78 protein-coding genes and 2 pseudogenes are annotated in these 81,396 nt (G+C 68.5%); 46 read left to right on the plus strand and 34 right to left on the minus strand.

The genetic code is table 11. From position 1 onward, the window contains the following. Positions 1–217 (minus strand): hypothetical protein (locus RJ05_RS12080; RefSeq protein WP_036536966.1); only part of this gene is annotated, 217 nt, incomplete at its 3' end. Positions 218–416: 199 nt separating this feature from the next. Between RJ05_RS12080 and RJ05_RS12085 the strand changes: the two genes are divergently transcribed. Then, complete coding sequence (locus RJ05_RS12085) at positions 417–1,970, plus strand: succinic semialdehyde dehydrogenase (protein ID WP_036536968.1); 1,554 nt, start codon at positions 417–419, stop codon at positions 1,968–1,970. A gap of 173 nt (positions 1,971–2,143) precedes the next feature. Here RJ05_RS12085 and RJ05_RS12090 read toward each other — a convergent pair whose 3' ends face one another. After that, a complete protein-coding gene (locus tag RJ05_RS12090) occupies positions 2,144–2,788 on the minus strand; it encodes a maleylpyruvate isomerase family mycothiol-dependent enzyme (protein WP_036536970.1) in 645 nt (214 codons plus the stop codon). A gap of 122 nt (positions 2,789–2,910) precedes the next feature. Here RJ05_RS12090 and RJ05_RS12095 point away from each other — a divergent pair, with 122 nt between their 5' ends. Then, the gene (locus tag RJ05_RS12095; protein WP_036536973.1) at positions 2,911–3,354 is read left to right on the plus strand and encodes a MarR family winged helix-turn-helix transcriptional regulator; all 444 of its coding nucleotides are present in this window, start codon (positions 2,911–2,913) and stop codon (positions 3,352–3,354) included. A gap of 1 nt (position 3,355) precedes the next feature. Here RJ05_RS12095 and RJ05_RS12100 read toward each other — a convergent pair whose 3' ends face one another. Both RJ05_RS12100 and RJ05_RS12105 read right to left on the minus strand, forming a co-directional pair. Then, entirely contained in the window at positions 3,356–3,757 is a 402-nt protein-coding gene (locus RJ05_RS12100) for a DUF779 domain-containing protein (protein WP_036536977.1), read from the minus strand. 150 nt (positions 3,758–3,907) lie between these two features. Further along, positions 3,908–4,873: a LysR family transcriptional regulator gene (locus RJ05_RS12105; protein WP_036537088.1), complete on the minus strand. Its 966-nt coding sequence runs from the start codon at positions 4,871–4,873 to the stop codon at positions 3,908–3,910. Between the two features lie 86 nt (positions 4,874–4,959). Between RJ05_RS12105 and RJ05_RS12110 the strand changes: the two genes are divergently transcribed. The 3 genes from RJ05_RS12110 to RJ05_RS29345 are packed head-to-tail and all read left to right on the plus strand — an operon-like array spanning position 4,960 to position 5,960. Then, positions 4,960–5,373: a DUF5997 family protein gene (locus RJ05_RS12110; RefSeq protein ID WP_036536979.1), complete on the plus strand. Its 414-nt coding sequence runs from the start codon at positions 4,960–4,962 to the stop codon at positions 5,371–5,373. Between the two features lie 6 nt (positions 5,374–5,379). Beyond that, a complete protein-coding gene (locus RJ05_RS29340; RefSeq protein ID WP_051016470.1) occupies positions 5,380–5,634 on the plus strand; it encodes a TetR/AcrR family transcriptional regulator in 255 nt (84 codons plus the stop codon). Between the two features lie 5 nt (positions 5,635–5,639). Further along, entirely contained in the window at positions 5,640–5,960 is a 321-nt protein-coding gene (locus tag RJ05_RS29345) for a hypothetical protein (protein WP_138445609.1), read from the plus strand. A 132-nt stretch (positions 5,961–6,092) separates the two neighbouring features. Here RJ05_RS29345 and RJ05_RS12120 read toward each other — a convergent pair whose 3' ends face one another. From RJ05_RS12120 to RJ05_RS12135, 4 genes are all read right to left on the minus strand, one after another. Then, positions 6,093–7,307: a sigma-54-dependent transcriptional regulator family protein gene (locus RJ05_RS12120; protein ID WP_174343928.1), complete on the minus strand. Its 1,215-nt coding sequence runs from the start codon at positions 7,305–7,307 to the stop codon at positions 6,093–6,095. A 121-nt stretch (positions 7,308–7,428) separates the two neighbouring features. After that, positions 7,429–7,749, minus strand: coding sequence for a hypothetical protein (locus RJ05_RS12125; protein WP_036536981.1), 321 nt, complete (start codon positions 7,747–7,749; stop codon positions 7,429–7,431). 84 nt (positions 7,750–7,833) lie between these two features. Then, positions 7,834–8,976 carry an alkaline phosphatase family protein gene (locus RJ05_RS12130; RefSeq protein ID WP_174343929.1) on the minus strand — a complete coding sequence of 381 codons (1,143 nt, stop codon included), beginning with the start codon at positions 8,974–8,976 and terminating at the stop codon, positions 7,834–7,836. Positions 8,977–9,021: 45 nt separating this feature from the next. Further along, positions 9,022–9,636 (minus strand): TetR/AcrR family transcriptional regulator, encoded by a 615-nt coding sequence (locus RJ05_RS12135; RefSeq protein WP_036536982.1) that lies wholly within the window; start codon positions 9,634–9,636, stop codon positions 9,022–9,024. A gap of 109 nt (positions 9,637–9,745) precedes the next feature. On the opposite strand from RJ05_RS12135, the gene RJ05_RS12140 reads away from it, so the two are divergent. Together RJ05_RS12140 and RJ05_RS12145 are read left to right on the plus strand one after the other, a co-directional pair. After that, a complete protein-coding gene (locus RJ05_RS12140) occupies positions 9,746–10,804 on the plus strand; it encodes an SDR family oxidoreductase (protein WP_036536984.1) in 1,059 nt (352 codons plus the stop codon). Positions 10,805–11,262: 458 nt separating this feature from the next. Next, positions 11,263–12,135 (plus strand): LLM class F420-dependent oxidoreductase, encoded by an 873-nt coding sequence (locus tag RJ05_RS12145; protein WP_036536986.1) that lies wholly within the window; start codon positions 11,263–11,265, stop codon positions 12,133–12,135. Between the two features lie 32 nt (positions 12,136–12,167). On the opposite strand, the gene RJ05_RS12150 is transcribed toward RJ05_RS12145, so the two are convergent. The 4 genes from RJ05_RS12150 to RJ05_RS12165 form a co-directional block, all read right to left on the minus strand. Continuing rightward, on the minus strand, positions 12,168–12,746 hold the full coding sequence (locus tag RJ05_RS12150) for a class I SAM-dependent methyltransferase (protein WP_036537094.1): 579 nt from the start codon (positions 12,744–12,746) through the stop codon (positions 12,168–12,170). 141 nt (positions 12,747–12,887) lie between these two features. Beyond that, the gene (locus RJ05_RS12155) at positions 12,888–13,535 is read right to left on the minus strand and encodes an HAD family hydrolase (RefSeq protein WP_085996204.1); all 648 of its coding nucleotides are present in this window, start codon (positions 13,533–13,535) and stop codon (positions 12,888–12,890) included. 454 nt (positions 13,536–13,989) lie between these two features. Continuing rightward, on the minus strand, positions 13,990–14,826 hold the full coding sequence (locus tag RJ05_RS12160) for a phosphotransferase (protein WP_249040497.1): 837 nt from the start codon (positions 14,824–14,826) through the stop codon (positions 13,990–13,992). A gap of 47 nt (positions 14,827–14,873) precedes the next feature. Continuing rightward, positions 14,874–16,097, minus strand: a complete 1,224-nt coding sequence (locus tag RJ05_RS12165) for an NsdA family TPR-like regulatory protein (protein WP_036536990.1) — start codon at positions 16,095–16,097, stop codon at positions 14,874–14,876. Positions 16,098–16,350: 253 nt separating this feature from the next. On the opposite strand from RJ05_RS12165, the gene RJ05_RS29350 reads away from it, so the two are divergent. From RJ05_RS29350 to RJ05_RS12185, 4 genes are all read left to right on the plus strand, one after another. Then, the gene (locus RJ05_RS29350) at positions 16,351–16,692 is read left to right on the plus strand and encodes a hypothetical protein (RefSeq protein ID WP_138445608.1); all 342 of its coding nucleotides are present in this window, start codon (positions 16,351–16,353) and stop codon (positions 16,690–16,692) included. Positions 16,693–16,802: 110 nt separating this feature from the next. Next, positions 16,803–17,783 carry a Gfo/Idh/MocA family protein gene (locus RJ05_RS12175; protein WP_249040496.1) on the plus strand — a complete coding sequence of 327 codons (981 nt, stop codon included), beginning with the start codon at positions 16,803–16,805 and terminating at the stop codon, positions 17,781–17,783. After that, entirely contained in the window at positions 17,780–19,033 is a 1,254-nt protein-coding gene (locus RJ05_RS12180; protein WP_036536996.1) for a DegT/DnrJ/EryC1/StrS family aminotransferase, read from the plus strand. Before RJ05_RS12175 ends, RJ05_RS12180 begins: the two co-directional genes overlap by 4 nt. A gap of 5 nt (positions 19,034–19,038) precedes the next feature. Continuing rightward, complete coding sequence (locus RJ05_RS12185) at positions 19,039–19,503, plus strand: NUDIX domain-containing protein (protein WP_036537102.1); 465 nt, start codon at positions 19,039–19,041, stop codon at positions 19,501–19,503. Positions 19,504–19,607: 104 nt separating this feature from the next. On the opposite strand, the gene RJ05_RS12190 is transcribed toward RJ05_RS12185, so the two are convergent. Further along, a complete protein-coding gene (locus tag RJ05_RS12190; RefSeq protein WP_036537000.1) occupies positions 19,608–20,462 on the minus strand; it encodes a helix-turn-helix transcriptional regulator in 855 nt (284 codons plus the stop codon). Positions 20,463–20,562: 100 nt separating this feature from the next. Between RJ05_RS12190 and RJ05_RS12195 the strand changes: the two genes are divergently transcribed. Continuing rightward, a complete protein-coding gene (locus RJ05_RS12195) occupies positions 20,563–21,285 on the plus strand; it encodes an SDR family oxidoreductase (protein ID WP_036537003.1) in 723 nt (240 codons plus the stop codon). Positions 21,286–21,666: 381 nt separating this feature from the next. Here the strand turns inward: RJ05_RS12195 and RJ05_RS12200 are convergent, their stop codons facing one another. Next, positions 21,667–22,812: an LLM class flavin-dependent oxidoreductase gene (locus tag RJ05_RS12200; RefSeq protein ID WP_036537006.1), complete on the minus strand. Its 1,146-nt coding sequence runs from the start codon at positions 22,810–22,812 to the stop codon at positions 21,667–21,669. 55 nt (positions 22,813–22,867) lie between these two features. Continuing rightward, positions 22,868–23,503 carry a TetR/AcrR family transcriptional regulator gene (locus RJ05_RS12205; protein WP_165448859.1) on the minus strand — a complete coding sequence of 212 codons (636 nt, stop codon included), beginning with the start codon at positions 23,501–23,503 and terminating at the stop codon, positions 22,868–22,870. Between the two features lie 96 nt (positions 23,504–23,599). On the opposite strand from RJ05_RS12205, the gene RJ05_RS12210 reads away from it, so the two are divergent. The 3 genes from RJ05_RS12210 to RJ05_RS12220 all read left to right on the plus strand — a co-directional run bounded on the left by RJ05_RS12210 (position 23,600) and on the right by RJ05_RS12220 (position 27,915). After that, the gene (locus RJ05_RS12210; RefSeq protein ID WP_036537008.1) at positions 23,600–25,156 is read left to right on the plus strand and encodes a flavin-containing monooxygenase; all 1,557 of its coding nucleotides are present in this window, start codon (positions 23,600–23,602) and stop codon (positions 25,154–25,156) included. Positions 25,157–25,279: 123 nt separating this feature from the next. After that, positions 25,280–26,653, plus strand: a complete 1,374-nt coding sequence (locus tag RJ05_RS12215; protein ID WP_036537009.1) for an FAD-dependent oxidoreductase — start codon at positions 25,280–25,282, stop codon at positions 26,651–26,653. Positions 26,654–26,862: 209 nt separating this feature from the next. Next, positions 26,863–27,915, plus strand: a complete 1,053-nt coding sequence (locus RJ05_RS12220; protein WP_051016476.1) for a PP2C family protein-serine/threonine phosphatase — start codon at positions 26,863–26,865, stop codon at positions 27,913–27,915. Here RJ05_RS12220 and RJ05_RS12225 read toward each other — a convergent pair. Then, entirely contained in the window at positions 27,909–28,247 is a 339-nt protein-coding gene (locus RJ05_RS12225) for a hypothetical protein (RefSeq protein ID WP_036537012.1), read from the minus strand. The two genes, RJ05_RS12220 and RJ05_RS12225, sit on opposite strands and share 7 nt — an antisense overlap. A gap of 238 nt (positions 28,248–28,485) precedes the next feature. Here RJ05_RS12225 and RJ05_RS12230 point away from each other — a divergent pair, with 238 nt between their 5' ends. The 7 genes from RJ05_RS12230 to thpD all read left to right on the plus strand — a co-directional run bounded on the left by RJ05_RS12230 (position 28,486) and on the right by thpD (position 34,048). Further along, complete coding sequence (locus RJ05_RS12230) at positions 28,486–28,797, plus strand: hypothetical protein (protein WP_014351414.1); 312 nt, start codon at positions 28,486–28,488, stop codon at positions 28,795–28,797. A gap of 155 nt (positions 28,798–28,952) precedes the next feature. Beyond that, on the plus strand, positions 28,953–29,663 hold the full coding sequence (locus RJ05_RS12235) for a response regulator transcription factor (protein WP_036537015.1): 711 nt from the start codon (positions 28,953–28,955) through the stop codon (positions 29,661–29,663). Between the two features lie 23 nt (positions 29,664–29,686). Beyond that, on the plus strand, positions 29,687–30,745 hold the full coding sequence (locus RJ05_RS12240; RefSeq protein WP_051016480.1) for a sensor histidine kinase: 1,059 nt from the start codon (positions 29,687–29,689) through the stop codon (positions 30,743–30,745). A gap of 144 nt (positions 30,746–30,889) precedes the next feature. Continuing rightward, the gene (gene ectA / locus RJ05_RS12245; RefSeq protein WP_228783772.1) at positions 30,890–31,492 is read left to right on the plus strand and encodes a diaminobutyrate acetyltransferase; all 603 of its coding nucleotides are present in this window, start codon (positions 30,890–30,892) and stop codon (positions 31,490–31,492) included. Then, on the plus strand, positions 31,492–32,754 hold the full coding sequence (ectB, locus tag RJ05_RS12250) for a diaminobutyrate--2-oxoglutarate transaminase (RefSeq protein WP_036537116.1): 1,263 nt from the start codon (positions 31,492–31,494) through the stop codon (positions 32,752–32,754). Before ectA ends, ectB begins: the two co-directional genes overlap by 1 nt. Before the next feature lie 11 nt (positions 32,755–32,765). Further along, positions 32,766–33,161, plus strand: coding sequence for an ectoine synthase (locus tag RJ05_RS12255; protein ID WP_014351408.1), 396 nt, complete (start codon positions 32,766–32,768; stop codon positions 33,159–33,161). 14 nt (positions 33,162–33,175) lie between these two features. Then, the gene (gene thpD, locus RJ05_RS12260; RefSeq protein ID WP_174343930.1) at positions 33,176–34,048 is read left to right on the plus strand and encodes an ectoine hydroxylase; all 873 of its coding nucleotides are present in this window, start codon (positions 33,176–33,178) and stop codon (positions 34,046–34,048) included. Between the two features lie 59 nt (positions 34,049–34,107). Here the strand turns inward: thpD and erm are convergent, their stop codons facing one another. The 4 genes from erm to RJ05_RS12280 form a co-directional block, all read right to left on the minus strand. Then, the gene (gene erm, locus RJ05_RS12265; RefSeq protein WP_036537018.1) at positions 34,108–34,923 is read right to left on the minus strand and encodes a 23S ribosomal RNA methyltransferase Erm; all 816 of its coding nucleotides are present in this window, start codon (positions 34,921–34,923) and stop codon (positions 34,108–34,110) included. A 279-nt stretch (positions 34,924–35,202) separates the two neighbouring features. Further along, the gene (locus RJ05_RS12270; RefSeq protein ID WP_036537020.1) at positions 35,203–36,264 is read right to left on the minus strand and encodes a tetratricopeptide repeat protein; all 1,062 of its coding nucleotides are present in this window, start codon (positions 36,262–36,264) and stop codon (positions 35,203–35,205) included. 94 nt (positions 36,265–36,358) lie between these two features. Next, entirely contained in the window at positions 36,359–38,608 is a 2,250-nt protein-coding gene (locus RJ05_RS12275) for a serine/threonine-protein kinase (protein WP_051016482.1), read from the minus strand. A 70-nt stretch (positions 38,609–38,678) separates the two neighbouring features. Beyond that, the gene (locus RJ05_RS12280; RefSeq protein WP_051016487.1) at positions 38,679–39,098 is read right to left on the minus strand and encodes an ankyrin repeat domain-containing protein; all 420 of its coding nucleotides are present in this window, start codon (positions 39,096–39,098) and stop codon (positions 38,679–38,681) included. Positions 39,099–39,491: 393 nt separating this feature from the next. Here RJ05_RS12280 and RJ05_RS12285 point away from each other — a divergent pair, with 393 nt between their 5' ends. The 3 genes from RJ05_RS12285 to RJ05_RS12300 all read left to right on the plus strand — a co-directional run bounded on the left by RJ05_RS12285 (position 39,492) and on the right by RJ05_RS12300 (position 43,525). After that, positions 39,492–39,716, plus strand: coding sequence for a LapA family protein (locus RJ05_RS12285; RefSeq protein WP_130916831.1), 225 nt, complete (start codon positions 39,492–39,494; stop codon positions 39,714–39,716). Between the two features lie 223 nt (positions 39,717–39,939). Then, on the plus strand, positions 39,940–41,637 hold the full coding sequence (locus RJ05_RS12290) for an alpha/beta hydrolase (protein WP_036537024.1): 1,698 nt from the start codon (positions 39,940–39,942) through the stop codon (positions 41,635–41,637). 226 nt (positions 41,638–41,863) lie between these two features. Beyond that, positions 41,864–43,525, plus strand: coding sequence for an alkaline phosphatase D family protein (locus RJ05_RS12300; RefSeq protein ID WP_036537028.1), 1,662 nt, complete (start codon positions 41,864–41,866; stop codon positions 43,523–43,525). 153 nt (positions 43,526–43,678) lie between these two features. Here RJ05_RS12300 and RJ05_RS12305 read toward each other — a convergent pair whose 3' ends face one another. Beyond that, positions 43,679–44,449, minus strand: coding sequence for a fructosamine kinase family protein (locus tag RJ05_RS12305; RefSeq protein WP_036537031.1), 771 nt, complete (start codon positions 44,447–44,449; stop codon positions 43,679–43,681). A 67-nt stretch (positions 44,450–44,516) separates the two neighbouring features. On the opposite strand from RJ05_RS12305, the gene RJ05_RS12310 reads away from it, so the two are divergent. Next, the gene (locus RJ05_RS12310; RefSeq protein WP_036537034.1) at positions 44,517–45,596 is read left to right on the plus strand and encodes an NAD(P)H-dependent amine dehydrogenase family protein; all 1,080 of its coding nucleotides are present in this window, start codon (positions 44,517–44,519) and stop codon (positions 45,594–45,596) included. Further along, complete coding sequence (locus RJ05_RS12315; protein ID WP_036537037.1) at positions 45,593–46,090, plus strand: carboxymuconolactone decarboxylase family protein; 498 nt, start codon at positions 45,593–45,595, stop codon at positions 46,088–46,090. The genes RJ05_RS12310 and RJ05_RS12315 overlap by 4 nt, the downstream gene beginning before the upstream one ends. A 134-nt stretch (positions 46,091–46,224) precedes the next feature. Here the strand turns inward: RJ05_RS12315 and RJ05_RS32890 are convergent, their stop codons facing one another. Then, on the minus strand, positions 46,225–46,524 hold the full coding sequence (locus tag RJ05_RS32890; protein ID WP_373365059.1) for a hypothetical protein: 300 nt from the start codon (positions 46,522–46,524) through the stop codon (positions 46,225–46,227). On the opposite strand from RJ05_RS32890, the gene RJ05_RS12320 reads away from it, so the two are divergent. Further along, entirely contained in the window at positions 46,448–48,052 is a 1,605-nt protein-coding gene (locus RJ05_RS12320) for a BCCT family transporter (protein ID WP_051016503.1), read from the plus strand. The two genes, RJ05_RS32890 and RJ05_RS12320, sit on opposite strands and share 77 nt — an antisense overlap. A 30-nt stretch (positions 48,053–48,082) precedes the next feature. On the opposite strand, the gene RJ05_RS12325 is transcribed toward RJ05_RS12320, so the two are convergent. After that, entirely contained in the window at positions 48,083–50,065 is a 1,983-nt protein-coding gene (locus RJ05_RS12325) for a heavy metal translocating P-type ATPase (protein ID WP_051016489.1), read from the minus strand. 92 nt (positions 50,066–50,157) lie between these two features. On the opposite strand from RJ05_RS12325, the gene RJ05_RS12330 reads away from it, so the two are divergent. Continuing rightward, positions 50,158–50,514 (plus strand): ArsR/SmtB family transcription factor, encoded by a 357-nt coding sequence (locus tag RJ05_RS12330; protein WP_036537043.1) that lies wholly within the window; start codon positions 50,158–50,160, stop codon positions 50,512–50,514. A gap of 98 nt (positions 50,515–50,612) precedes the next feature. Here the strand turns inward: RJ05_RS12330 and RJ05_RS12335 are convergent, their stop codons facing one another. From RJ05_RS12335 to RJ05_RS12350, 4 genes are all read right to left on the minus strand, one after another. Next, on the minus strand, positions 50,613–51,194 hold the full coding sequence (locus RJ05_RS12335) for a TerD family protein (protein ID WP_036537046.1): 582 nt from the start codon (positions 51,192–51,194) through the stop codon (positions 50,613–50,615). An 86-nt stretch (positions 51,195–51,280) separates the two neighbouring features. After that, complete coding sequence (locus RJ05_RS12340) at positions 51,281–52,120, minus strand: SAM-dependent methyltransferase (protein WP_036537049.1); 840 nt, start codon at positions 52,118–52,120, stop codon at positions 51,281–51,283. A 141-nt stretch (positions 52,121–52,261) separates the two neighbouring features. After that, the gene (locus tag RJ05_RS12345; protein ID WP_051016490.1) at positions 52,262–52,741 is read right to left on the minus strand and encodes a hypothetical protein; all 480 of its coding nucleotides are present in this window, start codon (positions 52,739–52,741) and stop codon (positions 52,262–52,264) included. A gap of 55 nt (positions 52,742–52,796) precedes the next feature. Next, positions 52,797–53,627 carry an SAM-dependent methyltransferase gene (locus RJ05_RS12350; protein WP_081597293.1) on the minus strand — a complete coding sequence of 277 codons (831 nt, stop codon included), beginning with the start codon at positions 53,625–53,627 and terminating at the stop codon, positions 52,797–52,799. Between the two features lie 354 nt (positions 53,628–53,981). Here RJ05_RS12350 and RJ05_RS12355 point away from each other — a divergent pair, with 354 nt between their 5' ends. Beyond that, positions 53,982–54,878: a Sco1979 family transcriptional regulator gene (locus RJ05_RS12355; protein ID WP_036537050.1), complete on the plus strand. Its 897-nt coding sequence runs from the start codon at positions 53,982–53,984 to the stop codon at positions 54,876–54,878. Here the strand turns inward: RJ05_RS12355 and RJ05_RS12360 are convergent. Further along, a complete protein-coding gene (locus tag RJ05_RS12360) occupies positions 54,843–55,628 on the minus strand; it encodes a TetR/AcrR family transcriptional regulator (RefSeq protein ID WP_051016504.1) in 786 nt (261 codons plus the stop codon). The two genes, RJ05_RS12355 and RJ05_RS12360, sit on opposite strands and share 36 nt — an antisense overlap. Positions 55,629–55,683: 55 nt before the next feature. Here RJ05_RS12360 and RJ05_RS12365 point away from each other — a divergent pair, with 55 nt between their 5' ends. Then, a complete protein-coding gene (locus RJ05_RS12365) occupies positions 55,684–57,141 on the plus strand; it encodes an MFS transporter (protein WP_036537052.1) in 1,458 nt (485 codons plus the stop codon). A 150-nt stretch (positions 57,142–57,291) separates the two neighbouring features. Then, positions 57,292–58,029: a GntR family transcriptional regulator gene (locus tag RJ05_RS12370; protein WP_036537054.1), complete on the plus strand. Its 738-nt coding sequence runs from the start codon at positions 57,292–57,294 to the stop codon at positions 58,027–58,029. Positions 58,030–58,048: 19 nt separating this feature from the next. Here the strand turns inward: RJ05_RS12370 and RJ05_RS12375 are convergent, their stop codons facing one another. Together RJ05_RS12375 and RJ05_RS12380 are read right to left on the minus strand one after the other, a co-directional pair. Next, a complete protein-coding gene (locus tag RJ05_RS12375; RefSeq protein WP_036537057.1) occupies positions 58,049–58,519 on the minus strand; it encodes a PTS sugar transporter subunit IIA in 471 nt (156 codons plus the stop codon). After that, positions 58,516–58,755, minus strand: a pseudogene (locus tag RJ05_RS12380) (PTS sugar transporter subunit IIB); the annotation flags it as partial. The gene RJ05_RS12375 and the pseudogene RJ05_RS12380, both read right to left, overlap by 4 nt. Before the next feature lie 211 nt (positions 58,756–58,966). On the opposite strand from RJ05_RS12380, the pseudogene RJ05_RS12385 reads away from it, so the two are divergent. The 9 genes and pseudogenes from RJ05_RS12385 to RJ05_RS12425 form a co-directional block, all read left to right on the plus strand. Further along, positions 58,967–60,145: pseudogene (locus RJ05_RS12385) on the plus strand (PTS transporter subunit EIIC); the annotation flags it as partial. A 267-nt stretch (positions 60,146–60,412) separates the two neighbouring features. Next, on the plus strand, positions 60,413–61,606 hold the full coding sequence (locus RJ05_RS12390; RefSeq protein ID WP_036537132.1) for an N-acetylglucosamine-6-phosphate deacetylase: 1,194 nt from the start codon (positions 60,413–60,415) through the stop codon (positions 61,604–61,606). After that, a complete protein-coding gene (gene nagB / locus RJ05_RS12395) occupies positions 61,594–62,373 on the plus strand; it encodes a glucosamine-6-phosphate deaminase (RefSeq protein ID WP_036537061.1) in 780 nt (259 codons plus the stop codon). Before RJ05_RS12390 ends, nagB begins: the two co-directional genes overlap by 13 nt. 134 nt (positions 62,374–62,507) lie before the next feature. Continuing rightward, positions 62,508–64,112 carry an AIM24 family protein gene (locus RJ05_RS12400; RefSeq protein ID WP_036537063.1) on the plus strand — a complete coding sequence of 535 codons (1,605 nt, stop codon included), beginning with the start codon at positions 62,508–62,510 and terminating at the stop codon, positions 64,110–64,112. Between the two features lie 97 nt (positions 64,113–64,209). Beyond that, entirely contained in the window at positions 64,210–65,028 is an 819-nt protein-coding gene (locus tag RJ05_RS12405; RefSeq protein WP_036537066.1) for an alpha/beta fold hydrolase, read from the plus strand. A 111-nt stretch (positions 65,029–65,139) separates the two neighbouring features. Then, positions 65,140–65,490: a hypothetical protein gene (locus RJ05_RS12410; RefSeq protein ID WP_036537067.1), complete on the plus strand. Its 351-nt coding sequence runs from the start codon at positions 65,140–65,142 to the stop codon at positions 65,488–65,490. Between the two features lie 210 nt (positions 65,491–65,700). Then, the gene (locus tag RJ05_RS12415; RefSeq protein ID WP_036537134.1) at positions 65,701–66,282 is read left to right on the plus strand and encodes a PadR family transcriptional regulator; all 582 of its coding nucleotides are present in this window, start codon (positions 65,701–65,703) and stop codon (positions 66,280–66,282) included. Between the two features lie 33 nt (positions 66,283–66,315). Next, a complete protein-coding gene (locus RJ05_RS12420) occupies positions 66,316–67,041 on the plus strand; it encodes a DUF8817 family protein (protein WP_036537069.1) in 726 nt (241 codons plus the stop codon). Positions 67,042–67,103: 62 nt separating this feature from the next. Then, positions 67,104–67,589 carry a DnaJ family domain-containing protein gene (locus RJ05_RS12425; protein WP_036537072.1) on the plus strand — a complete coding sequence of 162 codons (486 nt, stop codon included), beginning with the start codon at positions 67,104–67,106 and terminating at the stop codon, positions 67,587–67,589. A gap of 179 nt (positions 67,590–67,768) precedes the next feature. Here the strand turns inward: RJ05_RS12425 and RJ05_RS12430 are convergent, their stop codons facing one another. From RJ05_RS12430 to RJ05_RS12440, 3 genes are all read right to left on the minus strand, one after another. Beyond that, entirely contained in the window at positions 67,769–68,161 is a 393-nt protein-coding gene (locus tag RJ05_RS12430; protein WP_138445607.1) for an aminoglycoside adenylyltransferase domain-containing protein, read from the minus strand. Between the two features lie 44 nt (positions 68,162–68,205). Further along, positions 68,206–68,517 carry a nucleotidyltransferase domain-containing protein gene (locus tag RJ05_RS12435; RefSeq protein ID WP_036537074.1) on the minus strand — a complete coding sequence of 104 codons (312 nt, stop codon included), beginning with the start codon at positions 68,515–68,517 and terminating at the stop codon, positions 68,206–68,208. A 105-nt stretch (positions 68,518–68,622) separates the two neighbouring features. Further along, the gene (locus RJ05_RS12440) at positions 68,623–69,246 is read right to left on the minus strand and encodes a DUF2867 domain-containing protein (protein ID WP_036537077.1); all 624 of its coding nucleotides are present in this window, start codon (positions 69,244–69,246) and stop codon (positions 68,623–68,625) included. Positions 69,247–69,399: 153 nt separating this feature from the next. On the opposite strand from RJ05_RS12440, the gene RJ05_RS12445 reads away from it, so the two are divergent. Together RJ05_RS12445 and RJ05_RS12450 are read left to right on the plus strand one after the other, a co-directional pair. Next, positions 69,400–69,984, plus strand: coding sequence for a TetR/AcrR family transcriptional regulator (locus RJ05_RS12445; protein ID WP_036537078.1), 585 nt, complete (start codon positions 69,400–69,402; stop codon positions 69,982–69,984). Positions 69,985–70,010: 26 nt separating this feature from the next. Further along, on the plus strand, positions 70,011–70,907 hold the full coding sequence (locus RJ05_RS12450; protein ID WP_036537080.1) for a coiled-coil domain-containing protein: 897 nt from the start codon (positions 70,011–70,013) through the stop codon (positions 70,905–70,907). Between the two features lie 46 nt (positions 70,908–70,953). Here RJ05_RS12450 and RJ05_RS29355 read toward each other — a convergent pair whose 3' ends face one another. Further along, positions 70,954–71,472: a DUF4254 domain-containing protein gene (locus RJ05_RS29355; RefSeq protein ID WP_138445606.1), complete on the minus strand. Its 519-nt coding sequence runs from the start codon at positions 71,470–71,472 to the stop codon at positions 70,954–70,956. Between the two features lie 563 nt (positions 71,473–72,035). On the opposite strand from RJ05_RS29355, the gene RJ05_RS12460 reads away from it, so the two are divergent. The 3 genes from RJ05_RS12460 (at position 72,036) to RJ05_RS12470 (ending at position 81,395) form a co-directional block, all read left to right on the plus strand. Further along, positions 72,036–73,877, plus strand: coding sequence for a hypothetical protein (locus RJ05_RS12460; protein ID WP_228828792.1), 1,842 nt, complete (start codon positions 72,036–72,038; stop codon positions 73,875–73,877). A gap of 385 nt (positions 73,878–74,262) precedes the next feature. Beyond that, the gene (locus RJ05_RS12465) at positions 74,263–74,892 is read left to right on the plus strand and encodes a GNAT family N-acetyltransferase (RefSeq protein ID WP_234012243.1); all 630 of its coding nucleotides are present in this window, start codon (positions 74,263–74,265) and stop codon (positions 74,890–74,892) included. 101 nt (positions 74,893–74,993) lie between these two features. Beyond that, entirely contained in the window at positions 74,994–81,395 is a 6,402-nt protein-coding gene (locus RJ05_RS12470; RefSeq protein ID WP_036537086.1) for a type I polyketide synthase, read from the plus strand. The last annotated feature ends 1 nt before the right edge of the window (position 81,396 follow it).

The following is an 81,396-nucleotide window of genomic DNA, read 5'->3' on the forward strand; positions in this document are numbered from 1 at the left end:
GATGCGTGAGGGTGAGCCGGCGTTCCTGCTGAATCGCGTTCAGGAGCTGGCGGGTGGGGTCGATCGCCGCCTGCATCGCCTCGGCCCATTGTTTGCCGTGATTGCCCCGGTCGACCAGGTATCCCGCTGCGCCCACGCCAACCACAAGCAGAGTCAGGCTGGGGATGAGCGCGATCGCCAGTATCCGGGTCCGGACACCGAGCCTCGCTCTGAACATCGGCACACCGTATGCGACATCGTGACCGAATCGGGACTCCGGTCCCGTTGACCGGGACCGGATTTGACTTCGTGGCGCGCCGGGAACTAGTGCGTCCGGCAAGCGCGCGAGCTGCGCGATTGTGACACCCGGCACCATGGCACGTCGGATGTGGGTAGATTGTGTGTACCGACGAGTAACCCACATCGAGGAGGCACTGATGCCCGCGCCGGAAGCCGACGTATTCGCCCGACTGAGCGCCCTCACGGCGATCGACGGCGCCGAGGCACGCCCCACCAGAACCATTACCGAGGTATTCACCGGACGCCCGCTCGGCACGGTGCCGGTCGGCACCGCCGAGGACGTCGCCGACGCGTTCACCAGAGCCAGGGCCGCCCAGGCGCATTGGGCCGCCCGCCCGGCCGCCGAACGCGCCGCCGTCTTCGAGCGATACCGCGCGCTGATCGTCGAGGAGCGCGAATACCTGATGGACGTGATCCAGGCCGAGACCGGCAAGGCGCGCTGGGCGGCCCAGGAAGAGGTCATGGGCCTGATGCTGGCCGCCCGCTACTTCTCGCGGGTCGCGCCGGGGCTGCTGGAACCGCACAAGGTGCCCGGCGCGTTCCCGGTGCTGAACCGGGCCCAGGTGCGCACCCAGCCCAAGGGCGTCGTCGGTGTGGTCGCGCCCTGGAACTACCCACTCGTGCTCTCGATCGGCGATTCGATTCCGGCGCTGCTCGCGGGCAACGCGGTGGTGGTCAAGCCCGACAGCCAGACCCCGTTCTCCTCGCTGGCCGGCGCCGAACTGCTCTACCGTGCGGGCCTGCCGCGTGATCTGCTGGCCGTGGTGACCGGTCCCGGCACCGTGGTCGGTACCGCGATCGTCGACTCCTGTGACTACCTGATGTTCACCGGCTCCTCGGCTACCGGGCAGACCCTGGCCCAGCAGTGCGGTAAGCGGCTGATCGGGTTCTCGGCCGAGCTCGGCGGCAAGAACCCGATGATCGTCACCCGCGGGGCGAACCTGGACAAGGTGGCCAAGGCGGCGGTGCGGGCCTGCTTCTCCAATGCCGGCCAGCTGTGCATCTCGATCGAACGGATCTATGTCGAGCGGTCGATCGCCGAGGAGTTCACCGCCAAGTTCGTGGCCGCGACCGAAGCCGCGAAACTCGGTGTGGCCTACGACTTCTCCACCGATATCGGTTCGCTGATCTCCGAATCGCAGCTGGAAACCGTGTCCAAGCATGTCGCCGACGCCACCTCCAAGGGCGCCAAGGTGCTCACCGGCGGCAAGGCGCGTCCCGACCTCGGCCCGCTGTTCTTCGAACCGACGGTGCTCGCCGAGGTCACCGACGAGATGGAATGCGGGCGCAACGAGACCTTCGGCCCGCTGGTCTCGATCTACCCGGTCGATTCCGTCGACGAGGCGGTGCGCCTGGCCAACGACACCGAATACGGCCTCAATGCCAGCGTGTGGGCGGCCAGCCCGTCCGAGGGCGAGCAGATCGCACAGCGGCTGCGGGCGGGCACCGTCTGCGTCGACGAGGGCTACGCACCGGCCTGGGGGACCACCGGTGCCCCGATGGGCGGCATGGGGATTTCCGGTGTCGGTCGCCGGCACGGCGCCGACGGGCTGTTGAAGTTCACCGAACCGCAGACCATCGTGGTCACCCGGTTCATGAACCTGGACCCGCCGCCGATGCTGTCGCAGGACAAGTGGCAGCGGTTCCTGATGACCATCGCCCGCACCCTGCGTTTCCTGCCGGGGCGCTGAACCGTCGACTCGGCATGCGGCCCGGGCCTACCCTGGCGGCATGCCGAGTCGATCACGGCCCGCGCGCCTGGCCGATGTGCACGAACTGGCCGCCGCGACGCCTGGCTCTCCCGCACCTCGCCGCGCCGGGCCCGGTTGTGGCTCGAGGAGCACCCGGTCCGGCCGGCGGCGAATCAACCGCGTTGATCCCAGCGGGCGGCTATCTCGGCGACGCCCGCGCCGGCGAGTTGTTCGAGCGCGACCGGTCGGCCGGTGATCAGGAGCAGCAGGGCCACGATGGGCCCCTCGACTGGCCTGCCCTGGCCCATCGACCACGCGATATCGGTGGCGCTGAGCCGCACGCCCGCGAGGCGGCGGCGTTTCCAGACCGGCCAGCCGACCGAATACGCGCGGGTGGCCGCCGCCGCTGCGGCTTCGGCGGGGACCGGGATCGGCCGGCCCAGCGGCAGCGAGATGTCCTGGCCGTGCACCATGATGTCGAAGAGCACGTTGCGGTAGTTGGTGACCATCGGCAGGTCCCGGCTCGCGGCGGAATCGCCGATCTCGGCGACCAGTTCGGCGGTCGGGCGGCGGGCGTGCTCGCGTGCCATGGAGTCGACGAGAACGTTGTAATCGCCGCGGGCGCGCGCGAATTCGCGCACGATCGTCCACAGTGACAGTGGTTGCGAGGCCATGGCGATGTGGGCCGCGACGTCACGAATCCGCCAGCCTTCGCACAGTGACGGGGTGTCCCATTCGGCGGGGGTGAGCTCGTCGAGTAGGGCGGCGACGGCGCGGCGTTGCTGCTCGATCGCCCACCAGCTCTGTTCGCGGTCCATGGCCATCACCTGCTCGGACGAGGAGTCGCCGAGCGGGCGGCGAGTCCGTAGAATTAATCAGGTTCTTTGACTAGTTTAGTCAGTGAATCTGACTTGTCGCAAGAGTGTGGAAGGGGGCCGGTGTGGAGCGTTCCGCCGAGGAGCCGCCACTCGGGCTGCTGCTGTTCCTGCCGTATCGGTCCATGGAGAACCGGGTCTTCGCCGCGCTGGCCGACGCCGGCTACGCCGATGTCACGCTCGCGCAGGCCCGGATCGTGCAGCGCATCGGTCCCGATGGCACCAGGCTGACCGCGCTCGCCGAGCAGGCGCAGGTCACCAAGCAGACCGCAGGCTTCCTGGTCGATCAACTCGAGCGCGCGGGCTACGTCGAACGGGTCCCGGATCCGACCGACGGCCGCGCGCGGCTGGTGCGGCTGTCGGCGCGCGGACAGCGCGCGAGCGCGGTGGCCAACGCTGTCGCCGCCGAGGTCGAGCACGAATGGAGCCGGCATCTGGGGCCACGAGCGACCGCACAGCTGCGTCGCGCGTTGACCCGGTTGCGCGAGATCACCGACCCCTACCGCTGAATCAGCGCAACCGGTCCGCGCCCGTGCGGGGCGGGGGAGCGGCTGCCGCCGCGGCCGCCTCGTCGGCATCCAGTGGCCGCACCCGCAGCACGAACCGCGCACCCTCGGCCGCCTCCAGCGAGTCGGTGGCCGTGGCGCCGGTGTCCGGCCCGACGTCGATGGTGAGGTGATCGCGGGCGTAGCGGGCGTAGTTGTCGCCGCTCATCCAGAACTCGGTGTGCCAGGGCAGGCGGGTGACCAGCACATCGCCCTCGTCGGGCTGAAAATCGCGGGCGCGCAGGCAGATCGGGGCCGACGCGCCCGAACTCAGCAACAGCGTCACCGGGCCGTGCTGGTCGATCATATGGCGCAACACCGAGCGCGCCGCTTCGGTGGCCTCGCCGCGGACACTACGGTCCGGCATCAGCGGACGGGTGCCGCGGCGTCGGTCGTGGCGTTCTGGGATTCGGGTTCGAACCAGCACATCGCTGCTCCTCCTGGCTCCTGTGGACGTCCTCGATGCCGGAAACTATGGGCGGCAAAGGTTGGTGCCACGTTGGTGCCGTGGGCGGTCCTAGCGACCGCGCCGCCGGGCAGGTTTCTTCGCACCCGCGCGAGCGCCGGTCGATCGAGGCTTCGCGGACGCGTTCTTGCCCGTCTGCTTACTCATGGGCGGCTTCTTGCCGGTGCGACCGGCCGCCGGGTCGGCCCGCTCGGCGGATGGCGACCGGGAACTGCGCGGTGAGCGGCCGCGGACCACGCCGATGAACTCTTCGACCAGCTCGGTCGTCTGCTCCGACGGCCACGCCAACGCAATTTCGGTGTCGGGCGCGTCGGTCACCGTCCGGTACACCACGTCGCGGCGGGCGTGCAGCCGGGCGATCGAATGCGGCACGATCGCCACACCGACACCGGCGGCCACCAGTTCGATGGCGCCCGCGGCACGATCGAGATCGCTGGTGTCCTGGCGCTGTTCCTCGGCCAGATCGGCGGTGCCGACCTCGGTGAACACCGAGATCGGATGCTCTTTCGGCACCACGACCACGGGCAGCTCGCGGTAGAGCGGGATCGCGCTCATGCTCGCGTCGTCGAGGGGGAGCCGCACGAAGCACATGTCGACCCGGCCCTCCCGCAGGGCGGTGAGCTGATCGGCCTGCGCGATGGGCTCGAGTTCCAGGGGGATCTCGGGGAATCGTTCGGCCCAGATCCGCTGCCACTTCGACACCGTCACTCCGGGGACGAAACCCACTCGCAGGCCGGTGATCTCGGCCGGTTCGGCGTCGGGGCGTTCGGCCTCGGTTGCGGCGATGAACTCCTCGGCCTCGGCCAGCAGCCGGGCGCCGTCCTCGGTGAGCTGGGTGGGGCTCGCACCCGGTACGAACAACTTGGTGCCGAGCTCGTTCTCCCACTCGATCACGGTCTGACTGAGCTTCTGGCGCGATATGTGCAGCGCCTTCGCCGCCCGCGCGAAATGCAATTCCCGCGCGACCGCGACGAACCAGCGCAGACGCACGATATCGGTCGAAGCGAAGCGGCTCATTCGCATCAGCGTATGCGCACCGCGTGCCCGCGGATGCGCGCAGCCCGCCGCCACCTGCCCGCGGCCGGGCCCAGTACGCTGTATCGGTGAGCCCGGACAAGAAACCGCAGACCATGAAGCCGCTGACGGCGGCGAACAAACTCGGCATCTACCTTCCGGCGGCCCCCGAGGAATTCCGCACCACCCCCATTTCCCGGGCCGAGCTCGACAAGCTGCGCACCGACCCGCCGCAGTGGCTGACCGACCTGCGCCGCACCGGCCCCTTCCCGCGCGATATCACCGCCCGTAAGCTCGGCGTCTCCAACAGCGGCCTGGCCCGTGCCGAGGTCTCCGACGCCCTCACCGCCGACGAGATCGCCGCCCTGCTCGCCGACCCGCCGGAATGGCTCATCCGCGAACGCGAGAACTACGCGGCCGTGCAGGCCGAGAACGCCCGCATCAAGGCCAAGGAAGCCGAACGCCGCGAAGCCACCAACCGCCCGGCCAAGAACCGCGGCTGACCCGGCGTGTCTCGGCGCGCCTACCGCACCGGGTTGACGGCGGCGGCCATCACCGACGCCGCCGTCGCGCTGACCGCCGAACGCGGGCTCGACGGTTGGACCATGCGTGATCTCACCGCCCGCCTGGACACCTCGCTGTCGGTGATCTATCACCACATCGGCGACCGTGAACGGGTCTGCGCCGCCGTCGTCGACAAGATCTACGCCGACATGCGCCTGCCGCTCGACGACACCGACTGGCGGGCCTGCACCGGGTGCTGACCGCGATGATCGACCATCTCGCGGACTACCCGGGCATCGCCGCGTGGTTGCTGCGCAACGGCCCGCAGACCGAACGGCTTGTCCCCGTCCTCGACGCCGGGATATCGCGCATGCTCGACGCCGGCTGGGGCGAGGAAGCGGCCACCGCCTGTTCTATCGCGTTCAACACCTGCCTCGGCCTCATCGCGCTCGACGATCAGCGAGCCCGCGACCCTGACGGCGGCGGACTGCGCCGCCCTGCATCAGCTGCTGGAAACGCATCCCGACGCCGGAGTGGGTGCCGAGCAGATGCGGCGGATGGTGGCCGAATTCTCCGCCGCCGATGACGCCGAGCGCGTGCGAGTGCGCCGCGACTACGGCCGCTACGCATTGGACCGCCTGCTCGACGGTGAAACACCCGCCGTCACGGGGAACTCCGCAACCGAAGTCCGGTGGCGTCGCGGTCTTTCCCCGACAGGTCAGGCGCGCAAGGCGGTATGCAGCCGAGCGGTGACGACCGCTCGGCGCACATCACCAGGCGGCAGCAGCCGTAGCGCGTGCTCGTGCACCTCGATATCGCCGGGCACGCGCTGCCCGAAGGTGACCGCATGATCGGCGCGGTCGCTGGCCAACACCGCATTGCGGACACCGACCTCCAGGTGTGCGCGCCACTGCGCGATGCCGGGGGTGTCCGAACCCGGCAGCAGCGCACCCCGGTACAGCCACACCGCGGAGGTGGTGTCGCCGGCGGCGATGGCCGCGAGTAGATCGACCGCATCGCAGGAGATCGGGCCGGTGAGCAGGTAACGCCGGTTACCGATCTGTCCGCCGGTGGCGCGGCGCAGATGCGAGACCTCGGCTTTGAGCGTCGCGGCGGTGACCGGGCGATCGCCGTAGAGCGCGGCGTGCAGCTGTTCGGGGGTGAACCCGTCGGGTTCGAGGGCGAGCAGGGTGAGGATCTCCAGCTGACGTGGACGCAGTGCGATGGTGAATCCATCCCGGGTCAGGCGTGATTCACCCAGGCATTCCAAGCGCAATCCCGCCGGCGGCGGTGGTTGCGCGCTGCGCAGCATGGTCTCCACCGCGGTGACCAGGGCCCGCACCGACCACATGACGAGTGGGTGGGACCGGTCCCAGGAGCTGGACAGGTCGAGTGCGCCGATCTGCCTGCCGTCGGGGGCGTGGATCGGGGCGCAGTAGCACACCCAGCCGTGCAGCGCGGCCACCAGATGTTCGGCGCAGAACACGGTGCTCGGTGCGTCGGTGAGCAGTGACATCGATACCGCGTTGGTGCCCATATGGGCCTCGTCCCAGCAGCCACCGGGTGCGAAGTTGACCTGCTCGGCGCGCCGGCGCACCGCGCGATCACCACCGGACCACAGGATCGCGCCGGTCGCGTCGGTGACGGCGGCCAGATAGCCGGCGTCGACGGCGACGTCGTTGAGCGCACCGGACAGTTCGGTGACCGGCGCCCGCAGTGGCGATCTGGCCCACCGTTCCCCGATATCGTCGAGTCCGGGCGCGCCGGTGCATCCGGGGTCGACCGTGCCGAGCGAGCGCCGCCACGATTGCGCGACCTCGCTGCGTAGCAAGGTGTTCGGGGTCTGCGTGGCCGCACCCGAGGCGGTGGCCAGGCGTTCCCATTCCTTTTCGAGATCGGTGCGCTGCTGGGTCAGGGTGCGAAACCGTGCCACACGCAGTCCTTCTCGTCGTCCGGGTCACCGGTCGGGCCCCGACCGGCCTGCTTGCGCGTTCTATCCTCGCGCGGCCGAACCCGCTCGCGGGACGCTTTGCCGCACAACGATCACCGATGCGTCATTTATTGATGAAGATCCCTGCCACGTCGGCGTTCTTGATCGGGGTATCGGCGTTGCGTTGCCCGGCGCACAGCAGATCGACCTGGATGATCGTGGCGTCCACGGCAGTGCCCGCAGGCTCGGAATCGATGCCGGAGTTCTGCTTGATGAACTTGGTGATCGTCATCCGCTTGGTGTCCGGGTCCTGCTGGACGTAGTCCTTGCAGGGCGTGTCGCCGCCGCGGTTGAGCGCACGTTCGATGTCGTTGCAGCCGGCCAGCAACAGCGCGGCGGCCGCGGCCGTGCAGGCGAGGCCGGTCCGTGCGATGGTGGCGTACATGTGATCCTCCTGGTCGGCGCGCCGGGCCGGCTCGCCCGGCCATCGCCTCCAGCCTAGGCGGTCCGGCCGACGCAGCTCCGGGGCTCAGCTGGTGAACACGCGCAATGGGACGTTCATCTCGGCCGGGGTCAGCGAGCCATGATGGCCCGGCAGCGCCGATTGCAGGGGTTCGGCCTGGGCGCGCACCACACCGCCGCTGTCGCGCGCCACTACCACCAGATCGCCGATCCGCTCGCGCACCTGCGGCGATACCGTCGGGCCGAACCATCCGCGATCGATGACCTCAGGGCGCGGGAGCACCTGGAATTCGGTGCCGAGGCGTTCGCGCCACGCCGAGATCACATCGTCGACGGCCCCATCGGCGGTGTAGACGTGGCGTGCGCGTGGTTCTCCACCGAGCCGGTGCACGCCCTCGCGCAGGCCGGGTTCGGCATCGAAGTCGATCGTGTCGCCCAGTTCCACCATGCCGTGGTCGGCGGTGACGATCAGCGCCGATCCCGCAGGCATGCGGGCGGCGATATCGGCGGCGATCCGATCCACATGCGCCAGCTCGAGCAGCCACGCCTGCGAAGACGGCCCGCGCACATGTCCGGTGGTGTCGAGCTCGCCGTGATAGGCGTAGACCAGCGAACGGGGCCCGGCCGCCAGTGCTTCGACCACGCCGGCGACCAGATCGCCCACCGAGAAGTTGGGCCGGAACGCGCATCCGCGCAGCACCGCGCGAGTCAACCCGGAGCCCGCCTGATAGCGGGGCGCCACCTGCGTCACGGTGAGCCCGTGCGCGGCGGCCCGCTCGAAGACCGTTGCGCCGGGCTGGAATTGCTCGGGCACGAGCTGGTCGAGCAGATCGCCCTTGTGCTGGCCGCCGAACAGCCGCCAGCCCAGTGGATCGAACAACCGGTCCTGGCCGGGCACGCGCAACAGATAGCCGACGATGCCGTGCTCACCGGGCGGAACACCCGCACCGAGCGAACTGAGACTGGTCGCCGTCGTCGTCGGGAAACCGGCCGTCAGCACGGCCGGGGACAGCCCGGACAGGAACGGCGCCACCTCGGCGTGCTCGGCCAGCGCCTCGGCGCCGAGGCCGTCGATCAGCAGCACGCACACCCGGTCCACGCCGAGCTCGAGTCCGAGGCGATCGTGCTCGCCGGGGACCTCGAATCCGGCCAGGACGGAGGGAAACAGATCGGACAGGGAACCCGTTCCGTAACGGGGCGCGACGAACACGTGCTCAGGATGCGGGCCAGGGCGAGCGGGCGCAAGCCCGTTGTTTCAGGAGCCGGGAGCGATCAGGGCGGAGAAGGTGCCCATGATGTCGGCGACCAGTTCGGGCGCTGTGGTGCCCATCAGCGCACTGCGCTTGTCCAGTTGCCCGTCCAGCCACAGCGAGGCGAGACCATGTGCGAGACCCCAGAGCGTGACAGCGAGGGCATCGGCCTTGCCCGCGGGTAGCTCGCCCGCGGCGACGCAGTCGGCGACCGCCTCGGCGAGCACGGCGAAGGCCGCCTCGCCCGCGGCCCTGGTCTCGGGATGCTTCTCCGGTTGGGACAGCTCCGGGCGGAACATCAGCCGGAAGTAGCCGGGGTTGTCCCGGGCGAAGCGCACGTAGGCGTCGGCGATGGCGGTCAAGCCGGCCAGTGGAGTGGGTGCGCTGTCGCGGGCTGCCGCCACGTCGGCGCCGAGCTTACGGAATCCCTCGGTGGCCAGATCGGCCAGCAGTGCGGCCCGATCGGCGAAATGGTGGTACGGGGCACCGGAACTCACGCCCGCCTCGCGTGCGACCCGCCGCAGGCTCACCGAAGCGATGCCCTCGGTCTCGATCAGCCGCAGGCACGCCGCGAGCAACGCCTCACGCAGGGCGCCGTGGTGATAGGAGGTCCGGGTCACCGTCCGAGCGTAAGGGAATGGCACTGGACAAACCAATCTGGGCAGTGTTTAGATTATCTGAGCGGCGCTCAGATGCGCCGGGTTCTCCTCCTCTCGATGGGTAGACATCATGGGCACACGAGTACTTGTCACCGGCGCCACCGGCTTCATCGCCGGACACGTCATCGCCGAATTGCTGAACCACGGATACGCGGTGCGCGGCACCGTGCGCAGCCTGACCGACGCGCGCAAGCGCGAACACCTGGTCGAGCTGGCCGAGCGGGCCGGTGGTGAGATCGACTTCGCCGCAGCCGATCTCGACCGCGACGAGGGCTGGGCCGCCGCCGTCGCCGGATGTGACCACGTCCTGCATGTCGCCTCACCGTTCCCCTCCGCGCCGCCGGACGACGAACAAGAAATGATCGACACCGCCGTGAACGGCACCCTGCGGGTGCTGCGGGCGGCCGCGGCCGCCGGGACGGTGCGACGGGTGGTGCTGACATCCTCGATCGCCGCCATCGCCCATGGTCACCGCACCGAGGCGGTGCGCACCGAGGCCGACTGGACCGTCGTCGAGCGCAGCCCCGCCTATCAGAAGAGCAAAACCCTCGCCGAGCGCGCCGCCTGGGATTTCGCGGCCGAGCACCCCGGTGGCCCCGAGCTGACGGTGGTGAATCCGGGCATGGTCCTGGGTCCGGCGCTGTCGACGGCGACGAGCACCTCCCACGAACCGGTGCGGATGCTGCTCGGCCGTCAGGTGCCCGGTTCGCCGCGGGTGGGCTGGGCGACGGTGGACGTGCGTGATCTCGCGGTCGCGCACCGGTTGGCGATGGAAACGCCCGAGGCGGCGGGCAAACGCTATATCTGTGCGGGCGAACATCTCTGGATGCGTGATCTCGGACGTTTGCTGGCCGAGGAATTCGGGCCGCGCGGGTTCCGGGTGCCGACCCGGCAACTGCCCGATCTGCTGGTCCGCGCCATCGCGGTGGTGGACAAGACCGTGCGGCTCACTGTGCCGTCGCTCGGCCAGGTGGAACGGCTCAGTGCCGAACGGGCCGAGCGTGAGCTCGGCTGGACCATGCGACCGGTCCGCGATTCGGTGCGCGACACCGCTGAGAGCCTGTTGCGGCTCGGCGTGGTGCCGATGCCCGCGGGTGCACCTCCGCTGGCCGAGCCGGCTCACGCGTGAGGAGATCCGCACATGATCACCGCAACGTTGATTGTCGCGACCCTCGGTCTGCTTCGCCGGCTGCGCCGGCGTGATGGGCGCAGCGGGGCCGACTCCGGCGCCGAGCGGCGGCGAGCCCGTCTCACTACCGTGCGGCGGGTACCCGGCTGGTGGCGGTCCGGCCGAGTCGCGGCGTCGGCGGCCGCGCTGTCCGGGGCGAGCTTGGCTGCTCTCGCGTGTGTCGCGTGCTGACGGCGGGACGCCTGCCCGGGCCGCGTTGACCCTCGAGAGGTCGCGGAATCCTTGCTGAACGCGCGGGATGGGATTTCGCGCCGAGGAATTCGGCCGGTGGTGGGGCGCGGGGCGATGCCCGGAAACGGGCATCGCTGCGTCTACTCGGCCGATGCCGGGCAGCGGCCGTGCGCCGATCTCTCCTCCCAGGTCCGGCAGCGCCCCGACGGCCCTGGTAGACAAGAGGAGTGAGCGCGCAACATGAGTTCCGGTTCGGTGTGAACATGGTGGTCCCGGAATCGAGGCAGGCGTGGATCGCCAAATGCCGCCGGGCCGAAGCACAGGGCTACGACGTGGTCGGTGTGGCCGATCATTTGGGTCTGCCCGCGCCGTTCCCGTCGATCGTGCTCGGCGCCGAGGCCACCGAACGGGTCCGGCTCAACACCTTCGTCCTGAACACCCCGTTCTACAACCCCGTGCTGCTGGCGCGTGACGTGGCGGGGGTGGATCAGTTCACCGACGGACGCGTCGAACTCGGACTCGGCGCGGGCTATGTCCAGGCCGAGTTCGAGGCGGCGGGCATCCCGTTCGGTACCGGCGGCCAGCGGGTCGCCCACCTCGAGAACACCGTCGTCACGCTGCGGAAACTGCTCGCCGACCCCGAGTACCAGCCGCGGCCGGTGCAGCCGGGCGGGCCGCCGCTGCTCATCGCGGGCTGGGGCGACCGGTTGCTGAAACTGGCCGCTACCCAGGCCGACGTCGTCGGTTTCACCGGCGCGGCCACCGGTGCGGGCGGGTCGCTGACCTTCGCGGGCGTCGAGGGCGTCACCGAGCGGGTCGCGTACGTGCGAGAGTTGCTGGGGGAGCGCGCCGACCGCGTCGAGCTCAATATCCTGGTGCAAGCGGTGGTTCCGCCGAGCGAACGCGCCGCCCTGCTGGACAAATACGGTTCCGTGCTGCCCGATGGCGATCCCGAAGAACTGCCCACCCTGCTGTTCGGCACGCCGGCCGACATGGCGCAGCGGCTGCGCGAACGCCGCGAACGGTTCGGCATCTCCTACATCACCGTGCTCGAGCCGTACATGGATGCGTTCGCGCCGGTGATCGAACTGCTGCGCTGATCTGCTCCCCGCCGCGCGCGAGCCCGCCCGGATCAGGCGGGCTTGCGCCACACCAAGGTGTATCGCCACATCAGCCTGCGCCGGATCTGCGCACCGGGCAGCAATTCGGCGGCCGCCGAGCGGATCTCGGGCAGCGTGTCCTCGGGATCGCGGCAAGTGAAACCCGGTCCTCGGCTTCCACCGTGCCGCTTGTCGATAGCCCAGATCGCCGGAAGCAGCGGAAGGTACCCGGCGTCGGCGCGGACACTCATCTTCCACAGCCCGACCACGGCCAGCGTGCCCCCGGGCGCGACCAGCTCACGTAATGCTGTCAGACCTTCACCCAGCGGAACGTGGTGCAGCGTCGCGACCGCGGTCACGACATCGAAGGTCTGGTCCAGTTCCCGGAAATCGCCCTGTGCGAGACGAACGTTCGCCGGGGTGGTGGCCGATGTGATGATCTCGCCGTCCACATCGACGCCGAGCACCGATTCACATCGGGTGGCGAGCTTCGACGCCAGCAGCCCGTCGCCGCACCCGACATCGACTGCGGTGCGCGCGGATTCGGGAACCTGCGCGATCAGCCACGGGTGGTAGTGGGTGTTGTGATTCCAGTAGGGATCGGCGCTCATCGGCTCCAACCTACCGGGGTCGTGAGGCCCTGGCACAGGGCCGAATCGGTGTGCTCCGGAGAACGCGATCGAGTCCGGCGACGACAGCGACGGGCCGGTCGCGCCGGGCACCGCTTGCCGACGCCACGAAGCCTCGGGTGATCAGGGCCGCGTACACGCGCTCCGGCGAGCAGACCCGTCCCCAGCTTCACCGAAGCCCGCCAGCCACGCCGGGAACCCGGTCAGATCCGCCAGGACGACGTCGGCGCCTGCCGCGCACAGCTCCTCCGCCGAACACGGCCCGGTCACCACCGCGACCGCATACGCCCCCGCCGCCCGAGCGCCACGCATATCGCCCGCATGATCCCCGACGAAAATTTGCGCACCATGCTCCCGCAGTGCCGCCGCCTTCCCGTCCGACCACAGCTCACCCACGACAACGTCGACGGGCCACCCGAGATGCTCGACATGCAGTTCAGCGTGCGGCTGGTACTTCCCGGTCACCACAACCAGCCGCCCACCGGCCCCGACCACCGCGTCGATCGCCGCATCCGCACCGGCCATCGCCGACACCTCGGCAACCACCTCCGGATAGATCTCCCGATACCGACCGACCAACTCCGGAATCAACGCCTCCGGAGCCCCCGCATCGGCCAGAATCATCGCCAACGGCGGCCCCAGCCGCTCCGCCAGGTCACCACCGCGCAACTCCAGCCCGAACTCACCGGCGAGGACGTCGATCGCCCGCGCGACGCCTTCGCGCGAGTCTATGAGCGTCATATCCAAATCGAAGCCAACGGTCCAGGTCACCACCCGACCCTATCGGCCCCGGAGTAGCTGTTCCCGACCGCTGCTGCCAACAGACCGTTGACGGCCGTCGATCGTTCTCGGGGCCGTCGAGCGCGGGCGGGCGGGCATCTCAGGCGGCGCCGACAGGCGTGAGAACTCGGTTTGAGATGAGCGCCGGTCTACTCTGCTGGCTCGCGTACCGTTTGCACTGAATCGACCAGTCAAAGTCGGGTCGAGTTGTTCCTGCGAACCCACAAAAACCCCGAATCCGCATTCTCCACCTCGCGCTTGAGAACGCTCGGTCGGTACTACGCCTGCTGCGCGATTCTGCCTACCGTGTTGTGGAAAAGCGGGGAATGGACGGCTCGCCCACTTGACGGTGGACTTTCGGGGAGCGCGTCGTCACTGTAAGTGATGCGTTTGAGACGCTCCGGAGAAGAGTCTGGTCGGCGGCCGCAACTGCAGTGGCCTCTCGTTATAGCGCGTTCCATATCCATGGTTTCGGGAAGCGGCCGCGGAGGCAGGCGATGCGGTGGGCGGCCTCGGCTGCTGCGGCTGGGTTCTGGTGGGACAGACTGATCGCGAAGGCCGTCCAGCGGAGTTCTTGGATGTCGGCGTAGACGCGGAATTCAGGTGTGGTGGTCATGTCGTATCCGCCGAACGCGGTGACGAAGGAGTGATAGTCGTCGGCGCCGAGGCGGGTGAAGTCGGTGTGGTCGACGGCGAGCTGGACGAGGTCCCATTCGGGGCGGCCGATGGAAACTTTGTCGAGGTCGAGGAAGATCGGTGTGCCGGAAGGGGGCACGACGAGGTTTCCTTGCCAGGCGTCGCCGTGGATCACCGAGCGTCGGTTCGTTGGTGGGAGTTGTTCGTAGCGCCGGTGAATTGCGGTGTAGTGCCGGGTCAGCCATTGCTTGTCGTCCTGGCTGATGGTGGTGGCGGTGGTGATTCGCTCAGCCACTCCTGCGAGCGGCTGGTATTCCGGTAGTTCGAAGGTGGTTGGTGGGTCGAGGACGTGGAGGCGGGCGAGGGCTGAGCCGAGTTCGGCGGGGGTGGCGGCGCGATGGTTGGGGATCAGCCGCCACCAGGTGACGGGTCGATCTTCGACAATGATCGGCTGTGGCAGCGTCTCCTCGGCCTCAACCGTGGGGACCCCGGAGTCGTTGAGCCAATGAGAGATTCGCAATTCCCGACGCGCGGTGTCAGCTCTACCCGGGCTTCCGATCCGGGCAATGATCCCATCTTCCAGTTCGAAGATGGTGTGCGCTCCGGTGCGGAGTGGCGTTGCAGTCGAGGCATCGAGGCCCGCCACGTCGGCGGCTCGTTCGAGAATCTCCGTTGCCGAAGACGAAGCCCGGGTCATGGGATCGCCTCGAATTCCGGCAGTGCGGCGATCGTATGCCAAAGTTCGGCGACTTCGGTGATTCTCCGGTGCGGCGAAGCGGTGACGGCGAGACCTCGCAGCTCATCTCGAATACGCTGCGAATGGAATCTGGTGGCATCGGCCACTGCTTCCAAGCCGAAAGCGGCTGCCGTGCGTGGCTCGCCCAATTGCATGGTCAATCCAGCTAGCCGGATGCGAGAGAAGGTTCTCGAGCGGGGGTAGTTGTCGCCTTGGAGCCGGATGGCTTGGCGGATTCGGGGAGCAGCCAGGTCGATGCGCCCGCGCGCAACGGCGACGGGGATCAGGGCTTTGCCGGTGCTGCCGAGGTGTTCGGCGTAATCGTAGTAGCACATCCAAGGCGGATCCTCGCTTGGCCTGCGGGCAGCGAAGTGCTCATCGGCACGCGCAACTTCGGATAGGGCTTCGTCAGTTCGGCGCAGCGCCGACAGGAATTGTGCGCGCAGTGTGGCGAGCATCGCGCGGGTAGTGGAGGTCAGTCGGTCGGAGCGGACATGCGCCAGTTCGATCAGTGACAGCGCTCCGTCCGGATTTCCGATGTAGGCAGTCTTGCGGGCCATATCGGCCAGGGTCGCCGCGCGTAGTTCCCAGGACCCTGCGGCATCCGCGCACCAGAGGGCGAACCGGAAACGTCGTTCGGCCTCGGTGTATGCGGCGATATCGAAGGCGGAGTATGCAGCGATCCCGCTGAGGTTGCCGACCGCCTCGCACAATGCCTGCCTGGTAACGGGAGCCGCTCGGGCGGTGAGCAGTGGAGCAAAAGCGCGGAGGTGTTTCGCAGCGCTGTCGGATGCCGAGCCGCCTCCGCGCAGGTTCTCCGTTGACGCCGCGGCGGTGACGGCATGTTGAACCGTTTCCACGTCGGACCGCCCCACCCGGCTTACGTTTTGCGCCCCGGATACATAATCAGCGGGAATCTGGCTGGCGTCGAATGGACTGAACAAGTTGACTGCCAGAGCATCTCGTGCGCCTTCGGGTTTATTCCTGCGGCCGGGAGCAAAGCCCAGTTCGGTTTCGGTCGCGTTCAGAACTGCGCACAGGGCGCGACGATAGTCTTTGCCAGGCCAGCGCACCGCGCCCCGTTCATAGCGCGCGATCGTATGGGCGTCGAGGTCGCGGCGGCGGCCTGTGGTTCGCCACAGGTGATCGTTAACCGCTTCGGCCAGCTCGACGCGGCTCATTGGCCGCCCTGGCATGGTCGGCGATGGGGTCGCTTCTCGACGCTGTTGCAACTTCAGATTTGGAACCGGCACCTTCGATCCCCTCGGTAGGCCGCGCCCAGTCTATCGACGCCTCGGATCCCGAAGCGCGTTCTCCGTGATCTGCCCCGCAATCTGCCCTCCAGGAAACGCCCAGCCCGCAAGGCTGGAGGAGCTGTTCGACACACGCCGCACCAGCCGAGACCCTGGTTCGGCCTGGCGGGAGGAGATGCCGATGAAACCACTTGCGTACGGCTATCTGCGACTGGATGTCGCAGGCGAACGCATTTGGGAATGTGAGAGGAGAATTCAGCAGTTCGCGGATCGCCATGGCTACGACCTGGGCATGGTATTCCACGAGCGGACCTACGGGTGCGCTGCTCTCGATGCGCTCATCGCGGAAGTGCGGCGCGCCCAGTGCCGCAATGTCGTTGTGCCCGACCTCGGGCATCTGAAGCGCCAGACCGCCGTTCGGCAAGTGACAGAGGCGCGGTTGTGGTGCGAGGCCGGGGTAGGAGTTCTCGTCGCGGAGGGGGCCATGGACTCGAACCGTGAGCCGGTCGGAGTGATCCGGTGACGACACTGAACTGTGCCCATGTGCCCACGGCTCGTGCCCTCCCTCAGGGCGCGGGTGGGTCAGCTCACCGGCCATCATCACTCATGCAGCGTAGATTCGAACCGGTACGGGTGGGCGTGATCGGGTTGGGCAGGCAAGCGGTCGACGACCATCTTCCTGGCCTCGCATCCTGCGAGTCTGCCGAGCTCGTCGCGGTCTGCGACGAGGATCCCGAGGTCGTTCGCGAGCACCAGTACCGTTGCCGCGTCCCCGGGTACACCGACTTCACTGCGATGCTGCGGTCCGAGCAGTTGGACCTTGTCGTCGTATGCGTTCCGCACAGCATCGGCCGCCGCGTAATCGAGGCCGCAGCTGAGCACCGCGTCCATGTGCTCAAGGAGAAACCATTCGCCACGTCCCTCGCCGAGGCCCGCGAGCTGGCGCGGTTGTGCGAGAAGTCGGGGATCGAACTGATGGTTACCCTGCAACGCCGCTTCAACCCGATCTATATGAGCTTTCCTCAGCTGGCCGACCAGATCGGGATGCCGTTCGTCGTCGACGCCCGCTACACACTGCACACTTCGGATCCCTCCGAAGGCTGGCGTGGTGATATCGCCACCGCTGGTGGAGGCTGCGTCATCGACATGGGCTATCACGTCATCGACTTGGTGCTGTGGTATTTCGGTCTCCCCGACCTCGTCATCGCGGACCTGTCTACGGCGGCTCGACCGGACCGCGAATACGATGCCGAAGACACCGCACTGGTGCATTTCTCCTACGACTCTGGCCAGTACGGATCGATTCTGATGTCCCGTTTCATCGGTCCCAAGACCGAGGACCTGCGACTCGTCGGTTCCAAAGGCATCGTGCACCTCGAACGTGGACGGATCCGGAGGCTCACGAACGACGGAAGAGTTGTCGAATCCTTGGTCCGCGAGCAAGCCTGGCCGTCAGCCGCTGCCTCACAGATCGAGTTCTTCCGAAGGGTAATCGCCGGCGAACGGCCCAACCCCAGCGGACCACGCCAGCATTTGGCCCACATGCGGTTCGTGACCGCTTGCTACCAATCCGCCCGGACCCACACCCCGGTAGACCCGAAGGAGCTTCGGTGAACTCACCACTCGCCCTACTGGGCGGCACACCGACCATCGAGGACCCCACTCCACATTTTCAGTGGCCTCCAATGAACGATCTCACCCGCAACGCGGTACTGGCCCAACTCGATAACACGATCTCGATATACGACCGATCCGGCGTGATCGCCGAGCTCGAAGACGCTTTGGCCGCCTACTTCGGCTCCCGATACGCCGTGCTCACCAGCTCAGGGACCGCAGGTCTGTACTCGATGTACACTGCCTGCGGACTGAGCCCCGGAGACGAGGTCATCGTCCCGGCGTACACGTTCTTCGCGACCGCCACACCGCTCCTGCACCTCGGCGTAGTCCCGGTCCTGGCCGACTGCGACCCAACCGGCAACCTCGATCCGCGGGAACTTCCCCGACACATCACCGAGAAGACTAAAGCCATTGTGGTAACTCACATGTGGGGCTTGCCTGCGCAAGTCCAGAGCCTCGCTGGGCTCGCCGAGGTCTACGGGCTGCAACTCCTCGAAGACGGCTCCCACGCCCACGGTGCCGGTATCGATAGTCGTAAGGTCGGTACCTTTGGCCGGGCCGCCGCATTCAGCATGAACGGTCCCAAACCGCTCTCCGCCGGCGAAGGAGGTTTCGTACTCACCGACGATGAGCACGTCTACTACCGTGTGCTCCTGCATGGCCAATACAACAAACGCTGCCGCACTGAAATACCTGAACACCACTCTCTACACAGGTACGCGGTCACTGGCATGGGCTTGAAGCATCGTATCCACCCCCTTGCCGCAACCATCGCTCTCAACCAGCTCGCTCTCCTCGACGAATATCTCACAGGTCGCTGCCGTATTGCCGCCTACATGGCAGACCGACTGGATGGCTTACCAGGAATTACCGCACCTCGTCCCGGCGCCCAGGTGCGGCCCTCTTGGTACGGGATGGCATTGCAGTACCGCGGTAACGAACTCGGCGGTCTACCCATAGAACGCTTCCACCAGGCGTTACTTGCCGAAGGCTGCCGTGAAGTCGATCGCCCGGGCTCCACCTGTCCTCTCAACCTCCTGGAACTGTTCCAGAGCCCCGGTGCCCTGTTCCCTGGGTACGCTGGCGAGTTCGCCTATCGGCCGGGGGAATTCCGGCAGGCCGAGCATCTGTACCACCACACGATCAAGTTGCCGGTATGGCACCGCGAACAAGACCTTCCCGTCGTCGACTTATACCTCGACGCGATCGCGAAGGTCATCCATAACGCCGACGAACTGAAAGGATGAGCAGAATGCCGACCCGTATCGAAGACCTCACCACGCAAGCAGAACGCGACGGAGTTCAGCAGCTCGTTGTGGGCGCTGTCGTCGAACACGATGGCCGCATCCTTCTCCTGCGCCGTCGCGGCGACGACTTCATGGGCGGAATATGGGAACTGCCCAGCGGCAAAGTCGAGCCGGGCGAAAGTCTCGAGTGTGCCCTCACCCGTGAGGTTCAGGAGGAAACAGGGCTCCAGGTCGCCGGAATCGGCCGCTATGTCGATAGTTTCGACTACCGCTCCGGGAGCGGGAAGCGCAGCCGTCAGTTCAATTTCGTTGTTGAGTGCGTCGCTCCGGAACCGGTCCGGCTTACCGAGCATGATGCTTATACCTGGACCGTGCTCACGGAAGAACCCCCGGTCACCGAAGCGGTGAAACAGACTCTTGTTCTGTATCGGAATGCCGATGGGATGTGGGACCATTCGGACGGCGCGTAACCGGGTTCCGGCCGGACAATCGCCGAGTTCGAGCCGATCGGCGGCTGCGCTGGTGGCGGTCTTCGAGCCGAGCCGAAGTGATCCCGGACCCCGTAGACCCGAGGTCAGGCTCTCGGGTTCGTGAACTGCTCGGTTCCCGTGACCTTCAGCAGTTCGAGGGCGCCGGCTTCGGGGGTGCCGGGTGCTGCGGAGTAGACGACGACGGTTTGGTCGCTGTCGGGTACGAGCAGGGTGTCGCAGTCCAGGGTGAGGGTGCCCAGGTCGGGGTGGTTGATGGTTTTGCGGGTGTTGCGCAAGTGGGCGGCGCGGCGTTGGGCCCAGAGGCGCTCGAATCGCGGGCTGCCGGTGCGCAGCTCGGTGATCAATCGATCGAGCTCGGGGTCGGCGGGGTAGCGGGCGCGGGCGGCGTGCAGACTCGCGACCCAGGTCGCCGTGATGGTGTCGATGTCCTCGGGGGCCAGGACCACCCGGCTCGGGCCGTCGCCGAAAAACGCCTGCCAGATGATGTTGCGGCGGGCTGGTGGCCAGCGAGAGAAGTCCCCGAGCAGCGCGGCCGCCATCGGGTTCCAGGCCAGCACGTCGCTTTTGGCCGAGAGCACCAGCGCGGGTAGATCGACCATCCGGTCCAGCACCAGCCGCAGCACGCTCGCGCGCACCACCATCGCGATCCGGTCGGCGCCGGGCGGCTCGCTGCCGGCCAGCCGGAACAGCAGATCGCGATTGTCATCGTCGAGGCGCAACGCCCGCGCCAGGGCCGCCAGCACCGACGGCGAGGGCACAGGGCCGCGGCCCTGTTCGAGCCGGACCACATAGTCGACGCTCACCCCGGCCAGCTGCGCGACTTCTTCACGCCGCAACCCAGGGACCTGCCTGCGCGAGCCCGCGGGCAGGCCGACGTCCTCGGGGCGGACTCGGGCGCGGGCCTGGCGCAGCTGCGCCGCGAGTTCGGAGCGATCCATGCCACGATCATCGCGCAGTCCGGCGTTCGCGGGGTGGTACCGCTGATCCCAGGACGTATCGGTCCTGCCCAGCGGCCGGCCTGATCGGCACGCTGATGGCATGAGCGATACAACGACGACGGCCCTGGTCACCGGGGCGAACAAAGGGCTGGGCCGCGAGACCGTGCGCCGGCTGGCGGAACTGGGGTGGCGGGTGTTTCTCGGCGCGCGTGACGCTGAACGTGGACGTGCGGCCGCGGACGAGTTCACCGCGGCCGGCCACCAGGTGAGCTTCGTGCCGCTGGATGTCACCTCAGAGGAGTCGGTCGCCGCGGCGGCGAAGCTGGTCGGCGAGCAGGTCTCGCACCTGGATGTGCTGATCAACAATGCGGGGATCGGCGGGCCGTGGGTCGCGCCCGCCGACACCGTCGCCGCCGACGTGCGCGAGGTCTTCGAGACCAACGTCTTCGGGCCGATCCACGTCACCCACGCGTTCCTGCCGCTGTTGCGCCGGTCGGCCCAACCACGCATCGTCATGGTGTCCAGCGGAATGGGCTCGCTGGCCATCACCTCCGACCCCGCCCGGCTGGAATCCACCCTGCACGGCCTCGGCTACCCGGCCTCGAAGTCCGCGCTCAACATGATCACCTCGCAGTATGCCCGCGCGCTGCCCGGCATCCAGGTGAACGCCGCCGACCCCGGCTACACCGCCACCGACCTGAACGGCAACAGCGGAACCCAGACCGTCACCGAGGGGACCGATGCCATCGTTCGGCTCGCCACCCTCGGCCCGGACGGACCGACCGGAGGGTACTTCGACCGCGCGGGACGGTTGCCCTGGTGATCGGCAGGGCAGCGGGGACGCGCGATGCCATCCGGGATGTCGAGTGGCAGGATGGCGCGCTGATCTCGTTACAGCGAAAACGCCTGGGGGAGTGGTGATTCACGTGGAACCGCGGGTGCACCGCCTGCCAGGGCGAGTTCGCATTCGGTCCGCGCACGCCGTGCGTGTGTGCATCAACTGCCGAAACCGTGCCGTGTCAGAGCTGCGAGATCACCATTCTCGCAGGTGAACTCGGGTACAGGCCCTAACTGGTGCGGCGAATGGCGCACGAGGGCGGGCCTATCGAGAAGGCGCGGCGGACCGACCGGCCGGTCTACAGAACTGCGGTTGACGCGACTCGGCAGTCGGTGCACACCTGCACCGACTGCCATTCCACGCCCCTCAGGTACTGGACGACGCCGCGAAGGGCGTCCCGGTGGACGCGAATTCACGCCGATGCGGATGCCGCCACAACCCCTTGCGTTCCAGGATCGGCAGCACGCCTTCGCCGAACCAGTAGGCCTCCTCGAGATGCGGGTAGCCGGAGAGGATGAAGTGGTCGATGCCGAGGCGGGCGTATTCGGCGATGCGCTCGGCGACTTCGGCATGGGAGCCCACCAGGGCCGTGCCGGCGCCGCCGCGCACCAGCCCGACGCCGGCCCAGAGATTCGGTGCGATCTCGAGCCGGTCGGTGCGCCCGCCGTGCAGTTCGAGCATCCGCCGCTGGCCCTCGGACTCGCTGCGCGCGAGGTTGGCCTGCACCCGCTCGACGTCGGCCGGATCGATACCGGCCAGCAGCCGGTCGGCCTCGGCCCACGCCTCCTCGGAGGTATCGCGGCTGATGACGTGAATGCGCAGCCCGAAATCGAGCGTGCGCCCCCGCTCGGCGGCCAGGCCGCGAATCCACTCGAGCTTGCGGCGTACCGCAAGCAACGGCTCGCCCCAGGTGAGGTAGGTGTCGGCGTACCGCGCGGCCACGGGTCCCGCCGGTTCGGACGAACCGCCGAAGAAGATCGGCGGCACCGGGTCGGGGCGGTTGTTCAGCAGCGCCTCGCGTACCTGGATGTGCTCACCGTCGAAGCTCACCGGTTCGGTCGAGGTCCACAATTGCCGGACGACATCGAGGAATTCGCCGGTGCGCGCGTAGCGCTGGGTCTTGTCCAGGAAATCGCCGTAGGCCTGCTGCTCGTGCGGTTCGCCGCCGGTCACCACGTTCAGCAGCAGCCGTCCGCGTGAATGCCGCTGGAAGGTGCCCGCCATCTGCGCGGCCAGGGTGGGACTGATCAGGCCGGGCCGGAACGCGACCAGGAACTTCAGGGTCTCGGTCGTCTCGACCAGCATGGCGGTGGTCAACCAGGCGTCCTCGCACCACGCGCCGGTCGGCGTCAGCACCGCTTCGAAACCGTTGTCCTCGGCGGCGGCGCCGATCTGGTTCAGGTAGCGCAGGCTCGCGGGACGGTCGCCGGACATGGCGGTACCGTGACCGCCCGCGATGAGGCCGCGGGAGTCGCCGTAGGTGGGCAGGAACCAATGAAACGACAGGCTCATCCGCTCATCGTCGACGGCCGGCGGCGGCTGGTCACTGGTTGAAACCAGCGCGGTTTTAATCCGGCTGCACGACGCTCACATAGGCGGCGAGGAAGCCGAACAGGCCCGCGCTGTGCTCGATGATCTGCTCGGCGTCGAAGTCCAGTTCGCCGTCGAGCCAGCGCCGCAGCACCTCGAACAGGCCGCCGACGGCCAACGTCGATCCCAGATGCGCCACCGCGATGGTGGATTCGGCCAGATGCAGATAGCGCTGCGCATGCGCGAGCACCAGATCGGTGAATCGGGTCATGATCTCGCTGCGCAGCTCGCGCATGACCGGTTCGGCGGCGGATTCGATGAACAGGATCCGCGCCATCACCGGATCGTCGGCGATCATCCGCACGAACGCGCCGACCGTCGCCCGCGCCACTTCGTCCGGTGCCGCCCCATCGGCGGGGGCGGCCAGTTCCACCTCGCGGCGCAGGATGTTCTCCAGCTCGACCGCCACCGCGCGCAGCAGCGCGTCCCGGTCGCTGAAGTGCTGGTAGAAGTACCGCGAGGTCAGCTTGGCCTCCGCGCACACCGCGGTGACGGTGGTTTCGGCGGCGCCGCGGGTGCCCAGCAGCAGGGTGGCGGCCTCGATCAGCCGAGCGCGACGTTGATCATGTCGCTGTTCGGCGGTCAGGCCCCCGTAGACGCGCGCTGGACTCACGGCCGACATTCTGTCATGATTCCAGGCATCTGACTAAGTGTAAAGTCAGATGGAACTCGGTCGAAGGTGTCCGAGTGCGACCAGACGAGGAACTCAATGACGCGGCATGTCGACGTATTGATCATCGGCGCTGGCCTGTCCGGAATCGGCGCGGCCTGTCATCTGGCCAAGGAGCAGACCGGGCGCAGCTTCGCCATCCTGGAGCGGCGCAGCGCCATCGGCGGCACCTGGGACCTGTTCCGCTATCCGGGCATCCGCTCCGACTCGGACATGTTCACCTTCGGCTACGGCTTCCGTCCCTGGACCGGAACCAAGGTGCTGGCCGACGGCCCGAGCATCCGCCGCTACGTCGAGGAGACCGCCGCCGAGTACGGCGTGACCGAGCACATCCGCTTCGGCCGCAAGATGGTGAAGGCGAGCTGGTCCAGCGAGGCCGGCCAGTGGACGGTCGAAGCGATCAACGAAGAGACCGGTGAGACCGAGGTCTACACCAGCAACTTCCTCATCGGCTGCACCGGCTACTACGACTACGACAAGGGCTACCAGCCCACCTTCCCCGGCCAGGAGCGCTTCGGCGGCCGCCTGGTGCACCCGCAGCACTGGCCCGAGGACCTGGACTACAAGGGCAAGCGGGTGGTCGTCATCGGTTCCGGCGCCACCGCGATCACGCTGATCCCGGCCATGGCCGACGACGCCGAGCACGTGACCATGCTCCAGCGTTCGCCCACCTACATCGCGGCCATCCCCAGCGACGACCCGGTCTCGGTCGGCTTCAACGCCGCCCGCGTTCCCGCCGCGCTCACCTACAAGCTGGGCCGCGCCCGCAATATCGCGTTGCAGCGCGCCACCTACGAGCTGTCGCGCAAGCAGCCCGATGTGGCCCGCAAGCTGCTGCTGTCGGCGGTGCGGCTGGCCGTCGGCCCGAACGTGGACATGCGCCACTTCACGCCGAAGTACAACCCGTGGGACCAGCGGCTGTGCGTGGTACCCAACGGCGACCTGTTCAAGGTGCTGAAGTCGGGTGAGGCCTCGATCGTCACCGACACCATCGAGACCTTCACCGAGACCGGCATCAAGCTGTCCTCGGGGCAGGAACTGCCCGCCGACATCATCATCAGCGCGACCGGCCTGAACGTGCAGATGCTCGGCGGGGCGACCCTCGAGGTCGACGGCGAACCGGTCGTCACCCGTGATCGGGTGCTCTACAAGGGCGCCCTGCTCGACGGTGTCCCCAATGCGATGGTCGTGCTCGGCTACACCAACGCCTCCTGGACGCTCAAGGCGGACCTGGCCGCCGAGTACTTCTGCAAGCTGCTGAACTACATGCGCGACAAGGGCTACACCCAGGTCGTTCCGCGCGCCGATGAGGCCGACCGGTCCGCCGATTCGCTCATGGGCGGCGCGCTGACCTCGGGCTACATCCAGCGCGGCGACGGCGTCATGCCGCGCCAGGGTGCGCGCGGTCCGTGGAAGGTCATCAACAACTACTACCGCGACCGCGCCTACCTGCGGAACAGCCCCGTCGAGGACGACGCGTTGGTGTTCACCGACGCCGCGGGCGCCACGGTCACCGGCATCCGGCAGGCGAGTCCGCGCGGCGTACTCGGCAAAGCTGCCGGGCGGCTGCCGCTGATCGGTACCCGCACCGCCTGATTCGACCTCGCGCGCCGGTCGGGTCCCGCGGGGCTCGACCGGCGCCGTCGTCGTGGCGTACACCATCCACCGGCGGCACGCCGAATGCCGTCGACGGCAGCGCCCGCTCGGTAGCGTGGCGTTATGAGCGAGCGACTGGTGATCATCGGCGGCGATGCGGCGGGCATGTCGGCCGCCTCGCAGGCGCGCCGGATGCGCGGGCCAGGGGAGTTGGCGATCGTCGTCTTCGAACGCGGGCATTTCACCTCCTACTCCGCGTGCGGAATCCCGTACTGGGTCGGTGGCGCTGTCAGCGACCGCGACGAGTTGATCGCACGCACACCGGAGGAACATCGGTCCCGCGCCATCGATCTGCGCATGCGCACCGAGGTCGTCGAGATCGATATCGACAAGCGCCGGGTGCGCGCCCGCGAGCTGGATTCGGGCGCCGAATCCTGGACCGAATACGACAAACTCGTCATCGCTACCGGTGCCCGGCCGATTCGCCCGCCGCTACCGGGCATCGATGCCGACGGCGTCCACGGCGTGCAGACCCTCGACGACGGCCAGGCGCTGATCGATACTCTCGAGCGCGCGGCCGGTCGGCGCGCGGTCGTGGTGGGCGCCGGCTACATCGGGGTCGAAATGGCCGAGGCGCTGATCAACCGTGGCTTCGAGGTCACCCTGGTCAACCGTGGCGCCGAGCCGATGTCGACGCTGGATCCCGATATGGGGGCTCTGGTCCGCACCGCCATGGGCGGCATGGGGGTGAAGATCGTCGGCAACGCCGAAGTCACCGCCATCGGCACCGACGGCGACGGCCGTGCCCGCTCCGTTGTCACCGCACAGGCCGAATATCCCGCCGACGTGGTGGTTCTCGGCATCGGCGTGCGACCGGAGACCACCCTCGCCGAGGCCGCGGGGCTCCCACTCGGCACCCACGGCGGCCTGCTGACCGACCTGTCCATGCGGGTGCGCGGCCGCGACGACATCTGGGCCGGCGGCGACTGCGTCGAGGTGCTGGATCTGGTCTCCGGCGTCGAGCGTCATATCGCCCTCGGCACGCACGCCAACAAGCACGGCCAGATCATCGGAGCCAATGTCGGTGGCGGCTACGCCACCTTCCCGGGCGTGGTCGGCACCGCGGTGAGCAAGGTCTGCGATCTCGAGGTGGCGCGAACCGGGCTGCGGGAGAAGGACGCTCGCGCCATCGGCCTGCAATACGTGCCCGTCACCATCGAATCGACCAGTCGCTCCGGCTATTTCCCCGGCGCCGAACCGATGACGGTGAAGATGCTCGCCGAACGCCGCACCGGCCGGCTGCTCGGCGTGCAGATCGTCGGTCGCGAGGGTGCGGGCAAACGCGTCGACATCGCCGCGGTCGCGCTCACCGCCGGGCTGACCGTCGAGCAGATGACGGCGCTGGATCTCGGATACGCGCCGCCGTTCTCGCCGGTCTGGGACCCGGTACTGGTGGCAGCGCGCAAGGCCGTCACGGCCGTGCGCGAGCGCGGCTGACCCGCCCGGCACACAGTGTGGACCCATCGTGGCGATCTGCGGGCATACCCGGTCACCGCTCCCGTACTATCGTCGATCGACAACCATGATCAGAAGGGGGGCGCGGTGCAGCCTGGGGAATCGGTGAACAGCCGCTGGGACAGAAGGGCATTGCTACACCGTGGGCAAGGATCGGGCGCCGATGCCGCGGCGCGAGCGGCGGTGAGCAGATGAGCCCGGAAGCCGGTGCGGGACTGGGCAGCTCGGAGTTCTTGACCACTCCGATCCCCGCGCCCTCCGAAGCGTCTGCCGTGGGCGGAGGTGCCGAGCCGGTGCGACGCGTCGCCCTGCCGCACGCGGAGGCCACGGCCCAGCCGGGCCCGCGGCCCGCGCATCCCGGGCGCGCCCATGTGCCCGGTCCGCCGGACCGGTTCGAGGCCGACCTGGGCGCCGTCGCGCTGGTCACCGACCGCGGTGTGGCCCACGCGCGCAACGAGGACGCGGTCGCCGCGGGCGTCGGTATCCCCGCACGCGGGCGCGCGCCCGTTACGGTGGCCGTTGTCTGCGACGGCGTGTCGTCCTCGCCGAATCCGCAGGCGGCTTCCGGCACCGCCGCACGCACCGGCGTCGATGCCTGCCTGAGCGCGCTGGCCGAGGGCAGGCCCGTCGAGGACGCGGCCACCGCGGGCCTGGCCGCCGCCGCGGCCGCGGTCCGCGACATCGCCTCGATCGACGGCGACTCACCCTCGTGCACCTACGTCGGTGCCATCGTGCACGACGACGGCGCGGGCAACGCCACGATCACCGTCGCCAATGTCGGTGACAGCCGCGCCTACTGGCTGGTCCCCGGCGATACCGGCGACGACGACGCCGAACCAGCGTCCCGGCGGCTCACCCTCGACGACTCCTGGGCCCAGGCCCTCGTCGACGCCGGCGCCATGGACGAGGCCGCCGCCATGAACGACCCACGCGCGCACACCCTGCTGCGCTGGCTCGGCGCCGACTACGACCAGCAGCCGTGGTCGTCGCGCAGCGTGCAGAGCTTCCGGTGCACCGGCCCTGGCGTGCTGCTGCTGTGCAGCGACGGGCTGTGGAACTATCTGCCCGATCCGGTCGCCTTGGCCGCGATAGCCACGGCGAAGCCGCCCGCCCTCGCTGCCAGGGATCTGGCCGATTACGCGGTGGCGTGCGGCGGCGGCGACAACATCACCGTGGCGCTGGTACCGGTGGGTGCTCTGGACCCATCTGAGCCGGCCGCGCCCGCGGTGGCAAACGGTCAGTGACCCTGCTGGTCGGTGAGTTTGTGCCCGTGCATCGCCTTCACCCGGCGATGCTCGAGCGCGATGACGGCCACGCCGCCGATCAGCAGGACGGCCGCGGCGATACCGCCGACGATGGCCCAGCCCTCATAGCCGTAGCCGGCCGCGGTCAAGGTGAGAGCGACGGCCACCAGCCCGAGCGCGCACATCACGATGCCGGGCCAGTTGCGCACGTCCTCCATCGCCTCGCCCGCATGCGCGCGGGTGGTGCGGGTCTCGTCGGGGAAATGATGTTCGGGAACGTGCGGGGAGTCCCGGTGGAAACCCCTGGTCGAATCGTCGGGCGCGGCTGCCATCGCGTTCTCCTTCCGGTCGATGATCCGGGGTGAGCGTCCGGATGGTGACAACCGCCGAGTACCCCGCGACCGCCGAAACAATCGAGATCCCCGCCACCAGGGCATCCGCGGACAGCTGCCTGTCCGGTGGTTTGTCGCCGAACGGGCACGGGTATCAAGTCGGCGAGCCGGTGCGATCGTCTCGACGGTTCGCTCATCGGTGACCGCTACGCACGCACCTACCGCGAGGAGGTTCGTCATGAACGGTGGACCATCGGCCGGTCCGGGACAGACCATGGTCACCACCAACCACGACGTCATCCGTCGCTGGGCCGAAAGGCGCGGCGCCAACCCGGCCACCATGCCGGGCAGCGACTACAACGGACGCGTCGAAGTGTTGCGTTTCGACTTCCCCCGCTACGGCGGCGCGGGGTTGCTGCCCGTCGACTGGGACGACTGGTTCGCCACCTTCGACGCACGTCAGCTGTGCTTCCGCTACCAGGAACGACGCCCCGACGGCAGTCCGAGCAACTTCTTCCGATTGGAGCGTCCGGACCGACCGGTTCGGTGAGCGATCTCACGCGAGGTTTAGCAATCGGGCATACAGGGCACTACTGTTACCGGAAAGTTGCTCGAGAAAAGCTGAAAAGCGGAACATCGCGTCGGTCTGGGGATGCGAACCTCCGCGCCGCGATGCGCTCCGCGTATCTGCAAAGGATTTGAATATTGAGCGCGAGCCTGATGATCGTGGAAGACGACGACAGGGTCCGAGGCGCATTGCGCCTGGCCATGGAGGACGAGGGCTACGACGTCGAAGAAGCCGAGGAGGCCGAGGACGCGCTCGATCATCTGCGAAGCAACGGCGTTCCCGATGTGATGATCGTCGATCTGATGCTGGGTGGCATGGATGGGTTCACCTGCATCCGTGAGATCCGCCGCGATCACGATGTGCCGATCATCGTGGTCAGCGCCCGCGACGACACCCACGACGTGGTGGCGGCGCTGGAAGCCGGCGCCGACGACTTCGTCACCAAGCCCTTCGAGATCAAGGAGATCACCGCCAGGATGCGGGCGCTGCGCCGCCGCGCCCGGCTCTCGGCCGAGCGGGAAGCGCCGGTCGAGGTGGTGCTCGACGCCGATCCGGACGCACCGCTGATCCTCGCCCCCGACGGCGGCGCGGTCCGCCGCGGCGACGAGGAGATCGCACTGACGCTGACCGAGTTCCGCCTGCTGTGCGAGCTGGCCGAGGTGCCCGGCCGGGTGCTGAGCCGGTCGGTGCTGCTCGAGCGGGTCTGGGACCGCGGTTTCTTCGGCGACGAGCGCATCGTCGATGTGCACATGCGCCGGTTGCGCACCAAGATCGAACGCGATCCGTCCGACCCGCGGATCGTGGTCACCGTGCGTGGTCTCGGTTACCGGCTCGACGTGCAACGCTGAGCGGGCCGCCCATCTCAGCGTCGATGACGAACGCCGAACGCGTCCGCACCCGGCTCGACCCGGGCCTGTGGAGCCTACGGGGCCGGGTCACCATCGCCTTTGCGGCGACCTCGGGCCTGATGTCACTGGCCCTGGTGCTGCTGGTCTTCGCCCGTCTGGGCGAGGACGGCGTCACCCTCGGGGAACGTGTCGTCAACCGCCCGGTGCTGGTGATCTGCTGTGCGCTGGTAGCCGCGACGCTCGGCGCCGCGGTCGGGATCTGGGTCGGGCGCCGGGTACTGCGGCCACTGCGTGATGTCGCCGAGGCGGCGGCCAAGATCGCCTCCGGTGATCTCGGCATCCGCCTGCCCGATACCCACGATCAGGACCTGGCCAGTACCGTCGACTCGTTCAACCGGATGGTCGATTCGCTGCAACGGCGCATCGACCGTGAACACCGGCTCTTCGGCGACGTCAGCCATGAGCTGCGGACGCCGCTGACCACCCTCACCGCCAGCGTCGAGGTGTTGAACCGCCATCGTGACGATCTGCCGGAACGCTCGCGCCGGGCTCTGGCCCTGGTCACCGCCGAGGTGGATCATCTGCGACGGCTGCTCGACGACCTGCTGGCGCTGGCACGGGTCGAGGCGGGCATGCACCACGGCGATGCCGACCCGTTGTCGGTGGCCGAGCTGCTCACCCACACCCTGCGCGACAGCAGGCATCCGGTGCAGTTGCTGACCGTCGCCGAGGACGTCGTCGTCCGCGGCCGCAAGCTCGAACTCGAGCGTGCGGTGGTCAACCTGCTGGAGAACGCCGACCGGCACGGCGGGGGAGTCGTCGCGGTCACCGTGCACCGCGCGGGCGGCCACGCCGTCATCGCCGTCGACGACGCCGGCCCCGGCGTGCCACCGGCCGATCGCGACCGGATCTTCGAACGGTTCGCCACCGCGCGCACCAGCCGCCGCACCGCCGACGGCGGCACCGGTATCGGCCTGGCCCTGGTGGCCGAAACGGTCGCCACCCACAAGGGCACCGTGGAATGCGGTGCCCGCCCCGGCGGCGGCGCGCGATTCACCATTCGCTTGCCCGCTATCGAGTGAAATGAAACGTGAGGTATATCCCGAAAATGCGGAGTTCATGAACGGCGTCACACGGCCGTAACACAATCGTAAAGTCCTCGACCAGGTCAGCTCAAAGTTCATTCGTAAGCCTGGGAAAGTACAGAACATCGACCTCGGAGTTGTATGTCAACGCAAGCTTTGCCGACACAGACCGACGACGACCCTGCGCGCGTCGATTCCGCGGCGACCCGTTCCGGATCGCACCGGCCCACCGCCGGTGCTCCGATTCTGCGGACCCCGGAAATTCGCGACGGGGCGCGCATCTGGGGTATCGCGAAGGATTCGCAGGTGCTGGACACCAATTCCAGCTATGCGTATCTGCTGTGGTGCCGCGATTTCGCCGCCACCTCCGTCGTGGCCGAGGTCGACGGCCGCGTCGTCGGCTTCGTGATCGGGTATCTGCGCCCGGAGTCCCCGCGCACCGTGTTCGTCTGGCAGGTCGCCGTCGATCACGATCAGCGTGGCCGTGGACTCGGCGTCGCGATGCTCGATCGCTTGGTGGACAACCTGATCGACGCCGAAGGACCCGGCGTCGACGCCCTGGAGACGACCGTCTCACCGGACAACCCGGCCTCGATCGCGATGTTCGCCGCGCTGGCGCGGCGCCGCGACGCGGAGATGACCAAGACCGAGTTGTTCACTCCCGGCGATTTTCCCGACAGCCATATCGCCGAGGACCTGTACCGAATCGCACCGATCGCCCGTAAAACTGAAAGGGATCTATGATGATCACCGCTGACACGACGATCTTCGACGCACTGGAATCGAATGTGCGTGGCTACTGCCGCTCCTGGCCCACGGTTTTCGAAACCGCGAAAGGCGCCTGGCTGCGTGACGAAGAAGGTAAGGATTTTCTCGATTTCTTCGCCGGCGCCGGCGCCCTGAACTACGGGCACAACAACCCCATCCTCAAGAAGGCCCTCATCGATTACATCGCCTCCGACGGTGTGACGCACGGGCTGGATATGTCCACCGTCGCCAAGCGGAAACTGCTGGAAACGGTGCGTGACACACTGCTGGCTCCGCGTGGGCTGGACTACAAGGTGCAGTTCCCCGGACCGACCGGCGCCAATGCCGTGGAAGCCGCGCTGAAGCTGGCCCGTAAGGTCACCGGTCGCCAGACCGTGCTCAGCTTCACCAACGCCTTCCACGGCATGACCCTCGGCGCGCTGTCGGTGACCGGCAACGCCGCCAAGCGCGCGGGTGCCGGTGTGCCGCTCAACCACGCCACCCCGATGCCCTACGACGGCTACTTCGACGGCACCACCGCCGACTTCCAGTGGATGGAGCGTGTGCTCGACGACTCCTCCTCGGGTCTGGACCGTCCGGCCGCCGTCATCGTGGAGACCGTGCAGGGTGAGGGTGGAGTGAACCTGGCGCGGGCGGAGTGGCTGCGGCATCTGGCCAGCCTGTGCGAGGCGCGCGGCATCCTGCTGATCGTCGACGATGTGCAGATGGGTTGCGGGCGCACCGGCCCGTTCTTCTCCTTCGAATCGGCGGGCATCACGCCCGATATCGTCACCCTGTCCAAGTCGATCGGCGGCTACGGCCTGCCGATGGCGCTGGTGCTGTTCAAGCCCGAACACGATGTGTGGGCACCGGGTGAGCACAACGGCACCTTCCGCGGCAACAACCCCGCGTTCGTGACCGCGCAGGTGGCGCTGGAGCACTACTGGTCCGACGGTGGGCTGCAAGCCGCCACCGAGGCCAAGGGCGAGCAGATCGCCCAGGCCTTCGGCGCGATCAGCGAGGGCCTGCCCGGCATCTCGACCCGCGGCCGCGGCCTGGTGCACGGCCTGGTCTTCGACGACGCCTCGCAGGCGGGCAAGGTCTGCCAGGTCGCCTTCGAACGCGGCCTGCTGGCCGAGACCTCCGGCGCCTCCGACGAGGTCGTGAAGCTGCTGCCCCCCTTGACCATCACCGAGGACGAGCTCGACCATGGATTGCAGATCCTGACCGGCGCGGTCCACACCGTTTGCGGCGCCTGAGGAGGCCGAACATGATCGTGCGTACCACTGAAGAAATCACCGGAACCGACCGCGATGTGGCCGGCACCGGCTGGCGCAGCAAGCGGATCGTGCTCGGCGGTGACCGGGTGGGGTTCTCCTTCCACGAGACCACCATCGAGGCAGGCACCACCCACGTCTTCCACTACCAGAACCACGTCGAAGCGGTCTGGCTGGTCGAGGGCGAGGGCACCCTGACCGATCTGACCAACAATCAGACCTACGAACTGGGCCCCGGTTCGATGTATCTGCTCGACGGCCATGAAAAGCACCAGCTCGAGGTGCGTACCCGGATGCGCATGATGTGCGTGTTCAATCCGCCGGTCACCGGGCAGGAGGTTCACGACGAGAACGGCGTCTATCCGTTGGTCGCCGTTCCGGCCAGCTGAGAAAGGACGCGACGTTGGCACACAATCGGATCGATCACTACCCGACCCGCACCCCGGAACCGGCGCCGCACCTCGAGCGCCACGACGCGACGGTGTGGGGTCGAATCGAGGCACCCGAGCTCGCCGGATTCGACACCGACGGGTATACGATCCTTGACCAGTTGATCTCCCCGGAGGAAGTCGCGCGCTTCGCCCGGGAGATCGACCGGCTCGCCGGCGATCCCGCGCTGCGCGGCGACGAGCGCGTGATCGTGGAGAAATCCTCGAATCAGGTGCGTTCGGTGTTCGAGGTGCACAAGCTCAGTTCCGCGATCGCGGAGCTGGCAGCGCAGCCGAGGGTCGCGGGGCTGGCCCGGCAGATCTTGGGGTCGGAGGTCTACCTGCATCAGAGCCGGGTGAACTATCTGCCCGGTTTCGGCGGCACCGGCTTCTACTGGCACTCCGATTTCGAGACCTGGCACGCCGAGGACGGCATGCCGTCTCCGCGTGCGGTCAGCATCTCCATCGCGCTGACCGACAACTACCCGTTCAACGGCAGCCTGATGGTGATGCCGGGCTCGCACCGCACTTTCGTGCCGTGCCAGGGTGCGACACCGGCCGATCACTATCGGGAATCGTTGCGGGAGCAGCAGATCGGGGTCCCGTCCCAGGCCGATATCGAGGACTTGGCGCACAAGTACGGCATCGCGCAGTTCACCGGGCGGGCCGGCTCGGCGCTGGTGTTCGACTCGAACATCATGCACGGGTCGGCCAACAACATCACACCGTTCCCGCGCTCGAACATCTTCCTGGTGTTCAACAGCGTGGAAAACACCCTGGAGGAGCCGTTCGCGGCTCCGGCGCGGCGCCCGACCTACATCGCCAGCCGCGATTTCACGCCGATCTGAGCCGACGGTCGCGTCCTGACGGCGGCGGGAAGGGGATCCCTTCCCGCCGCCGCTGCGTGTCAACAGGCGTGCGCGGGCACCCGGCGCAGCAGCCGGTACAGAGTGATCCAGCTGTCCGGGTGCACCAGCCCGACCGGTTCGTCGCCGGCGATTCCGGCGGCCGCGCAGGCGGTGCGGACCGCGGCGGCAGGCAAGCCACGGCGTAGCGAGGCCGCCAGCGATCCGCCGACGCCGGAGAAGCCGAGCTCGACCATCGCTCGGTAGGTGGCGCTTTCCGGGCCGGTGAGCAGCGGTTGCGGTCGGCGGGCGAGGCGCAGCACCGCGGCATCGACGCCGGGCACGGGGTCGAAGCTGCTGCGGCGGATGTGCGGGCCGAGCGTCATCGTCATCGCGGGCCAGTGGGTGACGGTGAGTTTGCTCCATCGGCCGTAATCGCCGGAGTGTTTGCGCGCGAACTCCCGCTGGGTGAGCAGCGTCGCCGAGGTGAGGTGCTCGGCGGCCAGGCACCAGCGCAGGATGTCGGTGCTGATGCCGAAGGGGATGTTGGCGATCACCGCGAACGGCGCGCTCGGTGCTTTCGTGCCTCGGAAATCGTTGTGAACCACTCGGATTCGCGGATCTTGTGCGTATCGGGCGCGCAGTCGCCGTGCGTAGTAGCGGTCCTTCTCGTAGGCGATCACCCGGTAACCGCGGGCGAGGAGTTGCCGGGTCAGCATGCCGTCCCCGGCGCCGATCTCGAGCACCAGGTCACCGGCGCCGACACCGGCGGCGCGGACGATGGTCTGCGCGGCGCGCGGATCGACGAGAAAGTTCTGCGACAGCTGCTTCCGCGTGCTCGTGGTACGGGCATGCGGAGGGAAACGTTTGCGGGACATGGGAGTCCTCCGGACGGAGTGGACGAATCAGAAGGCGTGATTCGCCCGGACCCATGCCAGGGCACGTGGAGACGACGGTTACCAGAACCGCGGGGGAGTGTTGGACGCGATCAGCGGTCTGGTCAGCGCGCGATGCGGTGCACCGGCAGAGCCCGGGCCACCGTGCGCAGGCGGATGAAGTACACGCCGGCCGCGCACGCCGCGTGCTGACCTGTGATGCCACTCATGCCGGTCACGCTAAACCCGCGCGCTATGCGGTGTCCACCGAATTTCGCGCGGTCACACCGCGCGCCGCGACAGCGATTCCGCGACCGTCTTCGCGGTGATCGCGCGGGTGCGCCACAACTGTGCCTCGGTGGTGGCGCCGCGCCGTTCCAGCAGTTCGGCCAGCCCGGCCATCGCCCGCACGCCCCGCTGCTCGGCCGCGATGCGCCAGCAGCGTTCGGCCTCGTCGAATTCGCCCTGCCGGAACCGCACCACACCGAGGTCGTAGGCCGCCGCACCGTGCCCGCCTGCCGCCGCCTGCGACCACAGCTCGCATGCCTGCTCCTCCTCACCCCGGGCGAACATCGCGACTCCGAGGTCGTAGAGCGCGCTGCGATAGTCGCGCTGGCCGGCCGCGCCGGGTTCGTTCGGCGCGGGTCCGGTATCGGCGGGGCTCTCGGACGGTCGGTCGAGCGGTGCGGCTGTGCTTCCGGTGCGTGCCGCGCGTGGCTCCGGACGCAGCGAGCCCGAGGCAGTCGACGGGTGGCGCGGTTCGCCGGTGCGCACAGTGCGTGCCGGCCCTGCGCCCACCGCGGGCATCGGGGTGGTGTCGGCCGGCGCGGCGCTCACCTCCACTACCAGATCGCCGAAATGCGGCGGCCCTGCCCCCAAACTGCACCACAGCACGATGCGTCCGCCCGCCGCGCGCTCGACGACGATGCCGTAGTTGCCCGACCAGGACCGGGCGGTCCCGTCGGCGTCGCGCCACACCGGAGTCAGTGAGTACAGGGCCCCACGGCCGGCGGCCGACAATTCGACGGTGATGCCGCGTTCGAGGGCGTCGCGCCAGACGTCGACCCCCGCCAGCCTGCGCCGGTCGACCCCGACATAGCCGTCGACCATCGACAGCCCCATGCCGAGCCCGCGCAACCCCGGCGGCGGCGTCGCCGACAGCAAGCTCAGTGTCAGGTTGGTGGCCGAACCGGTGAGCTGTTCGGTGTACATCGGATACACCATGCTGCCGTGCCAGCTGATCGGGTCGGCACTGCGGTAGCGGGCGGCCAGCGGTAGTTCGGGCCCGGCCAGGGACGGTGTGCCGGTCGCCGGTGCGACCGTGGACGTAACCGGTTCGATCATGTCTAGCCCCGCCTTTCCCCGATACCCGATCACCGCGATCGACCCCGCGCGGCGGCTATACCGTACTCGCCGTCGCGTGCGATTTCGCGGCGTTTCAGTGCGTGACGATGCGTTCGAGTGCCGCCAGATCCCGCTCCAGCATCCGGAACAACCAGTACACGCCGACGAAGGCCAGCGCCCCGCCGAAACACAGCACCCGTAGCGGCACGATCACCGAGTCGATGTCGGCCGACGGGATGAAGGTCACCCCCGCCGCACCGAGCAACGGCACCGCGGCGGCGACGGTCAGGAAATAGGTGCTGCGCCGGTCCAGCGCGCGCAACTGCCTGCTGTCGTCGGCGCCGAGCCCGCCCAGCGGAAGAAACGCCGGATACAGGCAGCGCACCGCGTAGAAACTCACCAGGAAATACGGGTACGCCATGGCGATCGCGCCGCAGACGATCTGGGTCAGGAAGAAGTGCGCCGACGATTCGGCGCTGATCTGGCTGCCGGACAGCTGCACCGACACCGGCACCGCGACACCGGTGATCACCCACAGCACGAAGCAGGTGAGCACATTGCGACTGGCCAGTTGCAGTGTGTCGGAGCGGGCACGTGCCAGTGTGGCCGCGTCATAGGCCTTGCCGTGGCGCAACCCGTACATGATCAGCCACAGATGCATCACAAGCGCGATGGTCACGATCGCGCCGATCAGGAAGCCAACACCGTAGCTGGTCCAGGCGACCCGGTCGAAGGTCCGTTGCGCGTCGGCGTCGAGCTTGCTGATGATCAGCGTGCGGTTGTGGTTGTAGCTGTAGAGGATCGCCAGCAGGTTGGGCACCGCGATGGCCAGGGCCATGATCGGATGCACCCAACCGCGGGCCCGCAGCCGCGCGCTGCCCGGCGGCGGGTCCACCAGATCGCGGGCCCGGGCGTCCAGGCACACCTGCAACTGCTGGGCCATATCGGCCCCGCGCTCCCAGCGTTTGGCCGGATCCGGGTCCAGTGCCCGCACCAGGGCGCGTCGCAGGGCGGCGGGGGTGCCGGGCGGGAGATCGGCGTAGGGCAGGTCGTCGGGGCTGTGCGCGCGCCGGTCCAGCATGGAGTCGAGGGCGGTGCGATCGCCGCCGGTGGCGTTCTCGTCGCCGAAGGGTTTGCGTCCGGTGAGCAATTCCCACAGCACCACGGCCAGCGAGTACAGGTCGCTGCGGGTGTCCAGGTCGGCCGCGGCGGTGGGCCGGTCCGGATGCACCACCGACAACTGTTCGGGCGACATATAGGCCAGCGAACCGCCGAAGTAGGCGACCGGACTGTCACCGGAGACGCTGCCGCTGAAGCTGATATTGAAATCGGCCAGTTTCGGTACACCCTCGGCGGTGAGCAGCACATTGGCCGGTTTGACGTCGCGGTGCAGCACGCCCACCCCGCCCGCGTAGTCCAGCGCCTGAGCGAGCCTGCGGCCCAGCCACGCCACCGTTTCCGGCCAGGACAACTTCGCCAGTTCGGCGCGCACCGGCGATTCGGCGGGCTGGATCTCGCCTTTGCCCGCCAGTACGGAGTCGATGACGTCGAGCAGCAGTTGCCCGTTGCGCCGCACCGCCGGTGTGTCGCGCACTCGTTCGAGCACCGTGAGCAGGGTGCCTCCGGGCACGTACTGCATGTACAGCAGCCGCAAGCCCGGCCCGTCGATCACGCGCTGATCGAAGACGCGCACGATGTAGTCGTGGTCGAGCTGGGCCAGCGTCTGCGGTTCGGTGCCCTTGTCGCGGGAGATCTTCACCGCCACCAGCCGCTGCATGGACCGCTGCCTGGCCAGGAAGACGCGGGCGAACGCGCCGCGCCCGAGGCTGGTCATCAGATCGAAGTCGTCGATGCGCTGACCGACCTCGAGCTCATCCAGATTCGCCGGTTCGGCTCGTCCGCCGAGCAGGGTGCTGTGATAGTCCTCGGTGGTCAGCAGTTGCGAGAGTTGTTCGGCCTGTTCGGGATAGGCGGCGGTGTACTCGTCGACGTCGACGGAGCTGCCCGAACGCCTGCGGATGTGGAACTCTTCGTAGATCAGGTCCGGCGGCAGCGGCCAGGTGCGCAGCTCGGGTAGTTCGTCGACGTATTCGGCCAGCCGTTTCGGGGCGGTGCCGCGCTGCCAGCGGTTGGCCAGATCGATCTTGATCAGTTCGATCAGCGAGACCCGCCGGATCGCCGGCGCATCGGGAAGATAGCTGCGCAGCTCCGGCGGGCTGTCGCCTTCCTGCCACGCTTGGGCGAATCGTTCGACGACCTCGGCGACCTGGTTGCCACGCGATGTCTCCGGCGACCGGTCGGGCTGGACGGTCACCCCGGAGGCAGGCGGGGCGGAGTGCGCCATGTGCGCATCGTAACGCCGTCAGCAGTGCTGCGTCGGCTTCTTTCCTGGTCGCGTCGCGGGGTCGCCGGCGTCAGCCGAAGAGCTCGAGCAGCTCGGTCTTGCCGAACATGGTGGCGGCCTCACGTGCCGAGGGAGTTCCGGCGTCCGGGTCGGCGCCGGCGGCCAGCAGATCGCGCACGATCTCGGTCTCGCCCTTGAACACCACCCCGGCCAGCGGGGTCTGGCCGCGGTCGTTGGCCCGGTCGGGGTCGGCGCCGCGCGCCAGCAGCACTCCGACCGCGTCTCGGTGCCCGTGGTAGGCGGCCAGCATCAGCAGGGTGTCGCCGCGCTCGTTGGTGAGGTTCACCGGCACACCCGCGTCGAGATAGGCGGCCAGCTGATCGGCGGCGCCGGAGCGCGCCAGGGCGAACACGGCGGTGGCCAGGTCGACCAGTTCGGGGTCGATCGCGGGGTCGCCGGAATCGGGGGCAGGGCCGTTGTCCGCAGTCACCGCTCCATTACTACCAGCCGCATCGGACACGTCCGGACAGGTCGGCGACCTTCGGCGCGGGACCGGAGTCCGCTACACGCGTCACTGGATGATCGCGCAGCCCTCGCCGGCGGAAATCGAGCAGATCAGCCAGGACAGTGCCATCAGGATGGCGTTGATCGGGTTGGACGGGACGACGGTCGGGTGAACCATGACAGAACCTCTCATGTGTCGGCGCGCGTTGACGTGACCCCCACCGACTACAGCGCGCGGGTTCGGGCGCCCGTTACACCGGCGGCCGGGGCGCCGACGGCCGAGTGGTCGCGCCCATTCGCGCACGGGTCGTTACCCGGATCTGCGGGTGCGCAGCGGTCATACTGAGCGCAAAGCCCTGTCGGGTAGATGGGAGTGGCCGTGAATTCCACCGAGAAGCGCTCGATCCTGCAGCGAGTATCGCCCACCCAATGGCTGGCGCTGGTGCTGACGATCCTGGCCGTCATCTTCATCCTGCAGAACCGCGGCAAGGTGTCGATCGACATTCTGGCCATCACCATCACCTCACCCATGTGGGTGGCGCTACTGGCGATCTTCGTGGTCGGCTGGGCCGCCGGCGTGCTCACCATGCGCCGTCGCCGCTGAAGCAGGGCAGGACCTCTCGCCGATCGAGTGGCCCGGTGTCGCTGTGCGTCGATGACCCCACCGTGTTCGCCGGGCGACGCGGCCGTGGCGCCGCGCCGGGCACGCACAGTGCCGACATGACGGCGGCGAGCGCCGATGAGCGCATCTTGCGCGCCGATCTGAACCATACTGTGGTCGAACTGTCGACGGGCGTCGACTCCGGTGTGGCTGAACGAGGTGCGCAGTGGCGACGACAACGACCCCGGCGAGGCAGACCGCTGCGGACTCCGACGAGCAGGAAGGCCCGAAGCGCAGGCGCGGGTGGGTGCGGCTCGAGTTCGGTGGACTGGTTGGCGCACTGGTACTGATCTGGCTGTCGCTGACGCCCTCGCTGCTGCCGCGCGACGCGCTGTTCCAGGGTGTGGTGACCGGCGCTGCCGCCGCTATCGGCTACGGGCTCGGCGTGCTGGTGGCGGCGATCATCCGCTGGATGCTGCATCGCGAGCAGCCGCGGCCCACCCGGGCGGTGACCTGGTGGATGCTGGCGGGGATCGGGGTGGCAGGCACGGTGCTCATGCTGATCTGGTTCGCGGGCTGGCAGGACGAATTACGGACCCTCATGGGAGTTTCCGGGCTGTCGATCTGGTCGTACCCGATCATTCTCGTGGTCGCGGTGGTGGTGTTCGCCATCCTGGTCGCGCTGGTGCGTGCCGTCATCGCGGTGACGAGGTGGGTGGCGGGGCTGCTGACCAAGGTGCTGCCCGCCCGCGTCGCCGTGGTGGCCGGCGGCGTGCTGGTGGCTGTCGCGCTGGTGGCCGTGCTCGACGGCGTGGTGGCCAACGGTGCGATGTCGGTGCTCAACAACACCTTTGCCGCCGTCAACCAAGAGACCGACGCCGACAACCCGGCGCCCGCCGTGCCCGAACGCTCCGGCGGCCCTGGCTCGCTGGTGACCTGGGATTCCCTCGGCAGGCAGGGCCGCATCTTCGTCGGCAACGGGCCGACCGTCGAGCAGCTCGCGGAGTTCAACGGCCGCCCGGCGATGATGCCGATCCGTGCCTACACCGGGCTGGCCTCGGCCGAGACCGTGCGGGCCGAGGCGGAATTGGCGGTGGCCGAACTCGACCGCGCCGGCGGCTTCGACCGCGCCGTCATCGGTGTCGCGACGACGACCGGCACCGGCTGGATCAACCAGTCCACCGCCTCGGCGCTGGAATATCTGTACAACGGCGACACCGCCCTGGTGAGCATGCAGTACTCGTACCTGCCGAGCTGGCTGTCGTTCCTGGTGGATCAGGAACGCGCCCGTCAGGCCGGGCAGGCGCTGTTCGAGGCGGTCTACGCGCGATGGTCGGCCATGCCCGAGGACGCGCGCCCGAAGCTGGTGGTGTTCGGCGAGAGCCTCGGCTCCTTCGGCGGTGAAGCGGCGTTCTCCGGGATCCAGGATCTGACCGCGCGCACCGATGGCGCCCTGTTCGTCGGGCCGACCAGCAACAACGTCGTGTGGGCAGACGTCACCGCGCGCCGCGATCCCGGCACGCCGCAGGTGCTGCCCATCTTCCAGGACGGCCGCACGGTGCGGTTTGTCGCCCGGCCCGCCGACCTGGAGCGGCCTTCCCCGGATTGGCCGGGTCCGCGGGTGGTGTATCTGCAGCACGGCTCCGACCCGATCACCTGGTGGACGCCCGGACTCGCCCTGCACGAACCGGATTGGTTGCGTGAACCCCGCGCCGACGACGTCCTCGACCGCACCCGCTGGATTCCGATCGTCACCTTCCTTCAGGTGTCGGCCGATATGGCGGTCTCCACCAACGTCCCCGACGGGTACGGCCACACCTTCCACGCCGCCATCGCCGACTCGTGGGCGGCGATCCTGCAACCGCCGGACTGGACACCGGCCGACACCGAACGCCTGCGGGCGGTGCTGACCGGCGGCAACTGACAGCCGCGCCGGTTACGGCGCGTACCGGAGGTTGCCCGCGATCTGCGCGCTCTCCTCGATCAGGTCGTCGCATTCCTCTTCCAGCGCGGCACCGGCATCGGCGTCGGAGATCGGCTCGGGCACCTTCCTGTAGTGCCCGCCGCCGACGACGAATGTTCGCCCGATGTCATCGCCGGCTTCACCGCACGGGTGAGTGGCCGTCGATCTGGCACCCCCACCATGAACCATGGGCCTGTCGCGTCGGCAGCTGTTGCGGTTCGGTGGCGTGGCGTCGGCCGCCGCGCTTGCGGGAAGTTGCGCGGTCTCCGGCGCCCGGTTCCGGGCTCCACGCTGGACCGGCGACCCCTTCACCCTCGGCGTCGCTTCGGGCGAGCCGACCTCCGACGGGGTGGTGCTGTGGACTCGGCTGGCACCGGATCCGTTCGCCCCCGACGGCCACGGCGGCATGCCGGCGCGTCCGGTGACCGTCGACTTCGAGATCGCCGGAGACGAGCATTTCCGGCAGGTGGTGCGGCGCGGCTCGGTGGTGGCCGATCGCGCGCTCGGCCACAGCGTGCATCCCGAAATCGGTGGTCTGGAACCGCAGCGCTGGTACTACTACCGCTTCCGCGCGGGTTCGGCGCTGTCGCCGGTGGGGCGGACCCGCACCGCGCCACGCCCCGGAACGGGGTCACGGCTGCGTTTCGCCTACGCCTCCTGCCAGGCCTGGAACGACGGCCACTACACCGCCTACCGGCACCTGGCCGATGAAGACCTCGATCTGGTGGTGCACCTGGGCGATTACATCTACGAATATCCGCTGACGGGCCGTCGTCGCGGCGTTCGGGTGCCCTCGCCGCTGCGCCACGAGGCTCGCGATCTGACCGGCTACCGATTGCATTACGCATGGTTCAAATCCGAGGAGCCGCTGCGCCGGGCCCATGCGGCTTTCCCGTGGCTGGTCACCATGGACGATCACGAGGTCGACGATGACTGGGCCGCCGACGCCGCCGCGTCGGCGATCGATCTCGACGCACTGCGGGCAGTGTTCCTGCGCCGTCGCGCGGCCGCTTTCCAGGCGATGTACGAACATCAGCCGCTGCGATTGGCGCAGCTACCGTCGGGACCGAACATGCGTCTGCACCGGCGCTACCGCTTCGGTGACCTCGCCGAGATCACCCTGCTCGACACTCGCCAATACCGCACCCGGCAGGCCTGCGGTGGTGAGATCGTCAGCGACTGCGCGCAGGCGCCCGGTGTCGACCGCACCATTCTCGGTGGCGCGCAACGGCAGTGGTTGCTGGACGGATTCGCGCATTCGCCCGCTCGCTGGCAGATACTCGGCAACCAGGTGGTGCTGGGCCGGACCGACCACGATCCCGGTCCCGGGGTGGCGATCTCCACCGACGCGTGGGACGGGTACGCGAGCGAACGCGCGGCGATACTCGGTGCCGCCGCCGACCGCTCGGTACGCAACCTGGTGGTGCTCACCGGCGACCGGCACGAGAACTACGCCGCCGACCTGCGACGCGACGTGGGAGACAGCGAATCCGCGGTGGTGGCAGCCGAATTCACCGGAACCTCGATCTCGAGCGGTGGCGACGGCGTCGACCTGCCCGCCCGCGGCCGCGATCTGCTGGCGGCCAACCCGGATCTGAAGTTCTACAACAGTCAACGCGGCTATGTACGGGTGGAGGTGGATGAGCGGGTGTGGCGCACGGATTTCCGCGTCGTGCCCTATGTCGAACGTCCTGGCGCGCCTGTCCACACCAGGGCGAGTTTCGTGGTGCAGGACGGGGTTCCGGGAGCGGTAGAGGCGTCGCGGTGGGAACGGCCCGCAACGGCCGAGCCCACAATTCGCGTCGAGCACGCCGCCGCGGCGCCGATCGACCCGGGCGACAATCGGTGATCACCGCGATCGGCGCCGGCGGCGGTCGGTCCGCGCGACCATGTCGACACCGACGACACCAGCAGCTTCGGCTGTCGCCGGATGCGATGCCGCGACCGCGGTCTGCCGACTGATCACACGGCCCGCCGCACCCGCTCACGATGTGGAAACGGCTCAGAGCCGCAAGGTATCCAGCGCCGCCTGATGCAGTGCCTGCCCGTAACCGGGCCCGTACCCGGCCGCATGGACGGCCAGCGGATGCAGCTGATGCAACGGCACCCTGGCCCGCCACCCCTCCGCCGGCCGATGCCGCGACTGGTAGCCCTCGATGATCTGCTCGAAGTACGGGCACCCGAACAGCGCCAGCATCGCCAGATCGGTTTCCCGGTGCCCGCCGTGCGCGGCGGGATCGATCAGCACGGCCTGCTCGCCGGTCCACACCACATTGCCGTTCCACAGGTCGCCGTGGATTCGCGAGGGTGGCTCGCCGTCGTCGAAGCGTCCATCGGCCACCACGGCGCAGGCCCGCTCGATGACGGTGCGCTGAGCGTGGTCCACACTGCCCGCGTCATAGGCGATGGCCAGGAACGGCAGCACCCGCTCGGTGACGTAGAACTCGCCCCAGCGGCCGTGCTCGACACTGCTCATCGGCCGCTTGCCGATGAAGATCTGACCGGTGAAACCGGCGGGCGGACAACCGAATCCCGCGCCGTTGGTACCCGCGTCATGCATTCGCGCCAACGCCTCGCCGAGCCGGAAGCCGCAACCGGCCGAGGCCCGGCCGTGCGGTAGTCGCGCCAACTCGATGTGCCCGCTGTCCACCGAGAGCACCTCGACCACCGGTGCTCCGGCGGCACCGAGCCAACGCAGCCCCGCCGCCTCGGCCGGATAGAAGTCCGGATGCGTCCCGGTGTCGGCCTTCCGAAAGGTGGTCACGATTGCCACCGTACGACCGGATGACCGGCTGTCGGAAACGCCCTCCCGCCAACCAAGCACTTGCTAGACTCGCCCGATGATCTCCACAGCGGTGTGGGGCACCGGCAACGTCGGCCGCGCGGCTATCCGTGCCGTCGCGGCGCATCCCGGGCTGGAACTCACCGACGTCATCGTGCACAACCCGGCCAAGGCCGGCCGGGACGCGGGTGAACTCGCCGGCCTCGACCACGAACTCGGCGTCGCCGCCACCACCGATGTCGCCGCGGTGCTGGCCGCCCGCCCACGGGCAGTGGTGTACGCCGCCTCCGGCGACATCCGCCCCGACGACGCCCTGGCCGATATCGTCGCCGCCATCGCCGCGGGCGCGGTGGTCGTGACCCCCGCGCTCTACGCCTTCTACGACGCCCGCAACGCACCCGCCGACCAGCGCGAGAAGGTCCTGGCCGCGATCGAGTCCGGCGGTGGGTCGCTGTTCGTCTCCGGGGTCGATCCGGGATGGGGCAATGATGTGCTGCCGCTGCTGATGAGCGGGCTCGGCACCGTCATCGATGGCATCCGCTGCCAGGAGATCTTCGACTACTCCAGCTACGACCAGCCCGATTCGGTGCGATATCTGGTGGGTATGGGTCAGCCGATGGGCTACGCGCCGCCGATGGTGGCTCCCGGCGTGCCGACGATGGTGTGGGGCGGCCAGATTCGGCTCATGGCCCGCGCACTGGGGGTCGAACTCGACGAGATCCGCGAAACCCTCGACCGCCGGGAATTGGAGAGCGCGGTCGGCACGGCGTCGATGGGGGAGTTCGCGGCGGGCACCCAGGGCGCCGTGCGGTTCGAGGTGCAGGGCATTGTCGCGGGGCAGCCCTCGATCGTCATCGAACACATCACCCGCATCCACCCGAGCTGCGCACCGGACTGGCCGGTCCCGCCGAACGGCTCCGGCGCGCACCGGGTGATCGTGGAAGGCCGTCCGCGCCTCGAAGTCACCATCGAGGCCACCGACGAGGACGGCAACTACGCCGCGGGCGGCAATGCCACCGCGGTCGGCCGGCTCGTCGCCGCGATCGACTGGCTCACCGAGGCCGGGCCGGGACTCTATGACGCGCTCGATGTCCCGCTGCGACCGGCGGTGGGCAGGGTGGGAAGGAACCGAGCATGAGGATCGACATTCCGGAGGGCAAGGACCCGATCGGCTACGTCTGGGGCGAGATGGTGCCCGGAATCGGCGTCGCCGCGTCGAATTTCTCGCTCGCGGTGTACTCCCACTCCACGCTCGCGCTGGCCGAATTCGAAGCCGCGCGCCTGCGCATCGCCCAGATCAACGGTTGCCTGTTCTGCCTGGACTGGCGCACCGAACGCGACGGCGAGAAGGTCGATCCCGGCTTCCTCGACGCCGTCGCCGACTGGCGCACCACCGACGCCTTCGACGAGCGCACGCGTCTGGCCGCTGAATACGCCGAGCGCTACGCCCTCGACCACCACAACCTCGACGACGAGTTCTGGGCCAGGATGTCGGCCTGCTACAGCCAGACCGAGATCGTCGAGCTGAGCATGAGCATCGGATCCTGGCTCGCCTTCGGCCGCCTCAATCATGTCCTCGGACTCGACGCGGTGTGTGTGCTCCCGGGCCACTCCGGCACCGCCACACCATGATGCGCTGAGGTTTGCTCGCAGTACGCGCGGGGTAACGATGGAGTCGGCCCCGCGTCCGGGACGGCTCAACCGGCGCCATGGGCCGCAATGTGCTGGATGAGCTGCGCAGATCAGGCCGACAGAGGTGTTATGCGTCACGGCGTGACCGATACGCTGTACGGTTGCTGCGGGAAGAGAACTACCGCCCACCAGCGGTCGTTCGCGATCTGAAAGGACTCCGATTCAATGTCGATCGGCGCCGACAGAAATTCCCGGGACACCGAAGCGACGGTGCACCGGGTTGCTGGCAGATCACCGGCGAAACCAGGACTCGACCGTCTCGTCTTCGGCGTCACGGCGATCGGGTCCCTGGCGTTCGTGGCATGGGGCATCATCGACCGGACCAGCTTGGCCACCGCGGCGGGAAACGCGCAGACCTGGGTGATCAGCAACACCGGTTGGTTGTTCGTGCTGATCGCGACCGTCTTCGTGGTGTATGTGATCTGGCTGGCCGCAAGCAGATACGGCAAGATCCCGCTCGGCGCCGACGGCGAGAAACCCGAATTCCGCACCGTCTCCTGGATCGCGATGATGTTCAGCGCCGGAATGGGCATCGGATTGATGTTCTGGGGCGTGGCCGAACCGCTATCGCATTTCGTGAGCCCGCCACCGGGCACGGCCGAACCGGGTAGCCCCGAGGCCGCCGAGATCGCCATGGCGACCACCCTGTTCCACTGGACACTGCACCCGTGGGCGATTTACGCGGTCGCCGGACTTGCTATCGCCTACAGCACCTTCCGCCGGGGTCGCTCGCAGTTGATCTCCTCGGTGTTCCGCCCGATTCTCGGCCGCCGAGCCGACGGCATCGGCGGCCAGGCGATCAACATGATGGCCATCTTCGCGACCCTGTTCGGGTCGGCGGCGTCGCTGGGTCTTGGTGCGTTGCAGATCGGGGCCGGTATGGAGTTCAACGGCTGGATCGACGCGATCGGCAAGGTCGGCCTGGTCGCCATCATCTGCGGCTTGACCATCGCCTTCATCTTCTCCGCCGTGTCGGGCATCGATCGCGGCATCCAATGGCTGTCCAACATCAATATGGTGCTGGCCCTGGCGGTCGCGGCGTTCGTGTTCATCGCCGGGCCCACGCTGGTGATGCTCAACTTCCTGCCGGCCGCCATCGGCGACTACATCGCCATGCTGCCGACGATGGCCTCGCGCACCGGGGTCGCCGGCGGCGAGGCGATGGAGACCTGGCTGTCGAGCTGGACCATCTTCTACTGGGCCTGGTGGATTTCCTGGACCCCGTTCGTCGGCATGTTCATCGCGCGAATCAGCCGCGGCCGCACCATCCGTCAGTTCGTCACCGGTGTGCTGCTGGTGCCGAGCGTAGTCAGCCTGATCTGGTTCGTCATCTTCGGCGGCGCGGGCATCCAGCAGCAGAGCCAGACCAACGACCTGACCGAGGCCGACGGTTCGGTGAACGAGAACTTCGCGCTGTTCCATCTGCTCGATCACTATCCGCTGGCCTCGTTCACCGCAGGCTTGGTGATGGTGCTGGTGGCGATCTTCTTCGTCTCCGGCGCCGACGCGGCCTCCATCGTGATGGGCACGCTGTCGGAGAAGGGCAGCATCGAACCCTCACGGCCCACGGTGATCTTCTGGGGCTCGGCCACCGGCGCGGTGGCGGCGATCATGCTCGTCATCGCCGATCCCGCGAATCTGGGCGGTGCGCTGACCGGACTGCAAGCGCTCACCACGGTGGTGTCGCTGCCGTTCATGGTGGTGATGGGCTTCATGTGTGTGTCGCTGTACCGTGATCTGCGCGCCGACCCGATCATCCAGCGCGAGGATCTCGGTGTGCAGCTGGTGGTCGACGCGGTCGTGCAGGGCACCGAACGCCACGACGGCGAATTCGAGTTGGTGACCGAGGCCGTGGTGGTGGACGAACCCGACGATTCACCGGAAGACCGCACGGCCAGCTGACCTTCGCGTTCCCCGCGGCCCGGCGACGCCTCATGCGTGGCCGGGGCGCAACGCGTCACGCCAGGCGCGGTCGGCGAGCAGCCGCATCCCGTTCAGCCCGACGATCACCGTCGACCCCTCATGGCCGGCGACGCCCAGCGGCAGCGGCAGCGTGCCGACCAGATCCCAGGTGACCAGCGCCACGATGAAGGTGGCGGCGATGGTCAGATTCGCCACCACGATGCGCCGCGCCCGCCGCGACAGCGTGACGACCGCGGCGACGGTACCGAGGTCGTCGCCGACGACGACGGCGTCGGCGGCATCGACCGCCAGATCGGACCCGGTGCGGCCCATGGCGATACCGACGTGCGCGGCCGCCAGCGCCGGCGCGTCGTTGACGCCGTCACCGACCACGGCCACACGGCGACCGGCCCCGACGAGCTCGCGCACCGCCGCCACCTTGTCCTCCGGCAGGACGCCGGCCCGGACATCGACGATCCCGAGCGAACCGGCCAGCGCGTCCGCGGCACGCGGGTTGTCGCCGGTGAGCAAGACCGGCCGGTGCCCGGTGAGGGCAGTCAGATCGGTGACGGCGCGGGCCGCGGCCGGGCGCGGGCGGTCGGTCACCGCGAGCACACCGGCCGGGCGGCCGTCGACGGTGACGACCACGGCGGTCGCGCCGGTCGATTCCCACTCGGCGACACAGGATTCGGCGTTCATCGCGGCGCTGTCGGTCTCGGTGGACGCCGGCAGCAGGTCGCCGGGGCGGCCGACCTCGACCACGCGGCCCTCGACAGTGGCGCGCACTCCGCGGCCCGGCCGCGAGTCGAATGCGGTGACCGCAGGGCGCGGCAGCCCGCGGTCGCTGGCGGCGGTGACGATGGCGGCGGCGAGGGGATGTTCGCTGTCACGTTCGGCGGCGGCCGCCAGCGCGAGCATCGCGTCGGCGTCGAGCTCGCCGGTGACGGCCCGGATCGCGCTGACCTGCGGACGGCCCTCGGTCAGGGTGCCGGTCTTGTCGAAGGCGACGGTGTCCACCGTCCCGAGCCGCTCCATCACCACCGCCGATTTCACCAGTACGCCATGACGGCTCGCCGTGGCCATGGCGGCCAGCAGTGGCGGCATGGTCGCCAGCACGATCGCACAGGGAGAGGCCACGATCATGAACGTCATCGCCCGCAGCAGCGCGGGCTGGAGTGCCGAGCCCGCGGCCAGCGGTATGAACAGCACGGCGAGCGTGGCGATCACGACACCGGTGGAGTACCACTGCTCGACCCGTTCGATGAACAGCTGGGTGCCTGCCTTGGATTCGGATGCCTCGCGCACCATCGCCGCGATCCGCGCGATCACCGTATCGGCCGCCGCGCGCCGCACCCGCACCCGCAGTGTGCCTGTGCCGTTGATGGCGCCGGCGAAGACCTCGTCTCCCGGCCCGGCCGGTACCGGCAGCGGTTCGCCGGTGATCGAGGCCTGATCGACCTCGCTGCGCCCGGATTCGACGACACCGTCGCCGCCGATCCGCTCACCGGGCCGCACCAGGATCAGCTGCCCGGGCATGAGAGTGTGCGCGTCGACGACTCGTTCGTCTCCGCCGTCGAGGAGTGTGGCGCGGTCGGGCGCGAGATCGAGCAGCCCGCGCACCGCTTCGGCCGTGCGGTGGGTCAGCACCGCCTCCAGGGCACCCGACGTCGCGAAGATCACGATCAGTAGTCCGCCGTCGACGATCTGCCCGATCGCGGCCGCACCGAGCGCCGCGACGATCATCAGCAGATCCACGTCGAGGGTCCGGTCGCGCAGTGCGCGCAGGCCTTCCAGCGCCGGCTCCCATCCGCCGGTCGCATAACAGCACGCGAGCAGCGACCACACCAGCCAGTCGGGTGCACCGGCCCAGTGCGCCGCGAGGCCCGTGACGAACAGTGCGGTGGCCGCCACCGCCCAGCGCACCTCGGACAGGGTCCAGGCGGTCCGGCGGTCCGCGCGCCGGGGCGCGGACTGTGCGGCGTTCGGCCGATCCAGCAAGGGGGAGGAAGTCATCTCCGGAGTGCTCCGTTCGAGATCGGCGCGGCATAGGACTACAGGAATACATGTACATGTCTTCATGTAATCCCGCAAGGTACAGTGATCTCGTGGGACACGGAGTCGAGGGCAGAACTACGCCGCCCGCCCAGTTGGATGCCGATTCGGCGGCCACGGTGGCAGCGACTCTGCAAGCCCTGGCCACGCCGAGCCGGCTACGGATCCTGACCAGGCTGCGGCACGGCCCGTGCTCGGTGGGGGATCTGGTGGAAGCCGTCGAGATGGAGCAATCCGCGGTCTCCCATCAGCTGCGGCTGTTGCGTGCCATGGGGTTGGTCACCGGATCACGGCAGGGCAGAAGCGTCATCTACCGGCTCTACGACAGCCATGTGGCGATGCTGCTGGACGAGGCGGTCTATCACATCGAGCATCTCGGGCTCGGAATCGCCGACGACGAAACGGCCTGACCGGGCTGATCGCTGATATCGGTTGCGGCGAAGTCGAATCGGCGTGCAGCCGTCGCTCGTGGTGGCGGAACCGCGCAAGCCCCGCCACCACGCGTGGATCACTGAATGGCGAAGCGCAGCAGCGCCTGCTTATCGCCCTGCTTGATCTTGCCCTTGCGGTTGAGCACCTCGAGCTGCCAGCTCGCACCGGACCGGAAGGCCCGCGCCACCGCGTTGGCGTTGTCGGCACCCAGCAGCGACGGCCAGATATCGGCCACCTGCTGGGTGTCGCCGCCGGTGGCGTCGTAGACCTTGAACGAAATATTGTTCGCCTTCTCGAACGACGAGCCCTTCTTGAAGGCCGCCGCCACGAACACGATCGAGTCGATGCCGCCGGGCACGTCGGCGAAGGTGACCTGCACGGTCTCGTCGTCACCGGACGCAGCGCCGGTCTGCTCGTCTCCGCTGTGCAGGACCGCGCCGTTGCCGAGCGGGTCGAGCGAATCCAGGCCGGCGAACCGCACCGGCTCGGCCCCCTGCATGAGAATCGCGATCAGGTCCAGGTCGACGCCGCGCTTGCGGCGAGCCCAGCCGAGCGCGCCGCCGCTGGCACCCGCCGACGGGTCCCAGCTCACCCCGACACTCAGTTTGGTGATGCCGCTCAGATCCGCGGCACCGTCTTCTTTCTTGAGCGTTATCATGGACCTCAGCGTACCCACGAACGAGTCCGCGGGCAGGGCAGCGGATTACACGGCCATGGCCGCGGAATCCGCTGCGCGCGGGCGACTCAGCGCTTGCGGCCGACTCCGCCGAGCATCACTCGCTCCTCCGGGAACGGTTCGCGGATCGGCGGGCCCATCGGCCACCACTGCTCGAGTTCGACCAGGCCCGGCTCGACCATCTCGAGATCGTGGAAGTAGGCGGCGATCTCCTCCTTGGTGCGGTACCAGCCCGAACCGAGTCCCATCTCGGTGAACTGACGCTGCAGGCGCACGGCGAGCTCGGCGAGCTCGGAACCGTCGTTCGGATTCCAGAAATGCGTGATGGCGACGTAGGAACCCGAAGGCAGCGCATCGATGTACTGGCGCATGATGCCGACGGGATCGAGATCGTCGTCGACGTGATGCAGGATGCCGCACAGGATGAGACCGAGCGGACGCTCGAGATCGAGGTGCCGGGTGACCTCATCGTCCGCGAGCAACGTATCGGGCTGGGTCAGATCCGCCGGAACGAAATGGGTGTATTCGTTCTGTTCGAGCAGCACCCGCCCGTGTGCGTTGCACACCGGATCGTTGTCGACGTAGACGACGGTCGCCTCGGGGTTCTGGCTCTGGGCGATCTCGTGGGTATTGCCGACGGTGGGCAGACCCGCACCGATGTCGAGGAATTGGTCGATGCCGACGGTGCCGGCGAGATACCGCGTGACCCGATGCAGCCAGCGCCGGTTCATCTTCGACACGTCGCGCTGGCGGGGCGCGGCTTGCAGGATCATATCGAACGCGGCGCGGTCGACGTCGTAGTTGTCTTTGCCACCCAGGCTCACGTCGTAGACGCGGGCGATGCTCGCTCGGGTGGTGTCCACGCCGACCGGAGCGCGAACACCGGTCTGGGGAGCGGGTTGGGACATCGAGAACCTCTCTCTGCAATAACTGTGATACGACTCACTCAGCGTAGGGGCCGAGGAGCGTCCCGGCAATGGGTCCGGATGCATTCGGGCGGCGTGGGATTCGCCGCCGGGGAATGCTCCCGGAAGGTGCGATGGGGTGGATCAGGCCGAGACCCGGTCGAGCCGCCGGCCGGGCAGCCAGCCGGCGCCGACGTGGGTGACCCGCCACCAGTCGACGTGCACGAGCAGCGCTTCCACCGGGGTGGCGAAGAACGGCTCGATCATCGGTTCCTTCTGCACCAGCGCCTGGAACGTCTCGTCCCGGTCGGCCGCATCACGCACCTCGATGGTGCCGAGGCCCTGGGCGAAAGGATCGGTGAATCCGCCGCTGACCACCTTGATGCCGACATTCGGGTTGGCGCGCAACGCCTCCAGGGTGCGCCCGCCCGATTCGAGGATCAGCGTGAGCCGGAACGGGTCGTCGTCGAGGTGGGCGAAGAAGGCGCTCGAGCACCAGTTCACGCCGTCCTTGGACGTCGCGAGATCGATGCTGGTGGTGGCGAGGATGCCGGCGAGCTTGTCCCGGACGTCCTGCTCGGTGATCTGTGCGTTCCCGGTGGTGGTGTCGGCGTCCGCTGACATTGCGGCCTCCTGTAATCGTGTGAATCGAATGCGAACTGTGGAACGGAAGTGCGAGTTACGGCTTGCGGCCTACGCCACCGATGATCAGGTACTCGTCCGGGACGCGCTCGCGCTCGTCGGGACCCCATGGCCACCAGTCGTCCAGCGGTACCAGTCCCGGCTCGAGCAGCTCGAGCCCGTCGAAGAACGGCATGAGTTCCTCGCGGGTGCGCCAGCGGCCGGTGCCGAGGCCCTCGTCGTGCAGGGCGCGCTCGGCACGACGGGCCAGCTGGTGCAGTTCGGCGTCTTCGTCGCCGGGATCGAAGAAATGGCTGATCATGACGTAGGAGCCGGGCGCGAGCCGCTCGATGTATTCGGCCATGATGCCCGCCGGATCGCGATCGTCGTCGACGTGATGCAATGTGCCGCACTGCATCATCAGCAGCGGCTTGCTCAGGTCGAGATACTGGTTCACCGCCGGATGGCCGAGGACTTCGTCGGGCTTGGTGAGATCGAGATCGAGGAAGTGGGTGTACTCGTTGGCCTCGAGTAGTTCCTTGCCCCGCCGCACGCACACCGGGTCGTTGTCGACATAGACGACCATGACCTCCGCGCCGAGTTCCTGGGCGATCTCATGGGTGTTCTTCTGCGTCGGCAGCCCGCTGCCCAGATCCAGGATCTGGGTAATGCCCGCTTGACTTGTCAGGTAGCGCACCACCCGTTCGAGCCAGCGCCGGTTCGCCACGCCGACCGCGTTCTGGTTGGGCACCACGGTGAGTAGGTGTTCGTATACTTTGCGATCGACCTCGAACCAGTCCGTGCCGCCCAGTCCGTAGTCGTAGACGCGGGCAATGCTCGGCGTGTCAGGGTCGACACGCCGAGCGAGATCCTCATCTTCCATCGGCATCATGGGGCTCCTCTCCCATCGGCTCCCACGACTGTGAACTCTACGCATCACACGTACGCCGCGCGCGGTATCGAGAAGAAGTTATGCCGTTGTCCCGCTGCGACATCCGCGCGCATCGGTCATCGACGGAGCAAACGGTCATACCCGGCGGGCGCCGCGGGCAATTCGGCGACCGACCAGTCTGTGCCGAGGGTGGGCGTCGGGTCGCCGGGCCGTCATCAGGATGATCGCCGACGGGTAACGGGCTCCGGTGGTTTCGCTGTAGGAGCGAGTAGGATCTGCAACCGACGCGGTGGAACCGGTGGGTGTGACCGGGCGGATCGCGGTCTATCCACTATCGGCCAGAGGCGGTCCATGACCAACGACCAGGACAACAGCGACAACGTGGAACTGCTTGTGGCAGAGCGTGGTCCAACGGTGATCCGGATCGCGCTCGGCAGCAGGTTGCGCCGGCTGCGGGAAAGTTGCGGTGTCAGCAGGGAAGCGGCCGGGGACGCCATTCGCGGTTCGCACGCCAAGATCAGCCGGCTCGAGCTGGGACGCACCGGGTTCAAGGAACGCGATATCCGCGATCTGCTCACCCTCTACGGCGTCACCGACGACGACAAGCGCGAGCCCTACCTCGATATGGCGCGTAAGGCCAACGACCCCGGCTGGTGGCAGAGCTACAGCGACCTACTACCGGCGTGGTTCGAAACCTACGTCGGGCTCGAACAGGCGGCCACCACGATCCGCACCTACGAGGCCCAGTTCATTCCCGGCCTGTTGCAGACCGCCGACTACGCCCGCTCGGTCATCATGCTCGGCAACGACGACGAGACCGAACGCCGCGTCGCGGTCCGCATGCGCAGGCAGAAGATCCTGCACCGCAGGGCGGCGCCGACGCTGTGGGCCGTCATCGACGAGAATGCGCTACGCAGGCCCGTCGGCGGCATGAAGGTGCTGCGCGAGCAGATCGAACACCTGATCACCATCTCCGACATGCCCAATGTGCGTATCCAGGTGCTGCCCTATTCGGCCGGCGGTCATTCCGCGGCCGGTGGGCCGTTCAGCATCCTGCGCTTCCCGGAACCCGAATTGCCCGACATCGTCTACACCGAACAGCTGACCAGCTCGCTCTACATGGAGAAGCGCCACGATGTGGAGCTGTACATGTCGGTGATGAATCAGCTCAGCGTGCAGGCCCTGTCGCCGGCCGAGAGCCTGCAATTCCTCTCACAGATCCTCGCCGACTACGCCGCGCGGGACTGACCGACCGCGCATTCCGGAGTCGCCCGAGTCGATCGGTGTGTCGATGTTCGCCCCACCGCGCAGCCGCACCTCGAGCCCATCCAGGACCGAGATGAGCCCGAAGTCGAAGGCCACCGCGCGGGCCACGTCCAGATCCTGGGGCACGGTATGGCGGTAGTCGTGGATCATCTCGGGATAGTCGGCGCCCAGATCCTCGAGCACCGTCATCACGTTCGAGGTGTCGACATTGTCATCGCCGTAGGCGTTCTTCCAGGCGATCAACGGCAGGATCTGGCCGAGCACGAACGAGAACAGGGTGCCGGTGGCCAGATAGACGTCGTTGCCCTCGAAGCCGGCGCGAACGAAGGTGCGGCGCAGGCGGTCGGTCAGCCGCAAGGAGTTGGGGCCGATGCTGGGCAGCCGCCCCAGCAGTGTGGCGACCCACGGATGGTTCAGCATGGTTTCGCGCATGCTGTAGGCGAACGCGGTCGAGACCTCCTGCCAGGAGTTCCGTTCGGGTTCGGGAACCCGGACCATGCCCCAGAATTCGTCGAGTACCAGCTCGAGTAGCTCGTCCTTGGTCGCCACGTACCAGTAGAGGCTGGTCGCGCCCGCTGCGAGCCGGGCGCCGAGCTTGCGCATGCTCAGCGCCTCCATGCCCTCGGTGTCGAGGATCTCGATCGCGGCCCGCACGATCTGATCGCGATGCAACCCGGAGGACTTGGGTTGGCGGGGTTCGCGGCTCCACACCGACTCGAACTGCTTGGTCACGGGGTTCATTCTATATTCGCTCGCACGCTGTTCGATTACTTCGTACACTGTGCGAGTGGAATCGAACGTTGTACGAGACCCCCGGCGCTGGTTGATCCTGGGTGTGCTCTGTCTGTCTCTGTTGGTGCTGATGATCGACGGCACGGTGCTGAATCTCGCGATCCCGTCGCTGATCCGGGAGCTGGGCGCCACCCCGTCGGATGTGCAGTGGATCCTCGACGCGTATGTCCTGGTCTTCGCGGGTCTACTGCTCACCGCGGGCAGCCTGTCGGACCGGTTCGGGCGGCGCCGGATGCTGGTGCTCGGTCTGGCCGTCTTCGGGGTGGCCTCACTGGCGGCCGTGCTGGCCACCGAACCCTGGCAGGTGATCGGGGCGCGAGCCGCGATGGGCGTGGGCGGGTCACTGCTGATGCCGTCGACGCTGTCGATCCTGATGACGACCTTCGACCAGGAGGAACGACGGCTGGCGATGGCCGCGTGGACCACGGTGTCGATGGTCGGCATCGTGGCCGGCCCGACGCTCGGCGGTTTCCTGCTCGAACACTACTGGTGGGGTTCGGTGTTCCTGATCAACATCCCGGTGGCCATCCTGGCGATCGCGGCCGCGCTGGTGCTGATGCCGGAGACGACCGGGGAGCAGCGGCCGGTCGATCTGGTCGGGGTGCTGCTATCGATCCTGGCGCTGGTCTCGGCGGTGTATGTGATCATCGAGCGGGAATGGAACCTCCCGGTGATCGGCCTCGCCGTGGTGTCCGCGGTCGCGTTCGTGGTGTGGGAGAGCCGATCCGAGCATCCGATGCTGCCGCTGGCGGTGTTCCGCAATCGCGATTTCACCGGCACCTGCCTGACGTTGTTGCTGATGGTCTTCGGTATGGGCGCGATCATGTTCATGCTCACCCAGTACCTGCAGTTCGTGCTCGGCTACGGGCCGATGAAGGCCGGGCTCGCACTGCTGCCGTACGCGGTGGCGGCGGCGGTGTGCAACGGGCTGGGCGCGACCCTCGGCAAGAAGTTGAGCAACAAGACCCTCATCGTGAGCGGTCTGCTGGTGATGGGTGTGGCGTTCGTAGTGCTCGCGACGGGCACCGGCTACGGCGCGGTGCTGGTGAGCATGCTGATCATGGGCGTCGGCGGCGGTCTCGCCGGACCCTCGGCCTACGCGGCGATCATGAGCGCGATTCCGCTCGAGCACGCCGGCGTAGGGTCGGCCATGAACGACACCTTGCAGCAGGTGGGCATGGCGATCAGCATCGCGGTGCTCGGCAGCGTGCTGGCCGGGGTGTTCACCGCCAACATGCCCTCCGAGGCGCCGGAGCCGGCCCGCGAATCCATCGGTGCGGCTTTCGAACTCGGCTATACCGAACCGGCGAAGCTGGCCTTCACCGAGGCGATGTCTACCGGAGCGTGGATCAGCGCGGGCTTCAGCATCGCGGCCGCCGTGCTCGGCCTGGTGCTGTTGCGGGCCCGGCCGCCGCAGGCGATGGTGCCGGAGCCGGTCGCGGTACCGAGCTGAGCGCGGAGCGGGTGCGTGTCGTCGCTGCCGCGCACCCGCCATGCGGTCGGCCGCTGCTGGGAGGGGAGTACCCTCGGAGACCGGACCGTACCGGTAGGGACCTTCGGGCCCGGCGAGAGTGGATCTCCGGTCCCCGACGAAGGAGCCGCTGTGATGCCTGTGCCGCTGCGTGACAGTGCGATTCCCAAACATGAACAGTTGCGCGCCATCCTGCTGCACAAATGCACACGCGAACTCCAGCCGGGTGATCTGCTGACCAGCGAGCGCAACCTGATGCAGGACTACGGCGTCAGCCGGATCACCGTGCGCGAGGCGATCGGCCAGCTGGTCAACGAAGGTCATCTGGTGCGCGTGCGCGGCAAAGGGACCTTCGTCGCGCATCGCCCAGTCCAGTCGCGGCTGCATCTGGCGTCGTTCACCGAGGAGATGCGCGCGCAAGGGCACCAGCCGACGACGGTGGTGCTGATCGCCGAGGAGGACGCGGTGCCCGAGGCTTCGGGGCGGGCACTCGGCCTCGACGAGGGGGCGCGCGCCTACCACATCAAGCGGTTGCGCCTGGCCGACGGCGACCCGGTGAGCGTGGACGACGGCTGGTTCCACGCCGGACTGCTGCCGGGCTTGATCGAGGGGGATCTGACCGCCTCCATCTACCAGACCTGCGCCGACCGCTACGGCCGCCCGATCGAACGCGCCACCCAGACCGTCGACGCCACCGCCGCCGACGCCGGCATCGCCGCATTGCTCGGCGTGAAAAGGAATGCGCCCGTGCTGCATTTCGACCGCATCTCCTTCAGCGGCGGCGTCGCGGTCGAACACACGCAGAGCTGGTACCGCTCCGACCGCTACCGGTTGCAGATGGAGGTCGGGCACGAGCGCGAGCCGCGCTGACGGTTCGGGCCCTGCTGCGTTACCGCGGGATCGGAGTCCAAACGAACAGCGTCGCACCGGTTTCGACATCGGTCCCGATAGTGGCCGGGTCGATGGAATCGCGCGCCGAATCCATCACCACGATCGGACAGATGGCCGAGTATCCGGTGCCGTCGATCTCGGCCGGATCGAACCGCACGATCGGCGTGCCGGCGTCGACGTCATCGCCTTCGGCGGCGAGCAGGGCGAACCCGGCGCCCGCGAGCTTCACCGTGTCGATCCCCAGATGCGTGAGCACCCCGACACCATCGGCGCCGAGGATGACGAACGCGTGTGGATGCAGTTTCACGATCGTGCCCGCGATGGGCGCGAGGACGTCGAGGGCGCCACGATCCCGGACCGGGTCGATGGCCACGCCCGAGCCGACCAGCTGACCGGCGAACACCGGATCGGGCACGTCGGCCAGTGCCAGGACCCGCCCCGGAAGTGGCGTCAGGACCGGCACCGTCACAGCAGGTCCTCGATGTCTTCGGCGAGTGTGTCGGCCACCGGCCCCACCACGACCTGCACGACCGAGCCGGACCTGAGCACACCGTGCGCGCCTGCGGCTTTGAGCGCGGCCTCGTCCACCAAGCTCGCGTCCTTCACCTCGGTGCGCAGCCGGGTGATGCAGGCTTCGATCTCGACGATATTGTCGGCGCCGCCGAGGCCGCTGATGATGGCGTCCGCTGTGGACATGTGTTCTCCCTCGTTGGCTTTCCATGCTGGTGCCGGGTGTTACCTGGATCATATGGTCCGATTGACATCGGGCCACTACCTGGTCAAACTGGCAACTGGTTATGACCGGACAGTACCCGTCGGTGGCCCGGCCCATCCGGGTTTCCGCCGGATCCACGGGGGTGTCTCCGGTGGCTCCACCACGGCGAAGCGCCGCGTTCCGGCGACGAAGAAGGTCGATATGGCTGTCGTAGACACTCCGAAGAAGGAATCGGCGGCATTCGCCGGATTGCAGCGTCTGGGACGCAGCCTCATGCTGCCGATCGCGGTGCTGCCCGCCGCGGGCATCCTGCTGCGACTCGGCCAGGACGACCTGCTGGGCCGGTTCTCGGCATTGGCGAGCGCAGCGAGCGTCGTCTCGGCTGCCGGTCAAGCCGTGTTCACTTGGCTCCCATTGATTTTCGCGGTCGGGATCGCCATCGGGTGGGCGAAGAAATCCGACGGATCGACCGCCCTGGCCGCCGTCGTCGGCTACCTGGTGGTCGACGGCGTCTTCGAGGCGATGTCACCGATCGTGCTGGAGGGGGAGACCGACCCGAAGGGCGGTCAGGCGATGATCGATTACGGCGTGCTGGCCGGCATCGTGATGGGACTGCTCTCGGCGCTGCTGTGGCAGCGGTTCTATCGCACCAAGCTGCCGGACTACCTCGGGTTCTTCAACGGCCTGGGGATCGGCGTGCTCATGGCCTTCGCCTACCCGCTGTTCAACGCCGGGCTGACCTGGGTCGGCGAGACCGTCGCGGAGAATTCCGTATTCGGCGGCGGCATCTACGGCACCGCCAACCGGTTGCTGATTCCGACCGGGCTGCACCACATCCTCAATACCACCGTGTGGTTCTTGATCGGCGACTACGAGAACGCGCAGGGCGAAATCGTGCGCGGTGATCTCAACCGCTTCTTCGCCGGCGACCCGAGCGCCGGCACCTTCATGACCGGCTTCTTCCCGATCATAATGTTCGCGCTGCCCGCGGCGGCCCTGGCCATCTGGCGCAACGCCCGCCCCTCGCAGCGCAAACTCGTCGGCGGGATCATGCTCTCCACCGCGCTGACGGCGTTCCTCACCGGGATCACCGAACCGCTGGAGTTCTCCTTCATGTTCGTGGCGTGGCCGCTGTATGTGGTGCACGCGATTCTCACCGGCACCTCGCACGCGCTGGTCAACGCTCTCGGCATCCACGACGGCTTCACCTTCTCGGCCGGATTCATCGACTACGCCCTGAACTTCGGCAAGGCCACCGACGCCTGGCTGCTGATCCCCATCGGCCTCGGTTACGCGGTGATCTACTACCTGCTGTTCAGCTTCGTGATCAAGAAGTGGAACCTGCGCACCCCGGGCCGCGAAGCCGACACCGACGACGAAACCAGCGGCACGGCAACGGAGCCGGTAGCCCACCCGGCCGCCACCACGGAATCCGGCGGCAACTCGGGTGGTGCGCCGGACGCCGAGATCCGCCCGGCCGACAGCCGTCGGCGGCGAGGGTGGACAGCGATCCCGAGAAGAAGCCCGAAGATCGGTGATCATGGCCGAAACCACAGCCGTCGCCGGATCCGCGACGTTCCAGCCCGGGAGACCGAGGGCGGGCCGGCGGTGCTGAGTGTCGGCGGTGAAGCCGGCGGTGACGCGTCGATCCTGTTGCGCGGTCGGATCGTCGGCGCCGGATCCGAGATCGGCGGCGATATCGCTGACGGCATCGTCGAACTCGGCGGCGCGCACATCCGCTGGGCCGGCCCGGCAGCGCGCTATCCGGGCCGCCTACCGCTACCACCGCCGTGCGACTCGATCCTGCTGCCGGGACTGATCGACCTGCACTGCCACGGCGGCGCGGGGGCCGGCTTTCCCGACACCGACGCCGCCGGAGCACGCCACGCCGTGGCCCACCATCGCGCCCACGGAACCACCGGGCTGCTGGGCAGCCTGGTGTCCGCCCCGGCGGCGGACCTGTTGCGGCAGGCGGCCGTGCTCGCCGATCTGGTGGAGCGCGGAGAGCTGCTCGGCATCCATCTGGAGGGGCCGTTTCTGAGCCGGGCCCGGTGCGGCGCACAGGATCCGGCCGCGATCATTCCCGGCGACCCGGAACTGTTCGAACGGATCTGCCTGGCCGCACGGGGCACCGTCCGCTCGATGACCGTTGCTCCGGAAACGGCGAACTTCACGGCCCTGCTCGCGGCGATGCGTGCGCACGGTGTGCTGCCGAGCCTCGGGCACACCGACGCCGACGCGGCCACCACCTCGGCCCGTATCGCCGAAGCCGGAGCGCCGCTGACCGCCACGCACCTGTTCAACGGCATGCCGCCGCTGCACCATCGGTCGCCGGGACCGGTCGCGGCCTGCCTGGCCGCCGCCGGCCGCGGCGAGCTGGTCGTCGAACTGATCGCCGACGGCGTGCATCTGGCCCCCGACACGGTAGCAATGGTCTTCGACACTGTCGGCCCGGAGCGGATCGCCCTGGTCAGCGATGCGATGGCCGCGACGGGCATGAGCGATGGCGATTACCGGCTCGGCCCATTGCGCGTTCGGGTGGAGCAGGCGGTGGCGCGCGTGGTCACCGCCGAGGCCGCCGCGGGTCCGATCGCCGGCGGCACCATGCGGCTGCTGGACGTGGTGCGCCACACCGTCGTCGCGGCGGGTGTGTCGCTGCCCGACGCCGTGGCCGCCGCCACCCGCACCCCGGCGGCGGTGCTCGGCCTCGACTCCGAACGCGGCGTTCTCGCCGCCGGTTACCGCGCCGACGTGATCGTCGCCGACCCCACCTTGCGCGTGCGCCGGGTCTACCACGCCGGCGTGCCGGCCGAGACGGAAGGAACCGCATGGAAATCGTGATCCGGGACGACGAGCGGCAGGTCGCGCACACCGTGGCCGATATCGTCGAGGGCTGCGTGCGTCGCGGAGCCGCGACCCTCGGTCTCGCCACCGGGTCCTCGCCGCTGGGCAGCTACCGCGAACTCGCCCGGCGCAATCGCGAGCACGGCCTGGATTTCTCCGGGTGCCGGGCGTTCCTGCTCGACGAATACATCGGCCTGCCGAAAAGCCATCCGCAGTCCTACTTCTCGGTGATCCGTGCCGAATTCGCCGACCACGTGAACCTCGACCCGGCACAGGTGTATGGCCCGGACGGGGAAGCCGCCGATATCGCGGCCGAAGCCCGACGTTACGACGCGGCCATCGCCGCCTGCGGAGGCATCGACGTGCAGCTGCTCGGGATCGGTACCGACGGCCACGTCGGATTCAACGAACCGAGCTCCGCGCTCACCTCACGCACCCGGGTCAAAACGCTGACCGCCCAGACCCGCCGTGACAACGCGCGGTTCTTCGACGGGCCCGACGCGGTGCCGCGCCACGTACTGACCCAGGGGCTCGGCACCATCGCCGAGGCCAGGCACCTGGTGCTGATCGCCCTCGGCGCCGGAAAGGCCGCCGCCATCGCCGCCGCGGTGGAGGGCCCGCTGACCGCGTTCTGCCCGGCCTCGATCATCCAGTGGCACCGCCACGTCACAGTGGTCGTCGACGAGGCCGCCGCGAGCGCCTTGCGCTTGGCCGACTACTACCGTTACGCGCTCGAACACAAACCGAGCCGGCAGAGCTTCTGAGGACGACGCCGCTTCTGACGACGACGCCGTCGGCCGCCGGACCGGAAGTGGCGCGCGCAGCGCGGGCGCGGCACACTCGACGCCGTGAAACGCATGTCATTCGCAGGGCGCGGCCGCGATCGAGGTGATCGGCGGTGAACGCGCTCGCGCGGGGTGAGAACCGTCCGGCGCCGGCGGATCGGATGACGGTGACCGTGAGCTGTTCGACGCCGGTCGACGTCTCGGCGCTGCTGCTCGGCACCGACGGCAAGGTCCGTGCCGACGGCGACTTCGTCTTCTTCAACCAGCCCGTCGGCCCCGGCGTGGTCTACCGGCACGGGCGCGGCGCGGGCGACATGGTCGATGTGCAGACCAGTGCGCTGCCCGCCGACGTGGACCGCGTCGTCGTCACGGCAAGTCTGGACGGATCCGGCCCGGCCACCTTCGCCGCCGCCGGGTCGCTCGTCGCGACCATCGCCTCCGATGCGGGCACCCTTACCTTCCCGGTCTCCGGACTGACCACCGAATCGGCAGTGGTGTGCGTGGAGATCTATCGGCGCGGCGGGGGCTGGAAGGTCCGCGCGGTCGGCCAGGGCTACGACAACGGCCTGGCGGGCATCGCGACCGCGTTCGGCGTGAACGTCGACGACGAACCCGCACCCGCGCCCGCACCGAGCGCGGGCACGCACTCCCGCACCGATCAGACGATCGTCGCGCCCGCACGCACCGATCCGACCGTGGTCGCGCAACCGGCGGCGAGCGGTTATCCGCCACCGGTCGCGCCCGTGTCCGGTCAGCCGGCCGCCGGCCGGCAGTCGTATTCGCCGCCGCCGGCCTATCCGCCCGCCGCCCCCTACCCGAGTGGACAGGCGCCCGCCGCACCGCCCTATCCACCTGCGCCGTCGTATCCGCCCGCGCCCTCGTACCCCGGTGAGCCGCAACACTATTCGGCGCCCGTCCAGCAGCCGCCCGCCGCCCCTCCGGTCCCGTCCACGTTTTCGTCCCAGCAAGGAGCGCTGCCGATGCACAGCGATCTGTTCGATCCGCGCCACGCCGAGGTATCCGGTGTCGGTATCCAGAAACAGGGCGGCAAGATGATCAAGGTCACCGTCAACGGTGAGGTCATGGCGCGGGCCGGGTCGATGGTGGCCTATCAGGGCGAGTTGCAGTTCCAAGCGCTCGGTTCCGGCGGCATCGGGCGCGCCATCCAGCAGCGTCTCACCGGCGAGGGGGTGCCGCTGATGAAGGTGTCAGGGCGCGGCGACCTGTTCCTGGCCAACAGCGCCGCCGATGTGCACACCATCGATCTCGACGGCACCGACGGCCTCACCATCAACGGCGCCAACGTGCTGGCCTTCGACTCGACCCTGACCTACAACATCGGCCGGGTACAGGGCGCGGCCGGCGTGGCCTCCAATGCCGGGCTGTTCAACTGCGTGTTCACCGGGCGCGGCCGCATCGCCATCACCAGTCACGGCGCGCCGGTGGTGCTCAATGTCGACCAGCCCACCTACGCCGACCCGCAGGCCGCGGTGGCGTGGTCGTCGAGCCTGCAGACCGGCATCAAACGCAACGACTCGTTCGGACTCGGCCGGCTCATGGGCCGCAGCACCGGCGAAGGCACGACGCTGGCGTTCTCCGGCCGCGGATTCGTCATCGTGCAACCCTCGGAGCTGCCGCCGGGCGGGCTGCTGGGCGGCACCGGCGGCGGCCAGGAGGCCGGGCACAGCGGCGGTATGTTCGGCGGCCTGCTCGGGTAGCCGCGGCGGGGCCACGCCATGACTTGTGACGTCATCGCCGTCGGGTCCGGTCGCGATTAGCGTCGGCAGCGACGGTGATTCGACGATCGGAGCGATCATGGGCACACGCGGCGAACATCTCGCAGTGACCGAGGGCGTGCTGCGCCACGGCATGCCGTACCTGGCATTCGGCAGCGGCCGGCCGCTGGTGTTCCTGCGCTGGTTCACCCCCGATCACGCGAACCCGACCGGGTGGATGCGGAGCTCCGAGCTGAAGAAGCTCACCGGGCTGGCTCGCCACTACCGGGTGTACGCGGTGGGCCGGGCGCCGGGTACACCCGCGGGCACCACCATGGCCGATATCGCTGCCGAGCACGCCGACGCCCTGCGCGCCGAGTTCGGTGTGCCGGTCGACGTTCTCGGTGTGTCCTCCGGCGGTTCGATCGCCTTGCAGCTGGCCGCCGACCATCCCGAGGTGGTGCGCAAGCTGGTCGTGGTGTCGGCGGCCTGCCGACTGGATCCGGCCACCCGGATCGGTCAACGCCGTTATGCCGAGGCCGTGCTGGCGGGCGAGCGCGGGCTACACCACATGGCGGTGGTGACCGTCGCCAACCCGGTCGGGGCGCGACTGGTGGGTGCGGCGATGTGGCTGCTGGATCCGCTGATGCGACCGAAGGTGCCCGCCGACCCCCACCACTTCCTGCTCGCCGAAGACGGCTTCGACGTGACCGATCGGCTGGATGAGATCACGGTGCCCACCCTGGTGATCGGTGGTGAGCGCGACGCCTCCTACAGTGCCGACACGTTCCGCCGCACCGCCGACGGCATCCCGGACGGACGGCTGATCCTCTACCCGCGCACCGGTCATATGGCCACGGTCACGCATCCGGACTTCGTCGACGACGTCGTGCGATTCCTCCACGACACACCGGCCTGACCCGCCGCGGGTGCGAACCTGAGAAAACTCATAGCTTCGGCACAGGCTACGACCAGGCGCGACCGGCATCCTGAACCCAGGCAAACACCCTCGGTGATAGTGAGGTGCACGATGGTCGAGCTCGAGGTCACGGGTACGACGGTGACGGTTCATGTGCTCGGAGCGCATCGCCTGCTGGCGCTGCGCGAGCAGATCCGGTTCGATCTGGCATCGGTCACCGCGGTAGCTCCCGCCGAAATCGACCGCCGTCCGCCCTGGGTGCGCGCGCCCGGCACCTTCTTCCCGGGCGTGATCGCGGCGGGCACCTTCCGCGGTAAGGGCCGCAAGGAGTTCTGGGACACCGCCTTCGACGGCCGCGGGGTCCGCATCGATCTGTCCGGCGCCGACTTCACCCGTCTGGTCGTCGATGTCGCGAACCCGGACGAGGTCCTGCGCATGCTGGCGACGGCGGCGGCCGCCTGACAACGGTTCTTCTCCGACGTTCTCGCCACGTCGACTGGCCGGCGTTCACTGCGGCCACTGTCCTGATGGCCGCGGTTCACGGCATGGCTTCCGGGTGCCGATCTCTAGTGCCCACGCCCACGGTCGACTAGCCAAATTTGGCTAATTCGGGTTCCGGCGATAGTCTCGACTAACTAGCCAAATTTGGCTAGTTAGTCGTCAGGAGGCGTGGTGAAGCCTGTTCAACTACTGGTCCTCGGTGCGCTGCGCAGGAGGGGACGCGCGCACGGCTATCAGGTTCGTGCGGATCTCGAATCCTGGGGCGCCCACGAATGGTCGACGGCCACCTCGGGTTCGGTGTATCACGCGCTCAAGAGCATGGCGGCCAAGAAGCTGCTGACCGGGCACGAGAGCGCGGTCTCGGCGGCCGGGGGACCACCGCGGATCGAATACGAGCTGACCGCCGACGGGGAGCGCGAATACTTTGCGCTGTTACGCCAGGCCCTGTCGGACCGTGAGCCCAGCCTGGACGTCCTCGGCGCGGCCATCGGGCTGATCGAAGATCTACCCCGCGCCGAGGCGCTGGAGATGCTGCAACGGCGCGCCACCGCGATGGATGAGTGGCGCCGCAGTATCACCGAACACCTCCCGCCCGGCACCGACCTCGACAGCTGGGGGCCGGTGGGCGAGGTCATCACCCTGTGGCTGTCGACTGCCGACGCCGGCGCCGCGTGGACCCAGCGCCTGATCCGGCGACTCGAGAAGGGTGACTTCACCATGGCCGGTGAGGCCTCGGCACAACCGGGCCGCTAGCGGCCCACGACGATTCTGCGACAAGGACACATCATGGCCGACGAGATCACGGTGCCGCTGCTGCCCTGTCGGTCCGTCGACGAGATGGCCGAGTTCTACACCATGCTCGGCTTTACTCGGACCTACTACCAGACCCGTCCGAACCCATACGTGTCGCTCGAGCGCGAGGGCATACGGCTGGACTTCTTCGGCATGCCGGACTTCGATCCCGCGGATTCCTATGGGACCTGCCTGGTGATCGTGCCCGACACCAGGACACTCTTCGAGGCATTCGCGGCAGGTATGCGGGCAGTGCACGGCAAACTCTTGGTCGCCGGCATCCCGCGGATGACTCGGCCGCGCAGACGCAAGAATGCCGATAATCATTCCGGGTTCACCGTCATCGATCCCGGCGGGAACTGGATCAGGATCGTCGCCGCCGCACCTGAGAAGGAGCAGGCAGGCGGTGGGAAGCTGTCGGTGACGCTGGCGCGCGCGGTCGTCATGGGTGATTCCCATGGCAAACATGAGCGGGCCGCCCAGATCCTGGACGCGGCGCTGGAGCGGGACACGGCGACCGCGACCGCCGCCGAACTGGTCGAGGCCCTGGCCTACCGCGCCGAACTCGCGATCCGGGCCGGGGACACCGCAGCCGCCGTCGCCGCACTGGAACGCGCTCGCGCGATCACGCTCACCGAGACCGAACGCGACAGCCTCGCCGAATCATTGGCCACGCTCGAAGATATCGAGCTCGGCCTGCACTCGGCGCGAATGCCCTGATCAGCGCCGGAACCGGCTCGCCGCACCACGCTCGGGCGGCAGGCATTCCGTAGGATCGGGTCATGACCGAGCGCAAGCCGCCCGATCTGACCTTCGAGTCCTGGATCGACCGACAGGTGCGCGAAGCCACCGAACGCGGTGAGTTCGCGAATCTGGAGGGGGCGGGTAAACCGATTCCCGGCGCGGGCACCGTGGTCGACGAGAACTGGTGGCTGCGTGACTATCTACGCCGCGAAGGTGTGCGCGCCGACGGGATGCTGCCGGAATCGCTGGTCCTGCGCCGCGATATCGAGCAGATCCGCGAGACCGTGCGGGAACTCGATACCGAACGCGAGGTGCGCGCGGCCGTCTCCGAACTCAATCAGCGCATCGTGCGATGGATTCGGGTGCCCACCCCGCCGCAGGTGCCGATCGCCCCGGTCGACGCCGACGAAATCCTCGAATGGTGGCGAACCGAACGCACGCCGCCGCCGCGGCCGCAGGTCCCGCGTGCCGGCCCGGCTGCGAACCGGCCGGCAAGAAGACGCTGGTGGCAGCGTCGCCGCTGATCGACGCGAGCAAGAAAGCCGTTCGTCCGGACCGGCGCTCGACCAGCCGCCACCGGTGCGCTGTCGCCGCTGATCCACGCGAACGAGCAGGCTGTTCGCCTGGCCGGGTACTCGACCAGCGCGTCACCGATGGTGGCGGCGCCGCTGGTTCATCGGCGTGGGTGAACCGGACCGCTCCCTCAACCGGTCTCGTCCAGAACTATGTCCATCACCCGGGCGATGCCTGCCGGGTCGATCGAGGCGGCGGGGTCGTCGAGGTACTGCTGGAGGGCCTGGCGAACGGCCGTCGCCGAGGGTTCGCGTTCGAGCGCCCATCGGGCCGCCGCAGCCTTGCCGGCATGGCGGTTTGTGTGAGCGAAATGCCAGACGCGGCAGGCGGTGAGCACCATGAGCGCGGCGCTTTCCGCGTCGTCGGGGCGGGTGCGCCACTGCTGTAACCAGTAGCGGCCGCGTTCGACGATCCACTCGGGCGGCACCGGGCCGATCACCTCGGACGGCGGCCGGCCCAGCAGGGCGATGCCGTTCTGCCGGACCATCGACAGTTCGGCGGGCAGATCGGGATCCTGCGGCACCGCCTCCTGCACCTCGACGCCGAGCGACGACCCGTCGTAGCGGCCTACGTGCAGTTGAGCGGGCGGGGTCCGCGTGGGTGCGGCGGCGGCCTCAGCACGACATGCAGATCGATGCCGCCGGCCGGGCCGATATCGGCTTCGCGCACCGACCTCTCCAGCGCCGCGCGCATATCGTCGGTCAGCTCGGTATCGCTGACCATCAGCAGATCGATATCGCTGCGCTGCGGCCGGAACTCGCCGGTGGCCAGTGAACCGTGCAGGATCACCGACCTGGTCGCGTCGCCGACGATGGTCGAGCAGCTCTCGGCGAGCCGGGCAGCGGCCGCACGGGCGAGGGACGGAGCGGGATGCGTCACACGGTCATGGCTACCAGAGCGAACGCCGCCGATCCAACGGATTTCCCGTCGGTGCCCGATATGCGCTGCGTGTGTGGGCAGTGAGTCAGACTGTGCGACAAAGCCTTACGGTGTCGTCGGTCGATGGGGGCCGTCTGCGGTCACGCCGCTGCTGCGCTCCCATCCGCGGGCGAACATCCGCATCAGCGCCGGATAGACCAGGACGTACCGGAACGGCAGGATCGCGGCCATGTAGACGCGGCCGAAGAAACCGTTGGGCTTCACCAGGACCGCCATCTGGCCGCGATAGCCGCCGTTGCCGTCGGGGACCCAGCCGATGTGCATGAGCGCGTGCACGGTCCGGTTGGCCATCTCGGCGGCCCATTCGTCGTCGGTGCGATAGACCGACTCGAAGGGAACCGAGTCGAAGGCGGGACCGCGCGCCCCGTCGCGCAGGTCGGCGGGCAGACGCTCGCGCAGGCTGGGGACGCGGGCGCCGACGCCGGAATCGTCGCGGTCCCAGCCGAGCAGGGCGCCGAGCCGCCAGCGGATCGCGAACAGCACCCGATAGATCAACGCCGGTGACTCGCCGTGCGCGCGGTCGGGCGCGGCGATCATGGTGACCAGGCGGTCGAACTCGTCGGGTCCGCCGGGGGTGGGCAGCGCCCACACGTCCTCGACGGTGAAATCCGGGGCCACCTCGTGGATCCGCCAGGGGCGGCAGGTGTGCGCGCTGCGGGGGAGCCGCATCGTCGAGTCTCCATCCGTACGTGGCCCGGGCCGTCAACGCGGCCGGGTCCGGGAAATCAGTGGTCAGGCAGTAATTCTCAAATATACGGTGCCGTATATGTCGATCGTAGCCGTGCCGCCCGCGTTGTCAACGGCGTCGGTAATACTGAAACCATGGTCGCCGTCACCCGAACCCCGAGGACCAGCTGGATCGAGCAGGGCCTGCGCGCACTCGCCTCCGGCGGGCCCGACGCGGTCCGCATCGAGGCATTGGCGCAGGCGCTCGGCGTCACCAAGGGCGGGTTCTACGGCCATTTCGCCGACCGCAATGCCCTGCTCGAGGAAATGCTCGACACCTGGGAACACGAGGCCACCTTCGATGTCCGCGAGCGGGTCGAACGCGAGGGCGGCGACGCACGCGCGAAGGCCAGGCGCGCCGGTGTGCTCACCTTCTCCGACGACCGGCTGCGCCCGATCGACCTCGCCGTGCGCGATTGGGCCCGCCGCGACGACGCCGTGGCCGAACGGCTGCGCCGAGTCGACAACTACCGCATCGGCTACCTGCGAGAACTGCTGAGTACCTTCTGTTCCGACCCCGACGAAGTCGAAGCCCGCAGCCTGCTGGCCTTCAGTCTGGCGGTGGGCACCTACATGATCGCCGCCGAACACGACGGCCGCACCCGCGAGCAGGTCCTCGACCGCGCCTCGGCGTTCTTGCTGCGTACCGACCACGACACCGACGCGACCGCGACCGGATAGACCGGTCCGCTGGCTAGGCTCGGGGTATGGGGCTCAGCGAGATCGCGGCCGAACTGTACGGACTGGACCCGGGCGAATTCGTCGCGGCACGCAAGGAACGGGCGGCACAGGCCAAACGAGCGGGCGACGGCGATCTCGCTGCCGCGGTGGCCGAACTGCGCAAACCGACCGTCGCCGCCTGGACGGTGAACCTGCTGGCCCGCGAAGCCCCCGACGAGGTCGACGCGCTGCTGCGGCTGGGCGAGGCCCTGCGCGAAGCCCAGCGCGAACTCTCCGGCGACGACCTGCGGACGCTGACCAGGCAACGCCAGCAGGTGGTCAATGCGCTGGCCCGGCGCGCGGGCGAGCTGGCCGCCGAGCACGACCACCCTGTCGGCGAACCTGTGCTGCGCGAGGTGGCCACCACCCTGACCGCCGCCCTGGCCGAACCCGACGTGGCCGACCAGGTGCGCGACGGCACTCTGGCGAAGGCGGCCACCTACGAAGGATTCGGCGACGCGGCACCCGCACTCACCGCGGTGCCGGACGCGGATTCCGGTACGGGCCGTCGCAATCGCGCTCGCACCGCCGGCCGCCAGGGCAAGGCGCGGGGACCAAGCCGGGCCGACCGGGCGGCCGAACAACGCAAGGAGGCCGAAGCGGAGCTGGCCGAGGCGCGCCGCACCGCGGAATCGGCCCGCGCAGAAAAGGATTCGACCGAAGGCGAGGCGGCCGAGGCCGAGCGGCGCCTGCGCGAGGCCGACGAGCTGGTTGGTCGTCTACGGGCGGAGCTGACCGCGGCCGAGGAGCAGCACCGTTTCGCCCGCACCGCCGAACGCGCGGCCCGTGAGGCCGCCCGCGCGGCCGCCACCGAACTCGAGCGTGCCCAGCGGCGCGTCGAGCGAGCCGAGCAAGCACTCGCCGACCACGAATCCGGCGGGTGAACACCGCAGGCCCGCGGGCGCGGCGATGACCGGAGGTGCGCCGGACTCAGTCGCCTTCGGTTCTCGCGGCGTGGGTGGGTAGCCGGCGCAGGCCGGCCGACACCTCCTGCACCAGCCCGGTGTAGCTCTCCACCAGTTGCGCGAGCCTGCGCTCGGCGTCGTCGACGCCGGGACGATGCGGGGACCCTTTCGCCTTCAGGTGCCGAACGTGCATATACGCCGCCACGATCCGGTCCACCACCGTGCCGAGGGTTTCGGTGTGCAGGACGGTGCCTCGGCGGTGTTGCGGCACATGGTTTTCGGTCCACACGTCGATCGCGTGGATCAGCGAGTCACGCGTCGTCGCGGAATCGGCGCTGTCCTCCGGCGCGGTGTAGGGGTGCAAGGTCGCCAGATACCGTGCGCAGCGGGTCACCGGATGACGGTCGGCCGTGGTGCCGCCGGAGTCGGTGTGGTCCAGCGCGTCGATGAGGTCCTGTGCGGTGGGCAGACGGCCGGTATCGAGGCCGGCTGCCCAGGGGATGTCGTTGTCGGTCGCTCCGGTGGTCGAGTGCTGTCGTCGCATCGCTGGCCCGCCTCCGCCTAGCGCCCTCCCGCACTCGGACCCGTTCGGCCGCGCGGTGTCGCGGCCGGTGCGCAGGGGCGTGATGTCGACCAGGGTGTCACGGTGGGAGCCTTTCGGTTCGCGGTGGCCGTCCACGGCGCAGGTCGCCTCAGCGGGCGAAAGCAGGTCCGCTCGGCCGATCAATGTCGGATCATCTCGGGGGAGTGGGACCTCGGCCCGCGTCGAGATGCCGTCGCGCGGTCGGCTGGGGCCGGGTGACGCGGCTCTCCGAGGGCAGTGGTCCCGGTGCGCGACGAGGAGGACGGCGGCCGGGTCGTAGCCGGCTGCCGCGCGTCACCGTGGACGGTGGTTGTGGATCGAGTTCTCGGAGAGTCTGTCCCACAGCAGGATTATCGTCGTCGCCGCCCGGTCCCGCTGCGCAATCGGTGAATTGCGATCGCACTTTTGCATATCGACCGCGGTCCGCGCCTGCTGGTGACTGCTCACAGTATTCGCCTGCCGCCACACCGTCGGCGTGTTCGCCCCGCCTGCGGTGTCGGCGGGCGCGGCTACCCTGGGGTGCCATGGATACCGCCCCGGCCGCCCTGGTGGAGCCCGCCGAGCGGGTGCAGCCGGCCTCGGGGAGCGGCTCGACCTGGCGGTTTCCGGCGGTTCGGTGGCCCGCGGCGCTGGTCGCGGCGGCCGCGCTGATCATCGCGCAGTTGGTGCTGCGGGGCTGGGTGGCCGGGTCGGGGTACTTCTATTGGGATGACCTGATCCTCATCGGGCGAGCGGGTAGCAGGTCGCTGTGGTCGCCGGAACTGTTGTTCTACGACCATGACGGGCATTTCATGCCCGCCGCCTTCGCCACCGCCTGGTTGGTGACGGCGATCGCCCCGCTGTCATGGGCCGGTCCGGTGCTCACCATGCTTGTGATGCAGGCGGCGGCCTCGATCGCGGTGCTGCGGATGCTGGTGGTGCTGCTGGGTCCACGGCGGATACTGCTGATGCCGTTGATCTTCTACCTGTTCTGTCCGGTGACGGTGCCCGCCTTCGCTTGGTGGGCGGCCGCTCTCAACGCGCTGCCATTGCAGTTCGCACTGGCCTGGGTGATCGCCGACGCCGTGCTACTCGCGCGCACCGGGCGGCGCCGCTACGCGGTGACCGGGGTTGTCGTGGTCGCGGTGGCGCTGTTGTTCTTCGAGAAGTCGGTGATCGTGCCGTTCGTGGCGTTCGCCGTTGCGGTGCTGGCCCGTTACGTGGTGGGGGAGCGGGGGGCGGTGCGAGCGGTGGTGCGCCGCGGCGCCGCGCTGTGGGTCGGTTCGGCGCTGGTGCTCGGCTGCTGGCTGGTCGCCTACCTCGCCGTCGTCGATCTGGCGTACACGCGCACCGAACCGCGCGATATTCCAGGCCTGCTCCACGCTGCGACCTCGCGCGGGATAGTGCCTACGCTGGTCGGCGGGCCATGGAGCTGGGAGCGGTGGGTGCCGGCGGCGCCGTGGGCGACACCACCGGCGGTGGCGGTCGCGCTCTCGTGGGCTGCGCTGGTGGCGGTGGTGGTGTGGACGATCCGGTCGCGGCCGCGCACGGCGGCGGTCTGGCTGACGCTGGTGGGGTATTTCGCGGTGGCACTGGTGCCGGTGGCGGTGGCGCGCGGTGGGCCCAACAGCGTCGACGAGCTCATGCAATCGCTGCGCTATCTGGCCGATACGGCGGTCGTGCTCACCGCGGCCAGCGCACTGCTGGTATCGGCGCGACCGCGCCATCCCGGGAAGGTGAGCCGCCCGCCGGCCGCTGTGGTCGTGGGGCTGGCGGCAGCGTTCGTCGTGAGCAGCTCGTGGTCCACCGTCACGTATGTGCGTTCCTGGTCCGATGGCACGACCGAGCGTTACCTGACGACCGTCGCCGCGGAACTCGGCGCGCTGGACGCCCCGCTGCTGGAGCAGGAGGTGCCGTGGACCGTGCTGAATCCCACGGCGTATCCGCAGAATCTGGCCAGTCGGGTCCTCTCGCCCATCGCCGGTCCCACCACCTTCGCCGACTCGACTCCGCGGCTGCGCATGATCACCGACACCGGTGACATCGTCGATGCCCAGGTCTGGTGGAACCGCAGCATCCGTCCCGGCCCCGCCCCTGGATGCGGCTACCGCGTGCTGGGCCGCGAAACCGTGCGGTTGCCGTTGGACGGTCCCATGCTCGCGCACGAATGGACCGTTCAGCTGAATTATCTGGCCGGCCGCGACGGCACTGTCTCCCTCGGCTTCGAATACGGTGACCAGGTCGCGGTTCCGGTGCAGAAGGGGCTGCACACCGTCTACGTCCGAGTCGTCGGCAGCGGTTCGGAGCTTCGGCTCGCCGCACGGACGCCCGGTCTCGATCTGTGTATCGCCTCCGGCCCGGTCGGCGTGGCGTCCCACGACAACTGACCCGCGTGGTGCGCCGGGTTCGGAGGCGGAGAAGGCGGTGTTGGTTCAGGCGGGTAGCGATGCAGGAGTATCTTTGCGGATACGTTCATATGCGCATCAACGCATGAGCATCGTCACCTGCCCGGCCTTACTGCGAGAGCCTCGTCATGGAAGGGGGGGGGTATTCCCAAGCTTGGGAAGTTTCTTCACTGAATCGGACAAATCGAAAACGCTTCGGGGGCCGAAGGTTTCGGCACCTTAGGCTATGTGAACTCACTAATCAACTCCCCGTGAAGCTGTTCTTCGCCACAGCCTCCCGCGGGGTAGAGGACGGTCGAATCGGGTAACGTACTGGCGAGTAGCGTCCGTCAGAGCTGATGGGCAGAGTGCGAAATGTTAAGGGACAGTGTTGGATCAGTCCGCCGGGATCGTCCTTCGGCCGGCAACCGCAGGCGATATCGATGAGATCACCCGGGTCGTTGCCGACGCCTTCGAGCACGACGATCCGATCGAGGAGTTCGTCTTCCCCTCGGAGGCCGTGCGGCGACGGAACGCGCCGCGGATGCTCAGGGTGATGTTGAAATACCGGTTCATACCTGCCGGTGGGGCGGAAGTCGCGGTGCGTGACGACGCGATCGTCGGTGCGCTGCTCTGGTATCCGGCCGGGTACCGCCAGAGTCTGTGGCGGGAGGCGGTGTCGGGGCCGCAATTCCTGTGGGCGATGGGCTCAGCCACCCCACGCGGAATGGCCGTCGACGCCGCCCTGGCGCGGATCGCGCCGCAACGCCCGCATCATCTGGTCGTCTATCTCGGCTGCGATCCCGCTGTTCAAGGCGAGGGCGTCGGCACAGCGCTGATGAGATCGCTCGGCGAGCGATCGGATCGGGAAGGCGTGCCGATGTGCGGCATGTGCAAGGACGGCAATGTCCGCTTCTACGAGCCGCTCGGCTTTCGCCGGATCGGGGAGACCGCGATCGGCCGTGGCGGCCCGCGGATGAATGTCCTGATGCGACCGCCTGCGGAGGCGAAGGTCTGATCGAGGCGCGCGTGCGCGGATGAATACGGGCGGCGACATATTTCGCGTGCCCGGAGAACAGGGGGTTCAGGGGTTTATTTCGATGTGGGTGAGGAGTCTTCGTGTCTGATATCGCTATTGTCGGAATCGGTTGCCGTTATGCGGGTGGTATCGATTCTCCGGAATCCTTCTGGGATTTCCTCGTCGACAAACGTGACGGCGTCGTCGACATTCCAGCCGAACGCTGGGACTACCGCCGTTACTACGATCCGGACCGTCGCACTCCCGGCCGCATGTACACCAAGCGCGCCGCGTTCATGACCGGTGACCCCTGGCAGTTCGATCCGGACTTCTTCGGCATTTCGCCCCGTGAAGCCGCAGCCATGGACCCGCAGCAGCGGCTCATCCTGGAAGTCGCGTGGGAGGCACTCGACGACGCGGGTATCGCGGGCACCATCGCGGGCGCGCCGATCGGCGTCTACATCGGTGCGTTCACCATGGACCAGCTGGCGGTATCGATGGCGGGCGAGGCGCTGCCGTTCGTCGACATGCATACCGCCGTCGGCGCGTCCTACACCATGCTGTCCAACCGCATCGCCTACGCGTTGAACATGGTCGGCCCGGCGGTCACCGTGGATACCGCGTGCTCGTCGTCGCTGATCGCAGTGCATCTGGCCTGCCAGGCGCTCGACAGCGGTGACTGCGAGGTCGCGATGGCCGGCGGGGTCACCATGCTGTTGCAGCCGGAACCGTTCGTGTCGATGTGCAAGGGCGGCTTCCTGGCCGCCGATGGCCGTTCCAAGCCCTTCGACGCCTCGGCCGATGGGTACGGCCGCGGCGAGGGCTCGGGCATGGTGGTGCTGAAGAAGCTCGAGGCCGCCGAACGCGATGGTGACCGTATCTACGCCGTCATCAAGGCCACTGGCGCCAACCAGGACGGGCGCACCACGGCCATCACCGTGCCCAATGCCGATCTGCAGGAGGAGTTGGCCAAGAAGGTCACCCGCCGCGCCGGCCTGGCGCCACACGAGATCACGTATGTCGAGGCGCACGGCACCGGGACGCCGGTCGGCGATCCGCTGGAACTGCAGGCGATCGGGCGCGCCTACGGCAAGGTCGAGGGCCGTGACACACCGCTCGGTGTCGGCTCGGTGAAGGCGCAACTCGGGCACACCGAGGCGGCCTCGGGTGTCGCCAGCATCATCAAGTCGGCGCTGGCGATCTCGCATCGCACCATCGCGCCGCAGGGCTGGCTCGACCAGCCCAATCCCGATATCCCGTTCGACGAGCTGAACCTCGCGATCCAGCTGGAAGCCGAACCGGTCGGACCCGAAGTCGAGCGAATGACGGTGGCGGTCAACGGTTTCGGTTACGGCGGCACCAACGCCCACGCGATCTTGCAGGAATACCGTCCGGCGGTCACCGTCGACCGTGAGCCCAAGCATTTCGGTGTGCTGCCGATCTCGGCGCGCAGTGAGCAGGCCGCCCGCGATCTGGCGAAGGGTTTCGCCGAGCGCATCGCCGACGGCGCCGACCCCGGCCATCTCGCGGAAGCGGCGTGGACACGACGTCAGCACCATCCCTTCCGCACCGCCCTCACCTTCGCCGACGACACCGAACTGGTTCACGCGCTGGTCGATTTCGCCTCCGGTGCGGGCCGCGCCGCCACCAAGGTGATTCCGCGGAAGACCGACGAGCCGGTCTTCGTCTTCACCGGCATGGGCCCGCAGTGGTGGGCGATGGGCCGGGAACTGTTGCAGACCCCGGGCGTATTCGCCGAGGAGGCGGCCCGGATCGATGCGGTCTTCCGGGAGATCTCGGGCTGGTCCATCATCGAGGAACTGCTGCGCCCGGAGGAGGAATCGAAGGTCACCACCACCGCGGTGGCGCAGCCGGCCAACTTCCTGGTGCAGGTGTCGCTGTGCGCGTTGCTGGGCGAGCTGGGTGTGCGGCCGGCGGCGGTGGTCGGCCATAGTGTGGGCGAGGTGTCGGCGGCTTATGTCACCGGCATGCTGTCGCTGCACGACGCACTGCTGGTGAGCTACCACCGGGCACGGTTGCAGGCGACCACCGCGGGAACCGGCGGCATGCTGGCGGTCGGATTGGCGCCCGCGGCGGCCGCCGAACTCATCGCCGGTGACGATCGCGTCGATATCGCCGCGATCAACAGCCCCAACGCCGTGACCCTCGCCGGAGCGGTCGAGCGGCTGGACGAGATCGCCGAACAGCTCACCGAACAGGGCACGTTCGCCAAGCGGCTGCACGTCGAGGTGCCCTACCACAGCTATCTGATGGAGCCGATCCTCGATGAGCTGCGCACGGTGCTGGCGGATCTGCGGCTGTCGGATCCGGTGCTTCCGCTGTACTCGACCGTGACCGGTGCGCTGGTCACCAGCGGTGATTGGGACGCGCAGTACTGGTGCGCCAATGTTTGGCAGCCGGTGCGCTTCGCCGACGCCGTCACCGCGCTGGTGGGCGCGGGCAGCCGGGTGTTCGTCGAGGTCGGTCCGCATCCGGTGCTCGGCGCCAATATCCGCGAGATCCTGATCGGGGCGGGCGAAACCGGCACCAGCATCGCCACTCTCAGCCGCAAACAGCCCGACTCCGCGAGCATTCGCCAGACCATCGGCGGCCTGTACACCGCGGGCGTGCTCGATATCGACGCGCTGTTCGCCGGCCATTCGGTCACCCCGCACATCGACCTGCCGCGCTACCCCTGGCAGCGCACCCTGCTGCACAACGAGCTGCCCGGACTCACCCAGCGCAAATACGGCACCCCGGGCGGGTACCCGATGCTCGGCGATCCGGACCTGATGGACCCCGCGACATGGACAGTCGAGTTGAGTCCGGCCGCGATGCCATGGCTGGACGACCACGTCGTCGGCGGCGCCCGGATCCTGCCCGGCGCGGCCTACCTCGACGCCGCGTTGAGCGCTGCCGCCCTGCGGAACGAGGCAGCCACGGTCGCGGTCGAAGACGTCCGTTTCGTCGCGCCGCTGATCATCGCCGACGGTGCGGCGCCGGTGGTCGAATTCACGGTGGAGGAGTCCACCCAACGCTTCACCATCCGCTCACGCGGCGCCGCCGAATCGGCCTGGACCATCAATGCGCTGGGCCGCTTGGTCGCAGGCAGCTACGAACCATCGAAGGTGGAACTGCCCGACGCGGCGGGCATGGTCGAGATCGACCCGGCAGCCTTCTACGCCGGTCTCGCCGAACGCGGACTGGCCTACGGACCGGCCTTCCGACGCGCCACCTCGGTGCGGATCGCCGACTCCACCGTGCTGGCCACCCTCGACGGCAGCATCGCCCGCGACTCCGGCCATCTCGCGCACCCGTGCGTGGTGGACGCGGCGTTGCAGAGCGTGGCCGCGCTGCTGGCCGGGACCGCCAATTCGCAGGACGGTGCCATGGTCCCGGTGGGCGTCGACGGCGTGCGTGCCTTCACCAGGATCCCGGATCAGGTGATCGTGGTGGCCCGCCTCGACACCGGCGGCGAGCCCACCGCCGATATCGACCTGCTCGACGCCGAACACAATCTGGTGATGCGCATCGCCGGCATGCGCTTCGGGTCGATCACGCCGGGACGTACTGCGCTGCAACGGATGACCGACTTCTTCTACGAAGACCGCTGGGAGATGCGTGATCCGGTGGATCGCAGCGGGCTCCCCGCACCGGAAACCGCGTTCACCCTCGTGATCGAGCTCGGGTCGCAGGTCAGCGAGCGGGCCAGGCGGGTCGCGGGTACCGCAGTGCGGTCCGAGATCGTCACCGTCGGTGATCCGGCTCGCGCGGACCTGGAGAACGCGATGCTCGAGCGGGTGCGCGCCGCCGCGGCCGTCGACGGTGTCGAGCGCGTGCATGTGGTGATCGTGGCCGGTTCGGAATACTCCGACATGGACAACCTGTGGACGCTGCGCAGACTGGCGGTGATGCTCGAAGGCTTCCTCGAGGACTGGCTCGAACAGCGCTCGGCCGAGGTATCGATCATCGGTGACGGTTCCATCCACCTGACCCTCATCACCGAGCATGCCTTCGCCCATCCGCAGGACGAACTACCGCCGAACCCGAGCCACGCGGCCTTGGCCGGCGCCCGCCGGGTGTTGCTGAACGAACAGCCGCGGCTGCGGTGGCGGCTGGTCGACGTCGACGCCGAGACCGGTGACGCGGAGCTGGCCGCCGAACTGGCCATCGGCGGCGCCTTCACCTACGACCACTCCGACGAGGTCTTCCTGCGCAACGGCCTGCGCTGGGTGACGGTGGTCGAGGCGTCGCTGCCCGGCCGGATCGACGCCATGGACGAGGCGGTGCCACTGGAGGATCCGGAGGCCAACTTCACCCTGGAACTGCCCAAGTCGCGGGTGCTGTCGCGGTTGGGCTGGCGGCGCTGCGATCGCCGCGAACCCGGACCGAACGAGGTCGAGATCCGCATCCGGGCGGTAGGCCTCAACTACAAGGACCCGCTGAAGGTGATCGGTGTGCTCACCGAACGCGAACTCGCGGGCACCTTCTTCGGCACCACGCCGGGTATGGAAGGCATCGGCACGGTGGTCCGGGCCGGGTCGCAGGTCGAGCACGTGGCCGTCGGTGACCAGGTCAGCCTCGGATCCAAGGGCATGATCAGCCGCTTCCACACCACCGACGCCGATCTGGTGCGCAAACTCGCCCCCGACGTGGATCCGGCGCACTGCACCAACGCCACCGCCTTCGCCACCGCCGAGCATTCGCTGCTGGAGCTGGCGCGGGTGCAGCCGGGGGAGACGGTGCTGGTGCACGGCGCCGCCGGTGGTGTCGGTGCGGCCGCGGTGCAGATCGCCAAGGCACACGGCGCGCAGGTGATCGGCACGGCGAGCACCGACGAGCGGCGCGCTTATGTGTTGTCGCAGGGCGCCGACCACGTGCTCAACTCGCGGTCGCTGAACTTCGTCGACGATGTGCTCGGCCTGACCGAGGGCCGCGGGGCAGATGTGATCATCTCCTCGGCGCCCGGTGAGATCCTGCGCCAGAACTTCAAGGCCATCGCCGAATTCGGCCGGATCGTCGAGGTCGGCAAGGCCGACATCTACACCGGCGGCATGCTCGACCTACGCCATTTCGACAAGAACGTCTCCTACCACTCGATGGACCTGGACCGGATGCTGGCGTTGCGCCGCCACGACACCGTCGAACTGGTGCAGCGCAGCTACACCACCATCGCCGCGGGCACCTACCGGCCGCTGCCGTACGAGTCCTACGGGACCGCCGAGGTGGCCAAGGCGTTCGAGGAGGTGGCGCGGTCGAGCAAGATCGGCCGGGTGGCGCTGAACCTGGAAGACGACGCGCCGCTGGTGCGGCCGCAGATCCCCGAGGTCGTCATCGACCCGGCGGGCCAGTACCTGATCACCGGTGGTTTCGGTGCCTTCGGCCTGGCCATGGGGCGCTGGCTGGTGAGTAAGGGCGTCACCCGGTTGACGCTGCTCGGGCGCAGTGGCGCCACCACCGAGGCGGCCCGGCAACAGCTGGCCATCTGGCAGGACAAGGGCGTGCAGGTCACCACCGAACGCGTCGATGTCACCGACCCGGAGGCCATCGCCGCCGTCATCGCGCGGGCGCACACACCGGAGCACCCGTTGCGCGGGGTCTTCCACACCGCCGGTGTGGTGGACGACAAGCGCATCTCGGTGATGGATCGCGACAGCCTGGCCTCGGTGTTCCGGCCCAAGGTCGACGGTGTGCGCGCACTGCTGCACGGACTCACCGCCGCCGGCGCCGAGCTCGACATGTTCATCCTGTTCTCCTCCGGCAGCGCGATTTTCGGTGGTGTGGGCCAATACGCCTACACCGCGGCGAATCTCACCTTGCAGGCGGTGGCCGATGTGGTGGTGCGCGAGGGCGGCAAGGCGCTGGCCGTCGGCTGGGGCCACATGTCCGGTGGCGGTATGGCCGCCGCGGACGAGAACCTCGCCCGCTATCTGCGCAATACCGGTTTCGACTCCATCGATATGGACGAGTCCACCGAGTACCTGGAAGAAGCGCTGAAGCTGGGCCTGCACCACTACGGTGCGATCTTCCCGATCGACTGGGGCAAGGTCGATGCCACCGCGCCGTTCTTCGGGATGACCGGGCGGGTGGAGGCGCAGATCGCCGCGGCCGCCAAGGACGATTCGGCCGCCGCCCAGCTGGCCGCCGCGCTGCGCGAGCTCGACGAGGGCAAACGCAACGACGTGGTCGCGCATATGCTCGCCGAGCAACTCGCCTCGGTGATGGGCGTGTCGGCCGAATCGATCGACCTGACGGTGCCGGTGCCCGAACTCGGTCTCGACTCGCTGATGGCAGTGGAGTTCGGTGCGCTGATCACCAAATCCCTCGGAGTCGACATGGCCTCGCTGCAGATGGGCCGCACCTTCACCCTCGAACAGGCGGGCGCGAAGGTCGCCGCGTATCTGGTCGAGGGCAGCGCGACGCCGTCGGCCGCGATCACGGCACCGGCGGCCGCGGCGGCGGAACCGGCTGCCGCAGAGGCGAAGACAGAGGCGAACGCATGAG

It is taken from the genome of Nocardia cyriacigeorgica NBRC 100375, from assembly GCF_000308555.1.
GTDB lineage: Bacteria > Actinomycetota > Actinomycetes > Mycobacteriales > Mycobacteriaceae > Nocardia > Nocardia cyriacigeorgica.

Bases quoted from the DNA above. Each gene is read 5' to 3' on its own strand.
- RJ05_RS12085 (WP_036536968.1), top strand. From the start codon at position 417: ATGCCCGCGCCGGAAGCCGACGTATTCGCCCGACTGAGCGCCCTCACG.
- RJ05_RS12090 (WP_036536970.1), bottom strand. From the start codon at position 2,788: ATGGACCGCGAACAGAGCTGGTGGGCGATCGAGCAGCAACGCCGCGCC.
- RJ05_RS12100 (WP_036536977.1), bottom strand. From the start codon at position 3,757: ATGCCGGACCGTAGTGTCCGCGGCGAGGCCACCGAAGCGGCGCGCTCG.
- RJ05_RS12105 (WP_036537088.1), bottom strand. From the start codon at position 4,873: ATGAGCCGCTTCGCTTCGACCGATATCGTGCGTCTGCGCTGGTTCGTC.
- RJ05_RS29345 (WP_138445609.1), top strand. From the start codon at position 5,640: ATGATCGACCATCTCGCGGACTACCCGGGCATCGCCGCGTGGTTGCTG.
- RJ05_RS12125 (WP_036536981.1), bottom strand. From the start codon at position 7,749: ATGTACGCCACCATCGCACGGACCGGCCTCGCCTGCACGGCCGCGGCC.
- RJ05_RS12140 (WP_036536984.1), top strand. From the start codon at position 9,746: ATGGGCACACGAGTACTTGTCACCGGCGCCACCGGCTTCATCGCCGGA.
- RJ05_RS12150 (WP_036537094.1), bottom strand. From the start codon at position 12,746: ATGAGCGCCGATCCCTACTGGAATCACAACACCCACTACCACCCGTGG.
- RJ05_RS12165 (WP_036536990.1), bottom strand. From the start codon at position 16,097: ATGAGCCGCGTCGAGCTGGCCGAAGCGGTTAACGATCACCTGTGGCGA.
- RJ05_RS29350 (WP_138445608.1), top strand. From the start codon at position 16,351: ATGAAACCACTTGCGTACGGCTATCTGCGACTGGATGTCGCAGGCGAA.
- RJ05_RS12185 (WP_036537102.1), top strand. From the start codon at position 19,039: ATGCCGACCCGTATCGAAGACCTCACCACGCAAGCAGAACGCGACGGA.
- RJ05_RS12190 (WP_036537000.1), bottom strand. From the start codon at position 20,462: ATGGATCGCTCCGAACTCGCGGCGCAGCTGCGCCAGGCCCGCGCCCGA.
- RJ05_RS12195 (WP_036537003.1), top strand. From the start codon at position 20,563: ATGAGCGATACAACGACGACGGCCCTGGTCACCGGGGCGAACAAAGGG.
- RJ05_RS12200 (WP_036537006.1), bottom strand. From the start codon at position 22,812: ATGAGCCTGTCGTTTCATTGGTTCCTGCCCACCTACGGCGACTCCCGC.
- RJ05_RS12210 (WP_036537008.1), top strand. From the start codon at position 23,600: ATGACGCGGCATGTCGACGTATTGATCATCGGCGCTGGCCTGTCCGGA.
- RJ05_RS12215 (WP_036537009.1), top strand. From the start codon at position 25,280: ATGAGCGAGCGACTGGTGATCATCGGCGGCGATGCGGCGGGCATGTCG.
- RJ05_RS12220 (WP_051016476.1), top strand. From the start codon at position 26,863: ATGAGCCCGGAAGCCGGTGCGGGACTGGGCAGCTCGGAGTTCTTGACC.
- RJ05_RS12225 (WP_036537012.1), bottom strand. From the start codon at position 28,247: ATGGCAGCCGCGCCCGACGATTCGACCAGGGGTTTCCACCGGGACTCC.
- RJ05_RS12230 (WP_014351414.1), top strand. From the start codon at position 28,486: ATGAACGGTGGACCATCGGCCGGTCCGGGACAGACCATGGTCACCACC.
- RJ05_RS12240 (WP_051016480.1), top strand. From the start codon at position 29,687: ATGACGAACGCCGAACGCGTCCGCACCCGGCTCGACCCGGGCCTGTGG.
- ectA (WP_228783772.1), top strand. From the start codon at position 30,890: ATGTCAACGCAAGCTTTGCCGACACAGACCGACGACGACCCTGCGCGC.
- ectB (WP_036537116.1), top strand. From the start codon at position 31,492: ATGATCACCGCTGACACGACGATCTTCGACGCACTGGAATCGAATGTG.
- RJ05_RS12255 (WP_014351408.1), top strand. From the start codon at position 32,766: ATGATCGTGCGTACCACTGAAGAAATCACCGGAACCGACCGCGATGTG.
- erm (WP_036537018.1), bottom strand. From the start codon at position 34,923: ATGTCCCGCAAACGTTTCCCTCCGCATGCCCGTACCACGAGCACGCGG.
- RJ05_RS12270 (WP_036537020.1), bottom strand. From the start codon at position 36,264: ATGATCGAACCGGTTACGTCCACGGTCGCACCGGCGACCGGCACACCG.
- RJ05_RS12275 (WP_051016482.1), bottom strand. From the start codon at position 38,608: ATGGCGCACTCCGCCCCGCCTGCCTCCGGGGTGACCGTCCAGCCCGAC.
- RJ05_RS12300 (WP_036537028.1), top strand. From the start codon at position 41,864: ATGGGCCTGTCGCGTCGGCAGCTGTTGCGGTTCGGTGGCGTGGCGTCG.
- RJ05_RS12310 (WP_036537034.1), top strand. From the start codon at position 44,517: ATGATCTCCACAGCGGTGTGGGGCACCGGCAACGTCGGCCGCGCGGCT.
- RJ05_RS12315 (WP_036537037.1), top strand. From the start codon at position 45,593: ATGAGGATCGACATTCCGGAGGGCAAGGACCCGATCGGCTACGTCTGG.
- RJ05_RS12325 (WP_051016489.1), bottom strand. From the start codon at position 50,065: ATGACTTCCTCCCCCTTGCTGGATCGGCCGAACGCCGCACAGTCCGCG.
- RJ05_RS12335 (WP_036537046.1), bottom strand. From the start codon at position 51,194: ATGATAACGCTCAAGAAAGAAGACGGTGCCGCGGATCTGAGCGGCATC.
- RJ05_RS12340 (WP_036537049.1), bottom strand. From the start codon at position 52,120: ATGTCCCAACCCGCTCCCCAGACCGGTGTTCGCGCTCCGGTCGGCGTG.
- RJ05_RS12345 (WP_051016490.1), bottom strand. From the start codon at position 52,741: ATGTCAGCGGACGCCGACACCACCACCGGGAACGCACAGATCACCGAG.
- RJ05_RS12350 (WP_081597293.1), bottom strand. From the start codon at position 53,627: ATGCCGATGGAAGATGAGGATCTCGCTCGGCGTGTCGACCCTGACACG.
- RJ05_RS12355 (WP_036537050.1), top strand. From the start codon at position 53,982: ATGACCAACGACCAGGACAACAGCGACAACGTGGAACTGCTTGTGGCA.
- nagB (WP_036537061.1), top strand. From the start codon at position 61,594: ATGGAAATCGTGATCCGGGACGACGAGCGGCAGGTCGCGCACACCGTG.
- RJ05_RS12405 (WP_036537066.1), top strand. From the start codon at position 64,210: ATGGGCACACGCGGCGAACATCTCGCAGTGACCGAGGGCGTGCTGCGC.
- RJ05_RS12410 (WP_036537067.1), top strand. From the start codon at position 65,140: ATGGTCGAGCTCGAGGTCACGGGTACGACGGTGACGGTTCATGTGCTC.
- RJ05_RS12420 (WP_036537069.1), top strand. From the start codon at position 66,316: ATGGCCGACGAGATCACGGTGCCGCTGCTGCCCTGTCGGTCCGTCGAC.
- RJ05_RS12425 (WP_036537072.1), top strand. From the start codon at position 67,104: ATGACCGAGCGCAAGCCGCCCGATCTGACCTTCGAGTCCTGGATCGAC.
- RJ05_RS12440 (WP_036537077.1), bottom strand. From the start codon at position 69,246: ATGCGGCTCCCCCGCAGCGCGCACACCTGCCGCCCCTGGCGGATCCAC.
- RJ05_RS12445 (WP_036537078.1), top strand. From the start codon at position 69,400: ATGGTCGCCGTCACCCGAACCCCGAGGACCAGCTGGATCGAGCAGGGC.
- RJ05_RS12450 (WP_036537080.1), top strand. From the start codon at position 70,011: ATGGGGCTCAGCGAGATCGCGGCCGAACTGTACGGACTGGACCCGGGC.
- RJ05_RS29355 (WP_138445606.1), bottom strand. From the start codon at position 71,472: ATGCGACGACAGCACTCGACCACCGGAGCGACCGACAACGACATCCCC.
- RJ05_RS12460 (WP_228828792.1), top strand. From the start codon at position 72,036: ATGGATACCGCCCCGGCCGCCCTGGTGGAGCCCGCCGAGCGGGTGCAG.